Raw genomic sequence first — 103,593 nt, 5'->3', positions numbered from 1 at the left:
GAGAACAGCAGGTAAAGCGTCCCGATATCCTTGTGATTGGTCGAGAACAGCCATCGGACGAGAAACCGGGGCTTGTGGTCTTCGGTGGATACCGCTGAGGTCGACATGGTGTTCTACCTGCCTTTCATGCGCAGGCAAGCCTGATGGTTCGCGATGAAGGCCGTAGCCGCCGCGACCGGGAAACCAGGCGCTGTCTGCTTCGTGTTTTCAGTCCGTGACGATCGCGTCCATCGCAATGTCGTGGGGCTGCGGACGGATCGTTTCGAGCCGGCTTCCGGCGTAACCCACGCCGATGGCCAGCGGCCGCCGTTGCATCGCCGCGAGCGTCCGGTCGAAGAAGCCGCCGCCATATCCCAGGCGGTAATTCGCTCTGTCGAAACCGACCACCGGCGCGATCACGACATCTGGGATGACCGATGGCCCGCGCGACGGAACCAGGATGTTCCACACGCCACGCTCGAGCGGGTCGCCCGGGCTCCATATGCGGAATTCCAGAGGCCAGCCCTTCCTGATGACGACGGGAAGCGCGATCCTGCCGCCGCGCTCGATGATCGTGATCGCCCAGTTGCGGAGGTCGGGTTCGCCGCGGAAGGGCCAATAGCCGCTTACGATGCGCCCGCTGACCTTGCCGATGGCAAGATCGAGACGCGATGCGATGCGGCTTGATCTAACGCTCCTCTCCTCCGCGGCGATGGCGAGGCGCTCCTCGATCAGCCTCTGCCGTTCCGCCTTGCGCCAACGCAGGACGCAGCTCCAGGAATCTTCCGGCTCCGCTTGTCCGCCATATTCGGATGAAAGCTCGTGCGCGTAGCAGGGCGGGGACGCATATTCGTTGATTTCAAGGTCGGGGTCGATTTCTTCGGCCATCGCCAGCTCCACTTTCGTGCACCCCGCACGTTCGCGGCAGCGTGCTCCGCACCAAACAGGAAGGCAAACGGAATTAAATGTTGTATGAGTGCAAAATTATTGCACTAATCCGGGAACCAGCATGGACATCGACCGCGCGCGCACGTTTTTGGAAATCGTCCATTCCGGCAGCTTTCTGAGAGCTGCCGACCGACTCCACGTCACCCAGACCACTGTCAGCGCGCGGATACGCACGCTGGAGGAAGAGCTCGGACGTCAGCTCTTTGTCCGCAACCGCAATGGTGCGCAGTTGACGCAGGCGGGCCGGGAGTTCGAGCGGTTCGCGCAATCATTCGTGCAAATCTGGGAACGAGCACGCCACCAGCTCGCCATCCCATCGGGACGGACAAGCGTCGTTGCCCTGGGCGGAGAGCTCAGTCTGTGGAACCCGCTGCTGCTCGACTGGCTGGTCTGGATGAAGAAGGCCAGGCCGGAAATCGCCATCCAAGCCCAGGTCGGCGTGCCGGACCAGCTCCTCGAGCAGCTCAGGACTGGCGTTCTGGATATCGCGGTCCTCTATGCGCCGAAGCTGTTGCCAGGCTTCAAGGTGGAACTGCTGGTCGAAGAGCAGCTCGTTCTCGTTAGGACCAAGAACGAAGAGCCAGCTGGCGCCAAAGACTATGTCTATGTCGATTGGGGACCGCTGTTCGCCGCGCAGCACGACGCAAGTTCGACCGCTTTCGGAGAACCTGGATTGCTGGTTGGCCTGGGGCCGTTGGGTCTGAGCTACATACTGCGTGCTGGCGGCATGGGCTATTTCCGCCGGGGCGCCGCAGCACTCCATATCGACTCGGGAGAATTGGAGATCGTGGAGGGCGCTCCGGAATTCACCTATCCGGCCTATGCTGTCTACCCGGAAGCAAACGAGACGCGAACCGACATCCAGGAGGCGCTACGCGGCCTGAAGCAAGTTGTGAAATGATCGCTGCTCCCGGCGGGAAGCCATGGTTTCACGCTACTTGGAACGATTGCGAGATTGCAATAACAGTTGGTCAGCTTCGTCGGTCATCTACATTTCGACCAAGGCGTAGGCCAAGCCAAAGACGGCGGTCATTAGAACGGCGAAGAATGCCCAACCTCTCAATGCGGCTCGCACATCTTCTGGCTTGGCACCTTTCTGGTTGTCGAAATCATTCATATCGAATTCCTAGTTTTCGTTTGCACTTGGTACAGGCGAGGGCTGACGGAAGCGCTTTTTCATCAGCCTTCATAGCTTTCCGGCTAGTCGAATTCTCAGGCAGCCGACGGACCCCGGTCGTCGAACCCGACGTCGAAGGCCGCCGCAACCTCGTTGCGAGGTTTGTCGCGCTGTTCATCGGAACGATGGACAACTCGCAGGCCCGGCTCGCTCGGCCGCCGCGGTTCCGACGCAACAACTCCCGCGAGCTTCAGCCTCTCGCGCCTTGCGGCTTCCGGTTGATAGACCACCTCATGCACGGTTAGTGTCTCCAGATGACCGTGCGCAGTCGGAATGGAGATCGACTGCCCCTCGGCTAAACCGAGCATCGCCAGGCCGCGCAGATTGGTAATGGGCAACAGCATACCAACCAGGCCGCGCATCTGGTCATGTGCGATGATGCGGGTTTCGGCAGGGCCGTCGTTCACCCGATAGGCCACGCGGCTGTTGAGGGTCACGACGTTTGCCGGGATGTCGTCCCTAAACATGACGACAGCGCTCGAAATCTTTCGTTGGAGAATAGCCCAGAACGCTTCATCGCGCATTGGGTGGCGGTCCCTTACCACCTCAAGAATGGTGTAGTCTTTGGTGGTCAGTTGGCAGTTATCGGTAGTGGACATGAAATGTCTCCAGCCGGGCCAGTGAAAGGCGATCCGGCAACAAGAAATTGATCGGGTGGTGTGGAAAGATCCCCTGCGCCGGACCGGGCCGGCCCAGGGGTCAGACTCCCGCGATCAGACTGCCTGCGTGATTGAGGAGACGGAAGGAGGCGCCCATGTCTAGTGGCTCGCCACGACCGCTGGAGGCGGAGGGGCGAGGCTTTGGGCGCCATCGACTTCCTCCGCGCTGGGCTTGCTTACACCAAGCACCAGCAGTTCATGCCTGCGCCCGTCCCGGGCGGTCCACATGATCGACTGTCCGGCCGATAGGCCGATCAGGGCCGTGCCGATCGGCGTCAGGATTGAAACCTTGCCTGCAGAAATATCCGCTTCACCCGGATAAACCAGCGTGACCGTTTTCCGATCGCCGGAGTCGGGCTTGAACGTCACGGTCGAGCCCATCCGGACAGTGCCGGAAGAGACCCAGCCATCGGCAACGACGCGCGCACGCTCGAGTTCGGCAAGGAGCTCGTCAGACGCTTCCGGGTTGCGCGTGGCAAACGTGCTTGCCAGCGCTGACAAACGTGCATGGTCGGACTGGGAGATCCGGATTTTCGGCTTACGCGGGGTTCTTGTGTTGTGCAGCATTTCGAATTCTTCTCATGGCTCTAACAGCCAGCCGGCATCACGGTGACGGAAAACTGGCCAATTCGGGAGATTGTTATTCAGGGCGGCGACGCGCGGAGACGTGCACCCTGCGGATCATGTCGATGAAAGTTGGCCCCTCGGCTCGGGGCACATGGCAGCCGAGCCGGGGGTTAAGATCCCGCGATGGGGCAAACCCGGAAAAGAAAATCGCAAAGAATTTTAGCGGCGGCGTTCATAAGCACATAGTTGGGGAAGCAATTACGGAAGTCAAGGCAACCTTCTCGACGGTTCAGTTTCGAGCTATTCCTGGCGAGCGCCTAGTAGCGTGTTTATCACCAATTCTCTTCCAGCCCTGTTTATACCGGTTCCGTGCGGTCTTTTTTCCGCCAGCCCGAGAAAGACGAGGCGTTCGGCCAACTCTTTCGATAGAGCCGGGTAGGGCCCGCGATTCATGCGCTTAAGCGCCGTCTGCTCCTCTTCGGTAAGATCACCCCACCTAACCGTCATGACGCTCTCCGTGGCTGCATCCGGCCGGCTTCGAAATTGTGCATTGACGGGCTGTGATGCTGAATTTGTCGCTCCTCCTGAGTGGGAGCTTAGGGAACGGCATCTGTTCCAACGATGCCGCCCTCATTCTCCAGGACCCCGATCCTTTTGACCTCGGAGCGGTTGAGTTTCAGGCGAACACCGATACCGCCGCCGTTCTCGGCAATGAAAACAGCGCCGGCCTGTTCGAGCGTGGTCTGGAGCGTGTCGCAGATTTCCTGGTCCGGAAGGGTGATACGCCGCTCGAACTCTTCGATCACCAACCCATCCACACCTGAGTTGCTGGCGAGCTTTTCACGGGTCCATTCGACCAGGGCGCGAGCGGCGCGGCATTGGGCACCAGTGATCATTGTAAGATCCCCGTTCCAGACACTTCGGGAGCCGTCGCTGAAAACCATCAAGCTCTCGCGCCGCGGCTCCAACTTCCCCAGAATGGATATCGAGTCCGCAAAAGGGAAGGGCCGATGCCACTCCTCGGGAAACAAATTTTAATGCAAGAAAGTTGCGTTAAAACCGCAATAAATTTCGTTTGAGTTGCATAAACCAAAAGAGGAAGCTTTCGCCACATTCGGCGATCGGCGCCGACGGTTTAAATCGGGGACGTTTGAAGTCTTGGGAATGGCGCGATGAGGCGCGCAGACCATGGATAGGTCCAAAAGCGATAGCCATCAGGTGCTTTCGTGGCCTGGTGTTCGGCTTCCCGACAGAGACCGGACGCTGACCGCAAGAGATATCATGAGGTCACCGGTCGTCGCGGTCGGGCCATACAGCACGTTGGACGAAGTCTGCAGTCTCCTTGTCACGCGCGGTTTAAGCGCGGTCGCGGTGATCGACCGAGGAGTGATGCTCGGCACCGTAAGCGAAGAGGACCTGGTCCACAGGGCGGAACTAGGGACGGCCGCGCTGCGGCGTTCGTGGGGGTTCCATCTCTTCGGCCGTAACACGCAGCTCGCGGCCGCCTATCTGAAGTCGCACTCCCGGCATGTGACCGACGTCATGACAAAGCAGGTGATCACCGTCTCGCCACACACTCCGATCGACGAAATCGCGGGGCTACTGGAGATAAATCGCACCCGGCGCGTCTTCGTCGTCAGCGGCGAACGCGCCGTGGGGGTTGTCGCCCGGGCAGACCTGGTGCGCGCGCTCGCGTCCGCCAGGCAAAGCATGCCTCGCCCGGTCTCATTCCGTGACGATGCGAGCATCAGGCGAGAAATTGTCGGCGCCCTGCGGTCCGAAGCATGGCCATCGATCGGAGCAGCCGACGTGAGCGTGACAAACGGCGTGGTCACCTTGTGGGGCGGTTATCTGTCGGAACAGGAACGCAAGGCATCGCTCGTTCTGGCTGAAAACATCGCCGGAGTTCGGGCGGTGAACGATCACCGCGTTCCACTCGACCTCGCCTACGCGACGTTTTGAGGCAGGGCGAGGACCGAGAAATTGAGCATCGGAGTCAAGGACACTGCCCAAGTTTCCGAACAGCAAATCCGTCAGCTCGTGGAGCTGTTTTACGACAAGGTTCGAGCCGACCCCCAACTTGGTCCGATCTTCGAGCGGGTCATCCAGGAAGACTGGGAACCGCATTTGCAGAAGATGTGCGACTTCTGGTCGTCGGTGATGCTGACGACAGGGCGCTACAAGGGCCAACCTGTCGTGATCCACAAACGCATCGAAGGATTGGAGATCGGGCTTTTCGATCGCTGGCTCACTTTGTTCGGTGAAAGTTGCGCCGAATTGCTGGACGCCGAGACGGCGAGCCTCTTCTGGCGCAAGGCCGTTCGTATCGCTGAAAGCCTCAAGCTAGCTTTGTTCTACCGTCCGGATCAGCTGTGGCCCATGGGCGCCGCATGACGTTTGTGGTCACCGACAACTGCATCAAATGCAAATACATGGACTGCGTGGAGGTCTGCCCCGTCGACTGTTTCTACGAGGGCGAGAACATGCTCGTCATACATCCGACGAATGCATCGACTGCAGCGTCTGCGAGCCCGAGTGTCCCGCCGAGGCGATCTTTCCCGACACGGTGCCCGACCTTCGGGATTGGCTGATGCTGAACGCGGAGTATGCGGCGGTGTGGCCGAACATAATGATCAAGCGCGATCCACCCGCGGATGCGAAGACCTACGACGGCGAAACAGACAAGTTTCGTCGCTACTTCTCCTCTAATCCAGGGCAGGGGGACGGATGAACGCGGCCATTGGACACGTCTTTCCGCTCTATCTCGGCATCGATACAGGCGGCACCTACACGGACGCCGTCCTTTGGTCCGAAGCCGCCGGCATTGTCGCGAAGGCCAAGTCGCTGACGACCCGGCACGATCTTGCCCAAGGGATCGCCGGCTCCGTCGACGCGGTCCTTGGCAGGGCGGCCATCGCTCCCGCCGCGATCAAGCTGGTGTCGATGTCGACGACGCTTGCCACCAACGCGCTGATCGAAGGGCAGGGCGGCCGGGTTGCCCTGGTGATGGTCGGCTTCGCCGAAGCCGACCTTGCCAGGGGCGGTCTGTCGGAGGCGCTTGGGTTGGATCCCGTTGTCTTCTGCGAAGGCGGGCATGACGTCCACGGCGAACCGCGTGCCCTCGAGCTCGACGCTCTGGAGAAAGCTTTGCCGGGGCTTGCCGACACTGTTTCCGGGGTCGCCGTCGCGTCGTATTTCGCGGTTCGCAATCCCGAACACGAGATCGCGGCTCGCGAACTCATCCAGGAGCGTAGCGGACTTCCGGTAACCTGCTCGCATGAGCTGTCGTCCAAGCTCGGCGGGCCGCGACGCGCGCTGACGACGCTTCTCAACGCGCGCCTCATCTCCATGATCGCCCGGCTTATCGAGGCCACCGAAGGCTTCCTCGAAGAGCGCGGCATCGCTGCGCCGCTGATGATGGTGCGCGGCGACGGCACGTTGGTCACCACGAAATTTGCCCTTGCCCGGCCGATCGAAACCATTCTCTCGGGACCCGCTGCCAGCCTGGTCGGAGCCCGGTATCTGACGGACCTCGACGATGCGGTGATTTCCGACATCGGCGGCACGACCACGGATATCGCTGTGCTAGAAGGCGGCCGCCTGCGGCTCGATCCCGAAGGCGCGACCGTTGGCGGCCAGCGCACCATGGTGGAGGCTGTCGCCATGCGCACCTTCGGCCTCGGAGGCGACTCGGAAGTTTCGGTTCGGGAGCGGTCGCTGACTTCGGCGATCGTGCTCGGGCCGCGGCGGCTCGTGCCGCTGGCGCTGGCCGCCGTGGAGCATGGCGACGCAGTGCGCAAGGGTCTGCAGCGTCAGTTGCTCAAGCCCATCACCGGGCGGCTCGATGGTCGCTTTGCGTTGCGCACGGGGGTTCCAGACCGGCTCGCAGCCGGCCTGGCGGCGACGAAGGCGCGGCTCTATGCCAATATCTCCGCTATGCCCGCGGCGCTCGACGACCTGCTCATGTCGACCTCACAAGTCGCGACGCTCAATCGTCTGGTTGCGCGCGGTCTGGTGCACATCGTCGGCTTCACGCCATCCGATGCGGCCCACGTGGTCGGCAGGCAAGCCAACTGGGATTCTGCCGCGGCCCGGCTGGGGGCCGCGCTGTTTGCGCGCAGGCGCGACGGCCAGGGGCGTCATATCGCCAAAGACGCGGACGCATTTTCGGAGATGGTCCTCGCCTGCATCACACGGCGTTCGGCCGAAGCCGTGCTGGAAACGGTTTTCGCCGAGGATGGTCTCGAGGGCGACGTCTCCGTTTCCAATCCTCTGGTCCAGAGGGCGGTTCGACAGCGCGGCGGAATGGTGCGGCTTACGATCGAGCTCGACAGGCCGGTGATCGGGCTCGGGGCCTCCGCGTCGCTCCACTATGCGGGCCTTCCACCTCTAATAGGCAACGACTGCCATATCGCCGAGCACGCCGACGTCGCGAATGCGCTGGGAGCGGTCATAGGGCAGGTGCGCATGTCGGCGGAGGCTCGCGTCAGCCAGCCGGAAATTGGGCTGTTCCGTCTGAATTCCGGCGAGCGGCTGGACGACTTCGACACCGAGGACGAAGCGATGGCCGCCGCGGAGGCCCATGTTCGTGTCCTGGCGGCAAGTCTTGCCGAGCGCGCCGGGACCGATCAGGCCCGGATCGAAACCGCGCGGCAGATCAAGGTGGCGACCATCGAGGGCGAGCGCAGTTTTGTCGAAGCCATCGTCGTGGCGACCGCCACAGGCCGGCCGCGCATCGCGTCGTGATGCCATTAGGAGCAACTCAGGCGGTCTGCTCCTCACTATCCCTCTGCAAACCTGCCGGCCCGCTTGCGGTCCCAGACCAGTCGCGTTCATATCTGGCCAACATGCGTTCATCGATCTCTTTTGATGGTGAAGCAAAGATACCGCTCGCGTTGAAAGCTAGTCATTCTCGTGGTTCTTGGGTTCGCCAGGCGATACGAGATAATACGAAGGAAATGGGCTGGCGAACCAGCCGCTAACGTATTGATTTCCTGTCGAAAACGATGACCTTCAGCGACTAACATAATCGTTTTTTGCCAATAGCTTACGAGGCAGTTCGCCGAAATTGATTCAAGAAGCCGGCCTGCCGCTGCCCCGACTGTCGAATGGCAGCTTTGCGCCTCAATTCTGTTGCTCCGCGCAGGCGGCATCGGTCCCGAAAGCGGATGATCCAAATCGCTGGATATTCCCGGTGACCCGCGAATTCCTTCGCGATATTGATCCGAATGGCTAAACGAGAAGAACAAAATTCGGCAGCGCATTAGGCGCGCCATTCGGACAAGAGAACGACGAATGCAATGGATTTACCAGACCAACCTAGAGGGGTGAGCCAACCGGATCGGCTCCTGGTGAGCCTTGACTTCAGCGCATTCTAGGGAGCGGCAGCATCCGCCGTCGCTGTCGCGCTTCATCCCAGTCGGACCGGAATACGGCTTTCCAGACGACCGAAAGCCCACACGACCAGGCCGGTGAGGATCATGTATGTCAGCGCCAGCAACAACAGGGGCTCGTATATGACAAACGTGTCCTGGCGCACGCGCAGCGCGACGGCGTAGAGATCCAGCACCGTTATCGTCGCGACGAGCGGCGTCGATTTGAGCTGCAGCACAGTCTCTCCCGCCAATGTCGGCAACGCCTTGTGGATCGCTTGGGGCAACCAGACGCGGCGGAACACCTTCCAGCGGCCCATGCCGAAAGCCCGCGCCGCCTCGAGCTGGCCGTCCGGCACGCCGGCGAAGGCGCCCCGCATAACCTCGCCTTCATAACCCGCGAACGAAAGGGTGAGCGCGAGCACGGCATAAGGCCACGCCTGGCGGACGAGCGGCCAGAGAAAGGATTCCCGGATTTCCGGAAATTGCGGAAAGAGCGTGCCGAGCCCGTAGTACAGCAGCCAGAGCTGCAGAAGCAACGGCGTGCCCCGAATGACGGTGCAGAACGCCTTCGACGGGAGGCTGAGCCACAGCGGCCCCGCAGCCTGAGCAAAGCCAAGCGGAACAGCCAGGGCGAAGCCGAGCACGCAGGTGACGATCAGGATCCAGATCGTCTGCCACAAGCCATGGATGGCAAGAAGGTAGTAGTCGGGCAGCCAGTCCCAACGCATGAAGACAGCAGCGGCGACGACCAGGGCCGCCGCGATCGCGGCCAATACGATGCGGTGCGGTTCGAGCCAGACGGCGGTGAAGCGGTTCGAGGACAGGGTCGGTGCGTAGGTCATCGACGCCTCTCCGCGATCGCTGGCTGGCCGCGCCTTGCCCAGGCCTCGATCCGGCCGATGAAGACGTTGGAGATCAACGCCAGCGTCAGGTACAGCACCCCCGCAGCCATGAAGAAGGTGAAGTAGGCTTTTGTCGCGCCTGCGGCCTGCTTCGTCTCAAGCGTCAGCTCGCTGAAACCGACAACCGCCAGCAGCGCGGTGTTCTTCGCCGCGACCAGCCAGAGATTGGCGAGGCCCGGGATCGCGAACGGCAGCATCGCGGGCACGGTGATACGCCGCATCAGCGTGGCGGGGCTCATGCCGAAGGCTCTCCCGGCCTCGATCTGGCCCTGCGGCACAGCGAGAACCGCGCCACGGAGCACTTCCGTGGCATATGCCCCTTGAACGAAACCGAGCGCGATGACACCAGCAACCGGTCCGCTGATGTCGATCGGTCCGTATCCGGCAGCGTCCATCAGCCGGTTGATGAGGTCCGTGCCGGCGAAGTAGATCAGCAGGATCAGCACCAGTTCAGGCACCGCGCGAATGAGGGTGGTGTAGATTTTCAGCAGGTCGCCGGTAACGCGGCCGCCATAGAGTTTGCCGTAGGCGCCACCGGCGCCGACGAGCAATCCCAGGGCAAATGCACCGGCACCGATCTCGATGGAGCGGACAAATCCGCGAAGCAGATTTCCGCCCCAGCCCGGCGGGCTGAGCGCAAGCAAGTCAAAAAGCCCTGCCTGCGACAGCGGTAAGGAAAAATGCGCGGTCAAGACTGAATGCCTCCGTGGGGCCGCTCGGGTAGCCGCTGCCGGCCCAACTCATTCGCCATAGATGTCAAAGCCGAAGTACTTGCTTGAAATCTCGGCGTATTTTCCGTTGGCGCGGATTGCTTTGATCGCCGCGTTGATCTTCTGCTTGATCTCGTCGTCTCCCTTGCGCAGTCCGGCGCCGACGCCTCGCGCCATGATGTCGGGATCGTTGGCGACGGTGCCCTTGATCTCGCAGCACGCCTTGCCCTGATCGCTTTTGAGGAACTCGCCGATGGTAATCCTGCTGGCCAGGACGGCGTCGAGGCGACCCGCGACAAGGTCCTGATCGGCCTCGTCCTCTGTCTGGTATGTCTTGATCTCGGCCGCGCTGTCGCGGAAATGCTTGCTGGCGTAGACTTGGGCATTCGTGGACACCTGAACGCCGAGGATCTTGCCCTTGAGGCCTTCGGCCGTGGGCTCCATCGCGACCCCTTTCGGACCTGCCACAGTGTAGCCGCTGTCGCTATAGTACTTGTCGGAGAAGTCGATGGTCTTCTTGCGTTCCTTGGTGATCGACATCGAGCTCATGATCACGTCGATTTTCTTCGACGTCAGGGACGGAATGATGCCGTCCCAGGCGACCGGGGTCAGAACACAATCGAATTTCGCCTCGGCGCAGACGGCATCGATGATCTCGATCTCCCAGCCGACCCATTTTCCCGACGAATCCATCGAAGAGAAAGGCGGGTATGGCTCGGCGCTTATTCCAACCCTTACCTGCTCGGCTTGCGCCGCCATGACCGATGCGCCCAAGACGGCCGCCGCCACCGCTGCCTTGAAGATTGCTTTCATGTTCGTTTTCCCCTTGTTTTCCTATTATTTCGTCGTTTCCGTCCGCTAGCTTACCCGGCGGATGAATTGCTGAAGTCGTTCCGATCTTGGTGATCTGAAAATGGCCTCGGGCGGCCCCTCCTCCTCGAGGCGACCCTCATGGAGAAAGACCACGTGGGTGGCGACGTCGCGGGCGAACTTCATCTCGTGCGTGACCAGGATCATCGTGCGGCCCTCGCGCGCCAGGTCGCCGATGACGCCCAGCACCTCGCCGACAAGTTCAGGGTCGAGCGCCGATGTCGGCTCATCGAAGAGCATGACGCGCGGCTGAACCGCCAGCGCCCGGGCGATGGCGCCACGCTGCTGCTGTCCGCCGGATAGGAATGCCGGGTAGGTGTCCCGTTTCTCCAGCAGCCCCACCCTGGCGAGCAGCTTTTCCGCCTCGGCGATCGCCTGTTCCCTTTTGAGGCCAAGCACGTGAACGGGCACTTCGATCACGTTTTCGATCAAGGTCATGTGGCTCCAGAGATTGAAGCTCTGAAAGACCATGCCTAGCCTGGAGCGGATGCGCTCGATCTGCTTGCTGTCGGCGGGAACGGTGTTGCCGTAGCCGTCGGCCCTGAGCCGTATCTCCTCGCCATTCACCCGGATGATGCCGCTGGTCGGATTTTCCAGGCAGTTGATACAGCGCAGCAATGTCGACTTGCCGGAGCCGCTCCCACCAATGACCGCCACCACATCGCCGTCTCGCGCGGACAACGACACTCCCTTCAGCACTTCCAGCGTGCCGAAATTCTTGTGGAGGTTCTCGACATGGATCGCTTCCGCCGCCATCGACATCGCTCGCGGGGGAATTGCACTGGCCGTCTTCGTCATTGTGACTTCCATGATGGACGGTTGGGGGTTGTCGGCGAGAACGGTGCCGAGGGCGTTCGCGCGGGGCTTCCGCGGAGCTGGATCTCAGACATAGACGCGCGGAATATGATCGCGGAGCTGGGCATAGAGCCCGACCAGATCGGTCTCCCAGCACGCCGCGACCTCATCCTGGGTGATCGCCTGGTCGCCCTGTCGCCCGAGCAGCAGCACCGGATCGCCGAACTTCGCGTCGGGGATGTCCGTCAGGTCGATGCGCAGGTGCTCCAGATGAACCGGCGGAATGAGACGGGCGCGTCGGCCTCGCACCAACGCCGGCGTTCCCGCCGGGAGATGACGCGGTATACCGTCTCCCCATCCCATGCCGAGCACGCCGATGGTCATTCCCTGGCGAAAGCCGGGAAGATCCGGCGTCGGACCGAGGGAGGCATCGACCTGCTTGATCGAGACGAGGCTTGCCGAAATCGCCCTCAGCGCGGGCCGCAGGGTGACAGGTCGCGCGCCTTGATCCGCCTCGGAGAGCCCAATGAACAAGGCGCCGGGATCGACGGCGTCGAAATCCATCGCGGGACATCGCAGGACCCCGGCCGTGCTCGCCATCATCGCGATGGGCGGGCGCGTCCCCGACGCATCGGCCTCTTGGAGAATTCGCTCCAGGCGGGAGATCTGGTCACCTTCATGCGACGGCGCCGAGGCGGGAAGCTCGCTGAGGTGCGCGTAGAGCCCCCGGACGTCGACATCGCCATAAGCATGAGCGGCCGCGAGAATCTCCCCCACCGCCTTTGGCGTTGCACCGGCTCTGTGGAAGCCGAGATCCGCCTTGACGAAAATCCTCGTGATGCCCAGGACGGCGCGCCATTGCGCGAGTTCATCGAGACTGGAGATGGTGACGGTGAGGCGCAACGCCTCGATCGTCCCGGCCGACGCCGGCAAAGGCCCGGGATAGAGCAGGATCGGGTGCTCGACACCCGCTTGCCGGATCGCGATCGCATCCGGCAGCGCGGCAACCGCGAAGCCGTCAGCCCCCTCCGTGGCGAGCGCCCGGGCGACATGCCCCGCGCCGCAGCCGTAGGCATTGCGCTTGAGGCACGCGAAAATCTTCACCGCCGGAGGAAGATGAGCGCGCAACTGGCGATAATTGTGCCGGATCGCGCCGAGGTCGATCTCATACCAACTCCCACGCGACAGAAGGCCCTGCCGGCTCAAGTCGGGCACGTCCAGCGGGGTAGGATCAATCTTTATCTGGTCACGGAACTGCATGCCAAAAACGATGGAAAGAATCTCAAAAACCGTCAATTTATTAAGTTTTTTCGACACCCTATTAGTTTTGCTGATATGGTAGATATGGACGACCTCCAGGGTCGCGCCGCGCGAGGAGATGGCAACGATGGATGCGGCTTCAGACCGGAAGAAACCGGGTTTCAGGTCGGCGGAAATCTTTCGCGAGATCATCAGGAACGGCTCGACCCGGCGCGCCGCCCGGGAACTCGGCATCACCCAATCGGCGGTCAGCCAATACCTCAAGCTGTTCGAGGAGGCCGTTGGAGAGAGCCTGTTCGTCAGGGACCGTCGCGGCCTTATCCCCACGACGCGCGCGATTGAGATCTACAATCGCGTCGACAGATACGTCACGACATTGAAAAGCATCGAGCGGGAAATATCAGAATCGTTCCGGACCGACCTGAACAGCCTGACGATCGCCGCGCCCCACATATGCGCGTTCAGAATTGTCCCGGAGATCATTCAGGCCCTCGACAGGCTGGACCCGTCGACGGAGTTTCATTTCAAGGCGCTGAGATACGACCAGATCGCGCAGAGCATGATGACAGGAGAGGCCGATATCGGGATCTCGCGCCTGCCACTGGACGAGCGATTTTTCGAGTGGCAGGCAATCGCCGAGAGTTTCAGCGTCTGCGTCGTGCATCCCGACCATCCGCTGGCGCGGAAGGACATCATCACGGTGGACGACATCGCCAGCGAGCCGCTCATCGTGCTGGAACGGGACTACACCTCCAACAAGCTGGGCTTGGCCTCATATGGGCACAGGGAGTTCCCGCTGAGGCCGAAGGTCCATTCCGATACGATCGGCCTGGATGCTTCTTTCGTGGCGCACGGCATAGGCGTCGCGATTGATAACGAGTTCATCGCGCGCCAGTACGACATGTTCGACCTGAGGATCATCCCCTTTCAGCCCGCGGCCAAATACCAGTACGTAGTGTTCTGGCGACGGGAGAGCGGCCGGTTCTCGCGGCAGTCGAACATCGTGCAGACATTCGTGGATGTGGTCAGAAGATCGACGGAGCGCTGGCAAAACGGCGGGAAGATGGATGCCCGCTAGCCTACGGAACTATCCGGAAAACGCAGGTCGCCGGGAGAGATCTCGGGCGGGATCGGGCAGACATAGGCGCGCCCTCCGGTGCGTTCGTTCAATTCGGCCCTGGCCCGCGATATGAGACCGGGATCGCGGAAGCAATCCGCCGCCGTGCTGGCCATGGCTTTCGCCGCAAGCAGCATTCCCTTGTGAGCCGCCGGAAGATTTCCCTGCGTGACGAGTTGCCAGGTGTGGAACTGCGTCCCGATGGCGAAGCAGGCCGTGTTGCATTGAACCGTCGGCACGACCCAGCTCACGTCGCCGACATCGGTGCTGCCCATCACCAGGCTCTCGGTCGCAGGAATGGCAATCAGGCCGTCATGCAGCGCCTGAGTCGCCAGGGAGGGATCGTGAGCGGAAACGCTTGCCAGCATTTCCTCTTCGGTCAGCGCAGCCTTCCGGAGCTTCCCGGCAAAGGCATGGTCCATCTCGTCGAAGCCCGGCCCGCGCAGGCGCTTCATGTTCTCGTACATCGCCTCCTGCAGCACCTTGTTGGGCAGAACGTTGGAGTTCGCGTCCACGACCCGCATCTCGACCGCGGTCTCGGTCATCAGCGCCGCGCCCCCGGCGATCTTCCTGACACGCTCGAACAGCCGCTCGGCTTGGCTGAGATGCGGCGAGCGCACCAGATACAGGCTCTCCGCACTGGCCTGTACCACGTTCGGGGCATCGCCACCCGGGTCGATGATGGCATAGTGCACGCGCGCATCGGACGGCATGTGCTCGCGCATGTAGTTCACGCCCACATTCATCAACTCCACCGCATCGAGAGCACTCCGTCCCAGGTGGGGAGAGATCGCTGCATGGGACGCGGCGCCGGTGAAGCGGAACCGGGCTTGGATACAGGCAAGGGAAGAGGCCGTCTGGACGATGTTGACCACATTGGGATGCCAGCAGAACGCGGCATCAAGATCGTCAAACAGGCCAGCCCGCGCCATGAAGGTCTTGCCCGAACCGCTTTCCTCGGCCGGGCAGCCATAGTAGCGCACCGTCCCCGCAATGCCTTCCGCCGCAAGCGCGCCCTTCAGGGCGGCGGCAGCGAGCGCGGATCCGGAGCCGAGCAGATTATGCCCGCAACCATGCCCTGGCGCGCGCCTGCCCGAAGGCTTGCGCTCGGTCTCTCCCGACATCTGACCAAGAGCCGGCAACGCGTCGAATTCCCCCAGAAAGCCGACGACCGGCCCGCCGCTTCCATGCTCGGCCACGAAGGCCGTTGGCATGCCGCCAACGCCCTTTCGAATGTGGAAGCCCTCGCCCTCAAGCAGGGCGATCTGTTCGTTCGCCGCGCCATGTTCCTCGAACGCCAACTCGGGCGCGGCCCATATCCGGTCGCTGAGCGCGCAATAGTCGGCGCGCCTGGCGTCGACGCCCCGACCTATCTCATCGAGGCTCAGGAGATCGTTTCGCATGGTTCTTGCTCCTTGGGCCAGACAACACGTCCGTCGGGCTTGACCTCCACGCCATACCTGATCGAGCGTCGGGACAGATCCTCGAGCATGGCGCGAGCCAACGGCTTCGAGGCCGGCACGGGGATAATCCGTTCGTGATAGTTGCTGGCCTGAAGCATCCGCTCACCCCCGATTACGATTGGCACGAGGTCGATGGAGCGCAATTCGTCGCCATCGAAGCCGCATGTCGCGACGACGCTTTGCCAGATATCCGGAGAGCTCCATTCGTTCTCACCCTCGGGGAGGTGAAACAGGAAGTTCCCCAACCCGTAGAAAATCGGGGCTCCCCGGTAGACCTCGATCGCCTGCAGGACAGGGGCGCCATGGCTTGCAAACGCACTGGCGCCCGCATCAACGCAGGATCGCGCAAAGTGCCGGACCCATTCGGGAACCTCGCTCCAGTCCGGCTCCCAGTGATGATGATGAAGATATGCGATGACAAACGCCTCGGACGCGGCTTCCCGGATCGTCGCCAGCTGGCGCTGCAGGCTGGCTCCATCGACGATCAACCGTCGGCGGTCCTCCGACGCGCGGCGAAACACCGTTCCATAAAAGTCGATCTCGTCGGGCGATGTCAGGCCGCGCGGATCGTCGGGCTGAGCGTAAACAGTGCGCTCTCTTTCGTTGCTCGCGAAGGTTTCCTGGATGGCGAGCAAATGCCCGAACTTTTCGCCATTCACCTCGAACAGCCGGGACACTTCGAGCCCGTTCACCCCCGGCCGGGCGGGACGTTCGGTGGCTGAATTGCTCGCATACATGATGGCTGGGCCAGGCCCCGCGTCCATGGCGACGAGAGCGACCTTCCTCCCGCCGATCTTCTTGACGCCGGCCCTACTTGCATCGGCCGCATCAACGCCAATTCCTGCGTGCAGGAAACCGCGCTCACGGACTTCTTCAAGCGTCGACAGCACTCCAGAAGGTCCCAGGTCAAATGCGTGATTGTTGGCGAGAGCGAGGGCGTCGAAGCCCAAGTCCTTAAGACTATCCAGCACAATAGGCTGCGAGCACCCGAAATAGGAGCCTTTGAGCGGCCATCCGCCGTGTGCGCCGAAAATTGTGGTCTCCAGGTTGGTAAATGCGACATCCGCGCTGCGGATAAGGTCCCTTATGGCGCAAAAGCCGTTATCCGATATGTGCCGGACATCGTGGTGAATGAGAGACTGTCCAGTCAAAGCGAGGGTGAATGGCGAAGGCATGACCCGAGATTAGAACTCCATAGGGCTGAGTTTGGCGACCGCCACACGGATAGGCGCCATCAGCGGGAATGCTCGCTATCCAACAATCCGTCAATTTATTAGGTTTTCATGATCGCCTATTAATTCCACTGATAGGGCTGGAGCGTAGCAAAAGCTCGCGGTCAAAAAACTCAACGCGACACACGATGCAGATTTCAACCCGGCACGGACTAAGCGCCCTTGATTGCATGCGTCAGACACCGCAAAGTCGTGACAATCGGACCACGTTGGGTACGGCGACTCGGCGTAGAGTTGAAGGGGCGAATCTGTGAAGCCTCTCTAGTGTGCCGTATCCCCGTCACGAGATAGGCCGCACTCCTTGTATAATTTGATTGCTATGGAACACCGGTTCACCCGCCAGGAACTATTTCACCTCGTTTGGTCCAAGCCAATGTCTCACTTGGTTGGTGAGTTGGACACGACGGTGGCAGTTTTAACCGCGTTGCTGCGCCGCTTCGACATCCCAACGCCCCCAAGCCGGATATTGGGTGCGAAAGGAATTCGGGAAGCCAGTCGAACAGCCGTCATTGCCGCCCGCACCAGGTGGATGTGTGGAGCCGCTAATTCTGGATACCGAGACGCATATCGCTGTCCGATGTTTTTTATTGATATTTTGCAAGCACATTGTTGGCGCGATGGTCGATCTCAAGAAGCAATCGGTGTTCGGATGCCTCGAGGCTCTCGATTCTGCGATATTCGGTACGATCAATCTGCGATCCGAAATGATAGGCAACGCGGTCGTTATCATCGTGGACCGGACTGAGATGGAGCTGGTTCCAAAAAGCCGTTCCATCTTTCTGGTAGTTGATCAACTCGACATCTACCTGGCGCTCTTCCTGCACCCCTGTGCGGATTTCGGCGACCGCGGCAGGCGAAGTAGCAGGACCTTGAAGAAGGCGACAGTTGCGCCCGAGGACTCGTTCGCCTCGTAGCCTGTGAGGTTCAGAAAGGCCTGGTTCGCGAGCATAATTGGGTGATCGGGTTGGGTGGCATCCGTGACGACCATGGCATTCGGGTCCGCTGAAATGCCGTGGCGGCCAATTTCTCTCGATCAAGCATCGCATCTTCTGTCATCCCGGCAGGGGTATCGCCGTGAACAGTGGAATGGCCTTCTTTGTGCATGGGTGATTCTCAATTGAAAGCAGCCATGTTGAACGCCGAGAGGCCCAAAACGTTTCACGACTCAGAGCGACAGTTCACTCAACTGCGGGAACACATCGCCGGGAAGTTTGTTGAAGCCGGCCAGACTCGAATGAGATGTCATGAAGCGGAAGAAATCGACAGGATTGGCCGTCGGCGCGACCGGTTCGCCCACGCTTTCGAGAGCGGGCTTCCCCTCGGTTGAGCGACCAGGAGCATCCTCTCGTCTACCTGCCTCGGCCTTTGCCGCGCGGCTCATCGGACAGGTCCAGGGAGCGGGACCTGACGGCTTGGTGTTCATCGCGCGGAGCGAAGGCCAGGCCGAGGAGGTTTCGACCGCTTTCAAATCCTTCATGCCGGATGTGCAAGTTATCCTACTGCCACCTTGGGACTGTCTTCCCTATGATCGGATCCAGCCATCGCGCGAAAGCATGGGAAGACGGGCCGCCGCGCTGGTCGGTATGTCTGAACAAGCAGGTCCTCGGGGTCGCTTGGTCGTCATGTCACCAGAGGCAGTACTTCAGCGTATACTACCCGTCGATGCGATCGCCCGCGGGTTCGTCACTCTCACCACCGGCAAGCCCCTGGAGATTGAGGCTTTTCGGGATCAGTTGCTGGCATCCGGCTATCTGATGGATGACCGGGTCGACGAGCCCGGCGAGTTCGGATTGCTGGGTCAAGGTTTGGACGTTTTCCCTCCTGGTGCGCCACAGCCGTACCGAATCTTGTTGGAGAATGGCGCTATCGCCAGTATCCGCTCCTACGATCCGCTGAGCCAACGCACCGACACGCTCATCGAAGCCATCGTTCTCGCACCTTCAACGGAGTGTCTGCCTCATACGACTGAGGAAGCCTCCAAATCGGCGCAGAGTTTCGAAACACGGATGTTGGGCGCAGGCGTCGAACTGGACAGCGTGTTCGGTATACTGCCCACGTCTCGGATTGTTGTCGGTCCGGGCGTAGAAGAGCGTTTCGATGCCGCCATCGCGTTGATCGATGATGCCCGGCATGCCCGCGACAAGCAGATGGGAAGGAAGCCCACCGCTGAGCGATTTTACCTTAATCGCTCTAATTTGGAGCCGGCAATCAAGCATCGTCGCGCCGAACTGGACCTGGATGGCGTCTCGGCAGTGCCTAACTTTGTCGTTGAGGTCAGTCCCTCCAACGCGGCGGCGGAGTTCGTCCGCGACAAACAGGAGCAAGGCCAGCGGGTCGTACTGACTGGCACTTCCTCTGAACTTGGCCGTCTTGAGAAGGCGTTGGACCGTCACACGAAGCTGGAAGTCGGCGTGGCCGAAAGCTGGACAAAGGCGCTCGATGGCAAGCCCGGCAGCGTCGTGAAATTCGAAGTCGATATAGATGGTGGCTTCGTCGATCAATCTAACAAAGTCGCCGTCTTGGCCACCGTGAATGTTCTCGGGACGCGTCTGAACGAGACCGACTTCCAAGCAGCGACGCTAGCGGAAGAAGCCGAATTGCGGATCGGCGACGTGGTCCTCCACGAAGATCACGGCATTGCGGTGCTGAGAGCCCTGGAACCAGTCGAGGTGAACAGCACGGTCACCGACACTGTCCGGCTCGAGTTTAACGGCGGCGCCACGCTTCTGGCGCCCGTCGAGGAATTCGGGCGCATCTGGCGCTACGGAGCGGATGAGGAAGCCGTCACCCTTGATCGGCTGAAGGGAGACGGCTGGGCAAGGCGCCGCCAGCAATTGGATGGCGAGATTGAAGAGGCCGCGCAACACCTCATTCGGCTGGCGAACGAACGCGATGAAGGCGGAGCTCGCGTCATGAATCCGCCACGGGGCAGCTATGCTCGGTTCGCTGCCCGTTTCCCATATCCTGAAACCACGGACCAGTCCGCGGCGATCGCCTCCGTGATCGACGATTTGTCGTCTGGCCGCGCGATGAACAGGCTGATCTGTGGCGATGTTGGCTTCGGCAAGACCGAGGTGGCGCTCCGCGCCGCGGCGATCGTCGCGCTGAATGGCGGACAGGTCGTCGTCGTCGCCCCGACCACAGTGCTGGCGCGCCAGCATTTCGAAACGTTCTCCCGGCGGTTTGAAGACATGGGAGTGAGTGTCGCGCTTCTTTCGCGCGTCGTGGGCGATGCCGAGGCAAAAGAGGTCAAGTCGGGCCTCGCCGACGGTTCAATCAGAATTGTCGTCGCAACACAGGCGATTGCTGCGAAGGACGTAGTTTTCAACGACCTGGCGTTACTGGTTATTGATGAGGAACATCGTTTTGGCGTCAAGCTGAAGCAGCAACTTCGCGCCCTTGCTTCCCGACTGCACGTGCTGTCGATGAGCGCCACGCCGATACCGCGCACGCTTGCGGCAGCCATGGTGGGTGTTCAGGAGGCCAGCCTTCTCGCCACGCCGCCGGCAAGACGGCGGCCCGTTCGAACCGAGCTGGCTCCTTTCGATGCCGCGTCGGTCAAGATGGCGTTGATCCGCGAGGATCGGCGGTCCGGTCAGAGTTTTTGTATCGTCCCCAGGATCGAGGACATCGAACCGACAACGGACGCTTTGCGCCGTCTGGTGCCGGATCTCTCGCTTCTCGTTGCGCATGGTGACATGAAGGCGGCAGAGATGGACGAGGCGATGGTCGCCTTTGCAAATGGCAATGCCGACATACTCTTGTCGACCAACATCATCGAGAATGGGCTCGACGTGCCGCGCGCCAACACCATCGTCATTTTTCGCGCGGATCGGTTCGGCCTGGCGCAACTGCACCAGTTGCGAGGACGGGTCGGACGAGGCAGAGCGCAAGGCCACGCCTATCTGCTGACCGAGCCGGGCCAGGATATCTCCTCTGAAACGCGCTCACGACTCTCGACGCTTCTCGCATTCGACCGTCTAGGCTCCGGGCTTGCAATAAGCGCACGCGACCTCGACCTGAGGGGTGCCGGCGATCTGGTTGGCGAGGAACAGGCAGGTCATATGAAGCTGATCGGCTTGAGCCTCTATCAACGGCTGCTGGCGCTCGCGGTCGACCAGGCCCGCGGCAAGGATCGCTCGATCCTGAAGCCGGTGATTGATCTGGAGTTTTCAGGCACTCTTCCGAGGGCGTATGTTCCCGAACCGGTGGTCCGGCTCAACCTGTATTCCCGCCTGCAGCGGTTCGAGAGCATGGCCGAGATCGATGCTTTCGCGGACGAGCTTGAGGATCGGTTTGGCCCGCTGCCGCCTGAAGCGATCACGCTCCTTGATCTTGCGCGACTGAAGCTTTCCGCGGCCGCGGCCGGCATCGTCAAAATTGGGGCCGGGCCTGTCGCGATTGCCATCGAGTTCGCGCGCGTCGACCCGCATGTTCGTGCCCGGCTGGAGAAGCGGCCCGACTGCACGCGAAAGGGCAATCGTTTTGTGGTTCGAATTGCCAGCAAACCTGGACCGGAGCGGCTCTCCGCGGCAGTGGACTTGGTGAAAGCATCGCTGGTGGGTAAGAAAGCTGAGGCAATCGGGGCAACGCAAGGCAAGAAACGCGAACCCGCATCATCGTAGTACAGCGCCCGAAAACTGTCTGAGGATCCTCAACGCCTTGTCTGACCCAACCCGGGCCACAGCGCGCCGTCCTTGCGTCCAGCGGAACTAACATCAGGGTGGAGAATTGGGGATCTGGTAGGAGCCTTTACGACGATCGATCATTCACTCGACTTCCTGAAGGCGATCATCGCGACGCAATCCCCAAGCGGCTTCGAGCAACCTGTCGCCAAGCTGCACCGAGACTACGTCGAACCATTTGCAGACAAGGTGACGACCGATGTCATGGGCAACGTTTTCGGCAGTGATCAACCCCGAGGCGTCCATGCGGATCATGTATGCCGGGCACATGGATGAGATCGGATTTATTGTTCATTACATCGACGACGACGGTTTCCTGTTCTTCAATACGATCGGCGCACCGACGTCGCCACCGAGATCGGACAACGGGTCTGGGTCTATGGTAGCGAGCGGCTGCAAGGGATTATCGGGCGCAAGCCATTCAGACCTTCAAACAGGCCGACAGCAGCCAAACGCCGTCGTTGAAGGATCTCTGGATCGATATTGGCGCGACCTCACGGGAGGAGGCTGAAACCGTCGTCAAAATCGGCAGTCCGGTCACATTGCAAGCCGAGTTTGCCCGGTTGATGGGTATCGAGCCGTAGCTCGTGCTTTCGATAACAAGGCAGGTCTCTTCATTGGCGGCGAAGTCGTCCGCCGCTTAAGGGAAGAAGGCGGTCTGCATCCGGATGTCGGCCTCTACGCGCTGGGGACAGTGCAGGAAGAGATAGGTTCGCGGGGCGCCCAGACGACGGCAGCGTTCAATCTGCAGCCCCATACGGCACTGGCGATCGATATGGGGTTGCCATGGACTACCCACGTGCCAGACCCGAAGATCAGGGTCGTCTGGATTTGGGAAAGGGGCCCGGGATTTCGCAAGGCCCGAGTACCAATCCCGTCGTGTTCGACCTGTTGAAAGCCGCAGCGGACGAGGACGGAATCCCTGACCAGCTCCAGGCCTATGGGGACAAAAGCCCGACCGACGCGCGTCTGATCCAAACGAATCGGGGCGGCGTGGCGACGGGGCTCCTCTCGATGCCCCTGCGCTATATGCACACGCCCTCCGAAGTACTTTGCATGGATGACGTGGAAGCGACCATCCGGCTGGTTTGTGAGTATTGTCGACGGGTCCGTCCGGATACTTGATTTCACACCGTGGTGACTGGGTTATCGGCGGACGCGATGTCGGAATCGGTTCGGCCTTGATCGAAGCCTGCCTGTCCGAGCAGTCGTCGCATGGTCAAAGCGTTCTTGGGCGCGAAGCCTTCGTAATCGTTGTTGAAATAGACCCAGGCTCTCCGCGCGCCGCTTTTACGTATCCGCTCGGCCCACTCGATCAGCTCGCTGTCGGTGTAGTCGTGCCGGTACCAGCGCTCCGGGCCGTGCATTCGCACGTAGATCTCGTCGGCTGTGCGAACCAGAACGTCCGGAAGTCGGGGACCGCTGCAAGAGCAGAATATCGTGCCTTTCTCCCGGAAAGCGGAATAGACGGTCTCGTTCCACCAGCTTTTATGACGAAACTCCACGACGTTGCGGCGTGTGTGATCAAGCTGGCCGAGAATGGCGATGAGCCTTTCCTCGGTGAAATGATAGCTCGGCGGGAGTTGGAATAGGAAACAGCCCATCCGTTCGCTAAGGATGTCAGCAATCAGTCCAAAGTCCTTGACCAGGGTCTCGGTGTCCTCGAACTTCCTGATATGTGTGATCAACTCACAGACCTTTACGGTGTAGACGAACGTGCGCGATCCTGGCTGACGAAGCCAGCTTTTGACGTTTGCGATGGTCGGCCAGGAATAGAAGGATGCGTTTATCTCGACCGTGTCGAACTGCTGCGCATAATGATTGAACCATTCAGATGTCGACATCTCAGCCGCATAGAAATTCCCGCGCCATTTCCAGTAGAACCATCCGGAGCAGCCGACATAATACGAGTTCGCCAGTTGCGTAGGTGAGCTGCCCGGCTCTTTCGCCGCCAAGCGCGCGAGGTGCATTTTCTCCGCGCGCCCAATGTTGTCGGCGCGCTGCTTTTCACGGCGCAGCCGGCGGCGCTCGCGTCGCTCTTCGAGCCCAATTTCTCTCTTCGCGGCGCTGATGCCCATTGCATGACCTCTGCCCTCTCAACGGGAATAGGGCCAATAGCTCCGAGTTGTCTTACCTCAACTGGTCGAACGTACACTGGCGAGGCGCCTTGTCCGGTCGCCACCGCAGCAGCTTCGTGCCATGCCGGAAACGGTTGCCTGTCACATGATCGAAACGGACCTCGACGACCAGTTCCGGCCGCAGCGGCTCCCATTCGCCACTGCGCTCCGTGCTCCAGCGGCTCGGCCCGCCAGGCGCGTTGCCCGTGAAACCTGGCGATTCGCGCAATGCCTCCAGACGGCCGGTCAGCGCGGCCCGTTCGTCGTTGGAAATAGTCGAGGTGAAGCCGACGTGGTCGAGCTTGCCGTCCTCGTCATAGAGACCGAGCAGCAAGGATCCTACTTCACGCCTCTCCGCAAGATAGCGGAAGCCGCCGACGACGCAGTCGGCCGTCCGCCTCCGCTTAACCTTCACCATGGCTCGCTCGCCAGGCAGATATGGACCGTCGAGCTGCTTCGCGATCACACCGTCGGTCTTGCCGTCTGAGTCCCGCAGCCACTTTTGGGCCTGTTTTAAATCCAAAGTCGCAGGAGAAAGTTCGATACCCGCGTTTCCTATGGATTTGACCAACGCCTCCAGCGCGGCACGTCTCTCGCAGAGCGGCCGGTCGGTGAGAATCTGTCCGGTTTGATCAGCCAGCATATCGAACAGCATCAGCTTGGCGGGCGTCTCGGCCGCAAGTTTGCGAATGCGGCTTTCGGCCGGATGAAGACGCATCTGTAAGGCGTCAAAGGAATACTCGCCGCAGCATTCGATCAGGATCTCGCCGTCGATGACGATTTGCGCCCCCGACAGGTTGCGTAAGAATTCGACAAGCTCAGGAAAATACCGTGCGAGCGGCTTTCCGGACTTGGCGCGGATGTCGACCGCATCGCCAGCCTTGAACGCCAGGCAGCGAAATCCGTCCCACTTGGGCTCGTATTGCCAGACACCCTGATCATCCGGGATGGCGTCAGCACGTTTGGCTTCCATGGGAGCCGTGTCGGTCGGCAGGGGAAATGGGACCGAGGTGCTCATCTGTCGTCCGCGCTCAGCGAGGTGCTTTCCAAAGGTCGATAAGCGGACCGTCGCCGCCGTAGACGGGATCCTGTCGGGGTTTCGCGACTTTCGGAACGGTCTTGACCGCGCAGGCATGGTCTTCGCTACTGCTGCATTCGTTGTAGGTCCCGTCCGGCGGATAGGCGCCGACGACCAAAAAGTCGTCGCTGGCGTCGAGACACTCGTGGCCCGTGCCCGCCGGCAAGATGGCGACGTCGCCTGCCTTGATTGTCAGAGAGCGCCCACGCTTGCCGCCGAACTGCACCTTCCCCGTTCCACGCGCGATCCCAAGGACCTCATGAATACGGGAATGGTAATGCACATAGTCGTAGATGCCGTTTCGCCAGGACCCTTGCCAGCCATTGCGTGCGAAGAGGTCCTCAAAGATTGCGGCCGGATCGAAATCGGCAGGCAACATCGCCACGCCGCGATAGACGATCAGCGGCCATGACGGGTGGTTGGGAATGATGCCGTCATCCTCGAAACCGAAAGTGTTCGCCTTGCGCGAGCGGACCAACCGATCGAGATCGTCGCTCGACGGCCGCTGCCAGCCCGTCATCTTCTCGACGATCTTCTTTGCGCTTTCGAGTATGGGCATCATGTCTCTCCGGCCGGCGCGTCGACTGGGCGGAGAGGGGCGACCGCAGGGCCGTTGAGTACGGTCCCATCGGAAGCAAAATGCGACCCGTGACAGGAGCAGTCCCAGCACTGCTCGGTGGAATTCCAGGCCACTTCGCATCCGGAATGCGTGCAGACGGCTGAATGAAGATGAAGCTTTCCGCCCATGTCGCGGCAGGCGGCGATTTTGTGGAGGCCCTCGCGAAGAATCCCCCCTTGTCCAGACGCCAGCTCGTCCGGTGACTTCAATTCGCCCGGCAGCAGATAGCGGCCGAGATTTTTGACTGCGGACAGGTTTTCCCGAACATAGTTAAGTACGCCGGAGGGCGTTTTGCGCGATGGCGCATAAACCGACGTCCACGGGTTCTCGTTACCCAAGATTAGGTCCCTGACGAGCAGGCCGGAAAGCGCGCCATGCGTCATGCCCTGCCCGGAGTCGCCGGTGACAACATAGACCGACTTGCTATCGGGATTGAGCCCGATGAAGGCGCAGTAGTCGATCGTGTCGAGGACCTGTCCCGACCAGCGGTTCACCTTTTTGCCGAGGGTCGGAATGAGGGCACGGATCCATGCCTCGACCGCCTCGAAGCGTATGTCGCCATCGTCGGCTTCGCCGGATTTGTGATCGGCGCCACCGGCGATCAGATAATCGACTGAGCCCGGACCGGGATTGATCCGTACGTAGTGATAGGGGTCGCCGGTATCCCAGAACAGCGCATCGGGCAGATCGCCGCGCGGTAAGGTGAAGGCCATCGCATAAGTGCGATAGGGCGACATTTTGGTGTGCAGTTCGAAGCGATCGTTGATCGGCGAGTTTGTGGCGACAACGGCAGTCGCCGCTTCAATCACACCACCGTTTTCGGTCGAGACGCGCACGCCGCCCTCCGGCAATTCCTCAACGGAGATCACGGGGCTGTTGGCGAAGATGCGTCCGCCTTTGTCGCGGATTGCCGTGGACAAACCGCGGAGATATCGCAGCGGATGGAAGGTCGCCTGATTGGCGTAACGAAGCACAGGCGCCTTCTCGAAACCTTTGAGCGGCACGCCGGTGACCAGTTTAGCGGCCGCGCCAACCTTTTGTGCCGCCTCGAATTCCTCCTGTCGCTGATCGCGGGCCTCCTTGGGGTCCACCCCCATCGCCGGAAACAGGAAGGCGTCCAGCCTGCGGAAATTACAATCGATCCCCAACTCGGCAACGTTCTGCTCGATGCGCGCTACCGCTGCCTCCTGGCTTTTCTGAAATAGTGTCGCCGTCTCTTCACCGCGTAAGTTGATCAGCGCGCTCAGGCCGTCGTCGCAAATCGGCGCCAAGTGCGCCGTGGTCCGCGATGTCATGCCGCCGGCGATCGGGCCGCGATCGATGACCATCACCTTTTGACCGACGCTGGCAAGCTCGTAGGCCACTGACAACCCGGCGATCCCGGACCCGATGATGACGGTGTCGCAGCTCTCTTTGCCGCTGAATCGCGGCGCATCACGATAGACGTCGACCTTCATCCAGAGCGATCGGGTTTGTTCGTCAAGCGCGTTCATGCCGATACCTTCGGACCACTGCCGGTCAACCGGACGCCTTCTGGTTGACCTTTCGTTCGGCGATCGTGGTCAGCTTCTTGTCGGCCGCCTTCTCCTCGCTGAGTGTCGTGGTGAGAAGCCGTGCGACAGCCTCATTGCCGCTCTCCTGCGCCCAGGCGATCAAGGTTCCGTAGCGGGTGATCTCGTAGTGTTCGACTGCTTGCGCCGCAGTGATCAAGGCCGCGTCGAGCACCTTTTCCTCCGCAACGTTGCTGGCAATCTCATTTGCTTCCTTGATGATGCCGTCGATCGCAGGGCAGGTCGTTCCCTTGGGCTTTTCGCCGATCAGCTCGAAGGCCTGCTCAAGGCGCTTGACGTGTTTTTCGGTCTCGGTCAGGTGCGTTTTGAAAGCGTCTGTCAGGTCCCGGTTGGTCGCTTTTTCCGCCATGTCGGGCAGTGCCTTCAAAATCTGCTTCTCCGCATAATAGATGTCCTGCAAGACATGCAGGAACAGATCGTCCATCGTCTTGATGTCTTTCGTGAACAGCCCCACGGCGCGCTCCTTGTTTTGCGTTTCTGGAAGATCTGTTAAGAACGCGCGAATCTACCAGCCGTTCCGGTCCCCTTCGATCCGACGAATGAGTGTCGGCCCTGCCGTCTTCTTTGCGATAAAGGTATGCGGGTTTCGGCTTTGATCAGGCGGAAGAAGACAGGTCGATAGGCGCGACCGGAAGCGCGCGCTTGTGCGCGGTGCTCGAATACATGTGAAGTATCCGTCTGTAAGCTGCGTCGTCGACCTGTCGGCCTTCCAGGAAATCGTCGATCTGATCGTACGTAACACCATAGGCATCTTCATCTGGACGGAGCGGGACTAGGTTTTCGAGATCTGCCGTCGGCACCTTGGCGACGAGATCCGGCGGAGCACCCAAATGCGCGGCCAAGGCGCGAACTCTGCGTTTGTTGAGCCCTGAAAGAGGAAGGATGTCGGCGGCCCCGTCCCCGAATTTCGTGAAAAAGCCCATCAATGCCTCGGCGGCGTGGTCGGTGCCGATGACCAGCCCCCGGTTCGCGCCGGCGAGTGCGAACTGGGCGATCATACGCTGACGCGCCTTGATGTTGCCGAGCAGGAAATCCTCGCGTCCCGCGTCACCGAGATCCGTGCCGGATCGCTTGATCGAACCCAGCATGGCGTCGGTGGCCGGCTTGATGTCGACACGGCGCACTTCGTCGGCCTGTATCGTGTCCAAGGCCCGCTGCGCGTCGCTCTCGTCGGCTTGGGCGCCGTAGGGCAGCCGAATGGCCAAGAACTTTGCCTCGTACCCCGTCGCTCGCAACCTATCGACAGCGCGTTGAGCAAGAAGCGCAGCAGCTAGGGAATCGACTCCGCCGCTGATCCCAAGCACATAACTGCAAAGACCCGAGGCCCGCAGATAGGCAGCGAGAAATTCGATACGCCAATGCGCTTCCCGTTTGACGTCGAAGCTTGGAGCCACGCCCAAGGCATCGACAATCAGTTTCTGTTGGGTCATGCGGCTGCGCTCCTGACGTTAAAGCATTCCATCTATCCGCGCCGCCACGAGGTCGGCGGCGGTCACCGTTTCGACCTGCATGCCAAAGCGACTTTCATAGATTTCGATCATGGCGTCATGGGTAGAGTCTGCCCCCGAACAGATCGCGTCCGCGACTATGATGACGCGGTAGCCGAGGTCGATGGCGCCCATGACGGTGGCGAGCACGCAAACCTCCGTCTCGGCGCCGGACACTATAAGCGTATCGACGCCAGCCGACTGCAGCCGCGCATGCAGAGATCCGTGCCATGCCGACATGACAGATTTGTCCTCGATCCTGGCTGGCGGCACGAAGCGGGACAGGTCGGGGACTAGATCAATGAGTCCTGGGTCGAGCCGGGTACGCGTCATCGAATCCCATTTGCGCCAATACCGGCGCCAGGCGCCGCCGATGTCGTCCGAAGATCGTGGAGGAATAAAGCGGGTGAAGATTGTCCGTGCTGGGTCAACTTCGACGACGGCGATGACGTTGGGCAAGACGCGCTCCATCCAGGGAGTGTGCCATTCCGTCGGCTCCGCGAACATCCGTTGCATGTCGATGCAAAGGTGAACCCAGCGCCCTCGAAGCGGTCCAAAGCGCAGGCCTTCCTCCAATTTCGTCAAGGTTGGGCAGCCTTTCTGACCACACTCTCCGCCTCGGTCCTGTCCAGACGACCGACGACCTTTGCTTGCTTGCCGTCGACAGTTTGATAGGCGACGAGGAAATCCTCGATGTCTTTCAGCTCAGCTGCCGGCATATCCGACAGTTCAAAGGGCGGGCGATCCTGGTGCAGTAGAAGCGGCACAGCAAGCAAGCGGTCGTTGCGGACGGCTTTGCCCTCTTTCGTCTCCTCCATCGCAATGCCACCGAGAAGCCGGCATCGAACTAGCGAGCCCGTGGGAAGATCAGCGTCGGTCACCAGCAATACGTCCAGCGGATCGGCATCCTCCGCCTTCGTCGAAGGAAAGAAGCCAAACGGGAATGGAAAGGCGAAACCCATGGCGAGCAACTTCTTCGCTCGAAACAAGCCGGTCTCGGGGTCGAAGGCGAATTTGCTACGGCTGCCCTTTGGAGTTTCCACGACGACGTTGTAGCCGTCAGGCGCATGCAGCGAGATCTTGTCGATTTCGATTGTCATTTCGCACATAACCCCGATCGAGGCCCCGTGTTCATCATGGCTCGATATCGATCCAGGCGGGAGCGTGGTCGCTCGGCTTCTCCCATCCGCGCGTCTCGACATCCACGCCCGCGCCTCGGAGTTGGCCCGAAAGCGATGGGTTGAGCAGCAGATGGTCCATCCGCAGCCCGGAGCTGCGATCGTAGCCGCCGCGGTAGGAGAAATTCCAATAGGTGTAGATTCCCTTTTCGGGATGAATGCGCCTGATGGCGTCGATCCAGCCATCCTGCATCATCGTCGCATACGCTCCCCGGCTTTCCGGGAAGTAGACGGCATCCCCCAACCAACGCCTCGGAACCATCGCGTCGATGGGGGTTGGCACGACGTTGTAGTCACCGCAAAGAACGGTCGGTGCGCCGTCTGAAAGCAGGGCCTTGCTATAGCTGATCAGCCGCTCGAACCAGCGCAGCTTGTAGTCGAACTTCGGGCCGGGCGCCGGGTTCCCGTTCGGCAGGTAAAGGCATCCGATGATCAACCCGTCTATCTCGGCCTCGATATAGCGGCTGTGCGTGTCGTCCAGATCCCCTGGTAGGCCTCGCCGTCGTTCGACCGGTTCGACGCCACGTGCAAGGATCGCCACCCCGTTATAGGATTTTTGGCCGTGCCAGATCGCGCCGTAGCCGGCGGCGCGGATCGCTTCGATCGGAAATTTCTCGTCGGATGTTTTCAGTTCCTGCAGGCAGACGATGTCACAGGGGCTCTCAGCCAACCATTTCAGGAGCACGGGCAACCGGCCATTGACACCGTTGACGTTGAAGGTGGCGATGCGGATGGCTGGCATCGTCGGCTTGATCTATTTCTTGCCGAGCTTGTCTTCGACCTTCTTGCGGCTGTTGCCCACCGACTTGACTGCCGATTTAACGGCGTCGTTGCTGGCGCCGGTCTTACCAGCCTCGTACCTCACTTCGTGATCCTGACCGCCTGCAACCTTGGCCCGATCCTGGTTGCGGCCACGCGCCGTTTGACTATTGGACATCTCTTCCTCCTAGTTTGCTGCTTCAATGCTCCACAACGCGGCCGGTCTCTTCGGGTTCAATCCCGCAACAACAAGACATGGAAGTTGGAAAGAACGCGTCGACGGCTTGTCCGGAGCCTGTGGCAGCCGCAGGCGGCCGAGTAAGAACCTCAGCGCGGGGCAGCTCCGCCGCACCGGCCGAAGAACAGCAATTCGGCGCCGCATCGGTGGCGTCTCCACGTTTATAGGACCGCGCACGAATTGCGGGATGACAGTCCTTGTTAGTAGCATCCGCATCGACGTGTTGGATCGAGCCCTCGGTGACCTCGCTCCGCTCAGGGAACCTATTGTCAGTCCGGACCATTTTTCGTGAAGTGGACGTACGTCCGAGGAATAGATGGCAACCAGGTGCGGTCAACGGCGATGCACAAAATCGCGAGCCTATTTGCGGATGAGGCCGATATAATAACCGGCAGCCGCAAAACGGTATCGTTGGCGCCTCCTTTGAGTGACGAAGGTATCATCGACCACGAGTGTTCGTTGTTGGTGTATCCGTGCGGGTTCGACACAGCGGAGGGGCGTCTGAAGGCCGCACCTATGGTCTAGAGCCGCGCTTCATGCCGTCACGCCTTGAACTGTGTCCTTTGTGCCCGCGATAGCGGCGTCGGTAACCACGGTGCCGGCCATCAGGACGTGATGACAATCGAGGTCAGGGATTTCGTGGAATTGAGAAAAAGAATGCTCAATCGGTCCTGATCGCTATAGCGACGCCGATATAATTTCTCTTTCACCGCATCTCCGCAGGGTGGACTAACGTCCGCCACACCAGGACCGGTCCACGCCTGCCGCGGCATAGATGGAATCGATCGCCGCCATATTGCCGATCGGGTCGTCCCCTTCGGTCGGAAGCGGCGTTCCGTTGTTGATCGCAGAAACGACAGCCTCCAACTGATAGTCGAAACTGGTGTCTCCCGCGATTGTGAACTCGCGAAAATCGCCATCTATGAGTTCATGGATGGAATGTCCTTTATGCGGGACCAGGCAGTTGATCAGCGTCACCCTTCCTCGCTCTGCCAAGATCTCGAACCTCGCATGCATGTTCCAGGGCTGAGTCATTCGGGTTTCGATCTCGGCGGTAACACCAGATGGAAATATCAATGATGCCGTTGTCTCCTCGTCGACGTCGACGTCGGACATCTTGCAAACGGCCGTTTCGACGATCGGCTCTTCGCCGAGAAACGAGCGGCACCAGTGGACGGGGTAGCAACCGAGATCCATCAGTGCGCCGCCGCCAAACTCTTTTATGTGTCTGAATTCCACCTTGTCGTGACCGATGGCGTGGTTGAAGACCGCTCGCAGCGAAAGGATCCGGCCGAGCCGCCCGGAGGCGATCAGTTCGGCCTGATAATCAAATACGGGATGATAACGGTCGTGAAAGCCCTCGATCAGGCGCCGGCCGTGAGCCTGGCTCGCCGCAACCATCAAACGCGCTTCAGCTGCGCTCATCGCGAACGGCTTCTCGCAGAGCACATGCTTGCCGGCTTCCAGTGCGACGATCGAGAATTGCGCATGATTTTGCGGAGCCAGGGCATTGTAGATGAGGTCGACATCCGCATCCGCGATAAGATCCTCGTAGCGGTCATAGAAACGGGGGATGTTGTGCGCGGCGGCAAATGCCCTTGCGCTGTCGGGCCGAGCCGAAGCGACCGCCACGAGGCAGACATCGTTCCTTCTTGCGACCGGCTCGACCATGGCCATCGGCGTGACCCGGGCGGCGCCCAGCAGTCCAATTCTCAACATGCTTCTTCTCCCCATACCCGACAAAGCATCGCGCCGCCCGCATTCCAATGATGCCATTCGCACCGTTGTTTCTTCTGTCACCTCAGTGCGCGTCTCACCGATGCGGCAACTCTTAACGCCTCCCTATCAGCACACCGGGCCTGCAAGCATCGGCATAGGGTTTCACAACCAGATCCACGGCCGCCAGTAAAAGGGCCTCCGCGCGAGGTTCAACCAGGCCCTCAATGACCGCGCCATGGAGGCGTCCGAGATGCTGGCTTATGAGAGTCTCGGGGATAGGGCGCTCGCCGAAGAATGCGAGCAGGGATTTCACGGCCATCGAAGGCGTCTTGTCCGCCCAGTAGTAGCGGATGCGATCGCTGTAGCTGAAATGGCGAAGCAGATGCTGTTCCGCCTCCGAACCCGGATAGTAGGGACGCCAGTGATCGGGAGCCGCAAGCATTTCACGCTCCATCACCTCCCGCAGCGACGCGCCGCGCGGGCGCCCCAGCATCTGTGCGATGTGATCCAGACCGTAAAGAGCTTCCCTAATGGAAAAGGTCAAAGCGGGTCCAACCTTCAGGATGGCAAAACCATCTTCGGCCAGCGCCTGAAGAGCCGCCGCCGGCTGATAGTCCGTCGAATGCGCCTCGAACACTACGCCACCGAGCGAGTTGCGTGCCTCGCTCAGGCGGCGCGCCTTTAATCTGTCGTAGATGGCCACCGAGTCGTTGCCGAATTCGACGCCTGGCTGAACCACGAGTCCGATAATACGCTCTACCGCGCTGTCGATACCCACCGTTCGGAAAGCCTCGTGATGGACCGCCAGCGTTTGCCGCGCCGCCTCGTCCGTGGTGACGGACAGATCGTGCACCTTGCCCGTCGCGCCACCGGGCGGTGGCACCTCCGTGCCCACGACATAAACGATTGGCTTGCGGTTGCCGACGGCGGCCTCCGCAACCACCGCGAGGTCGGCCGCGCGCGCGGCCGTCGTCGAATCATCGAGCGCCACCGGTTCCCCAGCGCACCCCATCGACGTGTCCAGATGGATCTTCTCGAATCCTGCGTCGACATAGGCGTGCATCATGAAGCGTGCTTTTTCCATGGCTTGCCTGGCCGGCAGCTTTCGCCACGGATGCGGCCCGAGGTGATCGCAGCCGAGGATCAGCCGACGGCGATCGAAGCCGACCCGATCTGCGATATCCTCGACGAAGCGCCTGAAATCGGCGGGCGTCATGCCGGTGTAACCGCCGTCCTGATTGACCTGGTTGCAGGTCGCCTCGATCAGCGCGACACTCCCGTCGGACAGGCTGCGCCGCAACGCGGCTTCGATTGCCTGCGGATGGGCCGTGCAGATGGAAACCACAGCCAGCGGCATATCCACTGGACGATCGCCGATCAGCAGGGAAAGCGCTTCGATCTTCATCATCATGTCAGCCGAGGTTGACGACTTTGGTCAGGAATCTTGGTGACACGGTATCGAGGCCACGCGCCTGCGCCACGCGTTCGCCCAGGATCTGCAGGGCCGGCAACACGGCAATGGCGCGGGACGCCCCGGTCACGGCAACCGGCAAGGAGATGTCGCCCGGACCGCCGAGGCCGACGACCAGCGCGCCTTTCGCCGACAATTCGGCGGCGAGCATGGATTCTTCCTCCCGCGTGCCTTCGCTGTAAAGCAGGACGACCGCGCTCTTGTCGCCTATCAGGCTCACCGGTCCGTGGCGGTATTCCAGCGGGTGGTAGGTCTGCGAGATGACCTGGCTCATCTCCTGCAGCTTCAGGCCGCCCTCGGCCGCGATTCCGTAGAGCGCGCCTGCGCCGAGAAACACAAAATGGCTGCGTTTAACAACGCGCTTCGACTCGGCATCCATCTGGCGAAGCAGGCTTTCCCCCACCTGCTCGATCCGCGCATCGATCGAAATTCCCGCCAGCTTCAGACCGGCGATCAGCATCAGCGATGCCGAAACCGACATGACGATGCCCTCTTCGGGGTGCGTTTCGGCGACTATGGCACGCTCGCTCGATGAAACGATCTCGCTGTCCTTGGAACAGGTAATTGCCATTACGAAATCGCCAGCGGCGCGAGCGCTCCTCGCCGCCAGGATCGCTTCGGTCGTTTCGCCGCTCCGCGACAGCACGACAACCTGAAAGCCGTCGCCAACGGCATAATCGTGCCGCCGCCGCAGCCACTCATTGGCGGGCACTGCTTGCGCCGAATGGCCGGCGGCATTGTAGGCGGCCGCGAGCGAAAGGCTGAGATTGTACGAGGTGCCACAGCCGAGAATGACCGTGTGCCGCGGCTGAAGTCTCTCGCCACCAACACTCGAAAGCACCGGAAGCCAGTACGGAAACTGCTGAAAGATGACTTTTTCGGTCTGGCTCATTTGGCTATCCATTGTTAGTCTTAGAGAGCGGGTTTTGGCTGTCTGTCGGCTGATAGAACAGCGTGTCGGGGATGGTTTTGCCCAGTCGGCGGATATAGTCGGACGAGATCGCGAGCCCCGCGGCTTCAGCCGCGAACAGCAACGACCCGCCCACTGGCGGCAGCACCGGAATCAAAGGCGCGCCCAGGGCCTTCCCCAGCTCTTGCCGGATATGCCGGCTGTTGAACAAGCCGCCAGCATAGGTCCAGGGGAGATCGCTCGCGCCGATCCGCTGTCGAGCGGCGCGGACGAGATCGGCAAGCTCTTGCGCTGCACGATCAAACAGGGAAATGGCATTGGGATCACCGCGCTCGACGAATCCGTCGAGGATTCTCGTCAACGCCGCGACGCCTGAACGCGACTGCTCGATCCGCGAATACCAAGACAGCACGGCATCCATCGAAGCGGCGGGACCAAGCCCCAGGGCGGACACGAAATCCGTGAAGAATTCCATGCCGTCGACGCGTCCATCGGCGATCCTTGATATCAGCGAGAGCGCCTCGCGGCCGATCCAGTAGGCGCTCCCGTCATCGCTGAAGACATGACCCCAGCCGCCGAAGCGAAGGTCATCGCCACGAGCGTCGACAGCCCACGCCATCGAACCCGTCCCCGCGAGCAGGAGCACTCCTGGAGCCATACCAGCGAAAGCACCGCCGTGAGCTGCCTTGACGTCGTTGACGACCAGCGTCTTCGTTCGAGGCAGGAGCGAGGCGACGAAGCGCTCCTGGGCATCCGAAATCGCGTCCGACTCGTTATGCGCCGGTAAGGCAAAACAAGCCTGGGCGACGCGATCGAAGTAGCAATCGAGCGGCGTCAGAGCGTCCGCGAGATTCTCCTGCCAGCGCTCATTATCCATCAGGTTGACACCGTGCCCCAAGGACGTCGCCAGCGCATTCCCCATCTCGTCGGCGACGACGACGCGCGTGGTCGAGCCACCGCCGTCCACGCCCAAGACCAGCGAATGGCTCGCATGGCCCGGAAACGCCTCTGGTGTCTCAACGCTCAATACCATGCGCCGATAAAACGACGGCTTTCAATCACAGTCAAGCAAATTTATGATTGTATGTGATCAATAGCAAAAACCGGCGCAAACTCACTCTCAATTCCTTCGGATCAACCGGGGAGCATTATATCGATCGCGCGCGTTCTGGGTGTCTGATGCAGAGAATCCATCAATATCAATCGTTTTTTTGATTGACACGTGCATTGCAACGCCGGATCATCACGGGATGAAGGTCGATAGGCAAAGTACCATCAGAGAGCACCTGTACCGCAATGGGCCCATGGGCATCGCGGAGCTTGCAACAGCCACGAATGCTTCGGCGGCTACAATCCGTCGGGACCTGCAGATGCTTGAGCAAGCCGGTTTGATCACACGCACGCACGGAAGTGCTCAGATAGCCGACGCGACAACCCTGGAAGTCGCGTTCCGAGTGCGCGAGACGCAGAATATCTCGGCAAAGCGCGCCATCGCAGCGACGGTTGCGTCGATGATCACTCCCGGTTCATCCGTGTTTCTGGATGCGGGAACGACGGTATTGCAGTTCGCGCGGCATCTGCGGCTCAATCCAATGCCCCTCACCGTCTTTACCAACGGCCTGATGGTGGCGATCGAGCTGCTGAACCTGCCGAGGGTGAACGTGACTGTCCTTGGCGGGCAGGTGCGCGACGAAAATGTGTCGCTGGTCGGGCCCTTCGCGGAATCGATGCTTGATTCGATCTGGCTCGATGTCCTGCTTCTTGGCGCGGGCGCGATCTCGGGCGACGGCCGCATCTACACCTACGATGTCGGTGAGGCCAGGGTGAACACGCGCATGATTGGACGCGCCTCGCGCGTCGTCATCCTCGCCGATTCGAGCAAGTTCGGACAAACCGCCACATTCGCGGTCGCCTCGATTCCGGCCGGAAGCATGATCGTTACGGATAGTGGCTTGTCGGGGGACTGGCGCGCGCGGCTGAGCGACATGGGCGTGGAGGTCAAGATAAGCGATGCCGAGGCATCCGCATGACCCCGGACACCAGATTCGTGCACCAGATCCGTGCGGTCGCACGGCAATCGGAAATGGATGCCGGCGCGGTCGGCTTCGGCATCCCACCTACGTCAAGAGTACCAGTTCAAAATGGGAGTTAAGGAAATGAAACGACTGCTTTCTGCGTTCATAGGGGCCGCGGTCTTGGCCGCGACCATGCTTCCAGCTTCGGCGAAAGACATAACCGTGGGCTTCGCTGCCGCCAATTCGGGCTGGCCCTGGTATGCCACCTTCATAAAAAGGATCGATTCCAAGGCGGCTGAGAAAGGCTGGAAGACGCTCGTGCTGAGCGCCAATGGCGACGTTCCCACTCAGCTCAGTCAAATCTACGACCTTGTCTCGAAGAAGGTCGATTACATCGTCGTGGGCCCGATCGACGGAAGCGCGGTCATCCCCGGGCTCAAGGCGGCCAAGACGGCGGGAATTCCAGTCGTCGTGATCGGCAATCCGGTCGATAAGTCCGGCGACGAATTCGTAGCGGCATCGCGTCTCCCGGACGACGCCGATCTCGGCCGGGGCAGCGCGGAGCTCGCTGTCCAGGCGGTCGGCAAAGGTGGCACCCTTGTCATCGTCGATGGCCTTCCCGGTCAGCCGGCTGTTACCATTAGGCACGCCGCCATGGACAAGGTCTGGGCGGCAAACGACATCAAGATCCTCGGCGTCCAGCCGGCCAACTGGGACTCCACCCTGGCGGCGACCGTCACGGAAGATCTTCTGACGCGATTTCCCGACGTCAAGGGTGTCCTTTCGCTCGATGGCGCAATGACGCCAGGCGTTCTTCGCAGCGTCGAGGACGCGGGCTTTGCCGGACCGGTGATCGGGCTCGGCGGCACGGCGACGGAAATTCAGGCGATCCGCGCGGGTAAATTATACGGCACCACCTGCATGTCGGCCGGCTTCAATGCCGATGCCGCCGTCCAGGCCGTATCGGATCTGGTCGACGGCAAGACTGTGAAGAAACTGGAAATGGTCGCCTCACCAAAAATCACGCGGGAGAACGTCGATACATGCCCGGGTGACTGGTAGTCGTCGATCGATGCTGCGAGCAGGCGGCAGCGTCGCCTGCTCGCCGAGTTGGAATAGGCCTTATGTCTGACACATCCTGGATAATCGGTGCGCAGCTGTCCACTTCGCACACTGCGCTCGAGCTGCTGCCAGCCGAGCGCGTCGAGGCGATCATCGACGCGGCTCTGAACCACGTACCGCTCAAGATTATCGTTGTGGGCGCCCGCGAGGCTCCACAAATCTTTTCGACCGTATGCGAAATGAGCCGCAAGCACGGCTACCAGTCCTATCTCTGGTACAACCTGCTTTCTGACGTCAAAGGATGCGACGTCGCGGAATTGGTGGTCGATTGGCGCGGTCAGCCGAGCACAGGATGGGGAACCTGGAACGGCGATGACGGCGCCGCGGAGGAAACATTCAAATTCATCTGCCCCAACAATCCGTCTGCCCGAGCAAAGACTCTCGGACAGCTTGAATATCTGGTGACACGTTATCCGTTCGACGGCGTGTTCCTGGACAAATGCCGCTTCCCTTCTCCGGCCAACGGAATGACCGAGTTGTTCTCCTGCTTCTGCACACATTGCCACAGGGCTGCCGCGCTGCGGGGACTCGACCTGCATGAGGTCGCGGCAATGCTGAACGGCGGTTTTCTCGCCGATCAGCTGCGAGCCGACGGATCAGCTATCCCCGCCGAGGCGAGTTGGAACGATAGGCTGATCGCCGGCTCAAGTCTCCTGGACCGGTTCATGAAGTTCCGTGCGGACTGCGTAACGGGATTGATCATCGAGGCGAGGAAACTGACGCAACGTCTTGGACGAGTCCTGGCACTCGATCTGTTCACCGCCGGGCTGGCTCCAATCGTGGGGCAGGATTATACGGCTTTGTCCCGGCTATCCTCGTGGATGAAGCCGATGACCTATCGGAAGGCACTTGGTCCCGCCAGTTTGCGGCTTGAGATTCCTGCCCTTGTTGATGGACTTTCGAAATTCACGAACAGCCCTATCGCAATGATCGAAAGCTGGGCCGCGCGTAATATTCCAACCTTTGCCGAAGGAACGCTTGGGACAATCCGGGATGATGGCGTGCCCGTGCCTCTTATTGCGGCTGAAATCGCGGCGGCTGTTCGCCAGATGCGTGGCACTCCGGTCTATGCTGGGATCGAAACCCTTTCCTACCCGGGCGTTATAGACGTCGATGCACCCATGGTACGCCAGTTGGTGCGGGCAGCCCATTCGAGCGGCGCCTCGGGCGTCATCGCGTCGTGGGACCTCGTCTACACGCCGGAAGAAAACCTACTCGCGTTGAGAGGAGACGCTCGGCGTTGAACCCTGCAATTGAAGTCAAAGGGCTGTCCAAGAGCTTTCCTGGAGTTCAGGCGCTCAAGAATATCGATCTGACCATCCGGACTGGTGAGGTACACGCCCTGATAGGCCAGAATGGAGCCGGCAAGTCGACCTTGATCAAGATTATGGCGGGTGCATTTCCGCCGAGTGAAGGGACCCTCCTCGTTCATGGCGAGCCGGTTCGATTTTCAGAGCCGCTCGATGCGATCCGGCGCGGTATTGTCACAATCTCTCAGGAAACCAACCTGGTCCCGACGCTGAGCGCTTCGGAGAACATCTTTATCGGCCGGCTTCCGCTGCGAAGCGGCAAGCGGGTGGACTGGGCGTTGATGCGGCGCGAGTCATCAAGGCTGCTGGACGAGCTTGGGTTCCCCCTTGATCCTGACACCAAGGCGGCGGAGCTTTCCGTGGCCCAGCAACAGGGCGTCGAGATCGCGCGCGCCCTGTCACGCGAGGCTGATATCGTCATCATGGACGAGCCGACTTCCGCGCTCGCCGCGCGCGAAGTCGAGCGCCTGCTCAAGGCGGTCGACCAGTTGAAGGCCCGCGGCAGGACCATAATCTACGTCAGCCATCGCTTCGACGAGGTCTTTCGCCTAGCGGACCGAATGTCTGTCTTCCGCGAGGGGATGCATGTCGCCACGCTCGATGCTTCCTCAACGAACCGGGATGCTCTCGTGGAACTGATGATCGGTCGCGCGATGACAGCTCCGACAGCACGTCGGGCGCAGGTCGTTTGCTCCAGCGCACCGGTTCTCGCGGTGGAAGGGATCGGGCGCGCCGGCGTTTTCGAGGATATCTCCTTCAGCCTTCACGCCGGTGAGATTCTGGCGCTTAGTGGACTTGTCGGCTCGGGTCGGACTGAAATCGTCAGGGCCATCTTCGGAGCCGACAAGCTCGACACGGGCCGTATTATGATAGACGGCAAGGTCGTCCCCCAGCCGCGCCCCAACAAAATGGTTGCACTTGGGCTGGCACTGGCGCCGGAGGACAGGAAACGTCATGGGCTTGTGCTGCAAATGCCAGTCATGGACAACCTCTCCCTGGCATCGATCGCAAGGCGCGCCGGGATCTACATTCGCCGTTTCGGCGCGGAAGTCAGTGCTGGGCGCCGCTACGTGAAAGAGCTCTCGATCCGTACGCCCCGGCTTTCCACGCCCGTCATCAATCTTTCGGGCGGAAATCAGCAAAAGGTGGTCATCGGCAAATGGCTCGAAACCAAGCCGCGGATTCTTATCGTCGACGAACCGACGCGCGGCATCGACATTGCCGCCAAAGCCGACATCTTCGAAATTCTGAAGGCGCTTGCCGACGATGGCATGGCCATCATCATGATTTCATCCGAACAATCGGAGATCCTGCAGGTTGCCGACCGCACGATCGTCATTGGCGAGGGGCGGTTTGTCGCTGAATTCACCAAGGAGGAGGCCAGCGAGGCGAAGCTGACTCAAGCCGCATTCGGTCGCTTGCCGCCCACCATTCATGAGGAGCCGGCGACATGACCATGACCTCGATCGGCAAGTCCCCTTCTTTGGCGGCCATCCACAGCGTCGGCCGAGTGCTGCAGGGCTACCTGCCTTGGATCATGCTCGTGGTCATTGCCGGGGGGCTTGCGATCTTTCTGCCGAGTTTCCTTACGGTCAATAATCTTTTCAATATACTGCGCCAGTCGTCGTTCATCGGCATCGTAGCGGTTGGCATGTCCTTCGCGATGATCGCGGGAGCCTTCGACCTCTCCGTCGGCTCAATCATGGGACTCGCCGCCGTCATCCTGCTGAGGACGCAACCCGCTGAAATGTCGACGCTGGCAATCGGTGCCGGTTTTGCATCTGGGGCCGCGCTTCTGATCGGCGCCGCCAATGGTCTTGCTGTTGGCGTGATGCAGACGAATTCCGTTGTTACCACCATAGGCAGCGCCTTCGTCGTTTTGGGTCTGACCTTGATCTACACGCAGTCGCAGAATGTCACGGCAGTCCAAATTCATCCCCTTCTGGAATATCTGAGCGGTGGCCGGATCTATCGTTTCCCGGTTCCGACAATCCTGTTCCTGGCCGTCGCTATCGTCGCGCAGCTTGCACTTTCCGTCACCGGATATGGCCGCCAGCTTTATGCCACCGGCGGCAACGTGGCCGCCGCGAGGCTGTCGGGTGTCAATGTCGGGCGGGTGAAGATGGTCGCCTACATTGTCTCGGCGCTGCTTGCGGCACTGGCGGGAATGCTGATCGCGGGCCGCGTGCGGAGCGTCAACAGTTCGTTCGGATACGGGTTCGAATTCGATGTCCTCACCGCTGTCATGCTGGGTGGGATGAGCCTGTTCGGTGGACGCGGCAGCATCGCAGGAAGCGTCGCGGGCGTGCTCATTCTGGGTGTCATTTCCAACGGCATGACGCTGTCCGGCATTAGCTATGAAATGCAACTGGTCGCCAAAGGCCTGCTCCTGGTCATCGCTGTCGCTCTCGATGAGCGGCTTCGTCAGAGGTCGGTTTGATGCCCCGGATTATCGCGCTAATCACTCGACATCCGACGTCCGTCGTGCTGCTGGTATGCGTCCTCGTGTCGGCCGCTGCCAATAACGAGTTCCTGACCTCGGCAAACCTCTATAATCTGCTTCGCCAAATCGCGCCGGCGGGCATCGTTGCACTCGGCATGGCCATCGTCATCATTGCCGCGGGCATAGACCTGTCGATGGGAGCGATGGCAGCGCTTGCCGGCGTGATCGTGCTGACAATCCAGTCGAGTGCCGGCTCGGCGACCGGCGTCGCCCTGGCGCTCGCCGCGGGTGCAGGCGCGGGCCTGGCCAATGGTCTTGCCGTGACTTCGCTGCGCATCAACCCCTTTATTGGTTCACTTGCCACGACCATGGTGCTGCGCGGGGCGTCGCTGACCATATCCAATAGCCAGACGATTACCGGCCAGGATCTCTGGTTCGGGAGGCTCGCCGACTATGCGATCTTTGGGGTGCCGGTTGCGGCAATCCTATTTGGGGCGATCTTTGCTATCCTCTATTTCATCACGACATCGACGCCGATCGGTCGGGCACTTTTTGCCGTTGGCGGTAGCACAGCCGCCAGTCGGGCTGCCGGACTCAAGGTGGACCGCATTCTGATGCTGGCCTATGTCACGGCGGGCTTCCTGGCCGCGGTTGCAGGCGTCATGATTTCATCGCAGATCAATTCGGGGTCGCCGATCATCGGCGACCGGATACCGCTGTTCGCAATCGCGGCGGTTCTGATCGGAGGCGTAAGCATGCACGGAGGCGCGGGATCGCTTTTGGGGGTGATACAGGGAGTCATTGTCCTGGCCGTGATCCAAAACGGCATGAATCTCTACGGGATCGGCGGCCAGTACCAGATTACGGCAATCGGCCTGCTTCTCATCATCACCATGATGTTCGACGAGTTTCTTGTCCGCCAGCGTCGCAAAGCATCTGCCCTTTGAGGCGGGGACTTTTCGGATCCTGTTGCAGCGGCAGGCCCGCTTGCTTTTCCCGCCAGCGTCGCTCACGTTTTATCAGGCGCGAACCGACGCCTTAACGCTGCCCGTTTTGGTATTTTAATGGTCCTCAAGTTGTTCGCGACATTGACAAGTGATCAAAAGTCACGAAATTACTCCTGCCTGCGGTGATGACTCTGGAATTGCTCCGGCATCCTACAGCAAGGAAGCGAATGGTCGCCCCCTCCGTCAAAGCGGTCCCTAGTTCGGCGAAAACACTGAAGCGAATGCTGTGAGCACGAAAAACTGTCCAATAAAAATGACATCCCCATAGTTCTGCAGAATGGTGAAGTGAATGACCTTTGATCTCATTCTCAAAAATGGGCGGGTGATCGATCCGTCGCAATCTCTCGACCGCGTGACCGACGTTGGCTTTGCCGGCGGCAAGGTCGCTGCCGTCGGCGACGGCCTGCAGGACACGGCAGCCGAGGTGAGGGACGTCACCGGCAGAATCGTAACGCCTGGGCTCATCGATCTTCACACCCACGTCTATGGTGGCGGCACCTCGATCAGTATCGACGCCGAACCCTATGCGCGAAACAGCGCCGTCAGCACATTGGTCGACACCGGCAGCGCCGGCCCGGGCAATTTTTCGGGCTTCCGCAAGCATGTCATCGACAGGTCGGAGGTACGCATTCTCGCCTATCTCCACGTGGCCTTTGCCGGCATCCATGCGTTCTCGAAACGCGTCATGGTTGGTGAGGGCAGCGACCTGCGCCTCTTCTCGGTGCCTGATGCGGTGGAAGTCGCACGGGCCAACCCCGATGTCGTCATCGGCATCAAGGTCCGCATCGGGCGCAACGCAAGCGGTGCATCAGGCATAATGCCGATGGACGTCGCATTGGAGGTGGCTGGGGAGACGGACCTCCCGCTCATGGTGCATATCGATCACCCGCCGCCCAGCTATGAGGCTGTCGTCGATCGCTTGCGTCCAGGCGACATCCTTACGCATTGTTTCAGACCCTTCCCGAACACGCCCATGAACAAGGACGGCGGCGTGAAGCCGGCGGTGCTTGCCGCGCGTGAGCGCGGCGTGCTGTTCGACATCGGCCATGGCATGGGTTCGTTCAGCTACCGAACGGGACGTGCCGCGCTTGAACACGGCTTCAAGCCGGACACGATCTCCTCGGACGTCCATGTGTTGTCCGTTGGCGGACCGGCCTATGACCAGGTCACGACGCTATCCAAGTTCCTTGCACTCGGCATGTCGCTCGACGAGGTAATCGCGGCGTCCACGATCAACCCGGCCAAGGCGCTCAGGAGGCCTGAACTCGGCAGCCTGAAGCCCGGATCGGTCGGAGATGCGAGCATCCTGTCCCTCGACGAAGGCGCCTTCCCATTGGTGGACGGGGCAGGGGAGATCCTCAATGCCGAGCGGCGCATTTTCGCGCGGGGTCTCGTTCTGGCGGGACGGTGGTGGCATTCAGCCGACACCGGAACGGCCAACTGAGGATTGACCATCCCGCTCTGCGCCTGCCCTTATGCTATCGAGGTCGAATTTGCACCGCCTGTCCGACGAGAGCATCCTGCTTTCAAATGAAGATCTGGCGGTAGAAATCGCGCTCCTGGGCGCCGAACTTCGTTCGATCAGGGACAGCGAATCTCGACAGTGGCTTTGGCAAGGCGATGTCGGTTGGTGGGCGGCGAGAGCTCCGATCCTGTTTCCTGTCGTGGGCCGCTGTGCCGGAAGTGAATTGCGCCATCGGGGGTATTCCTTTCCGGCGGAGCAGGCCCATGGATTTGCGCGCGACCTTGCGTTTTCTGTCGCCTCGCTGGAGGACGATAGCTGCAGCCTGAGCCTAGCCAGCGATGACTCGACGCGGGCCCGGTATCCGTTCGATTTCTGGCTCGACATGCGCTTCACCCTGGACGGCGGCCGCCTGTGGCAAACCGCGACGGTCACCAACACCGGCTCGGAAACGATGCCCGCATCCTTTGGGTTTCACCCCGGATTCCCATGGCCTCTGCCATCGGACAGCGCTGCGCCCCAGGAGGCATATGAAATCATCTTTGCCGAGGCAGAATCCGCGCCGATACGCCGCCTGGCAAATAACCTCCTGGCGGATCGCAGTTTCGCGACCCCCGTTGAAGACAAGCGGCTGCCTTTGTCGCCCGCGCTTTTCCAGTCGGGCAGCGTCATCTTCGATCGGCTTTCCAGTCGTTCCCTCTGGTTTGGAATCTCGGATCAATCAGGGATCAGGATCGATTTTCCCGATTGTCCTCATCTCGGCCTTTGGATGCTGCCTGGAGCGTCTTTCCTGTGCATCGAGCCATGGCAGGGCTATCCCTGCCCCGAGGGTTTCCAGGGCGATATCCTGGAAAAGCCTGGTATGATCCATCTGGCGCCTGGCGAGAGCTTTTCCCGCAATATGGGAATTTCGATAGGGTCCCGGCTTAGTCAGGGCCCCGGCAATCGGCCAAACGGCCCACCGGTGCGCCCTTGACCCCGACATTCGCCAGGTAGATATCGCCTTTTGGCTGCCCTCCGAAGAGCTGGGATGACTGGCGCGCCGTGGTGACGACCAAAAGCCGGCTGTCCGGTCCGGCAAAGGCGACACTGGAAACGAATGGCTCGGGTATATCGAGCACCGCGTGGATGCGGCCATGAAGGTCGATCCTAATGACGCAACCCTTGCCCCACAGTGCGAACCACACCATGCCCTGCTCATCGGCCGCTGCCCCGTCCGGCTTTCCGGTTGTCGGATCGGCAAGGGTGAAGGATCGTTCTATGCGCTCCTCGGCCAGAACTACGACGTCGATCCGGCCCACCCGGCTGTCGGCGACCGTGGCATGGCGGCCGTCGGGAAGGAATGCGACGCCGTTGGGCACATGATAGCCCGGAAATACCGCTCTGGGTTCGCTGCCGGGCGCCCAGCAATGGAAGGCGCCTTTCGCCTCGTTTCCATCCTGCGTCATCGACCCGATCCACAGACGTCCGGAAGCGTCGACCCCACCGTCGTTGAAACGCATATCGAGGGGCAATGCCTTAAATTGGTCGATGGTTCGAATGTCACCGGTCTGCGGGTCGAGCCGCTTCAACCCCGTGGGCACGGCGGCCACAACGCCGCCGGCCCTGTCGAGGTTGATGCAGCCGATGGGCTCGTTCAGCGACCATGAGCGCCGGTTTGAACCGTCGAGAGCGCAGCTGTGGATGCGGCCGGCCCAGACGTCGATCCAGAACAGGCGCTCCGTCGTCTCGTCCCATAAGGGGCATTCGCCCAGCGACATGGAAACGCCCAGCGCCTCATCGTGCTGGTATTGCCTCATGGCAGCTTATTGCCAGGGGCAGTGGGCAAGATAGGGCTTCAGCTCACGGCAGATGAAGTTCAGTTCGGCAAGCGCGCCGGCGTCGAGTTGTTTGCCGCCTGCCTGCCGGAAGCCGGCCCATTCGATGACGCCGCGCCGACGTAAGATCTCCTTGTAGACCGCCACGCCATAGCTGGTTTCAAAGAGCAGGAGCGGAATGACCGCCCTGTAGATCTCCGCCGCACGCTTTTCGTCGTTGCTTTCGAGCGCGGCCCAGAGGGCGGCATGAACGTCCGTCACCTCGCAGGCAGGCATCGTGCCAATGGCGCCACGACGATATTCGTCCGTCAGATGCCGGCCAGCCTTGCCACCCATGACCCCAAGCATCCGCTCGTCGCAGAGCTGGGTGAGCTGCGAAATCATCGGGCCGGGGAAATCGGTTTCTTCCTTGATGTAGACCGGCTGGTCCAGCTTCTCGATCAGATGGCGCAGAAAGACCGCCGACATCGGGGTGCCGCTCGGCCCGCTGTAGTTCTGGATGAAAAGAGGGAGCGGAACCGTGCTCTGGATGGCGCGATAGTAGTCGACGATCTCGGCTTCGGTGGCCCGCTGAACCGACGGCGGCATCGCCATCAACCCGTCGGCATTCACCTCGATGGCCTGGCGACCGTATTCGCACGCCAGCTTCTTGCACGAGGCGGTGATGCCGATGATCACGGGAACACGGCCGGCGGCGGCAGTCGCGATCGTGCTGACGACGAGCGTGCGCTCGGCTTCCGTAAGATAGGGAGCTTCGCTGGCATTAGCCGTCGTCACCACCCCGTCGGCGCCGGAGGTGATGGTGAAATCCACGATCCTGCCAAGGCCCTTGACGTCGATTTCGTCGCTTGGCGTGAACGGCGTGGGGATAATGGAGTAAACGCCGCGAAAGGTCTCTTTGTCTGTCATGCTGTCCCTACCGATACCGGCATCTTCTCGGCGAGAGCGATCGCTGCCAGCAATTTTTGATCAATTGCGGAGCACCATTGACATTTGGTCTTCAAGTTGTCAATCTTGGTAACTGAAGATATGGAGTGCAGTGCGTGAAGATTGAACGCCTCGAAGCCTTTGTCGTGGGGAATCCCTGGAAGAACTGGGTTCTCGTGAAGATGACGAGTAATGGTGTCGTCGGGTGGGGTGATGCGACCACGCCGATGTCGACGAAGCCGGTGATGGCCGCTATCGAGGAACTCAAGCGGCTTTGTATCGGCCATCCTGTCGGCGACATCGAAGCTCTGCGTTCCAAGCTCTTCCGCACGCTCTATCTCACGGACAATGCCACGCTGCTTGCCGCCATGGCGGGTATCGAGACCGCCATGTGGGACATCAAGGGCAAGATGGCCGGCCTTCCCCTGACGGATTTCTTTGGCGGTCGGGTTCGAGACCGGGTTCGCGCCTATGCCAATGGCTGGTATTCGGGAGCCCGTGACGAGGGTTTCGTCCGCGAGCGTGCCGCCCATGTCGTAGAACTCGGCTACACCGGCTTGAAGATCGATCCCTTTGGCGCCGCATACCGGCTGCTGGACAAGTCCGAATACAAGACAAGCCTGCGCTTGCTGGGTGCCATTCGTGAAACTGTCGGTGACGAGGTCGACGTGATCGTGGAGTTCCACGACCGGTTTTCCGTCACCGAGGCGCTCCGCATCATCAATGACATTTCCGATATCAAGCCGCTATGGATCGAGGCGCCGGTATGGTCCACCAACACCGACGCACTCAAGGCCGTGATCGGCGGAACCACGACACGGATCGGTGCGGGCGAGCGCTTCACCAAACTGTCGGATTTCGCGGCTTTGTTGCACACAGGCCGTGTCGACGTCGTCCTCCCCGAATATGTGGAGCTTGGCGGCATCTCGCGATTGCGGCAGGTGGCCGCCATCGCCGAAGCCCATGAAGCGATGATCGCGCCCCACAATGCGCGGTGTCCCCTGAGCACGGCCGTGAACGTCGCGGTCGACCTCGTAACGGCCAATGTCTTCATCCAGGAATCCTTCGACGACTTCCATGTCGAATGGTCGAAGGATCTTTTCCATGGCCTGCCAAAGGTCGTGAACGGTTTTTACGAAGCGGAATCGCGGCCGGGCACCGGCGTCGAAGTCAACGAGGAGCTCTTCGCGGACCATCCGTACTCGGCGCACAACTTTCTCAACTTCTTCGAAGGCGGCTGGGAAGATCGCTTCAAGGCCAAGGCGTGAACGGGAGTATGCCAATGACTTCCCTCACCGTCCTGCCGGAACCCACGCCCCTGCTGCGCGAGCAGGCAGCGCCGTTGAGCAGCATCGTCCAGGCGGCCGGATTGCTCTGGCTGTCCGGGCTGACGCCGAGAGATGTCACGTTAGGCCATCGCGAGGTGGGTGACATCGAACAACAGACAATCGTCGTCATGGAAAACATCCGGGTGCTGCTGGAGCACGCCGGCCGCTCATTCGCGGATGTCGTGCGAACCACGATCTACCTGACGGACACGTCCGATTTCGAAAAGATGAATGAGGTCTATAAGCGCTATTTCAGTTCGCCCTATCCGGCGCGCAGCACAGTAACCGTCGCAGGTCTCGTTCACCCGAAATACCGCATCGAAATCGATGTGGTTGCCACCGCCGCGGGCCAGTGAGTTCATGGCCACCGTCGTCATCGACAAAGTTCGCAAATACTACGGGGCAGTCAGCATCATCAAGGATGTCTCGGTCGAGATCGGCGACGGCGAATTTATCGTGCTGGTCGGGCCGTCCGGATGCGGCAAGTCCACATTGCTTCGCATGATCGCAGGCCTGGAAGCCATAAGCGGCGGAGAGATCTCGATCGGCTCACGCGTTATCAACAATGTGTCGCCCAAAGAACGCGACATTGCCATGGTGTTCCAGAGCTACGCTCTCTACCCGCATATGACGGTCCTCGAGAATATGGGCTTCTCGCTCAAGCTCAAGGGCGTGCCCAAGGCAGACATCGCGTCGAAGGCCCGGCATGCGGCAGACATTCTCGGTATCCAGAGTCTGCTTAATCGCTACCCCCGGCAGTTGTCGGGAGGCCAGAGGCAGCGCGTCGCCATGGGCCGCGCCATCGTTCGCGATCCGCAGGTCTTCCTGTTCGACGAGCCGCTGTCCAACCTCGATGCCAAGCTTCGAGCCCAGATGCGCAGCGAAATCAAGAAGATCCATCAACGGTTGGGCACCACCACGATCTATGTCACCCACGATCAGATCGAAGCCATGACGATGGCCGATCGCATCGTGGTCATGCGCGACGGTGTCGTCGAGCAAGTCGGTGCGCCGCTGGACGTTTACGACAGGCCGGCGAACGTTTTCGTTGCCGGCTTCATCGGCGCGCCTGCAATGAACCTGATCGAAGGAAAGGTCTGCGCCGGCAAGTCTTCCCCCGAATTCGACATGGCGGACGGAAGCCGTCTGCCTCTTCCTCCCAATCTGGCTTTGAGCGTGGGCCAGAAGGTCATCTACGGCATTCGGCCGGAATATTTCTTGATTGCCGCGGATGGCTTGGCGGCCACGGTCGTGGTGGTCGAGCCCACCGGCTCAGAGACCCAGGTCGTGGCGAAAATTGGCGATCAGGAAGTCCTGGCGGTGATCCGCGAAAGGATCGTCGTCGAACCCGGCAGTCAGTTGAATTTGAAGCCCGATATCAGGTCCATCCACATCTTCGATGGCGATACCGGGCAACGGATTGGCGAGCAGCAAGGCGAACTCTCGCAGATGCGGTCGGCCACTTGAGATGATGTCTCCTCACAACAACCGCTACCGATAGATGGACACCCCCGTGACCGCCAGCGAACATTGTGATCGTCCACACGAGAACGGGGTAAATCTTGCAGGCCGGCTGGCGCTTGTCACCGGTGCGACCTCCGGCATTGGTTGGTCGATCGCGCGCGCCCTGGCGCTGCAGGGGGCCGATCTGGTCGTCCATGAATATACGGACCAGCACACCGGGGAGTTGGTTGCCGACCTGACCAGGCTCGGTCGCAAGGCAGTTGCCTTCACGGGAGATTTTTCGGTGCCGGGTGGCGGAGGCAGGCTCGCGTCGGAACTCTCGGCGGCGGGGCTGTCGCCGGATATCGTCGTCCACAACGCGTCGCTGCAGGTCCGGAAGCCGCTCGATGAACTTCGCGCCGAAGACGTCGCCGCGCAGATGCATGTCGGCTATGGCGCTGTCGTCGAACTCGTCGGCGCCACTGTCGGGGGCATGAAGGAGCGTGGCTGGGGACGCATACTTACGGTCGGCAGCGTCCAGCAGTTGCGCCCCAATCCCGCCTTGACGGTCTATGCGAACGTAAAGGCCGCCCTGGCGAATTTCGTTCAAGCCATTGCCGCGGTCTATGCTCCCCACGGAATTACGGCCAACAACATTGCGCCTGGCATGATCGACACGTCGGCGACCCGCTTCATCCTCGATAACCCGGTACGGAATGCGGACATGCTGCGGCAAATTCCGGCCGGCTATGTTGGCGAGCCGCAGGATTGCGCGGGATTGGCGGCATTTCTGTGCGGGCCTGACGGACGCTACATCACCGGGCAAACCATCTTCATCGATGGTGGGCTTGGGCTGAATACGAAGGCGTCGTTCATCGCACAAGGCGCAGCAGGCGAGGGACCGTTATGAAGGTGCCAGGCTTCGCACGTCGCGCAGCCGATAGTTCCGGAACAGCGACCGGGTCCCTCGGTTGGTGGTTCCTTCCGGGATTCGCCCTCGCCCTCGCGATCTCCATCGCTCCCTTCTGCTACGCGATCGTCCAGAGCTTGCGGGCATCTAAATATCTGGAGATGCGTCAGTTTGTCGGGCTTCAGAACTATGTCGATTTCCTGTCGGACAGCAGCGTCATAACCAACACGGTTGTCGTCTGCGTCGGCACTCTCGTGTTGAGCGTCCCCCTCGGGGTCGGCGCCGCATTGGCGCTTTGGCGGGCCACGAGATTCCAGACGTTCTTTCGGACGCTTCTGATCATCCCCTGGCTGATGTCCAGTCTTGTTGCCGCCAAACTCTGGGGCTGGCTGTTGAGCGCCGACCTGGGCCCGGTGGCCTTTCAGCTCCGGGAGTTGGGAATCATCATGCCAAATCCCGCCACAACGCCCAACCTGGCGATGCCGCTGCTGATCCTGGCATACGCGTGGAGTTCGTTTCCATTGATCATGGTGATGACCTACGCGGCGCTGCAGGCGGTTCCAAAAGAAACGTTGGAGGCATGCCATGTCGACGGGGCCTCGGACATTCAGCGCCTCTTCTATGTCGTTCTGCCCATAATCAAGAACTCGATCCTGGTCGGGACAATCCTGACCACTATCAACACGGTCAATAACGCCACCATGGTGCTTGTCCTGACCGGTGGCGGGCCGGCCGGCGCGACCGAGACGATCGCGCTGCGCGTCTTCGAAGAAGGATTCAAGTTCTTCGAGGTGGGACGCGGTGCTGCCGGTTCCGTAGTCATGTTCATCGTCAACGCATTCTTCGTGGCAGCCTACCTGAAGACACTGAGGGCAAAGACGTGATTCCTACAAGGACCGGATACCTCGCCTACGCCTTCCTCATAGTGTGCTCGATCTTCGTGCTCTTGCCGTTGCTGTGGGCTTTCAGCACGTCCCTGAAGGATGTCGCTGATGCGGCGGCCTACCCGCCCGTCTGGATACCGAACCGGCCGACACTGGCAAACTATGCCGAAGTCATCACCAATCCCAAGCTAGTCCGATATTTCCTCAACACCATCGAAGTCGGCGGCGTCGCCATCGTGATGGCCATCCTGCTCGGCGCACCGGCGGCTTACGCGGTCGAGCGAGGCGTCTTTTGGGGCCGCGACCGCATGATGAGCATCCTTTGGGCGACCAACATGCTCGGCGGCGTGGCCGTCATCCTGCCGCTTTACCTCGTGTCCGCACGGCTCGGCATCTATGACACCAAGTTTGTGCTTGTCCTGGTCTATGCGGGCACGACGGTGCCGACCGTCATCTGGCTGCTGAGGGGCTTTGTGGCGCGTATCCCGCCCGAGATCGAGCAGGCTGCGCTGCTGGATGGCTGTAACCGCTTCACGGCGTTCACCAGGATCACCTTGCCCTTGATGCGCCCCGGTATCCTGGCGTCGAGCGCGTTTGTTTTCGTCACCATCTGGAACGACTTCCTGATCGCTTACGGCCTCGCGTTTCAGGACAAGAACCGGCTCATGCAGGTCGGCATCTACTTCTTCGTGACAGAAACCGGCGTTCGTTGGGGGCCAATGATGGCAGCGGTGCTGCTGACAGCCGTCCCGATCCTTCTTTTCTACAGCCTGTCACAGCGTCCGTTCACGCAGGGTTACGGCAGCGGTGCCGTCAACGAATGACTTCAACTTGATAAGGGGAATGCAATGCAGAACAAGAATGGATTGATTATGAAACGCGTCAGCCGGCGCACCCTCATGAAGGGCGGGCTGGCGCTGTCAGCCTTGGCGGCGGACGGCATCATGCCGGCATTCGCACAATCGACCGTCAAGCTATGGACATTCATCGATCCGGCCGACAGTTCGGTCCGCGCGAAAACGCTCGCGCATGTGCTGTCCGAATTCCAGAAGGCCAATCCCGGGATCACGGTCGAACCGACCGTCATCCAGTGGGATCAGATCCCGCAGATTCTCCTGCGGGCGCACATGACCGGCGACGTGCCGGACGTCGTGATGATCTACTCGCCCAGTTTTAAGGCCATGATCGCGGCCGAGGCCCTGGCGCCGATCGACAGCTACATCGGTCAGATGTCTGCTTCCGACAAGTCAGACATGATCACCCTGCCCGTCGGACGGTCGCAAGGCATGACCTTTGGTCTGCCATGGGAGCTTCGCGTCATCGGCCTTGCTTACAACAACAAGCTGTTGCGCGAGGCCGGCTTCAAGCGACCGGAAGATCTGACCGAACTTGCGACGACAACCGCGCAACTCACACAAAAACATAACATTACCGGGCTCGCTCTCGGCTTCAACCCTTCTGATCCTGCGGCCGGCATGGAATGGTGCACGTCAACGGTCGCCGGTTTCGGGGGCAAATTGATCAATGACGACGGAACCGGCGCATTTAATAGTGAACCCTGGGTCCAGGTAGCGAACTACGTCCACGACCTGGTTCACAAGTACAAATCCATTCCGATGGACGTTGCTCTGTCGGGTGATGCGGCTACGCAGCAGCTGGCTGAAGCAAACCGGGCCGTTTTCTGCCCAACCGGCTCGCACGTCATTTCACTGATGCGGGAAAAAACCCAGATCGGCAACGATCTTACCTGGATGCCTATGCCGGGAAGCAAGAAAGGCGACTGGTCACCTGCGCTTGTTGAGGGATGGAACCTAGCGATCCCCGCAAAAGCCGAGAACAAGGATGCCGCGTGGAAACTGATCGAGCATTGGACCTCGCCGGCGACGCAGCTTTATCAGTGCCAGGCAGCCGCCTATATGCCGATGCGGGTCAGCGTGACAAAGGATCAGGTGTTGCAAGGAGAGGACAAGGCGTTCCTTCGCGAGGCAATTGCTTATGCTCAGCAGAAGCCGCTCGATATTGCATGGCCCGAGAATAGCGATATTCTTTTCAACGTTATTTCGAGCTCCCTAGAGGATGTCATTCTCGACAAGCAGAAACCGGAAGAGGCGTTGACCGCCGCAGTAGCCGCTTATAACAGCAAGAGTCGCTGACCGGTGATCGCCTCGTCATCGATGCCTTGGTCGGGTCGGTGACGAGGCTCTTCGTTTCCAATCGATTGACCTGTATGGCTGTCCGTCCATAGGAGTGAAAGGTTTGCAGTTTTGGAGGTGGGTGTGACGCCGCGGAAGGAATTTGGTTCAGACATCGCAGAGGCGCCAAATCGGAGGGAATTGGCCGACCGTGTCTGCGCGGATATCTACAGGCACATTTTTGAAATCGCCAAGAATATCGATGAAGAGACCGATCAGCGTCTTCCTACGGAACGACGGTTGATTGCACAATTTCAAACGAGCAGGGGTACCGTTCGAAAAGCACTCGCACGCCTGGAAGCCGACGGAATCATACGCCGACAGGTCGGGAGCGGGACTTATCTCGGTCCCAACTCACCGGTAAAAAAAGACCTGGAGATCCACAAGATACCGGAAGACGAGGTTTCTCCGCTGGATGTTCTGGAGGCCAGGCTGGCTTTGCAGCCGGGATTGGCCGAATTCATAGTCTTGCGCGCGACGGCGGAGGATTTCCGCAACATGGAGGCCCTGCTCGAAACGGCCAGACGAGCCTCGAGCCAGGTGCAATTTCGCCAGGCGATGTACGAGTTTCACATGTGTGCCGTCAGATCGACCCGAAACGCGCTGCTGGTCTGGCTATTCCGCGCGGTGGTAGAGGCGCGGGACCGGGCGGGATGGGAGAAAATGAATTATATCAACCGCTCGAAGGCCGATCGTGCCAAGATTATAAGCGCCAACACCAGACTGCTTCAGCTTCTGCGTGAACGCAACATTGCTGGCGCACGCGCGCATTTGGACCGATTTTTCCGGAGCATGATTGCCGACGTAGCGAGTTTCGACCCCGAATAGGATTTTAACATGATTGTGCGGACAGAGCTCTTGTCCCATGAGACTTGACGTAGGCTTCCCGCATGTCGAGACGGTGCAGGCACGCGCAACCGTGCATCGTGGCCAGGTGCTGGCGCACAAGCATTCCGCAGATGCCCTTTGATCTGACAGGGCGAGAGTCGAGCTTTGGTGGCAGCGCCGCCGAGACACGCTGAACGACGCGGTTGCCGCCGACCTTCAGGCCGCGCTCTGGAAGCGCGCGACGCTTGCAAACGAGCAGGTCAGAAAAAACCCGATGAAGATTGCGGCCGGGGCCGTGGCGCGGTTCTTCCCCGCCACTGTCGCGCGCGACGATCTAAGGGCCAAGCATCAGGACGCGGTTGGTCAGGCGCGAGGTTGGCGCTGAGCAACATGGAATACTGGTGCGCGACTGCCTCGGCCCGAGATCAACACGGGCATGGGCCAGGCCGATTGGAGCGGTCGTGAATAATGCACTGACTGCAAACCAAACCAATCGGCAATTTGAGATTCGGATCACGCCCGGATCAGAGCGAGGTCAGCGATCGGCCCCAGCGTTGATCGTTCAGCGTCGAATGCAATCTCATCCGCTTCCAGGCGCCGAATTTATAGAAGTCGAAATCGATGTCGGAGATAGCCATCTGGATCATGGCCCAGAGCGACCATTTGAAATCGCCTAGCATCCGATACACGAACATGCGCGCCTGAATGGCCGGCTCCACCCGGCCGAAATAGGCTTCGACGGCTTCGTTGTGCATACAATCATCGAAGAACATTTCCGAGCACCACGTAGCCAAATCGTAGCAACGGTCGTTGTTCGAGGCGTATTCGAAATCGACGATCACGATACGGCCATCGCTGGTTGACAGGAAGTTGGCGGGGGCGGGATCGTTGTAGCAAGGCACGAGATCGATCCCCGCGGCTTCGATCGCAGCACGCGCTGCCCGATACTGTGCGTGGACCGAAGAAAAGCCGAGGGGCAGTTCCCCTGCCAGTTCGGCCAGTTGCTCGAGATGTTCCTCGATCATGTCGAAGACGGTCTTTGTGAGGCCGAGAAGGGGGGAGTCGTTGAATGAGCGGTAAAGCGCGATTGTGCTCTCCCTGACGCCGGCGATGTGAAAATCCTTGGTGACGCATGTGCGGGAATTCTCGACGAAATCGTAGATTTCTATGCCTTCGTCTTTCAAATAGTCGAAGCACCGGGGCCCGATGCCGAGCAGATAGGCTCGCTGGCCCGCTTCCAAGGACGCGGCGCGATTGATGAAGCGCTCCGTGCCCGGGCCAGGCAACTTGACGAAAAAGGAGCCTTGTTCGCCGGCCACGCTGATACGCCAGTTGGAGTTGCTGAAGCCGCCGAACATCGGCCGGTACCGAATGGCCCTGCCTTGCCAGGTGGTCACCTTGGATAATGCTGCCTCGAGTTGGCGTTCGGCGAGGGTGTTGCCTTCACCCAGGCCCTTTTCAACGGCGGACATTCAAAGCCACCCGGCGCGGGGGTCGAGATCGACGCCGGCCAATGTGGCGCGGCACCGGATCAGGCGCCAACATGCATAGCGGAAAAATTCGACATCCTTCCTTGTGGAGACGGCGTCCATGACCAGTCCCCACATGGTCCACGCCAGGTCATCGGCAATCGCATAGAGCTTGGCGCGGCGAAGGCTTTCACGCCTCGCGCGGCCCTCGAACATTTCCAGAGCAGGCAGCATCTCTTCTTCTGGCCCGAAGGCTTCGTTCATCAGGACACCAAATTCGAAATAGGGGTCGACGTTGCGCGCCTCGTCGAAATCCACGAGTTGGATTTTGCCGTGAGTGTCGATGAGGATGTTGGAGGCGAGGCCATCGGCATGAGCCGGTACGGTGTCCACACCGGCAGCCTCGATCATGCGCTCGATACGGAACACATCGTCCTGCAAGGCGGCCAGTTCACTCGGCGCACCGCTCGTGTTGCGTCCGATTTCCGCTTGAAGGATTCTGATCCTGTCGAAGACGGACCAGCTACGCGTCAGGCGAGGGCCGGAATGGATTCTGCGCTTGACGCCAAGCACGGCATCCATGACGTCTGCCTTGCGCAAGTCGTTGACGCGTGCTGTCCTCCATCCGCCCAGAAATTCCATCAGCGCGATGCCGCGCACGGCGTCCGATACCAGGATGTCGGGCGCGCAGCCGAGTATCGCCGCCTTTCGCTGGGCGTCGAAAGAAGCAGCCGTATCGATATAGCGACGCTGATCGGGATGAATGACTTTCAGCAACAGGGAAGGGCGTTGGCCTTCCATCGATAGCTCGAGCCTCGTGCTGTCGATGCCGCGATGCGTAGGCACCAGAAGACCCGGCGTGCCCGCCTCCGCCGCGACGTTTACCCGGGCAGCAGTCCATGTCTGACGGTCCAAGTGCGATGTCGCCGCGCGAGCGACAAGGCCATCCCAGTCCTTCGCTAAAATCGCGTGAAGTGCGTTCGTCGCGGCAGGGCCGGTGACTTCCGTCAAGTCATTGCGGGGCGTCGAGCCCTTTTCCGCCAGAGCCATTTCCGTCAAGCTAGGATTGTCTCGCGCACTGTTCGAACAAGCCACTGCAAGTCTGGCCAACGGGCGCTGACAGGGCCAGTTCGATGCTATCGCTCTGGTGCCTTGTGTAAAGGAAAGATTTGGGGGCAGGCAGTTTTTGAAATGCGCGCCGCTACTAGACCCTGATCAGGTCGACGCCCAGTTCGCCGAAACGTTGCACGAACTCCTCGCCCACGCCCTTGGTCGTAATGACGTGATGCGCATCGCCAAGGCCGAAGGCACGCACGGAACCGAAGCGTCCGAACTTCGATGCGTCGGCCACCATGATAGTGGTGGAAGCCTGCAGTCTCGCGGCATCGTGCAGTGCGACCTCGTCCTCGCCGAAGCCCATGAAGCCATGGTCGTAGTGAACGGCGCTGGCGCCCATCAGCGCCACATCGAAACGATGGCCATTGAGCGCGGTGATGGTCGCGTGGCCGAAGGTCGCTTGGTACTCCGGCACCATCGGGCCGCCGAGCACGCGAACGCTGGTACCCCAGCCGTGCGAAAAGAAGTGCGCCGCGACGGCGATGGAATTTGTGAAGATGGTCAGGTCTTGGTGCTTGTGCAACTGCTTCACGCAAGCGAGCGTCGTGGTGCCGGAACTGACGAATATCTTCATCCCGTCGCGAACGAGGCTGGCTGCCTTCTCCGCGATCCGGTTCTTTTCCGGCGCGTTGACCTTGTTGCGTTCGACAAAGGGCTTGTCGGCCTCGTTGGGTGTGATGACCGCACCGCCATAGACCCTTCGGGCGAAGCCATTGATTTCAAGGATGCGTAGGTCCCGCCTGATCGATTCAGGGCTGACCTCGAGACGCTCCGCTAAGGCATTGACGCTCGCGCGTTCGTTGGCTCGCAGGATCTCAAGAATCTTTTCCTGCCGGAATTCTGAAAATCTCATGGACTCATTCTACCGCCGGCCAGTGCGGGCAGCCCATCTGCGTTCCCCGACATGCGCGGTTCCAACCAATGGCTTCATGACTTAGTCAAGCCTCCCGTTTCGGGCATGATAAGTTCAGGCAAATGAGCCGTCAATTCGGGAAAAATGCATAAAACATTCAAATCGTTCAGAATGACATGCGTGACGAGAGAGTGGGAAGAGGATTTAGGATGGAGATGCAACCAGTTACGTGAAAAATGGCTGACCGAAGATAGCTCCGGCATGTTCCATTTTTTCAAATTTTGGCACTGCATAGCAGTTTGTCTTGACTCTGAAGGGTGTGGATATAATGATGGTTTTGACCGATTTGTTTATTCTTGGATTTGGCGAGCGGATCGGTTGCGAACGAGACCTTCGGGACGCTGCGGGCGCCGCAAGTGGAATCGCCGGGCGTGGCTGTGATGACGTGCATTTCCTGCGCATCCAGAGACGGATGGAGTGTTCCGGACCGGTGGCGGAGTGGGACCGTGATCGGCCTGGCAATTGATAACGAAGTCGCGCGTTCCAGGAAGGCGCGCATGCAAGCAAAGGGGAACATCAATGGTTACGCGTAGAGATCTTATTGTAGGGGCTGGCGCGATTGGCGTGACCGGCATGGTAGGCGGCATGCCGCTGCCTGTGCGCGCTGATGGCAAGAAAAGTGTCGTGCTTGCCTCGATGGGGCCGGTTACTGGCAATTGGGACCCAACCTCTCACACCACGCTCGGGCAGGGCAATTTCGAGAAGTTCGTGTTCAATGCGCTGACCCGGGCTCCGATGCGCGACGGCGAGGCCGACCTTCTGGAGCCGGCGCTAGCCGAAAGCTGGTCCCTGATCGACACGAACACGATCGAGTTCAAGCTGCGCGATGGCGTGAAGTTCCATGATCGCAAGGAATTCGGCGCCGAGGATGTGAAAGCCACCTATGAATATTCTTCCGACCCCAAGCGTCCGGCGGCATCTTTCTGTCCGGGCAAGGTCGATGTCGAAGTCGTCGACCGCCTCACGGTTCGACTGCACACCGAGAAATACGGCTATCCGGCTTCTGCCTGGTGGTTCATCTCGAGCGTGATCCCGATCCTCTCGGTCAAGGATGTGGCGGACCCCAAGATCCTGGAAAAGCGCCCGAACGGCACCAACGCGTTCAAATATGTTGCCACCAACGGTGACCAGAACGTGCTGGCGGCCAATGACGATTATTTCGGCGGTCGTCCGAAAGTCGATGAGGTGATCTACGCCTACGTGCCCGACGCCAATACACGTGTCCTGGGGCTGCTCAACGGCCAGTATCATATTGCCGAGCGCCTCGAGCCAGAGCAGTATGCCTCGCTTCAGGGCAACCCGAAGGTCGTTACCCGCAAGGGCCTGACGACAGAGAACAAGTATCTGCACTTCCGTTGCAACAAGCCGCCGTTCGATGACCCGCGCATCCGGCTTGCGGCGTGCCATTCGATCGACCGCAAGCAGATCCTCGAACTGATGGGGGAGGCGGCCCTCCCCACGAGTTCCTACATATCGCCGATGAAGTTCGGCTTCAAGGATATCGAGGGCTATCCCGACTACAATCCGGAGGAGGCGCAGCGCCTGCTCGCGGAAGCCGGCTTCCCGAAAGGCGAAGGCCTGCCGCAGCTCGAATACATCACATCGATCGGCTTCTATCCGAAGACGAAGGAATACGGCGAGCTGATCACCGCGATGCTCCAGGAGCAGGGCTTTAATGTCCAGCTTACCGTGCTTGAGCCGGCCGCGTGGGAAGTCGCCATTTATCGGCGGGCGGACGGGCAGGGTCAGGGCCATATGTGCGACGTGGGTTGGATGACGCCTTCGCCGGAGCCGGACCTTGTGTTGCGGCCGAACTGGCATTCGAGTGCCGCGCTCATCAGCGGCATCAACGATCCCGAGATCGATGCGGCGCTCGACAAGGAGCGCAACGCACCCAATCCGGAAGAGCGCCTGAAGATCCTTACCAAGGAAACCTTCCCGACGATGGCGAAGAAGGTTCCAAGCTTCTCGTTGTTCTCCGCGCTCACCTTCCATGGTGCATCCAAGAGCCTTGAGGGCGCCGTCTATCTCCCCTACGGGCCAATCGACTTGTCCAAAGCCGATCTGGTCTGACGCAAGGAACAGGCGGCGCCGGATCCATACTTGCCGACGCCGCCATCCTCCCGCACGAGACGGACTCCATGCTGTTTGCCATAGATTTTCTCATCCGCCGCCTGGCCCAGGGCGCCATCATCGTTGTTGCCATCGCGCTGCTGATCTTCACGTTGCTGCGTGTCGTGCCCGGCGATCCCGTGCGGCTCATGCTGGGGCCGATGGTGTCGCCCTCGGTCGCGGAGCAAACCGCCAAGGATCTTGGATTGCGCGACCCGATAATCGTTCAGTTCGGGCGCTATATGGGACACGTGCTGCAAGGCGATTTCGGACGCTCCTTCGTGCGAAGCGCTCAAGGTGGCAGCACCGGCGGTTCTCGCGGTGAATCGACTTTCGATGCGAGCAACCGAGCCTCTGTGATCGAGCTTATCGTCACGACCTTGCCCTATAGCCTCTTGCTGGCCGGCCTCGCTTTTCTGATCTCGCTGGCTGTCGCCTTGCCGCTCGGCGTCTGGGCGGGGCTCAATGCCGGGCGATGGCCGGATCGCTTCGCGCTCTATTTGAGCTCGGTGCTGGTTTCATTGCCCAATGTCTGGCTTGGACTGGTGTTCATTTTCCTGCTGTCAGCCAAAACCGGATGGCTTCCCGCGATCGGCTACCAGAACTGGACCTATGCCATACTGCCGGCGCTGGTGCTCGCGGTTGAACTCATTCCGGTGATTGTGCGCTCCCTGTCGGTCTCGGTGTCGTCGAACCTGCTCGATCCCTATGTTTCCGTAGGTCAGATACGCGGCCTGACGCGTGCGCGGATGATCGCGGCGCACGTGCTGCGCAACTCATCCATTCCGTTGCTCAACCTTCTCGGGATTCAGGCGGTGGGCCTGATCCTCGGCGGTCTCTTCGTCATTGAGTATCTCTTCAATTATCCAGGCATTGGTCTGCTGATGATCAACGCGGTGTTCCAGCGCGACTTTCCCATCATCCAGGCGATCGCAATCTTCTCCTGCGTCGCGCTCGTGCTTGTGAACATATTGGTCGATTTCGCCTCGACCACGATAGACAGAAGGCTGCAGTACTGATGTCGGAGCAAGCCATCGTCGAAACCGCTGCCAGCCAGCCGGCGAAGTCACGCAGCTTGGGCGCCAGCATTTTCCTGAATGCCGCAAGGACGGCGGAATTCAGGGTGGGTGCGGTGATATTCCTTGGCCTCATACTGCTGTCGGTCGTCGCGCCCACATTGCTTGGGCTTTCCGCGACAAAGTTCAGCGTGGGGCTGAAATTCTCACCGCCCTTCCCGGAGCAGGGCTGGGTATGGCCGCACATATTCGGCACGGATCAGCTCGGCCGCGATCTTCTTGCACGTTCGCTGATAGGGCTGCGGAACGCATTGATGATCGGCATAGCCAGCGTCATTGGCATGTTCGTCATAGGTTCGGCGATCGGGATGCTGGCGGGTTATGCCGGCGGCTGGACCAATCTCATCCTGATGCGCATCACCGACGCCCAGATGTCCATCCCGGTCATCATTCTGGCAATCACGATCCTCGGCGTGACGCGGCCGACGCCGATGTCGGTGATTCTGGTGTTCATCCTCGCGGGCTGGCCGGGCTACGCCCGCATAGCGCGCAGCGCCACCATGTCGGAACGGCGCAAGGAATATGTGCGCGCCGCCAAGATACTGGGCGCGTCGGACCTTCGCATTTTGCTTGTGCACATCGCGCCCAACACTTTGCCGCCCATAGCCTTCGTGGCCGTGCTCGACGTTGCACGCATGATGATATTCGAGGCGATCCTGGGGTTTATAGGCATCGGCATCCAGCCGCCTACGCCCACCTTCGGCACCATCATCGCCGACGGCACGAAATACCTCATGAATGCCTGGTGGATCACCACCATCCCCGGCCTGCTGCTGGCCGCGTCGCTGTGCGGCATCAACCTGATGGGTGGCGCTCTCGAACGCTCCCGTAACAAATTCCTGCAGGGGGTTCTATGAGCGCGGAAAGTGCCAAAATCCTTGAGGTCTCGGACCTCTCGATCGATCTCGCCACGCCTGCCGGCGGTCGGCGCGCGATCCTGCGCAACGTCGATCTTTCGGTCTCGAAGAACGAAGTCCTGGGCATCATCGGCGAAAGCGGCTCCGGCAAGACGGTCCTGTCGCGCGCACTGGTGAACTGGATAAGCCCACCGCTTCTGCCGACGGGTGGAAGGATCGCCTACCGTGGGCGCAATCTGCTCGATCTTCCGCCCGCCGAGATGCAGAAGCTGCGCGGCCGCAAGGTAGCCTATATCGGCTCCGACCCAGGCAGCGCGCTCGATCCCACGATTCCGGTCGGCCAGCAGATCATCGAGAAGCTTCGCGCCGTTGAGCCTGGTATCTCGACCGCCGACGCGAGGGCTCGCGTGCTGCGGGTGCTGGACGCGGTGCGCATTCCCTCGCCGGCGCAGCGCTTCCATGAATTTCCGTTCCAGTTCAGCGGTGGCATGATGCAACGTGTGCTGATCGTCGACGCGCTCGTGACAAATCCGGACCTGCTGGTGGCGGATAACATCACGCAGCCGCTCGACGTGACGGTGGCGGCCCAGATCCTGCGCCTCCTGCGCGATCTGCAGCGCGACTTCTCGACAGCGATCATCTTCGTCTCCTCGGCGCTCGGGGTGCTGAACGAGATTGCGGACAACATTCTTGTGCTGGCCGATGGCCGGGTCGTCGAATGTCAGGACACGCGCGGCCTCATCGAGAAACCGGAACACAGCTACACTCGCAATCTCATCGAGAGCCTGCCTCGCATATGGGATGCCCAACCGACGGCAGCCGCGCCGGAAGAAGCTGTGGACGATAAGCGCGACGTCATCCTCTCAGTGCGTGACGTCTATCGCTCCTACGCCACGAAGGATCGCCAGAGGCTGTTCGCGCATCGCGTCGTGCAGGCCGTGCGCGGCGTCTCGTTCGATGTCTACAAGGGTGACAATCTCGGTATCGTGGGCGAATCCGGCTGCGGGAAATCGACGTTGTCGCGGTTGCTCAGCCGCCTCGAGGCTCCGAACAAGGGCCAGATACTGTTCAAGGGACAAGACATCGCTCGTCTGGGCGGCCGCAAGCTGATGGACTTGCGCCACCGGTTCCAACTGCTGCTTCAGGACCCCTACAACGCGATCCCGCCACACCTGGCCATCGGTCGCACAATCGCGGAGCCGCTGCGTATCCATGGCGGGTTGGCCGCGAAGGAGATCAGAGAACGCGTGGCGGCCACGATGAACGAGGTCGGCCTGCGGTCCGATCTTACGGACAGACTGCCGGTGGGCCTCAGCGCCGGTCAGCGCCAACGTGTCAACATTGCGCGCGCCATGGTGCTGGAGCCGGAACTGCTCATTCTCGACGAGACCCTGTCCGCGCTCGATCAGGTCGAGCAGGGCAAGTTGCTGGACCTGTTCGAGGGGCTGCAGAACCGGCACGGCATCACCTATGTCTATATTTCCCACGACCTGAGCATGGTTCGCCGCGTCTGCAACCGCGTAGCCGTCATGTATCTCGGGCGCATAGCGGAACTTGCCGGCAACACGGCCACGTTTTTCGATCCCGCGCACCCCTATACGCGGGCATTGCTCAGCGCGGTGCCAGCCATCGAGCACAAGCCGTACGATACCGGGACCTACCTGCTGGAAGGCGAACCGCCCGATCCGATCGACATCCCCCCGGGCTGCAGTTTCCGCACACGCTGCCCCTTCGCCTTCGCACGTTGCGTGAGCGAGGACCCCATGCTGATGAAGCGCAGCGGCGACGACTATGCTGCCTGCCATCTTGTCACCGCCGGAGCCGCCGCCCCGGTGAGGATGCCCGCCGTGGAGGTGAGGGCATCGTGAGGATAGCTAGATTTCCAACCGCGTCCGGCAGCGCGATGCGGCTTGCCGCGTCCGCCTCAAACTTCTGATGAGCACGTCCACGATGGAATTCGATTACATTGTCGTAGGGTCGGGCAGCGCCGGCTCACCGCTCGCGGCGCGCCTCGTCGAAAAGGGCGCGAGTGTCCTTCTCCTCGAGGCGGGCAAAAGCGAAAAGCTGCATCTGACGCGCGTGCCGGCCGCGCTGATGCACACGATCGGCAACGTCCGCTACGACTGGAATTACGTGACCGAGCCGGATCCCAGTCGCAATGGTCTGCAGGAATCGTGGCCGCGGGGGCGCGTGCCGGGCGGATCGTCCGCCATCAACGGCATGATCTTCATTCGTGGCGCCGCGGCCGACTACGACGCCTGGGAGGCGATGGGCAACAAGGGTTGGGGATGGAATTCGGTGCTTCCCTATTTCCGCAGGATGGAGACCGCCGATAACGACAAGGACAATGCCTATCGCGGCGGCATGGGACCGCTCCGAGTGTCGGCCTTGCGCTGGAAGCACCCGATATCGACCAAGTTCATCGACAGCTTCGTCAATGCGGGCGTGCCCCTGAATCCCGACCTCAACGGCAGGTCCCACGAGGGTGTCGCCTGGAATCAGGGCTCCACCAGAGGCGGCGTTCGTCAGTCGGCATTCGACGCGTTCATCCTGCCTCGCCTCGGTGACGCCAAGCTCACTTTCATGGACGATGCGTTGGTCGAGCGCATCGTGCTGGAAGGCAAGCGGGCTACCGGCGTCGACATCCTGCGCCGCAACCAGAAGGTACGAGCCAAGGCACGGCGCGGCGTGGTCTTGTCGGCCGGATCCATCAACTCGCCGCAGATACTGATGCTCTCGGGCATCGGCGATCCGGACAAACTAGCCCGCCATGGGATTGGCGTGCGGGTCGCAAGTCCCGAGGTCGGCCGCAACCTGATGGAACATCCGGGCCTCTATGTCCGTGCGGAGATGAACGTCAAGACGGGGAATGCCTATGCATCGCCGATCGGACGGGCAAAAGCGTTCGCTGAATGGATCCTTTCGCGCAACGGTGTTTTGAGCGTGCCCACCGCCCAGGTGCTCGCCTTCCTGAAATCCACGCCCGATAGGGAGATGCCGGACCTCCAGTTCCATCTCTTCCCCTTCGGATACTTCAACGACAACGGCCGTTTGCACGTGCCGACGCGCAACCTTGTTACCATCCTGGCCAACGTCAACTATCCCAAGAGCACCGGCCACCTCGAGCTTCGTTCCAGCGACCCGCGACAGCCGGTGGCGATCTATCCGCGCCTGCTCGACCATCCAGACGATATTGCCTGCGTGCTGCGCGGCCTGGATTGGATACGCAAGCTGGCCTCGACGCCCCCGTTCGGCAGCCATGTGCGCGAGCTCATCGACGTGCCGGCTGAAGGCGCGGGGCCTGCCGCGGACGAAGCCTATGCGCGCAAGGCCGCGGTGCCGTTCCTGCATCCGGTGGGCACTTGCCGGATGGGACCGGACGAAAGCGCGGTCGTCAGCCCGGAGCTTCGCGTACATGGCACCGAAGGACTCTGGGTCGCGGATGCGTCAATCTTCCCGCGTCATATCGCCGGCAACACGAACGCGACGGCGATCATGATTGGCGAGCGTGCGGCCGACCTCATCCATCCGTAGCGGAGAACTGGTTATCATGACGCGGAATTTCACGCAGAACTTCGTCGGCGGCAGGCGCGTGGATCCCCTGGGTGCCAATTTCATCGAGGTCCGCTCGCCCTACGACGGAAGCCAGGTCGGAGCGGTGCCGCCGGCAGCGCAGGCCGACGTGGATCTCGCGGTCGCAACGGCGCGTAAGGCATTCACTGAGGGCGCTTGGCCGCGCATGCCGGTGGTCGACCGTATTGCTGTCATCCGCAGGTTCGCGGAACGGATGCGTTGCAACGTTTTGATTATCGGCGCTATGGAGACCCTTCGACATCTTCGGAGGATCAAATGTTCAAGGCCGCCAGTTCGACCGATCGGTGATCCTTCTGTGCGTGTGCTGGTATCTTGCTTACAATCTCAGCCGGCGTGATCTTGAAGAGATGATGGCCGAGCGGCGCATTGCCGTCGACCACACGACCATTCACCGCTGGACCGGGAGGCCGTACTCTCGGAATTCGCGCAGCGGCAAGAGAGCTATTCGGAGAGTGCCTGGAAATTCCTCCGAACGGCTGATTGAGCTGATCGAGAATCGCATTGCTGCCCGGGTCGAAGCTCTCGCGGCCTGGGATGAGATCAAGCTTGCCCGCCACCGAGAATGCCGAGCTAATGAATTCTGCTTATGAGCAGGTTCTGAGCGCCGACCCGAGACAAGAGCAGGCCTGTTTACGACGACAGCTCAGCGTCTTAGCTCCACGCCCCAGAATATCGAAAAGGACTTCTGGGTCTGCTGGACCTTGGACGCGCTTTTCAATGGCTTGCCGGACGAGAGTCCAAGGCTGCTCTTCAAGGGCGGCACTTCCCTTTCCAAGGGGTTCGGCCTGATCAGCCGGTTCTCGGAAGACATCGACGTTACTGTGTTTCGCGATGACCGGGGGAGGGGACGTCGATCACAGAACTTCAGAACCTCAGTCGCACCGAGCGCGAGGCCAAGCTCGATGCCATCAAGGACGCTTGTACGGCCTACATCCAAGGACCGATGACGGAGGCCTTAACCGCATTGGTAGCTGCCGCGGCGGGACGCACGGGGCTCCCGCTCAAAGACTTTCAGATACGAACTGACGATGATGACAGGCAGACCCTCCTTTTTTGGTATCCGACCGCAACGCCTACTGAAGCGTATGTCCGTCCGGTGGTGAAATTGAGTCAGGCGCAAAGTCAGCACTCGATCCGAATGCGCCGCAGATTATTCGACCGTATGTTGATGAGGACGCACCAGGACTCGATTTGAGCGTGGCCAACGTCACTACGGTCGATCCGGGGCGGACTTTTTGGGACAAGGTCGTGATCCTTCATGGCCTGCGTCGCTGGTTTGAGCGTCGGGGTGAATTGCGTGGTGGCGGACAACGGATTTCGCGCCACTACTATGACATTCATCGGCTCATGGAGTCCGAAACCGGCCGCCGGGCGCTCGCGAATATGGACCTTGGCGCCGACTGCGTGGCTCATGCTCGCATGTTTTTCAACCGCAAGGATTACGACCTTGCGTCAGCCGAACCGCCGACCTTCGCCTTGCTGCCACATGACGAAATGGTTGACGCCCTGCGGCGAGATTATGTTGCCATGGCCGCGATAGTATTTTGTTAGGTGAGCAGCTTTGCAAGTGCTGGCCTCGTCGGCGAAAATCGCAGCATAGGGAAGACGATTCAAACGACATTGACGCCGATGCGATTAGCCAGGATCAGCAGGTCGGAAACGAGCTCGTTATCATTGAGGATGCTTCGGGCGTCGTCCGCAAGCAGGTCGTTCGCGGGAATGCGGTCGCCGAACAGGAGGACCGCCCGCGCTCGGTCGTCTTGGCGCGAAACCCAGCACAAGCCTTTAACCGCCGGGCACTGCTTGTGGATGGCCTCCGCCCATTTCCGCGTGCCAGGATACTGGTCCTTCTCCGTGTCGATAAGATCCATCCGACGCAATCCGAGCGACCTCAGTGCGGTCGAGCTGAGGTCGGCCAGTACCAAGTCCCGTCGGGGCGTCACCGTCGAATAGACTTGACCGGCAAATTTCGCTTGATCGAAGGTCTTCAGCCCCGGTGCCATTGGCACGTCGTGAAATACCGTCTCCATTGCGGCGCAGTCAAAGCTCGTTCCACCATACAGCGTCGGGATACTGCTACCGACCGAGTTCCGAATTGGGCTGAAGCGGGCGTTTCCCCTCACCCCCGGATTGAAGACATTGCCGCCATAGAGGTTCAGGTGGATGCGGTGAATGACTCGGCCCGCCGACCAGGTCATGGTCTGGATCAGTGTGCTGAGGTCCTTCCAGGGCTCGGGCACGCTTGTGCCGACGACTAGCGGCCTCTTCGCGCGCGACCTTCTGTCAGCCATGGAGGACGCCAGCAACCTCGTCTTCGGCAGCGGCAATGACACGATCGGGCTCGCTGATGAGAAGGTCTTGCGGCCTCTTGCCTCCGAGAAAGCTGTTGAGCGAGGCAAACCAGTAGGCGAGACCCCAGTCGTCCTTCTTTCCTCGGAAGGTGCTGAGCACCTTTGCCAAAGCCTTCACTGGCCGAAAGTCGGTCGAGGGCTCAAGGGCGTACCCCGGAAAGTAGTCGACGCCCCGATGCCGCACGGCAAAGACCTGGCCCTCCTTTTTCCATTTATTTGGCTGGGCGCTGGGATTGCTGGCGCTGAAACCGGCTACTTTGGCCACTTCGGCGGCCGTTAGCCAGTCACCGCTTTCCAGCACCGCCTTGCGCGCATCCGCCACCATGCGCGCTTCGAGGAGCTTGTCATGTGGAGGAGGGACCACCGGCACCAAGGCTTCAATGATGGAATTGAAGGTCTCATCCCGGCGACGCTTGAGAATTGCGCTGACCAAGGGAGCGAGCCCCGCGACCGTCTCAGCGAAGGCCTTGGCGGAGGACGCGCTGCCGTGCTCGATGGTCAGGGCAACAACCTGCTCGGCCTTAAGATGCTTAAGCCCGCTCCGGACCTGCTCTGGTGTTCCCGTAAGCGTGCCAACGCGGGAAAACTCGTCGGTCTTACTGGCAGCGACCATGTGGCCCGACTCCGTTCGGTTATCTTGGTTATCAATGTAGCATCGTAATCAAAATCATCAAGGGATGGCAAACCCAGGGGCGTTCCGGCTCGTGTTGCGAAGCCCACACGCGAGGTGCGGGGTATAGACGCGCATTAAAACTAAAATAGGAGGCGAGCGAAAAGGCGCGGCACTGATTGCAACGAAACGCAGGGAGGATGAGTTAGCCGTCAGGGCGGAGCCGCGTGTCCATCTCGGCGTCGCTCAACGCCACTACCGGCGCAAGGTCTGGCCGGCTTCCACGCCTGACCGAGTAAGCGCGCGTAATTTCTGCACCGAAGAGGAAGATCTGCGCTGAATAATAGACCCAAAGCAGCACCACCATCAGCGCGCCTGCCGCTCCGTAGGAAGTCGCTATCGCGCTGGTGCCGATATACCAGCCGATCAGCGACTTGCCGATGGTGAACAGCAACGCAGTGACCACCGACCCGACGGCAACATCGCGCCATTTGAGCGTTCGATCCGGCAAGACCTTGTAGATCGCTGCGAAGAGCAGCCCAATTAGCAAGAAAGAGACAACCGTGTTGACCGTGCTGAGCACCAGTTCGCCGAACGGCAGGTGGTGATTGATGACTTCGCTCAGCGCTGTGATCGCTGCGCTTGCCGCCAGCGATACCATCAGCATGAAGCCCAGTGCGGCAACCAGGCCGAGACTTGCCGCACGCGCCCGCACCAGGCGCGAAAGCGACAGGCCGTCGGCTTTTACCTTCCATATCTCGTTCAGCGACTGTTGCATCTCACCGAAAACACCGGAGGCAGTGACGAAGAGCGTCACCAATCCGATGAGCGTGGCAAGCGTCCCGGACCATCTGTGCGAAGCCGTCTCGATCGTCGCCTTGAGCAGATCGGCACTCTGCGCGCCCATCGCGCCGGATATCTCCGCTGACAGGGCGAACTGGGCCGCATCCTTGCCCACCGCCAGACCAGCGACCGCCACGACGATCAGAAGGATCGGCGCCAGCGATGTCGTGGCGTAGAAAGCCACCGCCGCCCCGTGGCTCAACGCATTGTCGTTGATGAAGCCGGTGACTGCATCCTTCAAGAGACCCCCGGCTTCGCGAACCCAGTGTGGCATTTTCCCCAACAGTCGCACTACTTCGGGCGCGGGTCGTCGAGACCCGTGCCGATCGCTGGCAACTCCCCTGCTCGCCGTTTCTCGACCGCTTCCGCCAGCGCCAGTGCCGCGTTGCGGACCTCGGCCTGAATGGCATGGTCGGCGTCTAGCTCGTCATGGCTCGTCGCATAGGGCTTCCAGTAGCCGATATAGCGGTCGAGTTCGGCCACCTCGCCAATGGAATCAAGTTTCATCGAGCGCAGCCAGTCCACAAGGCTGCTGCGCACATTTTCGATACCCTCGGTATCGCCGTGCACGACGACGGAAAACAGCCGGCCAGCAAGGTGGCGCGGATAATCCCATCCGGCGAGCTCGGCCTCCTTGCCGAGCTTTACGTCCTTGCCTTGCGTCAGCGTGGGGTCCGGGTTGCCGCCATCGGCGCAAACCAGGCGGTCCATCATCAGCTTCACCGGCGATGAGGTCTGATACCAGTTGACCGGCGTGACGATCATGATGCCATGTGCTTCAACCCAGAGTGGGTAGATCTCATTCATCCAGTCGTGGATCTGGGCGAGCGAATGGTTCGGATAGCAGGAGCATGGCCAGTGGCATAGGGCCGCCGCGGTCGAGAAGCACGCCTTGCAGGGATGAATCGCACGGCCATATTCCGATGCCAGCCGCGAGAGATCGAGCACCTCGACCGAGAAGCCTGGCTTTGCCGCGATGGCGCCATAAGCCAGCTCAAGCAAACGAAAGCTCTTCGACATCTCGCCGGGGCAGGTGTGTTCGCTGCGCGAGGAACCGTTGATGAGCAGGATCCGGGATGGCCCATCCCTATCCTCGTGACGGTGCTGAGCTGCCTGCACGGCTTCCTGCGCGGCGATCCATTGCACGGAAAGGTCATAGTCCGGATTGTGAAAGCCCTCGCCCGCCTTCCTGGTAATCGGGCTTTTGCGCTCGTGGCTATAGGCGCCCCAGGCGATCTCGGCCAAAGTGTCGATAGCACGCGCCGCCGGCGCGAAGGCGGGATCGTAGAATTGTTCGCGGTAGCGATCCTTGAACTCGCTTTCTGAGATGCGAGGACTGGGCATTCCCTTGCGCGGCTCGACGCCGCTGGTCATCGATTTAGGATCTTTTGTCATGCGGTGCCCAACCGAAGCGTAGCGCGCCCGAGGGACAAGAGCTCGACTGCCTTTTCGTCGGCTGTGGTGTAAAGCTGGAAAGCCAACTCTGTTCTCTCTGCACAAGGCTCGGCTGACGCGCCCGCCGAGCAGAACACTGTGCGCGCCAGTTGGTTCCACCGACCGGCAAGCGCTGCCGCCTTGAAGCGGTGGCCTGACGATGAGTTGCAGACCGTACCGGCGATCGCAACGGTGGCTTTGCGCCATCCATTAAGAAGCACCGCGGCGCCAATCCGTCGACGGGCGCTACGGTCCAGAAATGTAAAGCCAGGTCCGACCATGCTCTGCGAACGGGTCACCGACCCGACGCATGGGAACCAAGCCGGAGAGAGAGACAGCCCTTCCAACTGGGCCTAGACTAAACTCAAAACATCTCGCTTTCGGCACCGGCTCTAGAGAGGGTCCCTCTCAAGCTCACCGGAGTGCGGGCTCAGACACACGTCTCTCCGGAGGTTTAACGTATGCCAAGCGAAACACAGACGACAAGCATCATACCCAACGGTTACGTCCGGATTGCGATCTCTACAGGAAGCGGCGATCGGTGATTGCGCAGCGAAGCTGAAGCTCGCTCCGCAGGGTGCCGGAAGGCGCGCCGATAGCGCCCGCCTTGATCCTGCACCGCCGCAAACGCGCCCCTTGGGTTCCTTTGCCGGCCGGCGAGCATCGCAAGGTTAGGAGTATGCGGTCGGGTCTTGAATGCCATGGCTTTAACTCAACACGAGCCCTGCCAGCAGCACGGCGATTGCGAGTGAAAAAGGGACGGCCAAAAGCCAGCGAGCTTCCAATACACTAAAGTCACGGTTCACGATGATGCTCCTTCCAGTCCCTTCAAAATGAAAAGCGTCAAGGCACCTGATCGGTTCCGCTTTGATTGATTGGACACCGGATCAAGGTGGTGGCGGTTAGCACCAATCTAAGGGTAGGCGGCTGTTTAACCTCCCATTACGCGAACGGCCCTGATGAGGAACAAGCAGCACCGCTCCAAGTTTGAATCGCGTTCCATTGGAGACATCGGCTGATGCAAACCTGCAGGCTCGAAGAGATGGTTGGCGACATGGTGGTCTCCCCTCGATTCGATTAGCCAACTTCAGGGGCATCCAGCGCCGAATTTTGAGTTGGGGCTGACTGCGAACGGAGAACCCTATGAACCTCAGCGACTCGGATGCGGATAGGAATAGCATCACCCCAACCAAGCCACCTGCCGAGGGACTCGCTCCGGCACTGGCCCGGAACATTGAAGCAATTGTCGAACGAAGGACGCAGGAGGCAAAGCAAGCCTCGATCGAGGAGCGGGCGGCAGCGGCGCTTAGCGGATTCGCCGGCAGCATGATGTTCGTCTACCTTCATCTCGTCTTTTTTGGCGTGTGGATCTTCCTCAACGTTGCACCTGTTGGCCTAATTGACCCTTGGGACCCGTCCCTGGTAATTCTGGCGATGTTCGCATCGGTGGAGGCAATCTTCCTCTCCACTTTCGTGCTGATAAACCAGAACCGGATGGCGGCTCAGGATGATGCGCGGGCAGACTTAGACCTTCAGGTGAGCCTGCTGAACGAACACGAGACCACGAAGCTAATCAAGATGGTCGAGGAAATAGCCAGACACTTGCATGTCCGCAGAGAAACAGACGACGAGTTGGCGGAGTTGAAGCGCGACGTGGCGCCTGAAGTTGTCCTCGATAAGATCGCGGAGGCAAGGGACGAGGCAAGTTCAGCTCGATAACCTCAGATTTCCCCAGCTCTCTCCACGATGCACTCTGGGTCGGGCCAATGTTGCCACCGACCCTCTCGGGAGCCAGCCAAACCCGACCAGCTGTTCGTGCAACAGGACGCTTTCCGTCCCGGCGAGCAGCCGCAAAGAGTGACGGCGCCGCCGATCAAGTCCTGACGTTTTGACCGCGCAGCAGCAACCGGACCACTGATAGGCGCGCAGCCTAGCATCCCGCGACCCTTGCGAGGCTTCTTTGCAGGCGATTTGCTGCCAAGCCGGCTTGAATGCCGGGCACGTGATACGACGGCGGAGCAATTTCAAGGCGCGCGCGTTTACTGCGGACGTTGATCTGGAAAGGATCGCACGTGGACCGTACCGACCACCTTGCCAAGTTGCGCCGACATGTTCGCATTCTTGTGGACCTCGGCCGCCTGGCCGGTGAAGAAACGCCGGTCAGTCGCTTCCTGGATCAAGCCTGTGTGCAGGTTGCCCGAGCTATAGAGATCAACCACGTGAAGGTGCTGCGCTACCGGCGTCGTACGGCCGACCTATTCATGGAAGCAGGTTTCGGATGGAAAGTCGGCGTGGTCCGCATGGCGACCTTTTCTGCGGATCTGCGGTCGCCGCCTGGACGAACCTACCAGACCGGCGAGCCCTTGGCGATCTTGGACGGGGCCGCTGCGCAGCGGGATGGCGACTATGCTTTTTCCGATGTGCTCAAAGACCACGGTATCAGATCACTCGCCAACGTGCCCATCCTCATCAAGGGCGCCGCCTGGGGAGTTTTGGAGGTCGATTCAGCAACCACGCGGGATTTCGGCGAGGATACTATCGAATTCATGACGGCTGCTGCGGCCGTCATCGCTTCTACGGTGCAAAGGCCAACCCTTAATGCCAGCGATGCGCAAGCGACGGCGGCAGCTATCGTCCAAGCGCAGGAACGCGAGGTGCTGCTGCGAGAAATGCAGCACCGCGTAAAGAACAACTTCCAACTCATCTTGTCATCGATAGCCGTCCAGAAACGACGGTTTGAAAGCGCCGAAGTGCACCGCGTCCTGGAACATGTCGCGAACCGCGTTAATGCCATCTCGCTTGCACATGATCAGCTCTCACCCGGTCAAGGATTGCGAGCTGTCGATGTAGCGCGTTACCTGCGAGCACTGTGCGCATCGCTTCAGGCTCAGATGGAAAATGCCACGATCGAGATCGACGCCGACGAGATCGAACTCGCGATTGAACGTGCGGTGCCGCTCGGTCTCATTATGAACGAGGCTGTAATGAACTCGGTCAAGCATGCCTTTGGCCCGGGCGGAGGGCATATCAATGTGAAACTCGAATCCGGCATTGGTTATGGCGAGGCGCGACTCATAGTGGCAGATGACGGGCACGGCATTCAAAGTCCCCGGCCGGGTGGGTCGGGACAAAAGCTGATCCAGGCACTAACCGGCCAGATCGGCGGCAAAGTTCAGCAGGATAGCTCTGCCAACGGCACCATCATAAAGATAGTCTTTCCTGTAATCGCATAGGTGAGCAGGTGACGGATTGTCTGTAGGAATTGCGCTACGCGGCCGAGCAACGAGGTAGTAGTTGGGCATCCAATACCCTAAGAGGCCCGACACCATGGAGCCATTGACGTCACGGCCCTTCAGCGCCTTAGCCTCCAGCTCCAGAGTTGCGCAGTCATTGCCGTGCCTGGCGAGTGGCGCTTTCACCTGCTGCGGGTGATCCTTCTGGGCGCATCGAGAACTGTTTGGGCGTAGCATAAAATCCGGCGCGGAAGGGCCTCATCTCACATTTTCGCTGCTGCATTTGCCTTCGCTAGCTGCCAGAACTGACAGCCGAGCGGCCAACTCCCGTACTGCAGCGCGTCGTTCGCCAACTCGCAAGCAAACAAAATGGGCCGCAGGATTATCCTCCGAACGAGGACTGACATAAGCTATTCTACCCGCCGTCAAATCCGCTCGTGCTAACGGTTCACGCAACAGCGCGATACCAAGTCCAGCCTTCGCTGCCGCCAATACAGTATCGTAGTCTTCAAAACGTCGGTCGTGCCAACGGGGTCGGTAAGAAACACCCTCGCCAGCCAACCACGAGCGCCAATGGGAAATATCCGAGTCATGGAGCAACGGGTACCGTAGCAGCTGTTCGGCTGTGGCATCGGCCCCTATTTGGAGCGCCAAATCCTGAGCAGCGACCGGCCTAAGTGTTTCCTTGAACAAAAGCCGAGCTTCAAGGCGTTCCCAGGCCCCACCGCCGTAGCGAACCGTCACATCCGCCTCGTCAGCATCGAGGTCCATCGGGCGATGGCTCAGCGATAAATCGACATGGATATCGCCGCGTTGCAACGGGTCAAGGCGGGGCAGCAGCCAAATCCGGGCGAAGGAAGGCACGACTGACAGCCGCACCGTCTGCCTGCCACGGGGAGGCCGCCACTGATCGGCGCTCCGCGTCAGACCCGACAGCGCTGTACGTGCATCTGCTGCGAAGCGCTGGCCCGCTGGCGTCAACCGGACACCTCGCCCATGGCGTTCGAAAAGTTCCGTCCCGAGCCAGGCTTCTAGCGCCGCAATCCGGCGGCTAACCGAGCCATGGGTGATGCCGAGAGTATCTGCCGCCGCAGTAAACGAGCCCGTATCAGCCGAGGCGAGCAGCGCGTTGAGTCCATCAAGCGGAGGCAGCGATTCTGAGGTGTGCGTCATATGCACATGTAGTCATCGAGTTGTGCTCTAGGTCAAGGGTATCGGTCGTGGTATTTATCGCTAGATGACAGACGTGTGTGAGCGATATGAGCATGGCCACGCGCTCCATTGCTTCGCCTTTGGCGCCGATAACGACATGGCCAACATGCATCTGCTGATGAGGGTAGTTCACCCCTTGGCTAAAGCTTCTTTCCCACCAGTCCGATCGCCGCATGGTCCGAACTAAAGGAGACTTACAATGCAACACGCAGTTGTTTCACGCGACGACTGGCTGACCGCCAGCCGGGATCTTCTGAAAGCGGAGAAGGAAATCACCCATCTTCGCGACAAGGTCGCCCAGAAGCGGCGTGCGCTACCATGGGTGCGGATGGAGAAGGAATATGTGTTCGACACGCTTGATGGCCCGCGCACGCTGGCCGAGCTTTTCGATGGCCGGTCGCAGCTTCTGCTGCAACATTTCATGTTCGCGCCGGGATGGGAGGAGGGCTGTCCGAGTTGCTCCTTCATGGCCGATCATACCGACGGCATGAACCTGCATCTGTCCCACCACGACGTCACTGTGGTCGCCGTGTCGCGCGCGACGCTTGCCGAGATCGAGCGCTACCGCGGACGCATGGGCTGGAAGTTCAAATGGGTGTCCTCGAACGGCAACTCGTTCAACTATGATTTCCGCGTCAGCTTCACGTCCGAGCAGGTCGCCGCCGGGCACGTCGACTACAACTTCGGCGAGTCAGACGAGACCGACGAGGAATTTCCTGGCGTCAGCACTTTCTTCAAGGGCGAGGCGGGCGATGTCTTTCACACCTATTCCACCTTCGGCCGCGGTGTGGAGGTTATGATGGGCACCTACGCAATGCTCGATCTTATGCCGAAGGGGCGCAACGAGACGGAGGGAATGGGAGACTGGATGCGCCGTCACGATCGCTACGAGTAGCCGCGCGCGGGATCGGCAAAGTCGCGAACTACGCATACGCCCAAAGGCTTGAGGTCAGGATGATCGGAGATGAATGATGCCAGATATTCGTCACACAGTGCTTATCGCAGCCGCGAGTGAAGCGGCGACGCTGTCTCTAGCCAGCAAGGCCTATCGGCATGGTGGACGCCCGACGTAAAGGCAAAGCCCGAGCCTCATAGCATCTGGCGTTGCCGTCAAAGCTACTCAAATGGAATTGCATTATCGGCGTCGATGAGTGGGTTGGGACAAAAATCTCTTTCGGTCTTGAGACCGGAGGTCGAGATGACCTTTTGCATTCTCATCCTGAAGCAGAAGATCAAATAACACAGTTAGGGTCCGACACACAAACGCTCCTCAATTTCAGTCACGACAATCGGCGAGAATACACGCCCATGTTCGCAGAGTGCAGCTATACGTGGGGACGATTCCTGCGAAGTCGGAAATCGTTATGTGAGACCGGGAAGGGTTGGCCATGGCCTCAGCAACATGGTGTTGAGGATGACTCGGCTGCTTCTGCTCGGGACCGGTTGAGCGGCACATTGAAAGCGGAATCGACAGTCCAGACGAATGTCGAAGTTTGAAACGAGAACCCCAATGTCCCAAACCCTCCATCGCCGCTCGTTCCTCGGGTTCGCCGCCTCCACCGCGCTCCTCGTAAGCACGCCAAAGGTTCTGCCTGCAGAGCAGCTTGGCGCGCCACCGCCGGGCTTCACGTCGGCAAAGGTGCGCGTCAACGGGACGAGCCTGCACTATGTGCGTGGCGGGGAGGGACCGGCCATCATCCTGATCCACGGCATGCCCGAAGATTGGACGGAGTATCAGGCGATCATGCCCAGACTGGCCAAGCGGTTCACCGTCGTGGCGGTTGACCTGCCTGGGATCGGCAAGTCTGCGCCGGCGGCCGGCGGCTATGAGGCCGCCAGCCTGGCGGCCGATTTGCAGGCAATGGCTCAGGCGCTGGGCCTGGATAAGCCGTATGTCGTAGGCCACGACCTCGGAGGTATCGTGACCTATGCCTATGTCCGCCGGTTCCCCGAGTCCCTGCGCGGCGCGATGATCCTCGATGCCCCTGTACCCGGCATTGCCGGCTGGGAAGAGTCGGTCGCGGACCTTTGGCATATTGGCTTCATTCAGGCTCCGGGCCAACTGGCCGAGAAGCTGATTACGGGGCGGCAGGCGATCTATTTCGATCAAGACCTCACCAGCGCAAGGTTTACGCCGGCCCAGCGCGCTTACTACGCTCAAATTTATGACGCGCCGCAGCTTCACGCTGCCTTCGAGATTTACCGGGCGTTTCCGCAGGACGCGACATTCAATGCCGCCCAGATCACGCCGAATCCTGTCCCGCTCCTTGTCGCGGTGGGTGAGAAGTCATTTTTCAATGCCTACTTGGCCACCTTCGTCGAGGGCTATCAAGCCAAGGGTATGACTCGCGTAGAGGGTGCACGAATTCCCGACGCAAGTCACTTCGTGATAGCCGACAATCCCGAAATGGTCGCAGATCTCATAGAGCGCAATGCCGGGAATTAGCCCATGCGGCAGGCACGGGTCATTCGCAACCATTGCCCTCAGGCCGCCGTACCCTTCTGTTCGGTCGCGGGCATCGCCTTTGTCTTTCTGCTTATCGTTTGCAGTTGATCCTCCATGCGCAACGGTATTGTTCTGTCCGTCCGTTTCCACCTCTAGTTGGTCATCGATTGGCGCCGCGATGAATGGCAGCTTTCAGGTGCGTTGGATGACCGAGTTAAGGTGCAAAAAGGACCTTTAGGCTAATTAAGATACGAATGTTTGGCCTGCTGTCGGTTTTTCGGACACGAGGTTAAGCTAGCATAGCTTGTTCCTCGAACTCGACGGGGCTGAGATAGCCCAGTGTCGAGTGCCTTCGCCGAGGGTTGTAGAAGCGCTTCGATGTAATCGAACACATCCGCCCTGGCGTCATCCCTCGTTCTGTAAACCGTGCGGGCTGTCCGCTCAGTTTTGAGCGCCGAGAAGAAGCTCTCCATTGCTGCATTGTCCCAGACGTTGCCCGACCGGCTCATCGAGCAGGTGATGCCGTGGTCGGCCATCAGGCGCTGGAACTGCTCGCTGGTGTATTGGCTGCCCTGGTCGCTGTGATGCAGCAGGCTGTCCGGCCTGCCTCTGCGCCAGATCGCCATGATCAGGGCATCGGTGACGAGCTGCGCCGTCATCTCCGCCTTCATCGCCCAGCCGACGACGCGCCTTGAGAACAGGTCGACGACGGCCGCACCTAAAGCCAACCTTCAGCGGTCCAGATGTAGGTGAAGTCGGCGATCCACTTTTGGTTGGGGGCCGATGCCTCGAAGGCGCGGTCAAGGAGATTGTCCGACACTGCCGCTCGCTCGCCCATGTCCTTCGGCAGTCCGCGGCGCCGAGGCCGGGCCCGCAGACCGTTCTTCCGCATGAGCCTCTCGACGCGATGCAAGCCACAGGAGAGACCCTCGGCCAGCACGTCATGCCAGACGCGCCTGGCGCCATAAGTTCATGCCCGATAGCATCGTATTAGGCTCGATCCTACCATCGTGCCGCGACCATGCCACGGCGGCTCGCGGGTGCCTTCGAGCTCGTGCCAAAGCCTAACGCAAGGAAACCACGCCAAGGGACATCGTCGGAGAGAAATGAGACGTCGTACAAACGGCCGTACTGGATCTTATTTTGTCAGTAACATTATCACTGCGACGATGAAGGTAACGTTTGCGACAACCAAACCCAAAAAGAGCAGGACCATACTTACTTCGGTATCATCTGGCTTTTTTAATAACCGGTTCTGCTCGCAAACCACATATCCTATTCCGCGTTCAATCATCAGAGTCTCCAAATTGAGCGACTTCGAATAGTCTTGCTGCAGAAACGCTCTCCAGGAGTAACTATGGTAGTGCTTCGACCGAGAGCCGATGTCCGCAGCGGCCAGTTGACCGGAAATAGCGGCCGTTCACGAGCCGCTACCGTTCCAAAGCTTGACCCCGCTCCCTATCTGGCGTGCTTCGGCTTGCTCGCGCTCGCCATTACGCACAACAGTTCGAAGAGGAGCGTTGCACCTGTCAACGCCGTGACGCCCGAAGGATCGAGCGGCGGCGAGACCTCGACCAAATCGGCGCCAATGATGTCGAGGCCGGCGAGAGCGCGCACCATGGCCTGGGCCTCGCGCGTCGTGATGCCGCCGATCTCGGGAGTGCCTGTGCCGGGGGCAAAGGATGGATCGAGCGCGTCGATATCGAACGAGACGTAGACGGGGGCTGCGCCAACGACGGAGCGTGCCTCGGCAATCACCGCCTCTACGCCGCGCACCATTAATTCTTCGATGAAGATGATGCGGACGCCCGCCTGCGTGGCGAAATCATAGTTTCCAGCATCCGAGATCGATCCCCTGATGCCGATCTGGACCATTCGTTTCGGGTCGAGCAGACCTTCCTCGACCGCACGGCGAAACGGCGTGCCATGATTGTAACGGTTGCCGAAGAACTCGTCGTAGGTGTCCGAATGGGCGTCGAAATGGACAAGGCCCAGTGGCTCCTTAGCTACGGCGCGCAGAATGGGCAGACTGATTAAATGATCGCCGCCCACCGCCAGCGGCCGAGCGCCAGCGTCGCGAACTTTCGTGAAGAACTCCGTGATTGTGTCCAGCGCGTCGTGAAGATCAAGGGGGTTTACCGGTACGTCGCCGCAGTCACCGGCGCGCAATTGATCGAACGGAGAAAGTCCGGTGACGTGATGGACGCGCCGCACCAGGCTGGACTGATTGCGGATCTCGCGCGGACCGTGGCGAGCGCCCGAGCGGTTGGTGGTGCCGCCGTCGAAGGGGATGCCCACGAGTGCTATGTCGACCTGGTCGGGACGGGCCATGGGAAGGCGCATGAATGTCGAGAGGCCGGCGAAGCGCGGAACCTTGCCGGAATCGAGGGGTTGGAACTCCGCATCGCTCATGATCGTGCCTTCCTTTCCGCGCATGCAGCATTCTGTGCGCAGCTTAAATGCCGCTGTAATTCATCCGGCCTGCCGCATGAGCATGGCGCCAAGCGTCCTGCTTCCCGCCCTTATTTGCGGCGAGGCAGAACAGCGCCTCTGCGAGCAGGCGTGCTGCGAGAATGCAGGTCGTCCCGCTGGCGGAATCGAAATCCGGCGACACTTCGACGAGGTCAAAGCCAGAAAATCCGTCACGGGCCGCGATGCGGACCCCGCGAATGATCTCGCGTGAAGTCAGACCGCCGGATTCGGGGCTGTTGGTGGCCGGTGCGTAGGCCGGATCGACGCCATCTATGTCGAGGCTGATGTAGAGGCGTGCGCCGTCCGAGATCGCGATCTTCCGCGCCTGTTCGGCAACAACATCGATGCCAAGGCGTTCCACTTCGGCCATCGAGAACACTGTGATACCGAGCTGCCGATAGAGCGGAGTCCACTCCGGCAGGTTGCGCGGTCCGCGCGCCCCGATCACCACGATGCGCCGCGGATCCACCTTATCCAGTTCCGCGATGCGCAGCAGTGGGGATGCGCGCGTCAGGCGATCGCCGCCGAAGGATTCACTGAGATCGAGATGGGTGTCGAAGACAATTAACCCGACTGGCGCGTCGCCGGCCTCGGCCACGGCGCGTACAGCCGGATAGCTGATGCCGTGGTCCCCGCCGATCGTCACCGGGATCGCCCCCGTGGACTGAATCGCGCCAAGCCGGGCTCCGAGACGAGCATAGCTTTCGGCGTTGTCCCCCGGCACCACATCGATATCACCGGCGTCAGCCACAGCGATATGGCTTGAAAGGTCCATGTCCCAATCGAAGGAGTAGGTGCCATACAGGAGGGAGTACTTGCGGATTTCCTGGGGGGCGCGCCGCGTCGCGCCCCCGCGGAAGGTGGCAAGCCCGTCATAGGGCATGCCGACCACAACGGCATCGGCGACGAAAGAAGCCGGGTCGCGGACATGAGGAAAGGCCATGAACGGCGGAACGTCGCCATAGATGCGCGGAACGCCGAGTGGGCTGAGGGCTTCGCTCATGGCCGTGCTCCTTCTGCACTTGCCCCGGTTCCCGGCCCATCGTTCTGGAAGAGCATGTTGCGAGACCTCCAGGTATCGAGGAATTCCCGCAGGCGCGGACTTTGCGGCGCCCTGAAAAGTCTTGCAGGCGGGCCCTGCTCGACCACTTTGCCCTGGTCCATGAACACGACGCGATCGGCCACCTGGGCTGCAAAACCCATTTCATGGGTAACGACGACCATGGTGATGCCTTCCTGGGCCAATTGCTTCATGGTGTCGAGGACCTCGCCGACAAGTTGCGGATCGAGCGCCGATGTCGGCTCATCGAAAAGGATGACATGCGGTTCCATGGCGAGGGCGCGCGCGATACCGACGCGCTGTTGCTGACCGCCGGAGAGTTGGGAAGGATACCGCTCCGCAAAGCTCCTCAGGCCCACTTTGGCAAGCGCATGCAGGCCCTGCTCCCGAGCCTTGGCTGCGGGAATGCGCTTGGTCAGGCGTGGCCCGAGTGTGACATTGTCCAGCACCGTCATGTGCGGCCACAGGTTGAAATGCTGGAACACCATACCGACGTTGCGGCGCACCGCGGCGATATTCTGTTCACTTTCACGCACCAGCGCAGTCCCGGTACGACGGTAGCCGAGCAGGCGTCCTTCGATCTCGACCTCGCCACTGGTGTAATCCTCCAGGAAGGAAGTACAGCGCAGCAGCGTACTCTTGCCGGAGCCGGAGGGTCCGATGATGCAGACGACCTCCGAGGGGTTGATGTCCAGCGAGATGCCCGACAACGCCCGGAACTTGCCGAAATCCTTCGTCAGGTCCCGGATCCCGATAATCGGTTGAGGGGATAGGGTGGCCATCGCGTCTGTCCGATCGTTCTTTGAGTTGCCAGGCTGGGATCGTTAGAATTTCACGCGCCGCTCGACGAGCTTGCCGAGCTGGGCGACGGCTTCAACCAGCAGCCAATACAACACCGCGGCTGCGACATAGGGCTGGATGACCGCATAGGTCTCATTGACGAACTGGGTCGTATTCTTCGTCAACTCCGCCACAGTGATGATCGACAGCACCGCCGATTCTTTTATGAGGATGATGATCTGGTTCACGATAGCCGGCGTGATCAGCACTAACATCTGCGGCAGCTTGATATGGCGGATGATCTGCGTGCCGGTGAGGCCGGCGATGCGGGCAGCCTCGATCTGACCCTTGGGAATCGACTGGAAACCGGAGCGGAAAATTTCAGCGAAATAGGCGCCGCCATAGAAGCCGAGTCCGAGCACACCGACCGTCTGCGCTCCCAGTCTGAAACCGAGGCTCGGTCCGCCGTAGTAGAGCACGAACAGAAGGATCAGGATCGGCAGGCCGCGCATAAACTCGACATAAACGCGAACCGCCCAGCGCAGCGGCTCGAACGCTATGCCGTCGAGACAGGCAAGGACAAGACCGACCACAATCCCGAGTACCGTCGCCAGCGCACAGATCCAGGCTGTGGTGACCAGTCCGGCCAACATCAAAGGTGCATATTGGACCCAAAGATCGAGGAACTGTGTCATGGGCTCAGCCTCCCCGCGCCAGCCGCCGCTCTGCCGAGCGACCAGCAAGCGAAAGGAGGAAATTAATAACGATATAGATGATCCCGGCAGTGATGTAGGTCTCGAACGGCCGATAGGTCGTCGCCACGATCTGCTGGCTTACCCGCATCAACTCGGTCACCGCGATGACCGAAACCAGCGACGAGTTCTTCAGGATGCTGACAGTCTCATTGACGAGCGAAGGGATGACCAGCCTGAGCATCTGCGGCACCAGGATGGTACGGCGCGCGGCCCATTTTCGGATCCCGACCATGCGGGCGGCTTCCATCTGTCCCGGCGGAATGGCCAGGAGCCCGCCGCGGAATATCTCGGCCTGGAAGGCGATGGTGTTCAGCGTCAGGGCGACGATGGCGGCCAGGATGGGCGGCACGTTGATGCCGATCAGCGGGAGCAGGTAATAGATGATCAGCAACTGCACGAGGATCGGCGTGCCGCGCCAGACGCTTTGATAGGCGCGTGAGAACCGGCTCACCCATCTGTTGGACGACGACACACCGAAGCAAAGGACCAGTCCCAACGGCATGCCGAGGATGATGGCGATCCCGGAGACCAGGACGGTCATGCCCGCGCCCCACAGCATCACGCGCAGGTTGTCTTGGATAAGGGCAAGCGTGGTCAACGGCTTCACCTAGAGACGTACCAGAGAGCTGGACGGGATGTGGGGGAGACGCCTCCTTAATCCTTCGGTACAGGCAAGGCGTCGGTCGGCAGCTTCATGGTGAAGCCGAACCATTTCTCCTGCAGCTTGGCCATCGTTCCGTCGGCGGCCAGCTTTCGGAACTGGTCGTCGATGAAGTCGGCCAGCGACTTGCTGTCGTCGTCCTTCCGGAAGGCCCAGCTGAAGTAGGTCGGCGCTCCGAATGTCGTCTTCACGGTCTCGAACGCGTCGCCACGCTGCGTTTGGAGATAGAGCAAGTTCGGCAGCGAATTGACCACCGCGTCGGTGCGTCCGGCTGCCAGATCGGCATAGGCCTCGTTGAAGTCCACATAGGTCTGGATGTTCGTGATCGGCGCCAAGCCCTTTGACTTGAGCTGTTCGGATAAGGCCTCGGTGGCTTTCAGCTGGGCGGAGCCGGCTTGGGTACCGACGCTTTTTCCGCTGAGATCGTCGGGTGTCTTGAGCGAGGAATTGCCTTTGCGTTTGACGTAAGTGAAGGATGCATCGGCGATCGGCAGGGACAGGCGGTACGTATCGTACCGCTGCTTGTTGACGGTCACCGACGTTATGATGGCGTCGAACTTCTCAGTCTGAAGCCCCGGCAACAGACCTTGGAACGGCAGGTCAAGCCGGTCTATCTTGACACCGGGAAGGGCTTTCATGACCTCGTTGAACAGGTCCACGCCGTAGCCGACAATGCTGCCGTTCTCGACGTATTCGAACGGCGGATACCTGGCTTCGGAAGCGATCACGATCTGCCCCTTCTCCTTGATCCGGTCAAGAAGGTCGGCCGCCGGGGCCCCGCTAGCCGCCATAAGCGACAGCCAAGCAACAAGCAGTGCAGGCAAGTACGATTTCAAAACAGACCGCATGAATTCCTCCCGCTCCTGCGTCGCGACATGCAATAGAACCACTGCCCTGCCGTTTCCCGATCACATCGCCCCCGACGGTCATGGCCAAAAAGGATCACTCCGTCGGCAGGTTGTGGCCGATTTGGCGCCGCTACGCCTAGCCCAGCATGTCAGGATTGACTCTCTAATAAATATGGAAGGAATAGACTACACATCGAGATTCACGATATGAACTCTGTTAGCCGAGTGGCATGGCGATTTAGAGGATTTTCCAGATGCGCATGTCCGCCTCCGATATTAGGGCAGTGCGGGTTTTCCGGTCGGTCGTTGAGCACGGTGGTTTCAGCGGAGCGCAGCTTGCGCTGGCAATGAGCCAGTCGACCATCAGTTTCCAGATTACCGCGCTGGAGCAGCGGCTGGGCTTTTCCCTGTGCCAACGCGGCCGTCGCGGCTTCGAACTGACCGACAGAGGCCGGGCCGTTTACGATTACTCCCATTCACTGACATCGGCCCTTTCCTCGTTCGAGCAGCAATTGGGCGAGCTTCGTCTGCGCGCAACCGGCACACTGCGCATTGGTATCGTCGATTCGACCGTTACAGATTCGGTGCTTGGCATCGACGACGTGATCGATCAGTTCGTCAGGAAAGCCAGCGAGGTCGATCTGCGCGTCACGATCGGCTCACCTGAGCAGCTCATCGCCGACATTGCCAAGGATGGCATCGATTGCGCGATTTCTCCGCGCATCAAACTGCTGCCGGGTTATTCGCAAACCGAATTCCATCATGAGATGAACTCGTTATATTGCAGCGAACGACATCCGCTGTTCCCGAAGAAAATCGTGACGAAAGCGGACGTCGAGGCCGCCGTTGTGGTGGTGCGACCCTACGCGAACAAAACGGAACTGCAACACATTCCGAACGCCAAGGTAGGAGCCTACGCTTCGAACATCGAAGCGCAGGCCATGTATATCCTAAGTGGCCATTATATCGGCTACCTGCCCGATCACATGGCAGCCATCTTCAGGGAGAAGAATCGACTGAAGGCGCTGCTGATCCCCGAAGCGCAGATACGGTCGCCATTCGTCATTATCTCGCCGAAACACAAGAAAGCTTCGCTGTCTCAACGCATTTTCCTGCAGGAACTGCGCAAGAGGATAGCGGCCGGGGTATCCAACGAAGCGAAACCCGCAGTGGCGTCAAAGAAGGATAAGACTTAATGGCCGGATGCCTGGCCGGCCGGCCCGTCAATGCGAAAATGCGCGTCTGTGGGCACACAGGCCGCCCCGTTCACCGGAACGAGGTCCTGGGGGCAGGCCGAGAACGCGATCACAAGGTCCATTTCCGCACGCAGTCTGACGTAGGAGCCGGGCGTGGAGATCGGCGGGTCGAAGGAGATCGAACCTTTGCCGTCGATCGGAATGTTCATAAACAGGTTGAGCGGTGAGGGCGTTTTCGAATGCGCAAGCCCGAGTGCCGCAAGAGCCGCGGCTAGATTGTCCGTGCAGTTGTCGTGATGGCCAACGTGTCCGAGCTGCTCATAGCGATAGCGGTCGCAGGCAGCGATCAGCGTATCGTGTACGCCGCCTGAGGTGTCTTCCAGGATGGTTAGCATCGGACGCCGCTTGTTGCTGAGCAGCGTGTCGCCAATACGGGGATTAACCTTTAGCATCGCGCCGCGGCTATGCTCCACCGACATGAATTCCGCAATGTCGTCGGCGCGAAAGGCCCAGGTGTCCACCACTTGGCTGCCGTGGGTGTTGATGACGGTTACGACCTGCCCCTGCTTGACGCCTGCCGCAACGCCCTTGCGTGCGGGAATCAAATGAGTTCGGCCCCGATGGTCCCTGCTTTGCATCTGCCGCCCTTTCTTTCAGCGCCTCGGGGCTTCGCGTTCCACGAATATATAGCCAAGGAAGTTCAACAGAACCTGTGCCGCCAGGAAGCCGGTGATCCCAGAGGGATCATAGGCCGGGGCGACCTCAACCAGATCGATGCCGACGACATCGCCTTGTTTCACCAAGCCTTGGAGAATTTCCATGACTTCATAGTATAGGAAACCTCCGTGGCTGGGAGTTCCTGTGCCGGGTGCGATGGATGGATCGAAGCCGTCGATGTCGATCGTCACATAATAGCGGACTCCGGCGGGAATGGTCGCTAGCACGCCCTCGGCGCCGAGCCTGCGCGCCTGACGGACGGAAAGGATGGTTGAGCCGCGTTTCCGCGCGTCCTCATAGCCCTCCCGCGCCGTGGAGGAGACGTTGCGGATGCCGATCTGGCTGAGGCCGCTGACATATGGCTGCTCCGATGCGCGACGCATGGGATTGCCGTGCCCTTCGCGCACCCCATGGCGCACGTCGACAAAATCGAGATGGGCGTCGATCTGCACGATGTGGATCGGACCATGATCGCTGAATGCCCTGATGCATGGAATGTTGATGGCGTGGTCTCCGCCCAGCACGACCGGCAGGGCGCCTCTTTCGAGTATCTTGCGGACTGCCTTTTCCGCATTCGCGTGACTGGCTGCGGTATCGGTGTGCACCATGTCAGCATCGCCGACGTCGACTATTCGGACCTTGTCGAGCGCCAGGTAGATCTTGTCGTCCTCATGATCGTAAGCGCCGCCATGACCGAAGGAAAAAAGCGTCGAGGCCTCGCGGATCGCTCGCGGCCCAAAACGCGCGCCGGAGCGGTATTGGGTGCCCATGTCGAATGCGACGCCCAGGATCGCGACATCTGCGTCGATCTCGTCCCAATCGAGGCAGACGGGTCGCTTGCCAAACGTGCTTAGCCCTACGAAGGGAAGGTCGAGCCGTCCGCTATTATAACCGTGGTCAGACATTATAACTCTCCGGACCTATATGGAGCCGTGACGATAAGGATGGGAGCGCGACAAGCTAGCCATCTGCCGATGCGTGGCTAGCACGCGCCAGCTACTTCTTTCCATCACGAGTATTGGGCGTTCATATCGCTTAATTCGAAGATTGAGCGATAGAAGGTGCCGTGTGTCAGGGCCGACAACGCGCCCATTCCGATGGAGCGCGTGCTCAAGGGCAGGATCGAGCCGGGGGTAAGGTCTTTTGATCTCAATGTGCGCTGACCGAGCTTGCAGAAGGCTACCGCGCCATGGATGAACGCCGCGCGATGAAGGTCACGCAAGTGTAGGTGCGACTTAGGTTATAATACGGGTATGACCATCCTCACATTCTTGGTCTTCCTGATTAAGAATACGCAGAACCGCGACCGTGCCGCCATACAGGGCAAGCTCGATGAGCTTATCCGCTCCGTGGTCGCCAAGAACGCGTTCATCGACATCGAGCACCTTACCCAAGCCGAGGTTGAGAGTTCCGCGCGCTTTGCGCGCGGGCGAAGGAGGACAAACAAACAGCGCCGAAAAAAAGCGTCATCGGGCAGCGGCTAAGACGTCGGCTTCTCGATTAAGTCAGGCCGCATTCAGAATAAAAAATGCCCCGCGAACCGGGCAGAGGTCAGAGGGGAACACGGCTCCGCCAGCAAGGAACCTTCGATGCCGAATCGTCCTTGCCCTCGGTCCCGTCGTTCATATTGAAAACAAACCATGGAGGCCTGGTGGCACGAGAGCCTACGCCGCGTTGGTTGAGCAAGCCACTAGTCAGATAGCAAACCGGTCGACTGCATTGTGGCGGATCGCAAGCTGCTAGGTCAAGCAGGCGACCGCAACAGCCGCTTTCTATTGGCCCTGATCTTGCCGCCATAGTAACTTGCAAGCTTGTCTGCTGGCGCACCCATGGCGAGCATCATAGTTGCGCGGCCGGCAGCCTCGATTTTTTCACTGATCATCAACTTAGTTTCGCGCTCAGCCGCTTTGCCGCCACTAGCAATTCGCATACCGCGGAGCCACATCACTTGCTGCGCCTCCAGTATCGAAAGAGAGAGATCGACCCATGGGTTGAACATTGAGCGCTCCTGATTGACATGAGAGAACGGCAATGTCCCCCGTAGGTTCCGCCGAATTGGTAGGTCGAAAACTTCTTTCTGGGAGCGAGTTGGAAGAAGAAGCCGAACGTTCTGCAGCTGTCGCCTCGGCCGACCCCTTTCTTATTGGATACAAAAAGCCGCTGTCCCCATTTCGGCCCGGATCGGCCGTTCGAAAATCCTCCTCATGATTGCGCCGGGGAGGGTGAAGCTCCGCACCGCGCGCGACTTCATAATTGTCACGCCAAAATCCCAGCTTGCCGATCCTTCAAGGCCGCGGCACAATCCCCGGCATCGATGCCGTGCAATTGGCGGCCATGGAAACCGAATTGGCCGATGCCAGCAGCAGGTCTCAGCGGGTGGCGAAACGGAGCGGCACTTGGAATCTTGAGCCTCCAACTCCTGGAGAGCACCCAAAGTCGCAACGCACCTTGCATCTTGCAGAATCTCAACCGATCCTGGATTTTTCAACGCACATCGACCCGTCGATGCGTCGCCGAAATCGTCCCAGAGTGAAGCCAAACAGGGTGCTTAGGTGCCTCGCTCCTGCCGCCGGAGAAGAAAAGGCCCCGTCGAGAGTTCGGCGGGGCCGCATTTCTCAAAGCGGTGTGGTTCGGCGAACGCGATCGCGTTCCGCCTCGATGTCGTCAAAAGGCTCTGCGCTGGCGTCGAATCCAGTCCATCCGGCAGCCTCGTAACTACTACGCCGCTCATCGAGATTGACCGAACGCCCGCCGCGCAGAATGCGCTCAGCCTCGCCCGCCAGCCGATCGTCGACTTTGGCAGTCACCAGACTGCCGCCGCGGCGAACGCTCTCGGCATAAACATGTGCATCCCGTTCCGAGACGCCGGATTCTGTAAGTGCCCCGATGATCCCGCCAGCTGCTCCGCCGACCACGGCGCCACCCACCGCGCCGGCCGCTGTCGCAGCGAGCCACCCGGCCGCCACCACGGGTCCGACGCCAGGTATGGCCATCATCCCGAGCCCGGTAAGGAGCCCGCCCGCGCCGCCGACGACCGCTCCCAGGCCCGCACCTGTGGCGGCATCTTCGCCGGCTTCTGAAGTCTCGTCCTGCCGATACCAATTGTCGGAATTATTGGCCACGATGCTGATGTCGTCTCGCGGCACGCCAATCGCTTCCAATTCGCTCACGGCGTCGGAGGCGTCCTGATAGTCATCGAAAAGTCCGGTGACTGTGGTCATTGTTTCACTCCATTTCTGAGTTCGGTTATTGAGCTCCGGCAACCACGTTGCCTTGGAAATCAAGCGCTACGGTCACTTGCTTTCCGTCTTTCTCGGCAGTGCCACGCCAGATGCCTTTGTCGTCCTTCGTCAGCGCGCTGACATTGGCGAAGCCGGCATCCTGAATGCGCGATTTCGCCTGCGCTTCGGTGAAGCTGTTGGCGCCAGGTACGGGCGCCGCCGGGTTATTGGTGTCGCTCGTCGACACCGCGGGCGTCGTCGAACTCGTGCCGGAAGACTTGTCGTTGGTGCCGGATGCGATCTTTTCGATCATTTCCTGATGCATCTTGAGCGTCGGCAATGTCTCCTGCGCGAATGTCTTGAGCTGAGCATTATCGCCGTCCTTGGCGTAGCCTTCGAACAGCTTCACAGCGTCGACATGTGCGTCGCGCTGCATCTGCACGTAAGACTTGTCGAACGAGTCCTTGCCGGTGTTCAGGGCGTCTAGGTCGCTCTTGTGCGCGGCGTCCGTCCCGGCGGGTACCTTCAGCTTCTGCTCGCCGGCGATTGTCTCGAGCTTGGCGTTCGCCGCGCCATGATCGTTGATCATCTTCTGGGCGAAGTCTTTGACTGCGTGATCCTGAGCCTTGCCTTGTGCGATCTTGCTCGACTCGACCTCGAACATGCCGCCGGCGGCGGCCTTGTCGACGAACTCCTGAGCTTTATCGGCGGCGTAGGAGGACGCGGCAAATGTCAGGACCGCGCAGGTAGACAGCGCTGTCATTAGAAGGCGGTGTTTCATCAATAGGTTCCTTGTTGAATGGGTGTCACTCAACAAGCGCCCGACCCGTTTGTTCCGGTCCAAGGACAATTTAGCTAGCACAAGAATGCCTCTTGTTGAGGCGGCGGCGCTAAGCTCGTCTGTAAGGGCGAGATGCGTCGAGATGCGCGCCGACCCGATCGCGACGAGCCAGCGCGGGCCACTCGCATAAGGAGCGGCAAAGGTGACCCGATAGCGAAGCCGCTGCCAAGGGCGCTGTCGGCGTTGCAGGCCGCGTGCTGCGCGACAATAGGCTTGAACAAAATCGAAGACCGATCTGGCCAATCCGCAAAGCCGCGTCACGTCGCGGCGGCGCGGAGCACCGCCCGCAGGGCCGCAAAAAAGCAAGCTTGGAACATCCTGCTTCGTTCTGGGTTCGGCACGGTCGTGGGAGAAGCTAACGTTCGTGGCCGAGAGCGCCGGAAGGGATTTCAATATCAATTTTGGGCCGCAGCATCCGGCGGCGCACGGCGTCGTTCGCCTTGCGCTCGAGCTCGCTCACATAGGCCTGCTTCGCGCAAAAAGCTGAGCCAATGCGGCCTGGCCGCGGACGGCACCAACAAGCCTTACCGCTGCGTGCTGCGGGGAGCCGAGCGTCGCGCACCTGCAGGCGATGGACCTGCTCTGCTGCGGCCATCTGCTTGCGGACGTCGCGGCCCTCCTGGGCATTGTGCCCGGGTGACGTGGACAGAAAAACGCCAAGAGGGGTAAAGAAAAGTTTGATGCGTGACCACTTTCTCCCAATCCATTTCGACAGCTTCTTCATGGCGGGATTCGAATGTTCTTCGCATCGTCGCAAAGATGGCCGGCGTCTGGACCTTGTCCGCGCAACCAGCCACGACATTCATGCTGAGGACGACTACCGTAGATGCTCAGACTTGGGATTGAGAACCATTCGTGATGGACTGCGGTGGCATCTGACCGAAACGGCGCCGGGTGTCTACGATTGGTCGAATTGGAAATCCATGCTGGACGCCGCGAGTGCCGCCGGCGTTCAGGTCATCTGGGATGTTTTTCACTATGGGTCTCCTGACCACCTCGACCAGGGCAGCGAACAGATGATCCAGAGCTATGCGTCTTTCGCAGCCGAAGCGGTCCGACTACACCGGGCAGTGACCGGGAAAGCTGCGGTAGTCTGTCCCATCAACGAAATATCGTTCTTCGCATGGGCAGTCGAAGTCGGCTATTTTCCGCCAGCCGGACCTAAAAAGAGTGGCTGGTTCAAGCGCCACCTAATCAAGGCAGCTGTACAGGGTATCCGTGCAATGCGTAAGGCTGACCCCGAGTGCGTATTCGTCTGGGCTGAACCGCTTATCCACATCGCCCCGCGCGACCGCACCCGCACGGAGGTCAGTCGTGCGGAGAAGGCCCGCCAAGGGCAATTCGAAGCGTATGACATGCTGTTGGGCCGTATCGCGCCTGAGTTAGGAGGAGCCGAGGATCTGATCGATGTGATTGGCCTTAACTTTTATCCACACAACCAATGGTATCTGCATGGGCCGACAATCCCGATGGGCCATCATGAATACCGGGCTCTATCAGAGATGCTAGTCGAGGTCGCCCGACGCTACACCAGGCCGATGTACCTTGCAGAAACCGGCGCCGAGGGTTCCGCCGGCCCCGCATGGCTTCACTACGTATGCGATGAAGTTCGGACCGCGATCAGCCAAGGAGTCCCGATCGAGGGTATCTGCCTCTATCCAATCACCGCCTATCCCGGATGGGACAATTCCCGCCACGCCGAAGTTGGCCTGTTTTCCGGTGTCCACGCGGACGGCTCGCGCCGCATCCGCCGTCCGCTAGCCGATGAACTCGCGAGGCAGCAGAAGCTATTCCATTCTTGACGCGCACGACCTTGCTGTCGCGGATAGGGAGGGGCGTCTAAGCGGGCGCCGCCATAGCCGTCTGCAAATCGGGTGTAGCCGGAAGCTCCTTTTGGATACGTGCGAAAGTGGCCAAAGCCTGTCCTACGACCTGATCCATATTGTAGTAGCGATACGTGGCTAGACGGCCAACGAACCAGACGTTCGGGCAATTTGCAGAAAGCGCCTCATATTGTTTGTAGAGGGCCTCGTTTTCCGAACGCGGCACAGGGTAGTATGGGTCACCAATATCTGTCGGGTATTCGTAGGTGAGGCTGGTCCGGACATTCTTCTGGCCCGTCAAATGCTTGTACTCGGTGATGCGCGTATAGGCTTCCGTTTGCGGGTAGTTGACCACCGCGACCGGTTGAAACTGCTCGCAGTCGAGGGTGACATGCTCGAAGCGCAATGAGCGATAGGGCAGACGGCCAAGCTTCCAGTCAAAGAACTCGTCAATCGGTCCGGTGTAGATCATCCGCCGGAAAGGAATCCGCTCTCGGACATCGCGATAATCAGTCTGCAGCATGATCTTGATGTTGGGATTGTCCAACATTCGTTCGAACATGCGCGTATAGCCGCCGGCCGGCATCTGCTGGACGCTGTCGCCGAAATAACGATCGTCGCGGTTCGTTCTGGTCGGAACGCGGGCCGTGACAGACTTGTTCAACTGGCTGGGGTCGACCCCCCACTGCTTTCTGGTGTAGCCGCGGAAGAATTTCTCATAGAGTTCTCTGCCAACGGTGCTGACAACCACATCCTCGGCGGTGTGTACTTCCTCGACGGTTTCCCGACGCGACGCGAAGAACTCTTCCAGCTCTGCCGAACTCAGCTCCAGGCCGTAGAGGCGGTTGATCGTGTCGAGGTTGATCGGGATCGGGAGAAGCTTGCCGTCCACGAAAGCGAGCACACGGTGCTCGTAAGGCCGCCAGGCGGTGAATTGCGAAAGATAGTCAACGATCGATTGCGCGTTCGTGTGGAATATATGTGGTCCATAACGATGGATGAGTATGCCCGCTTCATTGTAGCAGTCATACGCGTTGCCGCCGATGTGGCTGCGACGGTCGATGAGGAGAACGCTTTCGCCTCTTTGCGAGGCGATCCTTTCCGCGAGAACACTGCCGGCAAAGCCGGCTCCGACGATCAGCCAGTCGAACATGTCATGCGCTCCTGCGGAAGGGCACGAGCTTCTTGCTTGCACTGGCTTGCTTGATGTGGACGGTCATGGCTTCCCATGTTCGCTGCCAGGACATGTTGGCGAGATAGGCATCGACCGCCGGCAGCCGCGTGTCGCGCGGCTGCGCCAGCAGTGACCGCAGCTTGGGCTCGATATCGTCGGCATCCGCAATATCCACGAGTCCTGCGGCGCCGTAGCTCCGCACGACATCGACGATTGCAGTCGAGATCACGGGCAGACCCGCGGCGAGGAACTCGGGAGTTTTCGTCGGACTGATGAAACGCGTGGCTTCATTGAGCGCGAAGGGCATCCAGCCCACGTCCCAATGCCGGAGGTAATCGGGCAGGTCCACATAGGCTTTGTTGCCGAGCCAATGCAGGTTTTCGGCTCTCGGCAGGAGGTCAGGATCGATTTTCACGACCGGACCAAGCATTACGAAGTGCACGTCTGGCATCGTCCTTGAAGCCTGCGCCACGAGATCGATATCGAGGCGCTCGTCGATGACGCCGAAGAAGCCTACCCGAGGATGTGGGATGGCCAGTTGATCCGCTGGCTCCTCGCCGGGCTTCCTCGCCTTTTGAAAATGGCTGACGTCGATGCTGCTGGGGAAAGGGTAGATTGCCCGATGCTGGCAGCGCTTCGCTTCGAACAGGCTTAGGCCGCCGGTGAAGACCAGATCGGCACGCTCGAAGAGCGCCCGTTCCCTTAGCGCGAGTTGGGCCGGCGCATTCTTGAATGCCGAAAGCTCGTCCATGCAGTCATACACGCACACGTCGAAATTGATATGCGCGCTGAAGCGCAACGCCATCGGGGTGTAATACCAGGCGGTCAACTGAGCGTGCGGTGTCGACGCGATGATCCGGTCAAGATATCTGCGCTGGATCGCATCCGCCCTCGCGGGGCTGGTGCCGATCGGTAACAGGGGGGTCGCGATCCGGATGCCCGGCGCCGCTTCGCAAAACCGAATGGATGAGTGAGAGCATTCTTCGAAGATAGGTTCCTCGAAGTAGACGATCTGGTGTTCTCCCGAGGCAAGGGTGAGAATGTGCTGTGGGCGCTGATGGACGAAATTCCAGCGCAAATGGGAAAAACATATCAGTAAATCCTGTTCGTTTCTGGTTTTTGTGAGGGCCGGTAGTCTTATCGCTGCGTCCATATAAAGAGTTCCCTTGATGACATCGCCGTTTAGACTGCGTATAACATTTGTTAATCGCGTTTTGCAGGAAGCTGTTCCTGCGACATGTCTAACACCCCGCTGAATAACTTGTTCCAGCTCCAGCGAGCGATATCTAGACAGGCGTGGGCTGCGCCTAAGAGAGCGGCCATGGCTGCGGGCAGCTTTCTGGGGGCGGCCGCGCGGACGCCGCATTTTGGTTGAATGAGCAGCTAAAATAGCTGACGCTTGAACTGTTTCGTCGGGCTGAAGCGTGAGAGCTCTCACGGCCGACAATCGCTGGGACAGACGATGAAGATCGATTTTCAGACGAATGTGTTCCCGTTGTTTCACCCGCAGGTGGTAGACGATCTCAAGGATCCATGCCCGGTTCACGACGGCCGGCTCTGGCATGTGTTCGGGTCGAGCGGCACGGTAACGAGCGAGGCCTGGAAGATCCTTCACGCAACCGCGCCTGAACTGCATGGACCGTGGACGGAGCACGCGCCCATCGGACTTCCGGTCAAGGGTTCGGGCGTTGCGGCCCCGGGTGTCGTGCACGAAGACGGTGTCTTCCACATGTTCATCCAAACCGAGTTCATGAAATCCGGCGGCCGTTGCGAACACGCAGTGTCCAACGACGGTTTCAACTGGGTGGTGCTCAACCCGGCAATCCTGTCCCTGCCGGGGACGGATGAAGACGGCATCTATGATCCGCATCCGGCTCTCATCGGCGGTAAGCGCTACATCGTTTATTCCGGCATGCCGAGATTCACCCGCGTCCCGCAGCCGGATATCTATTTGGCTCGAAGCCAGTCCGATTCATGGTTCGGGCCTTGGAAGCGGTTGGGCAAAATCCTGGATCACAACGAAATCCCCCACCACAACACGCGGGAAGATCCCGACTACGAATGGGGAATTGAAGGCGCTCAACTGGTGGAGCTTCCGGATGGTCGTGTGCTCCTCAACGCCACTTGCTTCCTTCCGCACGGACCGCGGGGTAGCCGTCAGCGGGTATTTTTCGCCATTGCGGGCGCCGTTACCGGGCCTTACGTCTCGCTTGGTCCAGTGCTCGATCCGGGCGGGCCTGGGGAAAACGGCCACTCGACGGTGATGATCGACGGCGAGCGGCTGACCCTTTTTTACCAAAGTCGGGTTGCCGCGACGGACCATCGCTGGCGCTATGGTTTGGCGAGCTTCGATGTGTCTCTCCTGTCGGAAGTTGCCTGACCGCCTTTCCACCAGCTTGCGGACCTATTGCGAGAGTTTCGTTCCGCTTGGCCTCCCACGGCTCGCGGTAACATTGCCGTCGGGAACAATGTCTCTTCGGCATAGTTCGGTCGCGTTCGTGCGGAGAGCGGCCAGCCATGTGTCTACAGCAAACAACCGGGATGCGGCCCACGCCCCGACGGCGGACCGGGCCCGTTTTCATTCCTTGCGCAACCCTGTCGCCAGGCGGGCTGGACCCACAAGCTGATGCGAGGACGTCGTGCGCCGCCGTATGAATATTTTCGATTTCGAACGTAACAGCGCCCAAAGTGATGTGCGCCATCCAAATCGCATTTCGCCAAGCGATGCAGATCAGCTCGGCTATTTCGCTGCGGTAAATGGGCTCACAGAGCAACAGGCACAAGAACTGATCCAAACCCACGGAGGCAATCTTGCCGTGCTCGTCAAGGAAGCTCGGAAGCTGCGAGAACCTAAATGACCAGGCCCGCTGGAATTTACCACGGCTCGCCGGCCCCGTCGGCAGAGGCCCGTCCGAACTTCCCCGTGATCATACGACGAACTATGAAACCTTGAAGTTGCCTTTGAGATACTTGGCGTCGAATATGTGAAAGTTGCAACGCCGGCTGCCGACCAGCAGCCGGCGTTCGAAACCGAATGCATCGCAACGCGAAGGCTGGCCTTTTCGACATCAGGATAAGACGATATCGGTATGAACGCACTGACGGGCATCGGGCGATTGCTTAACAAATCTGCGCTCCTTGGACGACGAGGCCGCATGATGACGCATGGCCTCGTCCGTCACCAAAAAAAGTGCCGAACAGGGATGATATCGACAAAAGGTAGCTGTCCGGCGTTTTGACGCCAAGATCAGCTGTAGGGCGACCAGCACTGCCGGCGCGATCCGCCATAGGGCTGGTAGGTGTTGTCCCAGGCGCGGTAGGAGCCGTAGTGGGCGTAGCACCACCTGACATGGGCGGCGGCTAGACGTGCGTCTGGTCGGGGTGCAGGCGGAAACGGATTTGCAATGCTCGCGCCGGCCGCCATGCCCGCCGCGAAGGCGCCAACCGGAAACCAGTAACCGTTATAATAGCGATAGCCCGGCCGGAAGCGGACATATTCTCTGTATCCGTTGAAATAGTAGAAACCGCCGGCGGCATAAAAGCCCCTGCGAAAATAGACTTCCGTCGTGCCACTCGCCTGAACGGTGGCCTCCGGCAAAGGCTGAAGCGGCATCGCGCCGGCCTGCTTAACGGTGGCCGAAATGGCAAGCAGCGCTGCGCCGATCGCTGTCGAAACTTTTATAATGATCCTGATCCTTTCAAGAAATGAGGTGGCGTCTATTGCCGGCGCAGCGAACGCAGTTCGCCCAGCGACAGAGCCCGGTCGCCTTGTGGAATTTTGCGACGGAAGCTCGTGTCGGTACCGGAGCATTGCCGCCACAACTTGCAGCGTTGCGGTGCTCCGGGCTTGGGGAAAATTGCTATAATGCCGCCATGAATGAGATCGTTTGCGAACGCGACGACGAGCGGATCCGAAGGGGTCTTCCTATGCTGGTCACGGGGATTGCTGTGGAACCCAGCGGTCACGTCGATGTCAACCAGCATGCCTTCGTGTGCCAACACAGACACGGATATGAGAGTATTCGCCGGCTTGCTGTCGCCCCTAGAGGCTGCTGTACGATATTCCCAGGCGAAATGCCTTGGACACAGGGGGACGGATGACGAAGCATCGAATCTATTCAGTCAGCGTCGCGAGCGTCTATTCCCACTATGTCGCGAAAGCTGAGAAAAAGGGGCGCACGAAAGCGGAGGTGGATGAAATCACCCGTTGGCTGACGGGGTACAGCCAGGAGATGCTCGAGGATCAATTGGCGAAGAACGCATCTTTTGAGACTTTCTTTGTGCAGGCGCCTCGGATGAATCCATCGCGGTCGCTCATTACGGGAGTAATTTGCGGTATCCGCGTGGAAGACATCCAAGAACCCCTCATGCAGGAAATTCGTTACCTCGACAAACTGATCGACGAGCTCGCCAAGGGGCGGACGATGGAGAAGATCTTGCGAAATTAGCCAGGTTGGTTGGCTCGATATCGGTTCTCTTGGACCGGATGATTTTAACGGCCTTGCGGTGTCAGGTCGGTTCCAGCCGCCGCCGTTTGCGCCCTATAGCTGTTCGATCACGGCCAGTGCACCGCTACTCGAAGGCGGATATTGGCGGGTTGGAGCTGGTAGCCACGGCGCACCACAAAACAAACTTCAGCCGATCATGGAGGACTTGTGCCTTCGAGCATTCGGCCAGATGTGAGGTTTTGGCAGGTTGTCCATTCGGGCCCGAGCGACGAGACTGGAGTTACCACGCTTCAGATTCGTTGGAGGACCCGAATGAATCGAAGGGAGCGGCGACGGCGAAAATCGTGAACCTATGGGTCGAGCGCTACAAGGCTGAAGGCCGTGCCGGCATGGCCGCCGCTCGTCGCGGCCCAGGCGCAGTCCGAATGCGACCGAACGGGCTGTGGCCGATCGGATCGTTGGGCTGCGGCGCCAGCGCCTCACGGCAAAGCACATTGCAAGTGCGGTCGCTGTCTCGCCGCGAAGGTGAGCCTGGTGCTGGCGCGGGCCGGACTGTCGCGGCTGAAGGACGTTGAGCCAGCAGCGCCGGTGCGCCGCTACGAGCATGACGAGCCGGGCGACATGATCCACATCGGACGATGACGGTCACTGCATCGGCGGAGACGCCTGCCTCCTGCAGCATTCGGACCGGGGAGACCCAATAAGGAATGCCGAATTTTTGTGAAAAACTGTCGTCATGCTGGATGAAGCCCGTATCGACCAGCACGTTTCTGTCGCTGTGCAAGGTTGCACGATGCCAACCGTTCTACGTCGCCGTCGAATAGTGCTCCCGCGCATGCAAACGCTGAAATGTGCCCTCGATGCACGCTGCCAATCCAAAGAGATCGGAGGCTGACCATCCGAGCTCCAGCACAGTTTATGTTCCGCTCGCCCCAACCGTATGACTAGCCAGGTTATTCCAGCGGTAATTTCTGGAGGGTGGCGGTTATCGAGACGTGCGGTGTCTCCTCTTGACTCCTCACATGTATTGCTAAATAAATCATATTTAATGTCGATATAAAACGACAAGCTGAGGGGCTGGAATGAGGATCACGTCGATCAGCGCGCGCGTGTGCAACGCAGAGATGCGCAATTGGGTGTTTGTCCGGGTCGAGACCGACGAACCCGGTCTCTTCGGCTGGGGCGAGGCGACACTGGAATGGAAAACGCGCGCCGTCGTGGGCGCCCTGGAGGATCTCGAGGCTCTGCTGCTGGGGCAGGACCCTCGCAACATCGAACAGTGCCACCAGATCATGACGCGCCACGGCTTCTGGCGTCTCGGCGTCGAGGGCATGTCGGCCGTCAGCGGCATCGAGATTGCTCTGTGGGACATTCTGGGAAAATCGCTCGGCGTCCCGGTCTGGCGCCTGCTCGGCGGCCAGGTGCGCACGCATCTGCGCACCTATACCCATCTCGGTCTCGGCGACATGAAGGCCGTCTACGAAAGCAATTCGGCGGACAGCATCGTCGAGCGGGGCCGGATCGTCACGCAGGCGGGCTATGACGCGGTCAAGATCGTCTGCATCCCCTATACGCACTATGTGTCGCCGGCGCGCGACGTCGATGCCGTCGCGGAGATGGTCGGCGCGCTGCGCGAAGCCGTAGGCCCCGCGGTCGACATCATGATCGATTTCCACGGCCGGCCGGCCTCCGTCAATGCAGCGATGGACTATCTGAAAGTCATAGAGCCCGCCCGTATCATGTTCGCGGAAGAGCCGCTGCCGCCGGAAGACATGGCTGGCCTCGCCCATATCACGGCCCGCTCGCCGGTACCGATCGCGTCCGGCGAGCGTCTCATCGGCCGTCGCGAGTTTTCGCACGCCATCGCTGGCCGCGCCTTCCACATCGCGCAGCCCGACATCTGCCACACCGGCGGCCTGCTCGAGACCAAGAAGATTGCCGCCTTCGCCGAAACCGCCGGCATCGGACTGGCGCCGCACAATCCACTCGGACCGCTGGCCGGGGTCGCCGCGCTGCACTTCGGCATTTCGACGCCCAACGTCATAATCCAGGAGGAAATGTCGGGCGCCGTTCCATGGTACGACGATGTGGTGAGCTGGCCGATCAGGCGCCAGCCGGGACGTTGGGACGCCCCCGAATTGCCCGGCCTCGGTGTTACCGTCAACGAAGACGTGATCGCCCGCCACCCGTTCAAGCAGGAGGTGCTGCATGCCCGCAATGCGGTCATGCCGGACGGCACCATCGTGGATTGGTGATCGCCATGACGGGTCGTCTGCAGGGCAGGATCGCGATCGTCACCGGGGCCGGCCAAGGCATTGGCGCCGCCACCGCCACCGCGTTTGCGGCGCAGGGAGCCCGCGTCGTCATTGCCGAGAAGAACACGATGACCGGCGCCGCGGTCGCGCGGGCAATCGCGCAGGCCGGCGGCGAGGCGGTGTTCTGCGAAACCGATGTGACCGACAAACAGTCCGTCACCGACCTGGTGGTGCGCACGCTTGGCTGCTTTGGGAGCGTCGATATCCTGGTCAACAATGCCGGGGCCAACGTCTTCCATGAGCCGTTGGAGATGCCCGACAGCGAGTGGGAGCGCTGTCTCAAGCTCGATCTCGAGGCAGCCTGGATCTGCGCCAGGGCGGTGCTGCCCTCAATGCTGGAGCGAGAATATGGTTCGATCGTCAACATCGCCAGCTGCCACGCCTTCCGCATCATTCCACACACTTTCCCCTATCCCGTCGCCAAGCACGCGCTGCTGGGGCTGACGAGAGCGCTCGGCATCGAATACGCGGCGCGCGGCATCCGCGTGAACGCCATCGCGCCGGGCTACATCGAGACGCCGATAGCGGAGGCCTACTGGAAGACATTTGCCGATCCGGCAGCGGAAAAGAGGCGCGCCTACGACCTGCATCCGCCCAAAAGGATCGGCCGACCGGAGGAGGTCGCGATGACGGCGGTTTTTCTGGCTTCGGACGAAGCGCCGTTCATCAATGCCGAGACGATCACCATCGATGGCGGACGCTCGGTTCTCTACCACGACTGACGTTCAACCAGGACTGCACAAGGGAGGAAGACATGAATTCGAGACTGACAGCAATCGCGGCCTGCGCCGCACTCGCCACCGGACTTGCCTTGACCGGTGCCACACGTGCCGACGATATCAAGATCGGCTACATCAACAAGATGGGCGAACACCCATGGTTCGTCGCTGAAGTCGGCGGCGCCAAGAAGGCTGCCGAAGCTGCCGGCGCCGCCTTCGTTTCGCAGGACGTCCAGTTCGATGCCAATCTGGCAGTCACCACGTTCGACACCATGGTTGGAGATGGCGTCAAGGGCATCGCCATCGTCGTTCCCGACAAGGCCCTCGGCCCGGTGATCGCCCAGAAGGCGAAGACCGCCGGTATTCCGCTCGTCGCCGTGGACGACGACATCTACTATCAGGACGGGTCGCAGGTTCCATATGTCGGCATGAACGCCCACAACATCGGTGCGCGCGTCGGTGAAGAACTGGCGAAGCTCTACAAAGCCGATGGATGGGCCGGCAAGGAAGTGCGCATCGCGTCCATAGAGGACCGCAAGGCGGACACCTGCATGCAGCGCAACAAGGGCGCCGAGGAGGCCTTCCTCAAGGCGGTCCCTGATTTCAAGCCGAACAACATCATCCGCGTTGCCTATGACAACACCATGGTCAACGCCATCGACGTGATGACCACCACGCTGACGGCCAATCCGAACGTGACCAACTGGATCTTCTACTCCTGCAATGACGATGGCGTTCTAGGCGCCGCGCGTGCCCTGCAAAACGCCGGCTACAAGGCCGATCAGGGCATGGGCATCGGCATTGACGGCAGCCGGGCCTGCGATGCGTTCGGCTCGGCCGAGCCCTCGGCGTTCAGGGGCACGATGTGGCTGAACTCGGCCAATCATGGCGCGCTGGCCGTCAAGCTGCTGCTGGCCGCGATCAAGGACAAGACACCGCTTCCGGTGCAATCCTTCACCGACCCCGAATACATCACGCCTGCCAACTTCGCGTCCGACTACAAGGCCAAACTCTGCCACTGACCAGTCCGATGCGACGGGTCCCCCGTGGGTCCCGTCGCTTGCCCCAGCAACGATCGGGAGCCCGATGTGACGGAAAACGGTTTCTTCGCGCTCGAGCATGTCTCGAAGCGTTTCGGCGTCGTCCAGGCGCTCGACGACGTGTCGCTTAAATTCCGGCCTGGCGAACTTTTGGCGCTGGTGGGCGAAAATGGCGCCGGCAAATCGACGATGATGCGTATCCTGGAAGGGGTCTTCAAACCGGATAGCGGCTCGGTCCGGTTCGCCGACGCACCTGTGGTCTTTTCCGAACCGAGAGACAGCCACAACGCCGGCATCCGGGTCATCCACCAGGAGCCGGAGATCGTTCCGAGCCTGACCATCGCGGAAAACATCTTCATCGGCGAAATGCCCAGAACAGCCGGCGTGTTCCTCGACTGGAAGACACTGGAGGCGCAAACCGCTCGCGTGCTTGCTGCCTTCGGCACGCAAGGCGACATGCGGCCGCGCCAGCCTTGCGAGACGCTCGGCCCCGCGCAACGGCAGATGATCGAAATCATGCGTGCGGTGCGCGCCGGCGGCCGCCTCATCGCCTTCGACGAACCGACATCGTCGCTTACCAATGACGAAGCGCGGCGGCTTTTCGCGGTCATCCGCAGGTTGCGCGCCGAGGGAACGTCGATCGTCTACATCTCCCACAGGCTGAACGAAATCATCGAGCTCGCCGACCGTATCGTCGTCCTGCGTGACGGCCGTCTCGTCGATGACTCGGCTGCGGCGGGCGCCACCGAGCAGGGCATTGCCCGGCTCATGGTGGGTCGCGACATCGCGGACCTGTTCAAACGCGAGAGCCGGCCTTCGGGCGAGAACCTGCTCGAGATCAAGGGGCTGACGACGGAGCGCATCACCGGCATCGATCTCTCGGTGCGCAAGGGCGAAGTCCTCGGTATCGCCGGCCTGATGGGCGCGGGACGCTCCGAATTGGCAAAAGCGATCGTCGGCTATGACCGCCGTCTCGGCGGCACCGTGTCGATGAACGGCATCCCCGTCCCCCCCGACAGCCCGCATGCGGCCATCGTCGCCGGTATCGGATTTGCGCCCGAGGACCGCAAGCACGAGGCCTTGCTGATGTTTCGCAGCATTCTCGACAATGCCGCCCTTTGCGTTGCGGACCGGACATCGTCCTTCGGTCTATTCAGCAGGCGCAAGGCGCTCGACGTGGTGTCGCCACTTGCCGCCAAGATGGCGATCAAGGCACCGGATCTGGACGTGCCGGTGGCAAAACTTTCAGGTGGCAACCAGCAGAAGGTGGTGTTGGCGCGATGGCTGGCGCGACAGCCCATGCTTTTGATCCTTGACGAGCCGACGCGCGGCATCGACATCGGTGCCAAGGCTGAAATCTATCGCCTGATCGAGGAACTCGCGGCGGGTGGGATCGGGCTCATCCTGATTTCATCCGAAATGCCCGAACTGATCGGTCTGGCCGACCGCGTGCTCGTCATGGCCGAAGGCCGCATCACCGCCGAACTGAACCGCCCGCATATCGATGAGACATCGATCCTCAGGCACGCCATGCCGAGGCCCGCCCTCCAGCGCGAAGGACTTGCCCCGTGAACACCGCCGATCAGCTCACGAATCCCCGCGATGCCATGGAAAGGCGCTCCATGGCCGCCTTGGCGGAACGCCTGGGTGTCCACAACATCAGCCTGCTTCTCGCGCTCGCGA

At 60.4% G+C, this 103,593-nt stretch carries 97 protein-coding genes and 10 pseudogenes (1 of these 107 cut by a window edge); 52 read left to right on the top strand and 55 right to left on the bottom strand.

What is annotated here, in order from left to right; translation table 11 throughout:
* Window positions 1–207: 207 nt before the first annotated feature.
* A complete protein-coding gene (locus LB532_RS25995) occupies window positions 208–867 on the bottom strand; it encodes a 5-formyltetrahydrofolate cyclo-ligase (RefSeq protein WP_140642417.1) in 660 nt (219 codons plus the stop codon).
* A 121-nt stretch (window positions 868–988) separates the two neighbouring features.
* Between LB532_RS25995 and LB532_RS25990 the strand changes: the two genes are divergently transcribed.
* Window positions 989–1,828 (top strand): LysR family transcriptional regulator, encoded by an 840-nt coding sequence (locus LB532_RS25990; protein ID WP_140642415.1) that lies wholly within the window; start codon window positions 989–991, stop codon window positions 1,826–1,828.
* Between the two features lie 87 nt (window positions 1,829–1,915).
* On the opposite strand, the gene LB532_RS30160 is transcribed toward LB532_RS25990, so the two are convergent.
* From LB532_RS30160 to LB532_RS25975, 4 genes are all read right to left on the bottom strand, one after another.
* Window positions 1,916–2,044, bottom strand: coding sequence for a hypothetical protein (locus LB532_RS30160; RefSeq protein WP_263492297.1), 129 nt, complete (start codon window positions 2,042–2,044; stop codon window positions 1,916–1,918).
* A gap of 95 nt (window positions 2,045–2,139) precedes the next feature.
* Window positions 2,140–2,703 (bottom strand): nucleoside-diphosphate kinase, encoded by a 564-nt coding sequence (locus tag LB532_RS25985; RefSeq protein ID WP_140642413.1) that lies wholly within the window; start codon window positions 2,701–2,703, stop codon window positions 2,140–2,142.
* A 159-nt stretch (window positions 2,704–2,862) separates the two neighbouring features.
* Window positions 2,863–3,330, bottom strand: coding sequence for a nucleoside diphosphate kinase regulator (gene rnk / locus LB532_RS25980; protein WP_140642411.1), 468 nt, complete (start codon window positions 3,328–3,330; stop codon window positions 2,863–2,865).
* 596 nt (window positions 3,331–3,926) lie between these two features.
* Window positions 3,927–4,226, bottom strand: coding sequence for an XRE family transcriptional regulator (locus LB532_RS25975; protein WP_140642409.1), 300 nt, complete (start codon window positions 4,224–4,226; stop codon window positions 3,927–3,929).
* Between the two features lie 385 nt (window positions 4,227–4,611).
* Between LB532_RS25975 and LB532_RS25970 the strand changes: the two genes are divergently transcribed.
* From LB532_RS25970 to LB532_RS25955, 4 genes and pseudogenes are all read left to right on the top strand, one after another.
* The gene (locus LB532_RS25970; RefSeq protein WP_181169464.1) at window positions 4,612–5,292 is read left to right on the top strand and encodes a CBS domain-containing protein; all 681 of its coding nucleotides are present in this window, start codon (window positions 4,612–4,614) and stop codon (window positions 5,290–5,292) included.
* Between the two features lie 21 nt (window positions 5,293–5,313).
* Window positions 5,314–5,724 carry a group III truncated hemoglobin gene (locus LB532_RS25965; protein WP_140642405.1) on the top strand — a complete coding sequence of 137 codons (411 nt, stop codon included), beginning with the start codon at window positions 5,314–5,316 and terminating at the stop codon, window positions 5,722–5,724.
* A pseudogene (gene fdxA, locus LB532_RS25960) lies at window positions 5,721–6,061 on the top strand (ferredoxin FdxA). The gene LB532_RS25965 and the pseudogene fdxA overlap by 4 nt, the downstream one beginning before the upstream one ends.
* Window positions 6,058–8,076 (top strand): hydantoinase/oxoprolinase N-terminal domain-containing protein, encoded by a 2,019-nt coding sequence (locus tag LB532_RS25955; RefSeq protein WP_140642403.1) that lies wholly within the window; start codon window positions 6,058–6,060, stop codon window positions 8,074–8,076. The pseudogene fdxA and the gene LB532_RS25955 overlap by 4 nt, the downstream one beginning before the upstream one ends.
* 664 nt (window positions 8,077–8,740) lie before the next feature.
* Here the strand turns inward: LB532_RS25955 and LB532_RS25950 are convergent.
* From LB532_RS25950 to alr, 5 genes are all read right to left on the bottom strand, one after another.
* Window positions 8,741–9,547: an ABC transporter permease gene (locus LB532_RS25950; RefSeq protein ID WP_140642401.1), complete on the bottom strand. Its 807-nt coding sequence runs from the start codon at window positions 9,545–9,547 to the stop codon at window positions 8,741–8,743.
* On the bottom strand, window positions 9,544–10,299 hold the full coding sequence (locus LB532_RS25945) for an ABC transporter permease (protein ID WP_140642399.1): 756 nt from the start codon (window positions 10,297–10,299) through the stop codon (window positions 9,544–9,546). Before LB532_RS25945 ends, LB532_RS25950 begins: the two co-directional genes overlap by 4 nt.
* Before the next feature lie 48 nt (window positions 10,300–10,347).
* Window positions 10,348–11,130, bottom strand: a complete 783-nt coding sequence (locus LB532_RS25940; RefSeq protein ID WP_140642397.1) for a transporter substrate-binding domain-containing protein — start codon at window positions 11,128–11,130, stop codon at window positions 10,348–10,350.
* Between the two features lie 45 nt (window positions 11,131–11,175).
* Window positions 11,176–11,985, bottom strand: a complete 810-nt coding sequence (locus LB532_RS25935) for an ABC transporter ATP-binding protein (protein WP_140642395.1) — start codon at window positions 11,983–11,985, stop codon at window positions 11,176–11,178.
* A gap of 84 nt (window positions 11,986–12,069) precedes the next feature.
* Window positions 12,070–13,434: an alanine racemase gene (alr, locus tag LB532_RS25930; protein ID WP_224557419.1), complete on the bottom strand. Its 1,365-nt coding sequence runs from the start codon at window positions 13,432–13,434 to the stop codon at window positions 12,070–12,072.
* Here alr and LB532_RS25925 point away from each other — a divergent pair.
* Complete coding sequence (locus LB532_RS25925) at window positions 13,370–14,320, top strand: LysR family transcriptional regulator (protein ID WP_140642393.1); 951 nt, start codon at window positions 13,370–13,372, stop codon at window positions 14,318–14,320. The two genes, alr and LB532_RS25925, sit on opposite strands and share 65 nt — an antisense overlap.
* Here the strand turns inward: LB532_RS25925 and LB532_RS25920 are convergent.
* From LB532_RS25920 to LB532_RS25905, 4 genes and pseudogenes are all read right to left on the bottom strand, one after another.
* A complete protein-coding gene (locus LB532_RS25920) occupies window positions 14,317–15,762 on the bottom strand; it encodes an amidohydrolase (RefSeq protein WP_140642391.1) in 1,446 nt (481 codons plus the stop codon). The genes LB532_RS25925 and LB532_RS25920 overlap by 4 nt on opposite strands.
* Entirely contained in the window at window positions 15,744–16,997 is a 1,254-nt protein-coding gene (locus LB532_RS25915) for a CapA family protein (RefSeq protein WP_140642389.1), read from the bottom strand. Before LB532_RS25915 ends, LB532_RS25920 begins: the two co-directional genes overlap by 19 nt.
* A gap of 653 nt (window positions 16,998–17,650) precedes the next feature.
* Window positions 17,651–18,158: pseudogene (locus LB532_RS25910) on the bottom strand (PAS domain-containing protein); the annotation flags it as partial.
* A 61-nt stretch (window positions 18,159–18,219) separates the two neighbouring features.
* Window positions 18,220–18,435 carry a hypothetical protein gene (locus LB532_RS25905; RefSeq protein WP_181169463.1) on the bottom strand — a complete coding sequence of 72 codons (216 nt, stop codon included), beginning with the start codon at window positions 18,433–18,435 and terminating at the stop codon, window positions 18,220–18,222.
* A 34-nt stretch (window positions 18,436–18,469) separates the two neighbouring features.
* On the opposite strand from LB532_RS25905, the gene LB532_RS25900 reads away from it, so the two are divergent.
* Window positions 18,470–21,679 (top strand): DEAD/DEAH box helicase, encoded by a 3,210-nt coding sequence (locus LB532_RS25900; protein WP_224557432.1) that lies wholly within the window; start codon window positions 18,470–18,472, stop codon window positions 21,677–21,679.
* 144 nt (window positions 21,680–21,823) lie between these two features.
* On the opposite strand, the gene LB532_RS25895 is transcribed toward LB532_RS25900, so the two are convergent.
* Window positions 21,824–22,009 carry a hypothetical protein gene (locus tag LB532_RS25895; protein ID WP_224557436.1) on the bottom strand — a complete coding sequence of 62 codons (186 nt, stop codon included), beginning with the start codon at window positions 22,007–22,009 and terminating at the stop codon, window positions 21,824–21,826.
* Here LB532_RS25895 and LB532_RS30415 point away from each other — a divergent pair.
* The 3 genes and pseudogenes from LB532_RS30415 to LB532_RS30405 all read left to right on the top strand — a co-directional run bounded on the left by LB532_RS30415 (window position 21,939) and on the right by LB532_RS30405 (window position 22,864).
* Window positions 21,939–22,250 (top strand): hypothetical protein, encoded by a 312-nt coding sequence (locus tag LB532_RS30415; RefSeq protein WP_348641696.1) that lies wholly within the window; start codon window positions 21,939–21,941, stop codon window positions 22,248–22,250. The two genes, LB532_RS25895 and LB532_RS30415, sit on opposite strands and share 71 nt — an antisense overlap.
* Window positions 22,201–22,634 (top strand): annotated as a pseudogene (locus tag LB532_RS30410) (hypothetical protein). Before LB532_RS30415 ends, LB532_RS30410 begins: the two are co-directional and overlap by 50 nt.
* Window positions 22,526–22,864: a hypothetical protein gene (locus LB532_RS30405; RefSeq protein WP_348641695.1), complete on the top strand. Its 339-nt coding sequence runs from the start codon at window positions 22,526–22,528 to the stop codon at window positions 22,862–22,864. Before LB532_RS30410 ends, LB532_RS30405 begins: the two are co-directional and overlap by 109 nt.
* 2 nt (window positions 22,865–22,866) lie before the next feature.
* Here LB532_RS30405 and LB532_RS25885 read toward each other — a convergent pair whose 3' ends face one another.
* The 14 genes from LB532_RS25885 to LB532_RS25820 form a co-directional block, all read right to left on the bottom strand.
* Entirely contained in the window at window positions 22,867–23,817 is a 951-nt protein-coding gene (locus tag LB532_RS25885; protein ID WP_224557417.1) for a DUF72 domain-containing protein, read from the bottom strand.
* A 52-nt stretch (window positions 23,818–23,869) separates the two neighbouring features.
* Window positions 23,870–24,874 (bottom strand): ATP-dependent DNA ligase, encoded by a 1,005-nt coding sequence (locus LB532_RS25880; protein WP_140642386.1) that lies wholly within the window; start codon window positions 24,872–24,874, stop codon window positions 23,870–23,872.
* Window positions 24,875–24,887: 13 nt separating this feature from the next.
* Complete coding sequence (locus LB532_RS25875; RefSeq protein WP_140642384.1) at window positions 24,888–25,493, bottom strand: cupin; 606 nt, start codon at window positions 25,491–25,493, stop codon at window positions 24,888–24,890.
* On the bottom strand, window positions 25,493–27,046 hold the full coding sequence (locus LB532_RS25870) for an FAD-dependent oxidoreductase (protein WP_140642382.1): 1,554 nt from the start codon (window positions 27,044–27,046) through the stop codon (window positions 25,493–25,495). Before LB532_RS25870 ends, LB532_RS25875 begins: the two co-directional genes overlap by 1 nt.
* Window positions 27,047–27,071: 25 nt before the next feature.
* The gene (locus LB532_RS25865; RefSeq protein ID WP_140642380.1) at window positions 27,072–27,578 is read right to left on the bottom strand and encodes a ferritin-like domain-containing protein; all 507 of its coding nucleotides are present in this window, start codon (window positions 27,576–27,578) and stop codon (window positions 27,072–27,074) included.
* A gap of 142 nt (window positions 27,579–27,720) precedes the next feature.
* Window positions 27,721–28,554 (bottom strand): ammonia-dependent NAD(+) synthetase, encoded by an 834-nt coding sequence (nadE, locus tag LB532_RS25860; RefSeq protein WP_140642378.1) that lies wholly within the window; start codon window positions 28,552–28,554, stop codon window positions 27,721–27,723.
* Window positions 28,555–28,572: 18 nt separating this feature from the next.
* Window positions 28,573–29,187 (bottom strand): cysteine hydrolase family protein, encoded by a 615-nt coding sequence (locus LB532_RS25855; protein ID WP_224557416.1) that lies wholly within the window; start codon window positions 29,185–29,187, stop codon window positions 28,573–28,575.
* Window positions 29,188–29,192: 5 nt separating this feature from the next.
* A complete protein-coding gene (locus LB532_RS25850) occupies window positions 29,193–29,711 on the bottom strand; it encodes an inorganic diphosphatase (protein WP_181169461.1) in 519 nt (172 codons plus the stop codon).
* Window positions 29,712–29,745: 34 nt separating this feature from the next.
* Entirely contained in the window at window positions 29,746–30,522 is a 777-nt protein-coding gene (xth, locus tag LB532_RS25845; RefSeq protein WP_210239918.1) for an exodeoxyribonuclease III, read from the bottom strand.
* 21 nt (window positions 30,523–30,543) lie between these two features.
* A complete protein-coding gene (locus tag LB532_RS25840) occupies window positions 30,544–30,726 on the bottom strand; it encodes a DUF3606 domain-containing protein (protein ID WP_140642373.1) in 183 nt (60 codons plus the stop codon).
* A 789-nt stretch (window positions 30,727–31,515) separates the two neighbouring features.
* Window positions 31,516–32,562, bottom strand: coding sequence for a Gfo/Idh/MocA family protein (locus LB532_RS25835; protein WP_224557414.1), 1,047 nt, complete (start codon window positions 32,560–32,562; stop codon window positions 31,516–31,518).
* Window positions 32,563–32,617: 55 nt separating this feature from the next.
* Complete coding sequence (locus LB532_RS25830) at window positions 32,618–33,913, bottom strand: class II D-tagatose-bisphosphate aldolase, non-catalytic subunit (protein ID WP_224557412.1); 1,296 nt, start codon at window positions 33,911–33,913, stop codon at window positions 32,618–32,620.
* A gap of 4 nt (window positions 33,914–33,917) precedes the next feature.
* On the bottom strand, window positions 33,918–34,868 hold the full coding sequence (locus LB532_RS25825) for an SIS domain-containing protein (protein ID WP_140642368.1): 951 nt from the start codon (window positions 34,866–34,868) through the stop codon (window positions 33,918–33,920).
* Between the two features lie 4 nt (window positions 34,869–34,872).
* Window positions 34,873–35,913 (bottom strand): N-acetylglucosamine kinase, encoded by a 1,041-nt coding sequence (locus LB532_RS25820; RefSeq protein ID WP_181169460.1) that lies wholly within the window; start codon window positions 35,911–35,913, stop codon window positions 34,873–34,875.
* Between the two features lie 223 nt (window positions 35,914–36,136).
* On the opposite strand from LB532_RS25820, the gene LB532_RS25815 reads away from it, so the two are divergent.
* The 8 genes from LB532_RS25815 (at window position 36,137) to LB532_RS25780 (ending at window position 45,221) form a co-directional block, all read left to right on the top strand.
* Entirely contained in the window at window positions 36,137–36,916 is a 780-nt protein-coding gene (locus LB532_RS25815; RefSeq protein WP_140642364.1) for a DeoR/GlpR family DNA-binding transcription regulator, read from the top strand.
* A gap of 57 nt (window positions 36,917–36,973) precedes the next feature.
* Entirely contained in the window at window positions 36,974–37,963 is a 990-nt protein-coding gene (locus LB532_RS25810; RefSeq protein WP_140642362.1) for a sugar ABC transporter substrate-binding protein, read from the top strand.
* Between the two features lie 62 nt (window positions 37,964–38,025).
* Window positions 38,026–39,267, top strand: a complete 1,242-nt coding sequence (locus LB532_RS25805) for a hypothetical protein (protein WP_140642360.1) — start codon at window positions 38,026–38,028, stop codon at window positions 39,265–39,267.
* Window positions 39,264–40,787: a sugar ABC transporter ATP-binding protein gene (locus LB532_RS25800; RefSeq protein ID WP_181169459.1), complete on the top strand. Its 1,524-nt coding sequence runs from the start codon at window positions 39,264–39,266 to the stop codon at window positions 40,785–40,787. Before LB532_RS25805 ends, LB532_RS25800 begins: the two co-directional genes overlap by 4 nt.
* Window positions 40,784–41,773: an ABC transporter permease gene (locus tag LB532_RS25795; protein ID WP_140642356.1), complete on the top strand. Its 990-nt coding sequence runs from the start codon at window positions 40,784–40,786 to the stop codon at window positions 41,771–41,773. The genes LB532_RS25800 and LB532_RS25795 overlap by 4 nt, the downstream gene beginning before the upstream one ends.
* Window positions 41,773–42,723 (top strand): ABC transporter permease, encoded by a 951-nt coding sequence (locus LB532_RS25790; RefSeq protein ID WP_140642354.1) that lies wholly within the window; start codon window positions 41,773–41,775, stop codon window positions 42,721–42,723. The genes LB532_RS25795 and LB532_RS25790 overlap by 1 nt, the downstream gene beginning before the upstream one ends.
* 349 nt (window positions 42,724–43,072) lie before the next feature.
* Window positions 43,073–44,227: an amidohydrolase/deacetylase family metallohydrolase gene (locus tag LB532_RS25785; protein ID WP_140642352.1), complete on the top strand. Its 1,155-nt coding sequence runs from the start codon at window positions 43,073–43,075 to the stop codon at window positions 44,225–44,227.
* 49 nt (window positions 44,228–44,276) lie between these two features.
* Window positions 44,277–45,221 carry an aldose 1-epimerase family protein gene (locus LB532_RS25780; RefSeq protein WP_181169458.1) on the top strand — a complete coding sequence of 315 codons (945 nt, stop codon included), beginning with the start codon at window positions 44,277–44,279 and terminating at the stop codon, window positions 45,219–45,221.
* Here LB532_RS25780 and LB532_RS25775 read toward each other — a convergent pair.
* Window positions 45,172–46,044, bottom strand: coding sequence for an SMP-30/gluconolactonase/LRE family protein (locus LB532_RS25775; protein ID WP_140642348.1), 873 nt, complete (start codon window positions 46,042–46,044; stop codon window positions 45,172–45,174). The two genes, LB532_RS25780 and LB532_RS25775, sit on opposite strands and share 50 nt — an antisense overlap.
* 6 nt (window positions 46,045–46,050) lie before the next feature.
* Entirely contained in the window at window positions 46,051–46,971 is a 921-nt protein-coding gene (locus LB532_RS25770) for a dihydrodipicolinate synthase family protein (protein ID WP_140642346.1), read from the bottom strand.
* Window positions 46,972–47,105: 134 nt separating this feature from the next.
* Between LB532_RS25770 and LB532_RS25765 the strand changes: the two genes are divergently transcribed.
* The 8 genes from LB532_RS25765 (at window position 47,106) to LB532_RS25730 (ending at window position 54,574) form a co-directional block, all read left to right on the top strand.
* The gene (locus LB532_RS25765; RefSeq protein WP_140642345.1) at window positions 47,106–48,257 is read left to right on the top strand and encodes a mandelate racemase/muconate lactonizing enzyme family protein; all 1,152 of its coding nucleotides are present in this window, start codon (window positions 47,106–47,108) and stop codon (window positions 48,255–48,257) included.
* 14 nt (window positions 48,258–48,271) lie between these two features.
* On the top strand, window positions 48,272–48,673 hold the full coding sequence (locus tag LB532_RS25760; RefSeq protein ID WP_140642343.1) for a RidA family protein: 402 nt from the start codon (window positions 48,272–48,274) through the stop codon (window positions 48,671–48,673).
* Window positions 48,674–48,677: 4 nt separating this feature from the next.
* Window positions 48,678–49,784: an ABC transporter ATP-binding protein gene (locus LB532_RS25755; protein WP_140642341.1), complete on the top strand. Its 1,107-nt coding sequence runs from the start codon at window positions 48,678–48,680 to the stop codon at window positions 49,782–49,784.
* A 46-nt stretch (window positions 49,785–49,830) separates the two neighbouring features.
* Window positions 49,831–50,670: an SDR family NAD(P)-dependent oxidoreductase gene (locus LB532_RS25750; RefSeq protein ID WP_181169457.1), complete on the top strand. Its 840-nt coding sequence runs from the start codon at window positions 49,831–49,833 to the stop codon at window positions 50,668–50,670.
* Window positions 50,667–51,554: a carbohydrate ABC transporter permease gene (locus tag LB532_RS25745; protein ID WP_140642337.1), complete on the top strand. Its 888-nt coding sequence runs from the start codon at window positions 50,667–50,669 to the stop codon at window positions 51,552–51,554. Before LB532_RS25750 ends, LB532_RS25745 begins: the two co-directional genes overlap by 4 nt.
* Complete coding sequence (locus tag LB532_RS25740; protein ID WP_140642335.1) at window positions 51,551–52,378, top strand: carbohydrate ABC transporter permease; 828 nt, start codon at window positions 51,551–51,553, stop codon at window positions 52,376–52,378. The genes LB532_RS25745 and LB532_RS25740 overlap by 4 nt, the downstream gene beginning before the upstream one ends.
* Window positions 52,379–52,402: 24 nt before the next feature.
* Complete coding sequence (locus tag LB532_RS25735; protein ID WP_140642333.1) at window positions 52,403–53,707, top strand: ABC transporter substrate-binding protein; 1,305 nt, start codon at window positions 52,403–52,405, stop codon at window positions 53,705–53,707.
* A gap of 180 nt (window positions 53,708–53,887) precedes the next feature.
* Window positions 53,888–54,574 carry a FadR/GntR family transcriptional regulator gene (locus LB532_RS25730; protein ID WP_140642332.1) on the top strand — a complete coding sequence of 229 codons (687 nt, stop codon included), beginning with the start codon at window positions 53,888–53,890 and terminating at the stop codon, window positions 54,572–54,574.
* A gap of 524 nt (window positions 54,575–55,098) precedes the next feature.
* On the opposite strand, the gene LB532_RS25725 is transcribed toward LB532_RS25730, so the two are convergent.
* The 3 genes from LB532_RS25725 to LB532_RS25715 form a co-directional block, all read right to left on the bottom strand.
* Entirely contained in the window at window positions 55,099–56,046 is a 948-nt protein-coding gene (locus LB532_RS25725; RefSeq protein ID WP_140642330.1) for a choline kinase family protein, read from the bottom strand.
* Window positions 56,047–57,093, bottom strand: coding sequence for a phosphotransferase (locus LB532_RS25720; protein ID WP_224557430.1), 1,047 nt, complete (start codon window positions 57,091–57,093; stop codon window positions 56,047–56,049).
* 154 nt (window positions 57,094–57,247) lie between these two features.
* Window positions 57,248–58,012 (bottom strand): DeoR/GlpR family DNA-binding transcription regulator, encoded by a 765-nt coding sequence (locus LB532_RS25715; protein WP_140642327.1) that lies wholly within the window; start codon window positions 58,010–58,012, stop codon window positions 57,248–57,250.
* A gap of 579 nt (window positions 58,013–58,591) precedes the next feature.
* Between LB532_RS25715 and LB532_RS25710 the strand changes: the two genes are divergently transcribed.
* The 8 genes and pseudogenes from LB532_RS25710 to LB532_RS25675 form a co-directional block, all read left to right on the top strand.
* Complete coding sequence (locus tag LB532_RS25710; RefSeq protein WP_140642325.1) at window positions 58,592–60,145, top strand: ABC transporter substrate-binding protein; 1,554 nt, start codon at window positions 58,592–58,594, stop codon at window positions 60,143–60,145.
* Window positions 60,146–60,216: 71 nt separating this feature from the next.
* Complete coding sequence (locus LB532_RS25705; RefSeq protein WP_140642439.1) at window positions 60,217–61,203, top strand: ABC transporter permease; 987 nt, start codon at window positions 60,217–60,219, stop codon at window positions 61,201–61,203.
* Window positions 61,203–62,117 (top strand): ABC transporter permease, encoded by a 915-nt coding sequence (locus tag LB532_RS25700; RefSeq protein WP_140642323.1) that lies wholly within the window; start codon window positions 61,203–61,205, stop codon window positions 62,115–62,117. The genes LB532_RS25705 and LB532_RS25700 overlap by 1 nt, the downstream gene beginning before the upstream one ends.
* Window positions 62,114–63,985: an ABC transporter ATP-binding protein gene (locus LB532_RS25695; protein ID WP_140642321.1), complete on the top strand. Its 1,872-nt coding sequence runs from the start codon at window positions 62,114–62,116 to the stop codon at window positions 63,983–63,985. The genes LB532_RS25700 and LB532_RS25695 overlap by 4 nt, the downstream gene beginning before the upstream one ends.
* A gap of 67 nt (window positions 63,986–64,052) precedes the next feature.
* Entirely contained in the window at window positions 64,053–65,651 is a 1,599-nt protein-coding gene (locus tag LB532_RS25690) for a GMC family oxidoreductase (RefSeq protein WP_140642320.1), read from the top strand.
* A gap of 16 nt (window positions 65,652–65,667) precedes the next feature.
* Window positions 65,668–66,048 carry an aldehyde dehydrogenase family protein gene (locus LB532_RS25685; protein WP_140642318.1) on the top strand — a complete coding sequence of 127 codons (381 nt, stop codon included), beginning with the start codon at window positions 65,668–65,670 and terminating at the stop codon, window positions 66,046–66,048.
* Window positions 65,996–66,118 (top strand): annotated as a pseudogene (locus LB532_RS25680) (IS6 family transposase); the annotation flags it as partial. The gene LB532_RS25685 and the pseudogene LB532_RS25680, both read left to right, overlap by 53 nt.
* Before the next feature lie 166 nt (window positions 66,119–66,284).
* Window positions 66,285–67,256: pseudogene (locus LB532_RS25675) on the top strand (nucleotidyl transferase AbiEii/AbiGii toxin family protein); the annotation flags it as partial.
* Between the two features lie 65 nt (window positions 67,257–67,321).
* Here LB532_RS25675 and LB532_RS25670 read toward each other — a convergent pair.
* The 4 genes from LB532_RS25670 to LB532_RS25655 form a co-directional block, all read right to left on the bottom strand.
* Complete coding sequence (locus LB532_RS25670; RefSeq protein WP_140642316.1) at window positions 67,322–68,002, bottom strand: RES family NAD+ phosphorylase; 681 nt, start codon at window positions 68,000–68,002, stop codon at window positions 67,322–67,324.
* On the bottom strand, window positions 67,995–68,675 hold the full coding sequence (locus tag LB532_RS25665; protein ID WP_140642315.1) for a hypothetical protein: 681 nt from the start codon (window positions 68,673–68,675) through the stop codon (window positions 67,995–67,997). The genes LB532_RS25670 and LB532_RS25665 overlap by 8 nt, the downstream gene beginning before the upstream one ends.
* 202 nt (window positions 68,676–68,877) lie before the next feature.
* The gene (locus LB532_RS25660; RefSeq protein ID WP_140642313.1) at window positions 68,878–69,789 is read right to left on the bottom strand and encodes a YihY/virulence factor BrkB family protein; all 912 of its coding nucleotides are present in this window, start codon (window positions 69,787–69,789) and stop codon (window positions 68,878–68,880) included.
* Window positions 69,790–69,806: 17 nt separating this feature from the next.
* Window positions 69,807–70,910 (bottom strand): flavodoxin family protein, encoded by a 1,104-nt coding sequence (locus LB532_RS25655; RefSeq protein WP_140642311.1) that lies wholly within the window; start codon window positions 70,908–70,910, stop codon window positions 69,807–69,809.
* 1,182 nt (window positions 70,911–72,092) lie between these two features.
* Between LB532_RS25655 and LB532_RS25650 the strand changes: the two genes are divergently transcribed.
* Complete coding sequence (locus LB532_RS25650) at window positions 72,093–72,668, top strand: DUF1003 domain-containing protein (RefSeq protein ID WP_140642309.1); 576 nt, start codon at window positions 72,093–72,095, stop codon at window positions 72,666–72,668.
* A gap of 353 nt (window positions 72,669–73,021) precedes the next feature.
* Window positions 73,022–74,182, top strand: a complete 1,161-nt coding sequence (locus tag LB532_RS25645) for a sensor histidine kinase (RefSeq protein WP_224557407.1) — start codon at window positions 73,022–73,024, stop codon at window positions 74,180–74,182.
* A gap of 258 nt (window positions 74,183–74,440) precedes the next feature.
* On the opposite strand, the gene LB532_RS25640 is transcribed toward LB532_RS25645, so the two are convergent.
* On the bottom strand, window positions 74,441–75,355 hold the full coding sequence (locus LB532_RS25640) for a LysR substrate-binding domain-containing protein (RefSeq protein WP_140642305.1): 915 nt from the start codon (window positions 75,353–75,355) through the stop codon (window positions 74,441–74,443).
* A gap of 238 nt (window positions 75,356–75,593) precedes the next feature.
* On the opposite strand from LB532_RS25640, the gene LB532_RS25635 reads away from it, so the two are divergent.
* Together LB532_RS25635 and LB532_RS25630 are read left to right on the top strand one after the other, a co-directional pair.
* Window positions 75,594–76,289: a DUF899 domain-containing protein gene (locus LB532_RS25635; RefSeq protein WP_140642304.1), complete on the top strand. Its 696-nt coding sequence runs from the start codon at window positions 75,594–75,596 to the stop codon at window positions 76,287–76,289.
* A gap of 615 nt (window positions 76,290–76,904) precedes the next feature.
* Window positions 76,905–77,840 (top strand): alpha/beta fold hydrolase, encoded by a 936-nt coding sequence (locus LB532_RS25630; RefSeq protein WP_181169456.1) that lies wholly within the window; start codon window positions 76,905–76,907, stop codon window positions 77,838–77,840.
* Window positions 77,841–78,129: 289 nt separating this feature from the next.
* Here the strand turns inward: LB532_RS25630 and LB532_RS25625 are convergent.
* From LB532_RS25625 to LB532_RS25595, 7 genes and pseudogenes are all read right to left on the bottom strand, one after another.
* Window positions 78,130–78,810, bottom strand: a pseudogene (locus tag LB532_RS25625) (IS3 family transposase); the annotation flags it as partial.
* A gap of 488 nt (window positions 78,811–79,298) precedes the next feature.
* Window positions 79,299–80,252, bottom strand: coding sequence for an agmatinase (speB, locus tag LB532_RS25620; RefSeq protein WP_140642300.1), 954 nt, complete (start codon window positions 80,250–80,252; stop codon window positions 79,299–79,301).
* A gap of 43 nt (window positions 80,253–80,295) precedes the next feature.
* A complete protein-coding gene (locus LB532_RS25615) occupies window positions 80,296–81,315 on the bottom strand; it encodes an agmatinase family protein (RefSeq protein WP_140642299.1) in 1,020 nt (339 codons plus the stop codon).
* Window positions 81,312–82,154: an amino acid ABC transporter ATP-binding protein gene (locus tag LB532_RS25610; RefSeq protein WP_181169455.1), complete on the bottom strand. Its 843-nt coding sequence runs from the start codon at window positions 82,152–82,154 to the stop codon at window positions 81,312–81,314. The genes LB532_RS25615 and LB532_RS25610 overlap by 4 nt, the downstream gene beginning before the upstream one ends.
* 42 nt (window positions 82,155–82,196) lie before the next feature.
* Entirely contained in the window at window positions 82,197–82,847 is a 651-nt protein-coding gene (locus LB532_RS25605) for an amino acid ABC transporter permease (protein WP_140642297.1), read from the bottom strand.
* 4 nt (window positions 82,848–82,851) lie between these two features.
* The gene (locus LB532_RS25600) at window positions 82,852–83,505 is read right to left on the bottom strand and encodes an amino acid ABC transporter permease (RefSeq protein ID WP_224557404.1); all 654 of its coding nucleotides are present in this window, start codon (window positions 83,503–83,505) and stop codon (window positions 82,852–82,854) included.
* A 56-nt stretch (window positions 83,506–83,561) separates the two neighbouring features.
* Entirely contained in the window at window positions 83,562–84,449 is an 888-nt protein-coding gene (locus LB532_RS25595; RefSeq protein WP_224557401.1) for a transporter substrate-binding domain-containing protein, read from the bottom strand.
* A gap of 221 nt (window positions 84,450–84,670) precedes the next feature.
* On the opposite strand from LB532_RS25595, the gene LB532_RS25590 reads away from it, so the two are divergent.
* Window positions 84,671–85,612 carry a LysR family transcriptional regulator gene (locus LB532_RS25590; RefSeq protein ID WP_140642295.1) on the top strand — a complete coding sequence of 314 codons (942 nt, stop codon included), beginning with the start codon at window positions 84,671–84,673 and terminating at the stop codon, window positions 85,610–85,612.
* Here LB532_RS25590 and LB532_RS25585 read toward each other — a convergent pair.
* On the bottom strand, window positions 85,609–86,250 hold the full coding sequence (locus tag LB532_RS25585) for a DUF1989 domain-containing protein (RefSeq protein WP_140642293.1): 642 nt from the start codon (window positions 86,248–86,250) through the stop codon (window positions 85,609–85,611). The two genes, LB532_RS25590 and LB532_RS25585, sit on opposite strands and share 4 nt — an antisense overlap.
* A gap of 15 nt (window positions 86,251–86,265) precedes the next feature.
* Window positions 86,266–87,234, bottom strand: coding sequence for an agmatinase (speB, locus tag LB532_RS25580; RefSeq protein ID WP_140642291.1), 969 nt, complete (start codon window positions 87,232–87,234; stop codon window positions 86,266–86,268).
* 339 nt (window positions 87,235–87,573) lie between these two features.
* Between speB (LB532_RS25580) and LB532_RS25575 the strand changes: the two are divergent.
* Window positions 87,574–87,833: pseudogene (locus LB532_RS25575) on the top strand (low affinity iron permease family protein); the annotation flags it as partial.
* Between the two features lie 240 nt (window positions 87,834–88,073).
* Here LB532_RS25575 and LB532_RS25570 read toward each other — a convergent pair.
* From LB532_RS25570 to LB532_RS25560, 3 genes are all read right to left on the bottom strand, one after another.
* Window positions 88,074–88,328, bottom strand: coding sequence for a hypothetical protein (locus tag LB532_RS25570; RefSeq protein WP_140642287.1), 255 nt, complete (start codon window positions 88,326–88,328; stop codon window positions 88,074–88,076).
* Between the two features lie 616 nt (window positions 88,329–88,944).
* Complete coding sequence (locus tag LB532_RS25565) at window positions 88,945–89,550, bottom strand: general stress protein (protein ID WP_140642285.1); 606 nt, start codon at window positions 89,548–89,550, stop codon at window positions 88,945–88,947.
* A gap of 25 nt (window positions 89,551–89,575) precedes the next feature.
* Window positions 89,576–90,331: a DUF4142 domain-containing protein gene (locus LB532_RS25560; RefSeq protein WP_140642432.1), complete on the bottom strand. Its 756-nt coding sequence runs from the start codon at window positions 90,329–90,331 to the stop codon at window positions 89,576–89,578.
* A 558-nt stretch (window positions 90,332–90,889) separates the two neighbouring features.
* Here LB532_RS25560 and LB532_RS25555 point away from each other — a divergent pair.
* Both LB532_RS25555 and LB532_RS25550 read left to right on the top strand, forming a co-directional pair.
* Window positions 90,890–91,031 (top strand): annotated as a pseudogene (locus LB532_RS25555) (NADH-quinone oxidoreductase subunit D); the annotation flags it as partial.
* Window positions 91,032–91,113: 82 nt separating this feature from the next.
* On the top strand, window positions 91,114–92,193 hold the full coding sequence (locus LB532_RS25550) for a beta-glucosidase (protein ID WP_224557427.1): 1,080 nt from the start codon (window positions 91,114–91,116) through the stop codon (window positions 92,191–92,193).
* Between the two features lie 37 nt (window positions 92,194–92,230).
* On the opposite strand, the gene glf is transcribed toward LB532_RS25550, so the two are convergent.
* Both glf and LB532_RS25540 read right to left on the bottom strand, forming a co-directional pair.
* Entirely contained in the window at window positions 92,231–93,367 is a 1,137-nt protein-coding gene (gene glf, locus LB532_RS25545) for a UDP-galactopyranose mutase (protein ID WP_140642282.1), read from the bottom strand.
* Between the two features lies 1 nt (window position 93,368).
* The gene (locus LB532_RS25540) at window positions 93,369–94,541 is read right to left on the bottom strand and encodes a glycosyltransferase (RefSeq protein WP_140642281.1); all 1,173 of its coding nucleotides are present in this window, start codon (window positions 94,539–94,541) and stop codon (window positions 93,369–93,371) included.
* A 309-nt stretch (window positions 94,542–94,850) separates the two neighbouring features.
* On the opposite strand from LB532_RS25540, the gene LB532_RS25535 reads away from it, so the two are divergent.
* Both LB532_RS25535 and LB532_RS25530 read left to right on the top strand, forming a co-directional pair.
* Window positions 94,851–95,768 carry a hypothetical protein gene (locus LB532_RS25535; RefSeq protein WP_140642279.1) on the top strand — a complete coding sequence of 306 codons (918 nt, stop codon included), beginning with the start codon at window positions 94,851–94,853 and terminating at the stop codon, window positions 95,766–95,768.
* 271 nt (window positions 95,769–96,039) lie between these two features.
* Window positions 96,040–96,246: a DUF3606 domain-containing protein gene (locus tag LB532_RS25530; protein ID WP_140642277.1), complete on the top strand. Its 207-nt coding sequence runs from the start codon at window positions 96,040–96,042 to the stop codon at window positions 96,244–96,246.
* A gap of 389 nt (window positions 96,247–96,635) precedes the next feature.
* Here the strand turns inward: LB532_RS25530 and LB532_RS25525 are convergent, their stop codons facing one another.
* Both LB532_RS25525 and LB532_RS25520 read right to left on the bottom strand, forming a co-directional pair.
* On the bottom strand, window positions 96,636–97,001 hold the full coding sequence (locus LB532_RS25525) for a BA14K family protein (RefSeq protein ID WP_140642275.1): 366 nt from the start codon (window positions 96,999–97,001) through the stop codon (window positions 96,636–96,638).
* A 104-nt stretch (window positions 97,002–97,105) separates the two neighbouring features.
* Entirely contained in the window at window positions 97,106–97,372 is a 267-nt protein-coding gene (locus tag LB532_RS25520; protein WP_140642273.1) for a hypothetical protein, read from the bottom strand.
* Between the two features lie 113 nt (window positions 97,373–97,485).
* Here LB532_RS25520 and LB532_RS25515 point away from each other — a divergent pair, with 113 nt between their 5' ends.
* The 8 genes and pseudogenes from LB532_RS25515 to LB532_RS25485 all read left to right on the top strand — a co-directional run.
* Window positions 97,486–97,836 carry a DUF2200 domain-containing protein gene (locus LB532_RS25515; protein ID WP_140642271.1) on the top strand — a complete coding sequence of 117 codons (351 nt, stop codon included), beginning with the start codon at window positions 97,486–97,488 and terminating at the stop codon, window positions 97,834–97,836.
* 332 nt (window positions 97,837–98,168) lie between these two features.
* Window positions 98,169–98,469, top strand: a pseudogene (locus LB532_RS25510) (leucine zipper domain-containing protein); the annotation flags it as partial.
* Between the two features lie 449 nt (window positions 98,470–98,918).
* The gene (locus LB532_RS25505; RefSeq protein ID WP_140552585.1) at window positions 98,919–100,091 is read left to right on the top strand and encodes an enolase C-terminal domain-like protein; all 1,173 of its coding nucleotides are present in this window, start codon (window positions 98,919–98,921) and stop codon (window positions 100,089–100,091) included.
* 5 nt (window positions 100,092–100,096) lie between these two features.
* Window positions 100,097–100,873 (top strand): SDR family oxidoreductase, encoded by a 777-nt coding sequence (locus LB532_RS25500; protein WP_140642269.1) that lies wholly within the window; start codon window positions 100,097–100,099, stop codon window positions 100,871–100,873.
* Window positions 100,874–100,905: 32 nt separating this feature from the next.
* Complete coding sequence (locus LB532_RS25495) at window positions 100,906–101,892, top strand: substrate-binding domain-containing protein (protein ID WP_224557399.1); 987 nt, start codon at window positions 100,906–100,908, stop codon at window positions 101,890–101,892.
* 141 nt (window positions 101,893–102,033) lie between these two features.
* Window positions 102,034–102,468: pseudogene (locus LB532_RS30400) on the top strand (ATP-binding cassette domain-containing protein); the annotation flags it as partial.
* Between the two features lie 210 nt (window positions 102,469–102,678).
* Window positions 102,679–103,482, top strand: coding sequence for an ATP-binding cassette domain-containing protein (locus tag LB532_RS30395; RefSeq protein WP_263492301.1), 804 nt, complete (start codon window positions 102,679–102,681; stop codon window positions 103,480–103,482).
* A 50-nt stretch (window positions 103,483–103,532) separates the two neighbouring features.
* Window positions 103,533–103,593: the beginning of an ABC transporter permease gene (locus LB532_RS25485; protein ID WP_224557396.1), read on the top strand. The gene runs 887 nt beyond the window's last position; only the first 61 of its 948 coding nucleotides appear in the window; the start codon lies at window positions 103,533–103,535; its stop codon lies off the right edge, out of view.

It is taken from the genome of Mesorhizobium sp. ESP-6-2 (assembly GCF_020164675.1).
In the GTDB taxonomy this organism is placed as follows: domain Bacteria; phylum Pseudomonadota; class Alphaproteobacteria; order Rhizobiales; family Rhizobiaceae; genus Mesorhizobium.
The sequence above is the reverse complement of the archived record's forward strand: the minus strand, read 5'-3'. Positions and strand labels throughout refer to the sequence as shown.

Excerpts from the sequence above, each read along its gene's own strand:
- speB (WP_140642300.1), bottom strand. The coding sequence starts at position 80,252 with ATGAGCGATGCGGAGTTCCAACCCCTCGATTCCGGCAAGGTTCCGCGC.
- LB532_RS25915 (WP_140642389.1), bottom strand. The coding sequence starts at position 16,997 with ATGCCTTCGCCATTCACCCTCGCTTTGACTGGACAGTCTCTCATTCAC.
- LB532_RS30415 (WP_348641696.1), top strand. The coding sequence starts at position 21,939 with ATGTCATGGGCAACGTTTTCGGCAGTGATCAACCCCGAGGCGTCCATG.
- speB (WP_140642291.1), bottom strand. The coding sequence starts at position 87,234 with ATGTCTGACCACGGTTATAATAGCGGACGGCTCGACCTTCCCTTCGTA.
- LB532_RS25975 (WP_140642409.1), bottom strand. The coding sequence starts at position 4,226 with ATGATCACTGGTGCCCAATGCCGCGCCGCTCGCGCCCTGGTCGAATGG.
- rnk (WP_140642411.1), bottom strand. The coding sequence starts at position 3,330 with ATGCTGCACAACACAAGAACCCCGCGTAAGCCGAAAATCCGGATCTCC.
- glf (WP_140642282.1), bottom strand. The coding sequence starts at position 93,367 with ATGTTCGACTGGCTGATCGTCGGAGCCGGCTTTGCCGGCAGTGTTCTC.
- LB532_RS25985 (WP_140642413.1), bottom strand. The coding sequence starts at position 2,703 with ATGTCCACTACCGATAACTGCCAACTGACCACCAAAGACTACACCATT.
- LB532_RS25955 (WP_140642403.1), top strand. The coding sequence starts at position 6,058 with ATGAACGCGGCCATTGGACACGTCTTTCCGCTCTATCTCGGCATCGAT.
- nadE (WP_140642378.1), bottom strand. The coding sequence starts at position 28,554 with ATGACCCAACAGAAACTGATTGTCGATGCCTTGGGCGTGGCTCCAAGC.
- LB532_RS25755 (WP_140642341.1), top strand. The coding sequence starts at position 48,678 with ATGGCCACCGTCGTCATCGACAAAGTTCGCAAATACTACGGGGCAGTC.
- LB532_RS25685 (WP_140642318.1), top strand. The coding sequence starts at position 65,668 with ATGACGCGGAATTTCACGCAGAACTTCGTCGGCGGCAGGCGCGTGGAT.
- LB532_RS25715 (WP_140642327.1), bottom strand. The coding sequence starts at position 58,012 with ATGAGATTTTCAGAATTCCGGCAGGAAAAGATTCTTGAGATCCTGCGA.
- LB532_RS25935 (WP_140642395.1), bottom strand. The coding sequence starts at position 11,985 with ATGACGAAGACGGCCAGTGCAATTCCCCCGCGAGCGATGTCGATGGCG.
- LB532_RS25995 (WP_140642417.1), bottom strand. The coding sequence starts at position 867 with ATGGCCGAAGAAATCGACCCCGACCTTGAAATCAACGAATATGCGTCC.
- LB532_RS25990 (WP_140642415.1), top strand. The coding sequence starts at position 989 with ATGGACATCGACCGCGCGCGCACGTTTTTGGAAATCGTCCATTCCGGC.
- LB532_RS30395 (WP_263492301.1), top strand. The coding sequence starts at position 102,679 with ATGGTGGGTCGCGACATCGCGGACCTGTTCAAACGCGAGAGCCGGCCT.
- LB532_RS25585 (WP_140642293.1), bottom strand. The coding sequence starts at position 86,250 with ATGCAAAGCAGGGACCATCGGGGCCGAACTCATTTGATTCCCGCACGC.
- LB532_RS25745 (WP_140642337.1), top strand. The coding sequence starts at position 50,667 with ATGAAGGTGCCAGGCTTCGCACGTCGCGCAGCCGATAGTTCCGGAACA.
- LB532_RS25785 (WP_140642352.1), top strand. The coding sequence starts at position 43,073 with ATGACCTTTGATCTCATTCTCAAAAATGGGCGGGTGATCGATCCGTCG.
- LB532_RS25525 (WP_140642275.1), bottom strand. The coding sequence starts at position 97,001 with ATGCCGCTTCAGCCTTTGCCGGAGGCCACCGTTCAGGCGAGTGGCACG.
- LB532_RS30405 (WP_348641695.1), top strand. The coding sequence starts at position 22,526 with ATGGACTACCCACGTGCCAGACCCGAAGATCAGGGTCGTCTGGATTTG.
- LB532_RS25970 (WP_181169464.1), top strand. The coding sequence starts at position 4,612 with ATGAGGTCACCGGTCGTCGCGGTCGGGCCATACAGCACGTTGGACGAA.
- LB532_RS25610 (WP_181169455.1), bottom strand. The coding sequence starts at position 82,154 with ATGGCCACCCTATCCCCTCAACCGATTATCGGGATCCGGGACCTGACG.
- LB532_RS25565 (WP_140642285.1), bottom strand. The coding sequence starts at position 89,550 with ATGACCACAGTCACCGGACTTTTCGATGACTATCAGGACGCCTCCGAC.
- LB532_RS25500 (WP_140642269.1), top strand. The coding sequence starts at position 100,097 with ATGACGGGTCGTCTGCAGGGCAGGATCGCGATCGTCACCGGGGCCGGC.
- LB532_RS25495 (WP_224557399.1), top strand. The coding sequence starts at position 100,906 with ATGAATTCGAGACTGACAGCAATCGCGGCCTGCGCCGCACTCGCCACC.
- LB532_RS25735 (WP_140642333.1), top strand. The coding sequence starts at position 52,403 with ATGCAGAACAAGAATGGATTGATTATGAAACGCGTCAGCCGGCGCACC.
- LB532_RS25690 (WP_140642320.1), top strand. The coding sequence starts at position 64,053 with ATGAGCACGTCCACGATGGAATTCGATTACATTGTCGTAGGGTCGGGC.
- LB532_RS25635 (WP_140642304.1), top strand. The coding sequence starts at position 75,594 with ATGCAACACGCAGTTGTTTCACGCGACGACTGGCTGACCGCCAGCCGG.
- LB532_RS25540 (WP_140642281.1), bottom strand. The coding sequence starts at position 94,541 with ATGGACGCAGCGATAAGACTACCGGCCCTCACAAAAACCAGAAACGAA.
- LB532_RS25825 (WP_140642368.1), bottom strand. The coding sequence starts at position 34,868 with ATGAGCCAGACCGAAAAAGTCATCTTTCAGCAGTTTCCGTACTGGCTT.
- LB532_RS25550 (WP_224557427.1), top strand. The coding sequence starts at position 91,114 with ATGGCGGGATTCGAATGTTCTTCGCATCGTCGCAAAGATGGCCGGCGT.
- LB532_RS25925 (WP_140642393.1), top strand. The coding sequence starts at position 13,370 with ATGGATGCGGCTTCAGACCGGAAGAAACCGGGTTTCAGGTCGGCGGAA.
- LB532_RS25885 (WP_224557417.1), bottom strand. The coding sequence starts at position 23,817 with ATGGGCATCAGCGCCGCGAAGAGAGAAATTGGGCTCGAAGAGCGACGC.
- LB532_RS25830 (WP_224557412.1), bottom strand. The coding sequence starts at position 33,913 with ATGATGAAGATCGAAGCGCTTTCCCTGCTGATCGGCGATCGTCCAGTG.
- LB532_RS25880 (WP_140642386.1), bottom strand. The coding sequence starts at position 24,874 with ATGAGCACCTCGGTCCCATTTCCCCTGCCGACCGACACGGCTCCCATG.
- LB532_RS25560 (WP_140642432.1), bottom strand. The coding sequence starts at position 90,331 with ATGAAACACCGCCTTCTAATGACAGCGCTGTCTACCTGCGCGGTCCTG.
- LB532_RS25790 (WP_140642354.1), top strand. The coding sequence starts at position 41,773 with ATGCCCCGGATTATCGCGCTAATCACTCGACATCCGACGTCCGTCGTG.
- LB532_RS25720 (WP_224557430.1), bottom strand. The coding sequence starts at position 57,093 with ATGGCTCTGGCGGAAAAGGGCTCGACGCCCCGCAATGACTTGACGGAA.
- LB532_RS25920 (WP_140642391.1), bottom strand. The coding sequence starts at position 15,762 with ATGCGAAACGATCTCCTGAGCCTCGATGAGATAGGTCGGGGCGTCGAC.
- LB532_RS25870 (WP_140642382.1), bottom strand. The coding sequence starts at position 27,046 with ATGAACGCGCTTGACGAACAAACCCGATCGCTCTGGATGAAGGTCGAC.
- LB532_RS25770 (WP_140642346.1), bottom strand. The coding sequence starts at position 46,971 with ATGACAGACAAAGAGACCTTTCGCGGCGTTTACTCCATTATCCCCACG.
- LB532_RS25850 (WP_181169461.1), bottom strand. The coding sequence starts at position 29,711 with ATGACAATCGAAATCGACAAGATCTCGCTGCATGCGCCTGACGGCTAC.
- LB532_RS25505 (WP_140552585.1), top strand. The coding sequence starts at position 98,919 with ATGAGGATCACGTCGATCAGCGCGCGCGTGTGCAACGCAGAGATGCGC.
- LB532_RS25940 (WP_140642397.1), bottom strand. The coding sequence starts at position 11,130 with ATGAAAGCAATCTTCAAGGCAGCGGTGGCGGCGGCCGTCTTGGGCGCA.
- LB532_RS25615 (WP_140642299.1), bottom strand. The coding sequence starts at position 81,315 with ATGAGCGAAGCCCTCAGCCCACTCGGCGTTCCGCGCATCTATGGCGAC.
- LB532_RS25650 (WP_140642309.1), top strand. The coding sequence starts at position 72,093 with ATGAACCTCAGCGACTCGGATGCGGATAGGAATAGCATCACCCCAACC.
- LB532_RS25660 (WP_140642313.1), bottom strand. The coding sequence starts at position 69,789 with ATGCCACACTGGGTTCGCGAAGCCGGGGGTCTCTTGAAGGATGCAGTC.
- LB532_RS25835 (WP_224557414.1), bottom strand. The coding sequence starts at position 32,562 with ATGGCATCATTGGAATGCGGGCGGCGCGATGCTTTGTCGGGTATGGGG.
- LB532_RS25710 (WP_140642325.1), top strand. The coding sequence starts at position 58,592 with ATGGTTACGCGTAGAGATCTTATTGTAGGGGCTGGCGCGATTGGCGTG.
- LB532_RS25530 (WP_140642277.1), top strand. The coding sequence starts at position 96,040 with ATGAATATTTTCGATTTCGAACGTAACAGCGCCCAAAGTGATGTGCGC.
- LB532_RS25670 (WP_140642316.1), bottom strand. The coding sequence starts at position 68,002 with ATGGCTGACAGAAGGTCGCGCGCGAAGAGGCCGCTAGTCGTCGGCACA.
- LB532_RS25805 (WP_140642360.1), top strand. The coding sequence starts at position 38,026 with ATGTCTGACACATCCTGGATAATCGGTGCGCAGCTGTCCACTTCGCAC.
- alr (WP_224557419.1), bottom strand. The coding sequence starts at position 13,434 with ATGATCTCGCGAAAGATTTCCGCCGACCTGAAACCCGGTTTCTTCCGG.
- LB532_RS25665 (WP_140642315.1), bottom strand. The coding sequence starts at position 68,675 with ATGGTCGCTGCCAGTAAGACCGACGAGTTTTCCCGCGTTGGCACGCTT.
- LB532_RS25810 (WP_140642362.1), top strand. The coding sequence starts at position 36,974 with ATGCCGGCGCGGTCGGCTTCGGCATCCCACCTACGTCAAGAGTACCAG.
- LB532_RS25725 (WP_140642330.1), bottom strand. The coding sequence starts at position 56,046 with ATGTCCGCCGTTGAAAAGGGCCTGGGTGAAGGCAACACCCTCGCCGAA.
- LB532_RS25570 (WP_140642287.1), bottom strand. The coding sequence starts at position 88,328 with ATGTTCAACCCATGGGTCGATCTCTCTCTTTCGATACTGGAGGCGCAG.
- LB532_RS25515 (WP_140642271.1), top strand. The coding sequence starts at position 97,486 with ATGACGAAGCATCGAATCTATTCAGTCAGCGTCGCGAGCGTCTATTCC.
- LB532_RS25535 (WP_140642279.1), top strand. The coding sequence starts at position 94,851 with ATGAAGATCGATTTTCAGACGAATGTGTTCCCGTTGTTTCACCCGCAG.
- LB532_RS25640 (WP_140642305.1), bottom strand. The coding sequence starts at position 75,355 with ATGACGCACACCTCAGAATCGCTGCCTCCGCTTGATGGACTCAACGCG.
- LB532_RS25630 (WP_181169456.1), top strand. The coding sequence starts at position 76,905 with ATGTCCCAAACCCTCCATCGCCGCTCGTTCCTCGGGTTCGCCGCCTCC.
- LB532_RS25875 (WP_140642384.1), bottom strand. The coding sequence starts at position 25,493 with ATGCCCATACTCGAAAGCGCAAAGAAGATCGTCGAGAAGATGACGGGC.
- LB532_RS25695 (WP_140642321.1), top strand. The coding sequence starts at position 62,114 with ATGAGCGCGGAAAGTGCCAAAATCCTTGAGGTCTCGGACCTCTCGATC.
- LB532_RS25590 (WP_140642295.1), top strand. The coding sequence starts at position 84,671 with ATGCGCATGTCCGCCTCCGATATTAGGGCAGTGCGGGTTTTCCGGTCG.
- LB532_RS30160 (WP_263492297.1), bottom strand. The coding sequence starts at position 2,044 with ATGAATGATTTCGACAACCAGAAAGGTGCCAAGCCAGAAGATGTGCGA.
- LB532_RS25840 (WP_140642373.1), bottom strand. The coding sequence starts at position 30,726 with ATGTCCAATAGTCAAACGGCGCGTGGCCGCAACCAGGATCGGGCCAAG.
- LB532_RS25895 (WP_224557436.1), bottom strand. The coding sequence starts at position 22,009 with ATGTGCCCGGCATACATGATCCGCATGGACGCCTCGGGGTTGATCACT.
- LB532_RS25815 (WP_140642364.1), top strand. The coding sequence starts at position 36,137 with ATGAAGGTCGATAGGCAAAGTACCATCAGAGAGCACCTGTACCGCAAT.
- LB532_RS25905 (WP_181169463.1), bottom strand. The coding sequence starts at position 18,435 with ATGAGCCGCGCGGCAAAGGCCGAGGCAGGTAGACGAGAGGATGCTCCT.
- LB532_RS25795 (WP_140642356.1), top strand. The coding sequence starts at position 40,784 with ATGACCATGACCTCGATCGGCAAGTCCCCTTCTTTGGCGGCCATCCAC.
- LB532_RS25700 (WP_140642323.1), top strand. The coding sequence starts at position 61,203 with ATGTCGGAGCAAGCCATCGTCGAAACCGCTGCCAGCCAGCCGGCGAAG.
- LB532_RS25655 (WP_140642311.1), bottom strand. The coding sequence starts at position 70,910 with ATGACAAAAGATCCTAAATCGATGACCAGCGGCGTCGAGCCGCGCAAG.
- LB532_RS25760 (WP_140642343.1), top strand. The coding sequence starts at position 48,272 with ATGACTTCCCTCACCGTCCTGCCGGAACCCACGCCCCTGCTGCGCGAG.
- LB532_RS25950 (WP_140642401.1), bottom strand. The coding sequence starts at position 9,547 with ATGACCTACGCACCGACCCTGTCCTCGAACCGCTTCACCGCCGTCTGG.
- LB532_RS25520 (WP_140642273.1), bottom strand. The coding sequence starts at position 97,372 with ATGCTGGTTGACATCGACGTGACCGCTGGGTTCCACAGCAATCCCCGT.
- LB532_RS25775 (WP_140642348.1), bottom strand. The coding sequence starts at position 46,044 with ATGAGGCAATACCAGCACGATGAGGCGCTGGGCGTTTCCATGTCGCTG.
- LB532_RS25605 (WP_140642297.1), bottom strand. The coding sequence starts at position 82,847 with ATGACACAGTTCCTCGATCTTTGGGTCCAATATGCACCTTTGATGTTG.